The sequence below is a fragment of the Streptomyces venezuelae genome, from assembly GCF_008642275.1.
Classification (GTDB): Bacteria; Actinomycetota; Actinomycetes; order Streptomycetales; family Streptomycetaceae; genus Streptomyces; species Streptomyces venezuelae_E.
On sequence record NZ_CP029189.1, the window covers coordinates 4252501 to 4363255 of the forward strand.

At 71.0% G+C, this 110755-nt stretch carries 111 protein-coding genes and 2 rRNA genes (2 of these 113 running past the window's edge); 67 read left to right on the forward strand and 46 right to left on the reverse strand.

Annotated elements, in window-relative coordinates:
- The 10 genes from DEJ51_RS18835 to DEJ51_RS18880 form a co-directional block, all read left to right on the forward strand.
- Positions 1 to 2731, forward strand: a 23S ribosomal RNA gene (locus DEJ51_RS18835); it begins 392 nt to the left of the window's first position.
- A 78-nt stretch (positions 2732 to 2809) separates the two neighbouring features.
- Positions 2810 to 2926 (forward strand): 5S ribosomal RNA (rrf, locus tag DEJ51_RS18840).
- A gap of 222 nt (positions 2927 to 3148) precedes the next feature.
- Complete coding sequence (locus DEJ51_RS18845; protein WP_150258642.1) at positions 3149 to 3814, forward strand: HAD family hydrolase; 666 nt, start codon at positions 3149 to 3151, stop codon at positions 3812 to 3814.
- Between the two features lie 43 nt (positions 3815 to 3857).
- Complete coding sequence (locus DEJ51_RS18850) at positions 3858 to 5093, forward strand: MFS transporter (RefSeq protein WP_150258643.1); 1236 nt, start codon at positions 3858 to 3860, stop codon at positions 5091 to 5093.
- The gene (locus tag DEJ51_RS18855) at positions 5065 to 6213 is read left to right on the forward strand and encodes an acetoin utilization protein AcuC (protein ID WP_190620946.1); all 1149 of its coding nucleotides are present in this window, start codon (positions 5065 to 5067) and stop codon (positions 6211 to 6213) included. The genes DEJ51_RS18850 and DEJ51_RS18855 overlap by 29 nt, the downstream gene beginning before the upstream one ends.
- Positions 6214 to 6308: 95 nt before the next feature.
- Positions 6309 to 7139 (forward strand): phosphatase, encoded by an 831-nt coding sequence (locus DEJ51_RS18860; protein WP_150258645.1) that lies wholly within the window; start codon positions 6309 to 6311, stop codon positions 7137 to 7139.
- Positions 7140 to 7253: 114 nt separating this feature from the next.
- A complete protein-coding gene (locus tag DEJ51_RS18865; RefSeq protein WP_190620478.1) occupies positions 7254 to 7463 on the forward strand; it encodes a helix-turn-helix domain-containing protein in 210 nt (69 codons plus the stop codon).
- Between the two features lie 142 nt (positions 7464 to 7605).
- Positions 7606 to 7704, forward strand: coding sequence for a 30S ribosomal protein bS22 (locus tag DEJ51_RS18870; protein ID WP_003948845.1), 99 nt, complete (start codon positions 7606 to 7608; stop codon positions 7702 to 7704).
- 95 nt (positions 7705 to 7799) lie between these two features.
- Positions 7800 to 8894 carry an NAD-dependent epimerase/dehydratase family protein gene (locus DEJ51_RS18875; RefSeq protein WP_223835869.1) on the forward strand — a complete coding sequence of 365 codons (1095 nt, stop codon included), beginning with the start codon at positions 7800 to 7802 and terminating at the stop codon, positions 8892 to 8894.
- On the forward strand, positions 8894 to 9883 hold the full coding sequence (locus tag DEJ51_RS18880) for a lysophospholipid acyltransferase family protein (protein WP_150258647.1): 990 nt from the start codon (positions 8894 to 8896) through the stop codon (positions 9881 to 9883). The genes DEJ51_RS18875 and DEJ51_RS18880 overlap by 1 nt, the downstream gene beginning before the upstream one ends.
- 105 nt (positions 9884 to 9988) lie before the next feature.
- Here DEJ51_RS18880 and DEJ51_RS18885 read toward each other — a convergent pair whose 3' ends face one another.
- From DEJ51_RS18885 to DEJ51_RS18895, 3 genes are all read right to left on the reverse strand, one after another.
- Entirely contained in the window at positions 9989 to 11197 is a 1209-nt protein-coding gene (locus DEJ51_RS18885; protein WP_150258648.1) for a DUF5667 domain-containing protein, read from the reverse strand.
- 224 nt (positions 11198 to 11421) lie between these two features.
- Positions 11422 to 12234 carry an ECF subfamily RNA polymerase sigma factor, BldN family gene (locus tag DEJ51_RS18890; protein ID WP_150258649.1) on the reverse strand — a complete coding sequence of 271 codons (813 nt, stop codon included), beginning with the start codon at positions 12232 to 12234 and terminating at the stop codon, positions 11422 to 11424.
- A 360-nt stretch (positions 12235 to 12594) separates the two neighbouring features.
- Positions 12595 to 13569, reverse strand: coding sequence for an HAD family hydrolase (locus tag DEJ51_RS18895; RefSeq protein ID WP_150258650.1), 975 nt, complete (start codon positions 13567 to 13569; stop codon positions 12595 to 12597).
- 107 nt (positions 13570 to 13676) lie between these two features.
- Here DEJ51_RS18895 and DEJ51_RS18900 point away from each other — a divergent pair, with 107 nt between their 5' ends.
- From DEJ51_RS18900 to DEJ51_RS18925, 6 genes are all read left to right on the forward strand, one after another.
- Entirely contained in the window at positions 13677 to 13955 is a 279-nt protein-coding gene (locus DEJ51_RS18900; RefSeq protein WP_190620481.1) for a glutaredoxin family protein, read from the forward strand.
- Between the two features lie 273 nt (positions 13956 to 14228).
- Complete coding sequence (locus tag DEJ51_RS18905) at positions 14229 to 15035, forward strand: redox-sensing transcriptional repressor Rex (RefSeq protein WP_150258652.1); 807 nt, start codon at positions 14229 to 14231, stop codon at positions 15033 to 15035.
- Complete coding sequence (locus DEJ51_RS18910) at positions 15032 to 16714, forward strand: glutamyl-tRNA reductase (RefSeq protein WP_150258653.1); 1683 nt, start codon at positions 15032 to 15034, stop codon at positions 16712 to 16714. Before DEJ51_RS18905 ends, DEJ51_RS18910 begins: the two co-directional genes overlap by 4 nt.
- A complete protein-coding gene (gene hemC / locus DEJ51_RS18915; protein WP_150258654.1) occupies positions 16711 to 17679 on the forward strand; it encodes a hydroxymethylbilane synthase in 969 nt (322 codons plus the stop codon). The genes DEJ51_RS18910 and hemC overlap by 4 nt, the downstream gene beginning before the upstream one ends.
- Positions 17676 to 19343 carry a uroporphyrinogen-III synthase gene (locus tag DEJ51_RS18920; RefSeq protein WP_150258655.1) on the forward strand — a complete coding sequence of 556 codons (1668 nt, stop codon included), beginning with the start codon at positions 17676 to 17678 and terminating at the stop codon, positions 19341 to 19343. Before hemC ends, DEJ51_RS18920 begins: the two co-directional genes overlap by 4 nt.
- Positions 19344 to 19624: 281 nt before the next feature.
- Positions 19625 to 21085 carry a beta-propeller fold lactonase family protein gene (locus DEJ51_RS18925; RefSeq protein ID WP_223835870.1) on the forward strand — a complete coding sequence of 487 codons (1461 nt, stop codon included), beginning with the start codon at positions 19625 to 19627 and terminating at the stop codon, positions 21083 to 21085.
- Positions 21086 to 21229: 144 nt separating this feature from the next.
- Here the strand turns inward: DEJ51_RS18925 and DEJ51_RS18930 are convergent, their stop codons facing one another.
- The gene (locus DEJ51_RS18930; RefSeq protein WP_150258656.1) at positions 21230 to 22177 is read right to left on the reverse strand and encodes a helix-turn-helix domain-containing protein; all 948 of its coding nucleotides are present in this window, start codon (positions 22175 to 22177) and stop codon (positions 21230 to 21232) included.
- 134 nt (positions 22178 to 22311) lie between these two features.
- Here DEJ51_RS18930 and DEJ51_RS18935 point away from each other — a divergent pair, with 134 nt between their 5' ends.
- Both DEJ51_RS18935 and hemB read left to right on the forward strand, forming a co-directional pair.
- Positions 22312 to 23406, forward strand: a complete 1095-nt coding sequence (locus DEJ51_RS18935) for a saccharopine dehydrogenase NADP-binding domain-containing protein (RefSeq protein WP_150258657.1) — start codon at positions 22312 to 22314, stop codon at positions 23404 to 23406.
- An 84-nt stretch (positions 23407 to 23490) separates the two neighbouring features.
- On the forward strand, positions 23491 to 24492 hold the full coding sequence (gene hemB / locus DEJ51_RS18940; RefSeq protein ID WP_030869723.1) for a porphobilinogen synthase: 1002 nt from the start codon (positions 23491 to 23493) through the stop codon (positions 24490 to 24492).
- A gap of 9 nt (positions 24493 to 24501) precedes the next feature.
- Here hemB and DEJ51_RS18945 read toward each other — a convergent pair whose 3' ends face one another.
- The 3 genes from DEJ51_RS18945 to DEJ51_RS18955 form a co-directional block, all read right to left on the reverse strand.
- Positions 24502 to 24903: a hypothetical protein gene (locus tag DEJ51_RS18945; protein ID WP_223835871.1), complete on the reverse strand. Its 402-nt coding sequence runs from the start codon at positions 24901 to 24903 to the stop codon at positions 24502 to 24504.
- A 566-nt stretch (positions 24904 to 25469) separates the two neighbouring features.
- Positions 25470 to 26141, reverse strand: a complete 672-nt coding sequence (locus DEJ51_RS34580; protein ID WP_190620484.1) for a hypothetical protein — start codon at positions 26139 to 26141, stop codon at positions 25470 to 25472.
- 165 nt (positions 26142 to 26306) lie between these two features.
- The gene (locus tag DEJ51_RS18955; RefSeq protein WP_150258658.1) at positions 26307 to 27026 is read right to left on the reverse strand and encodes a hypothetical protein; all 720 of its coding nucleotides are present in this window, start codon (positions 27024 to 27026) and stop codon (positions 26307 to 26309) included.
- 690 nt (positions 27027 to 27716) lie between these two features.
- Between DEJ51_RS18955 and DEJ51_RS18960 the strand changes: the two genes are divergently transcribed.
- Positions 27717 to 27989, forward strand: coding sequence for a DUF1876 domain-containing protein (locus tag DEJ51_RS18960; RefSeq protein ID WP_150258659.1), 273 nt, complete (start codon positions 27717 to 27719; stop codon positions 27987 to 27989).
- A 44-nt stretch (positions 27990 to 28033) separates the two neighbouring features.
- Here DEJ51_RS18960 and DEJ51_RS18965 read toward each other — a convergent pair whose 3' ends face one another.
- Together DEJ51_RS18965 and DEJ51_RS18970 are read right to left on the reverse strand one after the other, a co-directional pair.
- A complete protein-coding gene (locus tag DEJ51_RS18965) occupies positions 28034 to 28789 on the reverse strand; it encodes an ABC transporter permease (protein WP_150258660.1) in 756 nt (251 codons plus the stop codon).
- Positions 28786 to 29730: an ATP-binding cassette domain-containing protein gene (locus DEJ51_RS18970; protein WP_150258661.1), complete on the reverse strand. Its 945-nt coding sequence runs from the start codon at positions 29728 to 29730 to the stop codon at positions 28786 to 28788. Before DEJ51_RS18970 ends, DEJ51_RS18965 begins: the two co-directional genes overlap by 4 nt.
- A 101-nt stretch (positions 29731 to 29831) precedes the next feature.
- Here DEJ51_RS18970 and DEJ51_RS18975 point away from each other — a divergent pair, with 101 nt between their 5' ends.
- Complete coding sequence (locus tag DEJ51_RS18975) at positions 29832 to 30590, forward strand: TetR/AcrR family transcriptional regulator (protein WP_150258662.1); 759 nt, start codon at positions 29832 to 29834, stop codon at positions 30588 to 30590.
- 18 nt (positions 30591 to 30608) lie between these two features.
- Here DEJ51_RS18975 and DEJ51_RS18980 read toward each other — a convergent pair whose 3' ends face one another.
- Positions 30609 to 30854: a DUF397 domain-containing protein gene (locus DEJ51_RS18980; protein ID WP_150258663.1), complete on the reverse strand. Its 246-nt coding sequence runs from the start codon at positions 30852 to 30854 to the stop codon at positions 30609 to 30611.
- Positions 30851 to 31675: a helix-turn-helix domain-containing protein gene (locus tag DEJ51_RS18985; protein WP_150258664.1), complete on the reverse strand. Its 825-nt coding sequence runs from the start codon at positions 31673 to 31675 to the stop codon at positions 30851 to 30853. The genes DEJ51_RS18980 and DEJ51_RS18985 overlap by 4 nt, the downstream gene beginning before the upstream one ends.
- A gap of 113 nt (positions 31676 to 31788) precedes the next feature.
- Here DEJ51_RS18985 and DEJ51_RS18990 point away from each other — a divergent pair, with 113 nt between their 5' ends.
- On the forward strand, positions 31789 to 32211 hold the full coding sequence (locus tag DEJ51_RS18990; protein ID WP_223835872.1) for an ATP-binding protein: 423 nt from the start codon (positions 31789 to 31791) through the stop codon (positions 32209 to 32211).
- Positions 32212 to 32262: 51 nt separating this feature from the next.
- Here DEJ51_RS18990 and DEJ51_RS18995 read toward each other — a convergent pair whose 3' ends face one another.
- From DEJ51_RS18995 to argS, 4 genes are all read right to left on the reverse strand, one after another.
- The gene (locus DEJ51_RS18995) at positions 32263 to 33060 is read right to left on the reverse strand and encodes a VOC family protein (protein ID WP_150262007.1); all 798 of its coding nucleotides are present in this window, start codon (positions 33058 to 33060) and stop codon (positions 32263 to 32265) included.
- Positions 33061 to 33167: 107 nt separating this feature from the next.
- Positions 33168 to 35390: a hypothetical protein gene (locus DEJ51_RS35745; protein ID WP_190620488.1), complete on the reverse strand. Its 2223-nt coding sequence runs from the start codon at positions 35388 to 35390 to the stop codon at positions 33168 to 33170.
- A 202-nt stretch (positions 35391 to 35592) separates the two neighbouring features.
- On the reverse strand, positions 35593 to 37077 hold the full coding sequence (locus DEJ51_RS34590) for a hypothetical protein (protein WP_190620491.1): 1485 nt from the start codon (positions 37075 to 37077) through the stop codon (positions 35593 to 35595).
- Positions 37078 to 37241: 164 nt separating this feature from the next.
- Positions 37242 to 39014 carry an arginine--tRNA ligase gene (gene argS / locus DEJ51_RS19010; RefSeq protein ID WP_150258666.1) on the reverse strand — a complete coding sequence of 591 codons (1773 nt, stop codon included), beginning with the start codon at positions 39012 to 39014 and terminating at the stop codon, positions 37242 to 37244.
- A gap of 168 nt (positions 39015 to 39182) precedes the next feature.
- Between argS and lysS the strand changes: the two genes are divergently transcribed.
- On the forward strand, positions 39183 to 40910 hold the full coding sequence (lysS, locus tag DEJ51_RS19015) for a lysine--tRNA ligase (RefSeq protein ID WP_150258667.1): 1728 nt from the start codon (positions 39183 to 39185) through the stop codon (positions 40908 to 40910).
- 105 nt (positions 40911 to 41015) lie between these two features.
- Here lysS and DEJ51_RS19020 read toward each other — a convergent pair whose 3' ends face one another.
- From DEJ51_RS19020 to DEJ51_RS19030, 3 genes are all read right to left on the reverse strand, one after another.
- On the reverse strand, positions 41016 to 42374 hold the full coding sequence (locus DEJ51_RS19020; protein WP_150258668.1) for a DUF2637 domain-containing protein: 1359 nt from the start codon (positions 42372 to 42374) through the stop codon (positions 41016 to 41018).
- 152 nt (positions 42375 to 42526) lie between these two features.
- Positions 42527 to 43291, reverse strand: coding sequence for a DUF3558 family protein (locus tag DEJ51_RS19025; protein WP_150258669.1), 765 nt, complete (start codon positions 43289 to 43291; stop codon positions 42527 to 42529).
- 115 nt (positions 43292 to 43406) lie between these two features.
- A complete protein-coding gene (locus DEJ51_RS19030; RefSeq protein WP_223835873.1) occupies positions 43407 to 44267 on the reverse strand; it encodes a DUF3558 domain-containing protein in 861 nt (286 codons plus the stop codon).
- Positions 44268 to 44457: 190 nt separating this feature from the next.
- Between DEJ51_RS19030 and DEJ51_RS19035 the strand changes: the two genes are divergently transcribed.
- Positions 44458 to 45651: an RtcB family protein gene (locus tag DEJ51_RS19035; RefSeq protein WP_150258670.1), complete on the forward strand. Its 1194-nt coding sequence runs from the start codon at positions 44458 to 44460 to the stop codon at positions 45649 to 45651.
- Between the two features lie 199 nt (positions 45652 to 45850).
- Here DEJ51_RS19035 and DEJ51_RS19040 read toward each other — a convergent pair whose 3' ends face one another.
- Entirely contained in the window at positions 45851 to 46459 is a 609-nt protein-coding gene (locus DEJ51_RS19040) for a Uma2 family endonuclease (RefSeq protein ID WP_317852408.1), read from the reverse strand.
- A 134-nt stretch (positions 46460 to 46593) separates the two neighbouring features.
- Here DEJ51_RS19040 and DEJ51_RS19045 point away from each other — a divergent pair, with 134 nt between their 5' ends.
- Positions 46594 to 47265 (forward strand): polysaccharide deacetylase family protein, encoded by a 672-nt coding sequence (locus DEJ51_RS19045; protein ID WP_150258671.1) that lies wholly within the window; start codon positions 46594 to 46596, stop codon positions 47263 to 47265.
- Here the strand turns inward: DEJ51_RS19045 and DEJ51_RS19050 are convergent.
- Together DEJ51_RS19050 and DEJ51_RS19055 are read right to left on the reverse strand one after the other, a co-directional pair.
- The gene (locus DEJ51_RS19050) at positions 47262 to 48035 is read right to left on the reverse strand and encodes an SDR family NAD(P)-dependent oxidoreductase (protein ID WP_150258672.1); all 774 of its coding nucleotides are present in this window, start codon (positions 48033 to 48035) and stop codon (positions 47262 to 47264) included. The genes DEJ51_RS19045 and DEJ51_RS19050 overlap by 4 nt on opposite strands.
- A 54-nt stretch (positions 48036 to 48089) precedes the next feature.
- Entirely contained in the window at positions 48090 to 48434 is a 345-nt protein-coding gene (locus DEJ51_RS19055; RefSeq protein WP_150258673.1) for a YnfA family protein, read from the reverse strand.
- A 138-nt stretch (positions 48435 to 48572) separates the two neighbouring features.
- Between DEJ51_RS19055 and DEJ51_RS19060 the strand changes: the two genes are divergently transcribed.
- A complete protein-coding gene (locus DEJ51_RS19060; protein WP_223835874.1) occupies positions 48573 to 49058 on the forward strand; it encodes a hypothetical protein in 486 nt (161 codons plus the stop codon).
- An 83-nt stretch (positions 49059 to 49141) separates the two neighbouring features.
- On the opposite strand, the gene DEJ51_RS19065 is transcribed toward DEJ51_RS19060, so the two are convergent.
- Together DEJ51_RS19065 and DEJ51_RS19070 are read right to left on the reverse strand one after the other, a co-directional pair.
- Positions 49142 to 49870 (reverse strand): Mut7-C RNAse domain-containing protein, encoded by a 729-nt coding sequence (locus DEJ51_RS19065; protein ID WP_150258675.1) that lies wholly within the window; start codon positions 49868 to 49870, stop codon positions 49142 to 49144.
- A gap of 40 nt (positions 49871 to 49910) precedes the next feature.
- Positions 49911 to 50327, reverse strand: coding sequence for a winged helix-turn-helix transcriptional regulator (locus DEJ51_RS19070; RefSeq protein ID WP_150258676.1), 417 nt, complete (start codon positions 50325 to 50327; stop codon positions 49911 to 49913).
- A 195-nt stretch (positions 50328 to 50522) separates the two neighbouring features.
- On the opposite strand from DEJ51_RS19070, the gene DEJ51_RS19075 reads away from it, so the two are divergent.
- On the forward strand, positions 50523 to 51419 hold the full coding sequence (locus DEJ51_RS19075; RefSeq protein ID WP_150262010.1) for an NADP-dependent oxidoreductase: 897 nt from the start codon (positions 50523 to 50525) through the stop codon (positions 51417 to 51419).
- Here DEJ51_RS19075 and DEJ51_RS19080 read toward each other — a convergent pair.
- Positions 51403 to 51984: a GNAT family N-acetyltransferase gene (locus tag DEJ51_RS19080; RefSeq protein ID WP_150258677.1), complete on the reverse strand. Its 582-nt coding sequence runs from the start codon at positions 51982 to 51984 to the stop codon at positions 51403 to 51405. The two genes, DEJ51_RS19075 and DEJ51_RS19080, sit on opposite strands and share 17 nt — an antisense overlap.
- Positions 51985 to 52253: 269 nt before the next feature.
- On the opposite strand from DEJ51_RS19080, the gene DEJ51_RS19085 reads away from it, so the two are divergent.
- Positions 52254 to 53198: a hypothetical protein gene (locus tag DEJ51_RS19085; protein WP_150258678.1), complete on the forward strand. Its 945-nt coding sequence runs from the start codon at positions 52254 to 52256 to the stop codon at positions 53196 to 53198.
- Between the two features lie 313 nt (positions 53199 to 53511).
- Here DEJ51_RS19085 and DEJ51_RS19090 read toward each other — a convergent pair whose 3' ends face one another.
- Positions 53512 to 54108 (reverse strand): hypothetical protein, encoded by a 597-nt coding sequence (locus DEJ51_RS19090; RefSeq protein ID WP_190620494.1) that lies wholly within the window; start codon positions 54106 to 54108, stop codon positions 53512 to 53514.
- A gap of 136 nt (positions 54109 to 54244) precedes the next feature.
- Here DEJ51_RS19090 and hemL point away from each other — a divergent pair, with 136 nt between their 5' ends.
- The 7 genes from hemL (at position 54245) to DEJ51_RS19125 (ending at position 61842) form a co-directional block, all read left to right on the forward strand.
- On the forward strand, positions 54245 to 55567 hold the full coding sequence (gene hemL / locus DEJ51_RS19095; protein ID WP_150258679.1) for a glutamate-1-semialdehyde 2,1-aminomutase: 1323 nt from the start codon (positions 54245 to 54247) through the stop codon (positions 55565 to 55567).
- Positions 55564 to 56262 (forward strand): histidine phosphatase family protein, encoded by a 699-nt coding sequence (locus tag DEJ51_RS19100; RefSeq protein ID WP_150258680.1) that lies wholly within the window; start codon positions 55564 to 55566, stop codon positions 56260 to 56262. The genes hemL and DEJ51_RS19100 overlap by 4 nt, the downstream gene beginning before the upstream one ends.
- Before the next feature lie 185 nt (positions 56263 to 56447).
- Positions 56448 to 57674 (forward strand): hypothetical protein, encoded by a 1227-nt coding sequence (locus DEJ51_RS19105; RefSeq protein WP_150262011.1) that lies wholly within the window; start codon positions 56448 to 56450, stop codon positions 57672 to 57674.
- Between the two features lie 87 nt (positions 57675 to 57761).
- Positions 57762 to 58403 (forward strand): TlpA family protein disulfide reductase, encoded by a 642-nt coding sequence (locus DEJ51_RS19110; RefSeq protein ID WP_150258681.1) that lies wholly within the window; start codon positions 57762 to 57764, stop codon positions 58401 to 58403.
- Between the two features lie 112 nt (positions 58404 to 58515).
- Positions 58516 to 60213, forward strand: a complete 1698-nt coding sequence (locus DEJ51_RS19115) for a cytochrome c biogenesis protein ResB (RefSeq protein ID WP_150258682.1) — start codon at positions 58516 to 58518, stop codon at positions 60211 to 60213.
- On the forward strand, positions 60210 to 61313 hold the full coding sequence (gene ccsB, locus DEJ51_RS19120; protein WP_150258683.1) for a c-type cytochrome biogenesis protein CcsB: 1104 nt from the start codon (positions 60210 to 60212) through the stop codon (positions 61311 to 61313). Before DEJ51_RS19115 ends, ccsB begins: the two co-directional genes overlap by 4 nt.
- A 25-nt stretch (positions 61314 to 61338) precedes the next feature.
- Positions 61339 to 61842 carry an SRPBCC domain-containing protein gene (locus tag DEJ51_RS19125; protein ID WP_150258684.1) on the forward strand — a complete coding sequence of 168 codons (504 nt, stop codon included), beginning with the start codon at positions 61339 to 61341 and terminating at the stop codon, positions 61840 to 61842.
- Between the two features lie 25 nt (positions 61843 to 61867).
- Here the strand turns inward: DEJ51_RS19125 and DEJ51_RS19130 are convergent, their stop codons facing one another.
- Complete coding sequence (locus tag DEJ51_RS19130; RefSeq protein WP_150258685.1) at positions 61868 to 62332, reverse strand: MarR family winged helix-turn-helix transcriptional regulator; 465 nt, start codon at positions 62330 to 62332, stop codon at positions 61868 to 61870.
- Positions 62333 to 62441: 109 nt separating this feature from the next.
- Here DEJ51_RS19130 and DEJ51_RS19135 point away from each other — a divergent pair, with 109 nt between their 5' ends.
- Together DEJ51_RS19135 and DEJ51_RS19140 are read left to right on the forward strand one after the other, a co-directional pair.
- Positions 62442 to 62807 (forward strand): cupin domain-containing protein, encoded by a 366-nt coding sequence (locus tag DEJ51_RS19135; protein ID WP_223835875.1) that lies wholly within the window; start codon positions 62442 to 62444, stop codon positions 62805 to 62807.
- 117 nt (positions 62808 to 62924) lie between these two features.
- Positions 62925 to 63308 carry a hypothetical protein gene (locus tag DEJ51_RS19140; RefSeq protein ID WP_150258686.1) on the forward strand — a complete coding sequence of 128 codons (384 nt, stop codon included), beginning with the start codon at positions 62925 to 62927 and terminating at the stop codon, positions 63306 to 63308.
- A gap of 27 nt (positions 63309 to 63335) precedes the next feature.
- Here DEJ51_RS19140 and DEJ51_RS19145 read toward each other — a convergent pair whose 3' ends face one another.
- Positions 63336 to 63641: a PLD nuclease N-terminal domain-containing protein gene (locus DEJ51_RS19145; RefSeq protein WP_150258687.1), complete on the reverse strand. Its 306-nt coding sequence runs from the start codon at positions 63639 to 63641 to the stop codon at positions 63336 to 63338.
- Positions 63642 to 63733: 92 nt separating this feature from the next.
- Here DEJ51_RS19145 and DEJ51_RS19150 point away from each other — a divergent pair, with 92 nt between their 5' ends.
- The 4 genes from DEJ51_RS19150 (at position 63734) to DEJ51_RS19165 (ending at position 67250) form a co-directional block, all read left to right on the forward strand.
- Positions 63734 to 65191, forward strand: coding sequence for a menaquinone biosynthesis decarboxylase (locus tag DEJ51_RS19150; RefSeq protein ID WP_150258688.1), 1458 nt, complete (start codon positions 63734 to 63736; stop codon positions 65189 to 65191).
- A complete protein-coding gene (locus DEJ51_RS19155; RefSeq protein WP_150258689.1) occupies positions 65188 to 65661 on the forward strand; it encodes a hypothetical protein in 474 nt (157 codons plus the stop codon). The genes DEJ51_RS19150 and DEJ51_RS19155 overlap by 4 nt, the downstream gene beginning before the upstream one ends.
- Positions 65658 to 66584 carry a menaquinone biosynthesis prenyltransferase MqnP gene (gene mqnP / locus DEJ51_RS19160; protein ID WP_150258690.1) on the forward strand — a complete coding sequence of 309 codons (927 nt, stop codon included), beginning with the start codon at positions 65658 to 65660 and terminating at the stop codon, positions 66582 to 66584. Before DEJ51_RS19155 ends, mqnP begins: the two co-directional genes overlap by 4 nt.
- A gap of 96 nt (positions 66585 to 66680) precedes the next feature.
- Positions 66681 to 67250 (forward strand): Uma2 family endonuclease, encoded by a 570-nt coding sequence (locus DEJ51_RS19165; RefSeq protein WP_223835876.1) that lies wholly within the window; start codon positions 66681 to 66683, stop codon positions 67248 to 67250.
- On the opposite strand, the gene DEJ51_RS19170 is transcribed toward DEJ51_RS19165, so the two are convergent.
- Positions 67240 to 67848 carry a rhomboid family intramembrane serine protease gene (locus tag DEJ51_RS19170; RefSeq protein WP_150258692.1) on the reverse strand — a complete coding sequence of 203 codons (609 nt, stop codon included), beginning with the start codon at positions 67846 to 67848 and terminating at the stop codon, positions 67240 to 67242. The two genes, DEJ51_RS19165 and DEJ51_RS19170, sit on opposite strands and share 11 nt — an antisense overlap.
- 89 nt (positions 67849 to 67937) lie before the next feature.
- On the opposite strand from DEJ51_RS19170, the gene DEJ51_RS19175 reads away from it, so the two are divergent.
- On the forward strand, positions 67938 to 68627 hold the full coding sequence (locus tag DEJ51_RS19175; protein WP_150258693.1) for a UbiX family flavin prenyltransferase: 690 nt from the start codon (positions 67938 to 67940) through the stop codon (positions 68625 to 68627).
- Here DEJ51_RS19175 and DEJ51_RS34595 read toward each other — a convergent pair.
- Positions 68624 to 68761 carry a hypothetical protein gene (locus DEJ51_RS34595; protein WP_167745572.1) on the reverse strand — a complete coding sequence of 46 codons (138 nt, stop codon included), beginning with the start codon at positions 68759 to 68761 and terminating at the stop codon, positions 68624 to 68626. The two genes, DEJ51_RS19175 and DEJ51_RS34595, sit on opposite strands and share 4 nt — an antisense overlap.
- A gap of 123 nt (positions 68762 to 68884) precedes the next feature.
- On the opposite strand from DEJ51_RS34595, the gene DEJ51_RS19180 reads away from it, so the two are divergent.
- From DEJ51_RS19180 to DEJ51_RS19200, 5 genes are all read left to right on the forward strand, one after another.
- The gene (locus DEJ51_RS19180; RefSeq protein ID WP_030009228.1) at positions 68885 to 69340 is read left to right on the forward strand and encodes an Lrp/AsnC family transcriptional regulator; all 456 of its coding nucleotides are present in this window, start codon (positions 68885 to 68887) and stop codon (positions 69338 to 69340) included.
- A 60-nt stretch (positions 69341 to 69400) separates the two neighbouring features.
- Entirely contained in the window at positions 69401 to 70564 is a 1164-nt protein-coding gene (gene mqnE / locus DEJ51_RS19185; RefSeq protein WP_150258694.1) for an aminofutalosine synthase MqnE, read from the forward strand.
- A 106-nt stretch (positions 70565 to 70670) separates the two neighbouring features.
- Positions 70671 to 71195, forward strand: a complete 525-nt coding sequence (locus DEJ51_RS19190; protein WP_150258695.1) for a GNAT family N-acetyltransferase — start codon at positions 70671 to 70673, stop codon at positions 71193 to 71195.
- 148 nt (positions 71196 to 71343) lie between these two features.
- Positions 71344 to 71616, forward strand: a complete 273-nt coding sequence (locus DEJ51_RS19195; protein WP_150262013.1) for a DUF4229 domain-containing protein — start codon at positions 71344 to 71346, stop codon at positions 71614 to 71616.
- 371 nt (positions 71617 to 71987) lie between these two features.
- Entirely contained in the window at positions 71988 to 73307 is a 1320-nt protein-coding gene (locus DEJ51_RS19200) for a dicarboxylate/amino acid:cation symporter (protein WP_150258696.1), read from the forward strand.
- 70 nt (positions 73308 to 73377) lie between these two features.
- Here DEJ51_RS19200 and DEJ51_RS19205 read toward each other — a convergent pair whose 3' ends face one another.
- The 5 genes from DEJ51_RS19205 to DEJ51_RS19225 form a co-directional block, all read right to left on the reverse strand.
- Positions 73378 to 73692 (reverse strand): hypothetical protein, encoded by a 315-nt coding sequence (locus tag DEJ51_RS19205; RefSeq protein ID WP_150258697.1) that lies wholly within the window; start codon positions 73690 to 73692, stop codon positions 73378 to 73380.
- A 7-nt stretch (positions 73693 to 73699) separates the two neighbouring features.
- Positions 73700 to 74020, reverse strand: coding sequence for a hypothetical protein (locus DEJ51_RS19210; RefSeq protein ID WP_150258698.1), 321 nt, complete (start codon positions 74018 to 74020; stop codon positions 73700 to 73702).
- Positions 74017 to 75420, reverse strand: a complete 1404-nt coding sequence (locus DEJ51_RS19215) for a hypothetical protein (protein ID WP_150258699.1) — start codon at positions 75418 to 75420, stop codon at positions 74017 to 74019. Before DEJ51_RS19215 ends, DEJ51_RS19210 begins: the two co-directional genes overlap by 4 nt.
- Positions 75417 to 75860 carry a hypothetical protein gene (locus tag DEJ51_RS19220; protein WP_223835878.1) on the reverse strand — a complete coding sequence of 148 codons (444 nt, stop codon included), beginning with the start codon at positions 75858 to 75860 and terminating at the stop codon, positions 75417 to 75419. The genes DEJ51_RS19215 and DEJ51_RS19220 overlap by 4 nt, the downstream gene beginning before the upstream one ends.
- A 222-nt stretch (positions 75861 to 76082) precedes the next feature.
- Positions 76083 to 76868, reverse strand: coding sequence for a DUF4190 domain-containing protein (locus tag DEJ51_RS19225; protein WP_150258700.1), 786 nt, complete (start codon positions 76866 to 76868; stop codon positions 76083 to 76085).
- Between the two features lie 68 nt (positions 76869 to 76936).
- Between DEJ51_RS19225 and DEJ51_RS35750 the strand changes: the two genes are divergently transcribed.
- From DEJ51_RS35750 to DEJ51_RS19240, 4 genes are all read left to right on the forward strand, one after another.
- Positions 76937 to 77500 carry an SDR family oxidoreductase gene (locus DEJ51_RS35750; RefSeq protein WP_317852409.1) on the forward strand — a complete coding sequence of 188 codons (564 nt, stop codon included), beginning with the start codon at positions 76937 to 76939 and terminating at the stop codon, positions 77498 to 77500.
- Between the two features lie 6 nt (positions 77501 to 77506).
- Positions 77507 to 78097, forward strand: a complete 591-nt coding sequence (locus tag DEJ51_RS19230) for an NmrA family NAD(P)-binding protein (protein ID WP_317852410.1) — start codon at positions 77507 to 77509, stop codon at positions 78095 to 78097.
- 99 nt (positions 78098 to 78196) lie between these two features.
- Entirely contained in the window at positions 78197 to 80068 is a 1872-nt protein-coding gene (locus tag DEJ51_RS19235) for an AMP-dependent synthetase/ligase (protein WP_223836190.1), read from the forward strand.
- Positions 80069 to 80168: 100 nt separating this feature from the next.
- Positions 80169 to 81803, forward strand: a complete 1635-nt coding sequence (locus DEJ51_RS19240; protein WP_223835879.1) for an alpha/beta hydrolase — start codon at positions 80169 to 80171, stop codon at positions 81801 to 81803.
- Positions 81804 to 81904: 101 nt separating this feature from the next.
- Here the strand turns inward: DEJ51_RS19240 and DEJ51_RS19245 are convergent, their stop codons facing one another.
- Positions 81905 to 82477 (reverse strand): dihydrofolate reductase family protein, encoded by a 573-nt coding sequence (locus DEJ51_RS19245; protein ID WP_150258702.1) that lies wholly within the window; start codon positions 82475 to 82477, stop codon positions 81905 to 81907.
- A 418-nt stretch (positions 82478 to 82895) separates the two neighbouring features.
- On the opposite strand from DEJ51_RS19245, the gene DEJ51_RS19250 reads away from it, so the two are divergent.
- Positions 82896 to 84614, forward strand: a complete 1719-nt coding sequence (locus DEJ51_RS19250) for a lytic transglycosylase domain-containing protein (protein WP_223835880.1) — start codon at positions 82896 to 82898, stop codon at positions 84612 to 84614.
- A 389-nt stretch (positions 84615 to 85003) separates the two neighbouring features.
- Here the strand turns inward: DEJ51_RS19250 and DEJ51_RS19255 are convergent, their stop codons facing one another.
- On the reverse strand, positions 85004 to 85207 hold the full coding sequence (locus DEJ51_RS19255; protein WP_030012116.1) for a cold-shock protein: 204 nt from the start codon (positions 85205 to 85207) through the stop codon (positions 85004 to 85006).
- Positions 85208 to 85444: 237 nt separating this feature from the next.
- Between DEJ51_RS19255 and DEJ51_RS19260 the strand changes: the two genes are divergently transcribed.
- The 4 genes from DEJ51_RS19260 to DEJ51_RS19275 all read left to right on the forward strand — a co-directional run bounded on the left by DEJ51_RS19260 (position 85445) and on the right by DEJ51_RS19275 (position 90310).
- Positions 85445 to 86308 (forward strand): menaquinone biosynthetic enzyme MqnA/MqnD family protein, encoded by an 864-nt coding sequence (locus DEJ51_RS19260; RefSeq protein ID WP_150258704.1) that lies wholly within the window; start codon positions 85445 to 85447, stop codon positions 86306 to 86308.
- A 201-nt stretch (positions 86309 to 86509) separates the two neighbouring features.
- Positions 86510 to 88372, forward strand: coding sequence for a serine/threonine-protein kinase (locus tag DEJ51_RS19265; RefSeq protein WP_150258705.1), 1863 nt, complete (start codon positions 86510 to 86512; stop codon positions 88370 to 88372).
- 78 nt (positions 88373 to 88450) lie between these two features.
- Complete coding sequence (gene mqnC, locus DEJ51_RS19270; RefSeq protein WP_150258706.1) at positions 88451 to 89650, forward strand: cyclic dehypoxanthinyl futalosine synthase; 1200 nt, start codon at positions 88451 to 88453, stop codon at positions 89648 to 89650.
- A gap of 15 nt (positions 89651 to 89665) precedes the next feature.
- Positions 89666 to 90310, forward strand: a complete 645-nt coding sequence (locus tag DEJ51_RS19275; RefSeq protein ID WP_150258707.1) for an imidazolonepropionase-like domain-containing protein — start codon at positions 89666 to 89668, stop codon at positions 90308 to 90310.
- Here DEJ51_RS19275 and DEJ51_RS19280 read toward each other — a convergent pair.
- Positions 90276 to 90668 (reverse strand): helix-turn-helix domain-containing protein, encoded by a 393-nt coding sequence (locus tag DEJ51_RS19280; RefSeq protein ID WP_223835881.1) that lies wholly within the window; start codon positions 90666 to 90668, stop codon positions 90276 to 90278. The genes DEJ51_RS19275 and DEJ51_RS19280 overlap by 35 nt on opposite strands.
- 47 nt (positions 90669 to 90715) lie before the next feature.
- Positions 90716 to 91618, reverse strand: a complete 903-nt coding sequence (locus DEJ51_RS19285) for a DUF3152 domain-containing protein (protein ID WP_150258708.1) — start codon at positions 91616 to 91618, stop codon at positions 90716 to 90718.
- A 266-nt stretch (positions 91619 to 91884) separates the two neighbouring features.
- Here DEJ51_RS19285 and DEJ51_RS19290 point away from each other — a divergent pair, with 266 nt between their 5' ends.
- Positions 91885 to 92577, forward strand: a complete 693-nt coding sequence (locus DEJ51_RS19290; protein ID WP_150258709.1) for a demethylmenaquinone methyltransferase — start codon at positions 91885 to 91887, stop codon at positions 92575 to 92577.
- 38 nt (positions 92578 to 92615) lie between these two features.
- Complete coding sequence (locus DEJ51_RS19295; RefSeq protein WP_388273079.1) at positions 92616 to 93512, forward strand: glutaminase; 897 nt, start codon at positions 92616 to 92618, stop codon at positions 93510 to 93512.
- A 25-nt stretch (positions 93513 to 93537) separates the two neighbouring features.
- Here DEJ51_RS19295 and DEJ51_RS19300 read toward each other — a convergent pair whose 3' ends face one another.
- The gene (locus DEJ51_RS19300; protein ID WP_150258711.1) at positions 93538 to 93909 is read right to left on the reverse strand and encodes a hypothetical protein; all 372 of its coding nucleotides are present in this window, start codon (positions 93907 to 93909) and stop codon (positions 93538 to 93540) included.
- A gap of 4 nt (positions 93910 to 93913) precedes the next feature.
- Positions 93914 to 94432: a GNAT family N-acetyltransferase gene (locus DEJ51_RS19305; protein ID WP_150258712.1), complete on the reverse strand. Its 519-nt coding sequence runs from the start codon at positions 94430 to 94432 to the stop codon at positions 93914 to 93916.
- A 97-nt stretch (positions 94433 to 94529) separates the two neighbouring features.
- On the opposite strand from DEJ51_RS19305, the gene DEJ51_RS19310 reads away from it, so the two are divergent.
- A complete protein-coding gene (locus DEJ51_RS19310; protein ID WP_150258713.1) occupies positions 94530 to 95813 on the forward strand; it encodes a geranylgeranyl reductase family protein in 1284 nt (427 codons plus the stop codon).
- A 9-nt stretch (positions 95814 to 95822) separates the two neighbouring features.
- Here DEJ51_RS19310 and DEJ51_RS19315 read toward each other — a convergent pair whose 3' ends face one another.
- From DEJ51_RS19315 to DEJ51_RS19330, 5 genes are all read right to left on the reverse strand, one after another.
- On the reverse strand, positions 95823 to 96116 hold the full coding sequence (locus tag DEJ51_RS19315; protein WP_150258714.1) for a hypothetical protein: 294 nt from the start codon (positions 96114 to 96116) through the stop codon (positions 95823 to 95825).
- A 56-nt stretch (positions 96117 to 96172) separates the two neighbouring features.
- The gene (locus tag DEJ51_RS19320; RefSeq protein ID WP_223835882.1) at positions 96173 to 97393 is read right to left on the reverse strand and encodes an ABC transporter permease; all 1221 of its coding nucleotides are present in this window, start codon (positions 97391 to 97393) and stop codon (positions 96173 to 96175) included.
- Complete coding sequence (locus DEJ51_RS19325) at positions 97390 to 98049, reverse strand: ABC transporter ATP-binding protein (RefSeq protein WP_223836191.1); 660 nt, start codon at positions 98047 to 98049, stop codon at positions 97390 to 97392. Before DEJ51_RS19325 ends, DEJ51_RS19320 begins: the two co-directional genes overlap by 4 nt.
- Positions 98050 to 98138: 89 nt before the next feature.
- Positions 98139 to 99791 (reverse strand): peptidoglycan-binding domain-containing protein, encoded by a 1653-nt coding sequence (locus DEJ51_RS34600; RefSeq protein ID WP_223835883.1) that lies wholly within the window; start codon positions 99789 to 99791, stop codon positions 98139 to 98141.
- Complete coding sequence (locus DEJ51_RS19330) at positions 99788 to 100162, reverse strand: hypothetical protein (RefSeq protein ID WP_150258715.1); 375 nt, start codon at positions 100160 to 100162, stop codon at positions 99788 to 99790. The genes DEJ51_RS34600 and DEJ51_RS19330 overlap by 4 nt, the downstream gene beginning before the upstream one ends.
- Positions 100163 to 100497: 335 nt before the next feature.
- Here DEJ51_RS19330 and DEJ51_RS19335 point away from each other — a divergent pair, with 335 nt between their 5' ends.
- Together DEJ51_RS19335 and DEJ51_RS19340 are read left to right on the forward strand one after the other, a co-directional pair.
- On the forward strand, positions 100498 to 100908 hold the full coding sequence (locus DEJ51_RS19335) for a hypothetical protein (RefSeq protein WP_150258716.1): 411 nt from the start codon (positions 100498 to 100500) through the stop codon (positions 100906 to 100908).
- 35 nt (positions 100909 to 100943) lie between these two features.
- Entirely contained in the window at positions 100944 to 101918 is a 975-nt protein-coding gene (locus DEJ51_RS19340) for a hypothetical protein (protein ID WP_150258717.1), read from the forward strand.
- Between the two features lie 126 nt (positions 101919 to 102044).
- Here DEJ51_RS19340 and DEJ51_RS19345 read toward each other — a convergent pair whose 3' ends face one another.
- The gene (locus DEJ51_RS19345) at positions 102045 to 102881 is read right to left on the reverse strand and encodes a C40 family peptidase (protein WP_150258718.1); all 837 of its coding nucleotides are present in this window, start codon (positions 102879 to 102881) and stop codon (positions 102045 to 102047) included.
- Positions 102882 to 103767: 886 nt separating this feature from the next.
- Between DEJ51_RS19345 and DEJ51_RS19350 the strand changes: the two genes are divergently transcribed.
- The 7 genes in view from DEJ51_RS19350 to DEJ51_RS19380 are tightly spaced (at most 15 nt apart) and all read left to right on the forward strand, a layout consistent with a single transcriptional unit that may run on beyond the window.
- Complete coding sequence (locus DEJ51_RS19350) at positions 103768 to 104127, forward strand: NADH-quinone oxidoreductase subunit A (protein WP_030010013.1); 360 nt, start codon at positions 103768 to 103770, stop codon at positions 104125 to 104127.
- Positions 104128 to 104142: 15 nt separating this feature from the next.
- Positions 104143 to 104697 carry a NuoB/complex I 20 kDa subunit family protein gene (locus tag DEJ51_RS19355; RefSeq protein WP_030162005.1) on the forward strand — a complete coding sequence of 185 codons (555 nt, stop codon included), beginning with the start codon at positions 104143 to 104145 and terminating at the stop codon, positions 104695 to 104697.
- Positions 104694 to 105431, forward strand: a complete 738-nt coding sequence (locus DEJ51_RS19360; RefSeq protein WP_150258719.1) for an NADH-quinone oxidoreductase subunit C — start codon at positions 104694 to 104696, stop codon at positions 105429 to 105431. The genes DEJ51_RS19355 and DEJ51_RS19360 overlap by 4 nt, the downstream gene beginning before the upstream one ends.
- Positions 105431 to 106759 (forward strand): NADH-quinone oxidoreductase subunit D, encoded by a 1329-nt coding sequence (locus DEJ51_RS19365; RefSeq protein WP_150258720.1) that lies wholly within the window; start codon positions 105431 to 105433, stop codon positions 106757 to 106759. The genes DEJ51_RS19360 and DEJ51_RS19365 overlap by 1 nt, the downstream gene beginning before the upstream one ends.
- Positions 106756 to 107511 carry an NADH-quinone oxidoreductase subunit NuoE gene (gene nuoE, locus DEJ51_RS19370; protein WP_150258721.1) on the forward strand — a complete coding sequence of 252 codons (756 nt, stop codon included), beginning with the start codon at positions 106756 to 106758 and terminating at the stop codon, positions 107509 to 107511. Before DEJ51_RS19365 ends, nuoE begins: the two co-directional genes overlap by 4 nt.
- Positions 107511 to 108896, forward strand: a complete 1386-nt coding sequence (gene nuoF / locus DEJ51_RS19375) for an NADH-quinone oxidoreductase subunit NuoF (RefSeq protein ID WP_150258722.1) — start codon at positions 107511 to 107513, stop codon at positions 108894 to 108896. The genes nuoE and nuoF overlap by 1 nt, the downstream gene beginning before the upstream one ends.
- Positions 108893 to 110755, forward strand: partial view of an NADH-quinone oxidoreductase subunit G gene (locus tag DEJ51_RS19380; protein ID WP_150258723.1) — the 5' portion only. The gene runs 642 nt beyond the window's last position; only the first 1863 of its 2505 coding nucleotides appear in the window; it begins with the start codon at positions 108893 to 108895; its stop codon lies off the right edge, out of view. Before nuoF ends, DEJ51_RS19380 begins: the two co-directional genes overlap by 4 nt.

Below are 110755 nucleotides of genomic sequence, written 5' to 3' on the forward strand. Positions count from 1 at the left end.
AAGGTCCGGCGTAGAGGGTAAGACCCCCGTAGCTGAAATCTGTACGGCTTGCTTGCTCATCTCCCAAGTAGCACGGGGCCCGAGAAATCCCGTGTGAATCTGGCGGGACCACCCGCTAAGCCTAAATATTCCCTGGTGACCGATAGCGGATAGTACCGTGAGGGAATGGTGAAAAGTACCGCGGGAGCGGAGTGAAATAGTACCTGAAACCGTGTGCCTACAAGCCGTGGGAGCGTCGCTGTATGTGCTTGCACATGCAGTCGTGACTGCGTGCCTTTTGAAGAATGAGCCTGCGAGTTAGCGGTGTGTAGCGAGGTTAACCCGTGTGGGGAAGCCGTAGCGAAAGCGAGTCCGAATAGGGCGATTGAGTTGCACGCTCTAGACCCGAAGCGGAGTGATCTAGCCATGGGCAGGTTGAAGCGGAGGTAAGACTTCGTGGAGGACCGAACCCACCAGGGTTGAAAACCTGGGGGATGACCTGTGGTTAGGGGTGAAAGGCCAATCAAACTCCGTGATAGCTGGTTCTCCCCGAAATGCATTTAGGTGCAGCGTCGTGTGTTTCTTGCCGGAGGTAGAGCACTGGATAGGCGATGGGCCCTACCGGGTTACTGACCTTAGCCAAACTCCGAATGCCGGTAAGTGAGAGCACGGCAGTGAGACTGTGGGGGATAAGCTCCATGGTCGAGAGGGAAACAGCCCAGAGCATCGACTAAGGCCCCTAAGCGTACGCTAAGTGGGAAAGGATGTGGAGTCGCAGAGACAACCAGGAGGTTGGCTTAGAAGCAGCCACCCTTGAAAGAGTGCGTAATAGCTCACTGGTCAAGTGATTCCGCGCCGACAATGTAGCGGGGCTCAAGCGTACCGCCGAAGTCGTGTCATTGCAGCAATACTCCCAACGGAGGCTGTGATGGGTAGGGGAGCGTCGTGTGCCGGGTGAAGCAGCAGCGGAAGCTAGTTGTGGACGGTTCACGAGTGAGAATGCAGGCATGAGTAGCGATACACACGTGAGAAACGTGTGCGCCGATTGACTAAGGGTTCCTGGGTCAAGCTGATCTGCCCAGGGTAAGTCGGGACCTAAGGCGAGGCCGACAGGCGTAGTCGATGGACAACCGGTTGATATTCCGGTACCCGCTTTGAAACGCCCAATATCGAATCAGGCGATGCTAAGTCCGTGAAGCCGTTCCGGACCCTTCGGGGAAAGGAAAGTGGTGGAGCCGACGAACCAGACTTGTAGTAGGTAAGCGATGGGGTGACGCAGGAAGGTAGTCCAGCCCGGGCGGTGGTAGTCCCGGGGTAAGGGTGTAGGCCGAGGGGTAGGCAAATCCGTCCCTCATTAAGGCTGAGACCTGATGCCGAGCCGATTGTGGTGAAGTGGATGATCCTATGCTGTCGAGAAAAGCCTCTAGCGAGTTTCATGGCGGCCCGTACCCTAAACCGACTCAGGTGGTCAGGTAGAGAATACCGAGGCGTTCGGGTGAACTATGGTTAAGGAACTCGGCAAAATGCCCCCGTAACTTCGGGAGAAGGGGGGCCATTCCTGGTGATGAGTCTTGCACTCTGAGCTGGGGGTGGCCGCAGAGACCAGCGAGAAGCGACTGTTTACTAAAAACACAGGTCCGTGCGAAGCCGTAAGGCGATGTATACGGACTGACGCCTGCCCGGTGCTGGAACGTTAAGGGGACCGGTTAGTGACCTTTCGGGGTTGCGAAGCTGAGAACTTAAGCGCCAGTAAACGGCGGTGGTAACTATAACCATCCTAAGGTAGCGAAATTCCTTGTCGGGTAAGTTCCGACCTGCACGAATGGCGTAACGACTTCTCGACTGTCTCAACCATAGGCCCGGTGAAATTGCACTACGAGTAAAGATGCTCGTTTCGCGCAGCAGGACGGAAAGACCCCGGGACCTTTACTACAGTTTGATATTGGTGTTCGGTTCGGCTTGTGTAGGATAGGTGGGAGACTTTGAAGCAGCCACGCCAGTGGTTGTGGAGTCGCCGTTGAAATACCACTCTGGTCGTGCTGGATGTCTAACCTCGGTCCGTGATCCGGATCAGGGACAGTGTCTGATGGGTAGTTTAACTGGGGCGGTTGCCTCCCAAAGGGTAACGGAGGCGCCCAAAGGTTCCCTCAGCCTGGTTGGCAATCAGGTGTTGAGTGTAAGTGCACAAGGGAGCTTGACTGTGAGACCGACGGGTCGAGCAGGGACGAAAGTCGGGACTAGTGATCCGGCGGTGGCTTGTGGAAGCGCCGTCGCTCAACGGATAAAAGGTACCCCGGGGATAACAGGCTGATCTTCCCCAAGAGTCCATATCGACGGGATGGTTTGGCACCTCGATGTCGGCTCGTCGCATCCTGGGGCTGGAGTCGGTCCCAAGGGTTGGGCTGTTCGCCCATTAAAGCGGTACGCGAGCTGGGTTTAGAACGTCGTGAGACAGTTCGGTCCCTATCCGCTGTGCGCGTAGGAATATTGAGAAGGGCTGTCCCTAGTACGAGAGGACCGGGACGGACGAACCTCTGGTGTGCCAGTTGTCCTGCCAAGGGCACGGCTGGTTGGCTACGTTCGGGAGGGATAACCGCTGAAAGCATCTAAGCGGGAAGCCTGCTTCAAGATGAGTATTCCCACCTCCTTGAGAGGGTAAGGCTCCCAGTAGACGACTGGGTTGATAGGCCAGATGTGGAAGCCCGGTAACGGGTGAAGCTGACTGGTACTAATAGGCCGAGGGCTTGTCCTCAGTTGCTCGCGTCCACTGTGTTAGTTCTGAAATAACGAACGGCTGTGATTACACACCAGCGTTCAAATTTCATAGTGTTTCGGTGGTCATAGCGTTAGGGAAACGCCCGGTTACATTCCGAACCCGGAAGCTAAGCCTTTCAGCGCCGATGGTACTGCAGGGGGGACCCTGTGGGAGAGTAGGACGCCGCCGAACAATCATTGTGGGAAGCCCCGCACCAAACCCTTCGGGGTTCGGTGCGGGGCTTTTCTGCGTTCACCCGCCGGACAAGGCTCGGAGCCGGCCGTACGTCCGGCTGTCGGTCGTCGCCCGGCTGCCGTTCGGTCTGTCGTCCGAATGGCCGCAGCAGTCCGGTGACGCGTCATCGGCGGCCCGGCGAGACGGGCCCTGCGTCCCTTTAGTTCGTACTGTGGGGGTATGGGCTACGACCTCGTCATCTTCGACAACGACGGCGTGCTGGTGGACAGCGAGCCGCTCGCCAACAGCACCCTCGCCGGGTACCTGACCGAGCTGGGGCACCCGACCACCTACGAGGAGTCGGTCCGCGACTACATGGGATCCGCCGTGCACCGGGTGCACGACCTCGTCGCCGAGCGGACCGGGCAGCAGCTGCCGGCCGACTTCGACGAGACCCTGCACGCGCGGACCGTCGCCGCGTTCGAGCAGGAGCTGAAGCCCGTCCCCGGTGTGGAGGAGGTGCTGGGAGCGCTGACCGCGCAAGGGGTCGCGTACTGCCTGGCCTCTTCCGGCAGTCACGACCGGATCCGGGTCGGACATCGGGTGGCCGGGCTCGACGGGTGGTTCGAGGAGGAGTGGATCTTCAGCGCGCAGGACGTGGGCCAGGGGAAGCCCGCTCCCGACCTGTACCTGCACGCGGCGCGGCAGATGGGTGTGGAGCCCGCCCGCTGCGTGGTCATCGAGGACAGTCCGCTCGGTGTCCAGGCCGCCGTCGCCGCGGGCATGGACGTCTACGCGTTCACGGCGATGCTCCCCGCCGACCGGCTCCCCGGGGCCACCGGGCACTTCGGTGACATGAAGCAGCTCACCGGCCTGCTCGGGCTGGAGGCCGGACTGGGTATGTGATCTCTCTACCCACGGGTAGCCCGTGGCCCTACGCTGACCCGCCATGACGGATGATGTGCGGCTGCGGCGCGGCCGCGGCGCTTTGGGGTTCAGCTTCTTCGTGCAAGGCGTCGCCTTCGCGCTGCTCGTGACACGGATCCCGGCCATCCAGGACCGGTACGGGATATCCGACGGCCTGCTGCCCGCGTTCCTCGCGGCCGTGCCGGTCCTGGCGGGGGCGTCGAGCGTGGCCACCGAGCACCTGGTGAAGCGGGTCGCGCCCAGCGTCGTACTGCGGTGGGCGCAGCCGTTGGTGCTGCTGTCCCTGCTGGGCGTCGGAGCCGGCGGCCAGATGTGGCACGTGGCGGCGGCGCTGGGGGCGTTCGGGCTGTCGGTGGGTGCGCTGGACGCCTCGATGAACATGCTCGGCGTCAGCCTGCAGCGGGCGTACGGGCGGAGCATCATGCTCGGCTTCCACGCCGCCTACAGCCTCGGTGGGATCCTGGGGGCCTCGGCCGCGTGGGCGGGGGCGCACTGGGAGCTCGACCTCTTCGCCGGCTATCTGCCGGCCGTGGCCGTGCTGTTGCCGCTGGCGCTGCTGGGGAGCCGGAGCTACGTCGACGGTGCGCCCGGGACGGCGGGCGAGGGGGAGACCGGCGGGAAGGGGCTCGGGGCCGGCGGGTTCAAGCTGCTGCTGCCGCTGTGCCTGGTGATGGCGTGCGCGTACATCGGGGACTCCACGGTGGCGAACTGGAGTGCCAAGTACCTCCAGGACGTGCTCGGGAGCTCGGAGCAGATGGCGACCGTCCCCTACAACGTGTACATGGTGACCACCCTCGTCGGGCGGGCCGTCGGGGACCTGGGCGTGCGGCGCTTCGGGGCGGCGGCCGTGGTGCGGGCCGGGACGCTGGTGGCGGCCGCCGGGTTCGCCGTCGTGGCGGCGGCGCAGGGGGCCTGGGCGGGCATGCTCGGCTTCACGCTGCTGGGGATCGGGCTGTGCGTGATCGTGCCGCAGACCTTCGCCGCCGCGGGACGGCTGTTCCCGGGGGCGTCCGACACGGCCGTCGCGCGCCTCAACATCTTCAACTACGTCGGCTTCCTGATCGGGTCTCCGCTCGTCGGGGCGGTCGGTGACGCCTGGAGCTACCGGGGCGCGATGCTGGTGCCGATGGCGCTGGTCCTGGTGACGCTCCTCCAAGCCCGCTCGTTCGGTTCCGAGGGCGCCCGATACGGTGTCCGGCATGAGCGGCGAGCCGGTGACCGGGCTGTTGATGTGGGACGAGGCGGTAACGGGGTATGACTTCGGACCGAGCCATCCGATGGACCCGGTGCGCCTGGCGCTGACCATGGGCCTGGTGCGGGCCTTCGGGCTGGACCGGGCGATGGAGGTACGGGCGGCCCCGGCGGCCGGGGACTCGACGCTGCGGCTGGTCCACCGGGAGGACTACGTCGCCGCGGTGCGCGAGGTGTCCGCCGACCCCGGGGCCGCCGACGGTTCGTACGGCCTGGGGACCCTGGACGATCCGGCCTTCCCCGGGATGCACGAGGCGTCCGCGCTGATCGCCGGGCAGTCCGTGGCGGGTGCGGAGGCGCTCTGGCACGGTGAGGCGGAGCACGCGGTGAACTTCGCAGGCGGGCTGCACCACGCGATGCCGGGCGGAGCGGCGGGCTTCTGCGTGTACAACGACGCCTCGCTGGCCATCGCGCGGCTGCTGGAACTGGGGGCCGAGCGGGTCGCGTACGTGGACGTGGACGTGCACCACGGGGACGGCGTGCAGGCGGCCTTCTGGGACGACCCGCGGGTGCTGACCATCTCGATGCACGAGCATCCGCGGACGCTGTTCCCGCAGACCGGCTGGCCCGAGGAGACCGGCGGTCCGGCGGCGGAGGGGTCGGCCGTGAACATCGCACTGCCGGCCGGGACCGGGGACGCGGGCTGGCTGCGGGCCTTCCACGCGGTCGTGCCGGAGCTGCTGGCGGACTTCCGGCCGCAGGTGCTGGTGACCCAGCACGGGGCCGACACGCACTTCGAGGACCCGCTGGCGCACCTGGCGGTCTCGCTGGACGCCCAGCGGGCCGTCCAGGAGGCCTGTCACCGGCTTGCGCACGAGCACGCGGGCGGGCGGTGGCTGGCGCTGGGCGGGGGCGGGTACGCGGTGGTGGACGTCGTCCCGCGGTCGTGGACGCATCTGGTGGGGATCGCCGCACACCGGCCGGTGGATCCCGAGACGGCGGTGCCCGCCTCGTGGCGGGACGAGGTGTACGCGCGGACGCGGCAGTTGGCGCCGGCCCGGATGACGGACGGGCGGACTCCGTCGTGGCCGGACTGGGACGCGGGCTACGACCCGGCGGACCGCACGGATCAGGCCGTTCTGGCCACGCGCCGGGCGGTGTTCCCGCTGCGCGGCATGCTGACCTGACCGGCCGGGCGGCACACTGCCGCATCGTTACGCCAACTGTGGGGCTGTTCGCCGGAATTGATGACCCGCCAGATGGGTTGGGGCAGCATCGGAGGGTGTTGAGCACCGGCGCGCTGCGTGCGCATCTGCTGGCCGCCCGGTTGGCCGGGCCCGTAGCCACCTCCCGGGAGGAGAGCCTGCGCAGTTACCGGCTGTTCGCGGCGCGGGACCCGCGGGTGATGCTGGGGCTGGATCCGGAGCGGGCGTGGGGCGAGGGTGATCTGCTGAGGCTGATGGCGGACAAGTGCGGGGTCTCGGCGGACCCGGCGCACGTCAGCGGGCCGGACGTGATCGATCCGGAGCGGACGGTGGCCGCGCTGGAGGCCTTCGCGGGGCGGTTGTGCGAGGCGGCGCGGGCGCGGTCGCCGGTGCTGTTCGGGACGGGCCATCCGCATCGGCTCCTGGGTTTCTACGCCGGTTTGGCGCAGGCGCTGTCGGCGGCGGGCTGTGTTGTCCTCACCCCGGCGCAGGGGGTGAGTGTCGACATGGCGACCCGGTTCGGCGTACGTACGTACAGCATCGAATACGTACGGGGGGTCGCACTGGTGCGGGAACCCGGCGTGCGGGTGCCCGGGAGTGCGACCGGCGTGCACACCCATTCACCGCTGCCGGTTCGGGTGGCGCTGGGGGCCCTCGCGGAGGCCGGCGGGCCGCTGCCGGAGCTGGTGGTGGGGGACCATGGGTGGGTCTGCGGTGCAGGTCAGCTCGGTGTGGAGGCCATCGGGTTGGCGGATACGGATGATCCCGCGCTGTTCGTCGGCGAGGCCGAGGGGCGGGTCTCGGTGGCCGTTCCACTTGATGACGCGGTGCGAGCGGATTACTACCGACCCCTCGCGCGGTACGTGCTCGGCCGCGCGTGTCTGACGGAGCGGCAGGAGTGGCCGTAGCTCCTCTTCCCCACTCGTATCACGCGCCCCTACTCTGGGGAGTGAGCGTGCGACGACGAGGAGTAACCGGAGGGGAAGCCGGTGCCCGTCATGCGCGGAAGGTCAAGGTGTGTCATGGCTGCTGGCGAGAGGCCTCTCATTGAGGTTCAGTTCCTGACCGTGGCGGAGGTCGCCTCGGTGATGCGAGTGTCGAAGATGACCGTGTACCGGCTGGTGCACAACGGTCATCTGCCCGCAATCCGGGTGGGCCGGTCCTTCCGGGTCCCCGAGAACGCGGTCCACGAGTACCTCCGAGAGTCCTATGTGGGGGTGGAGTCGGCCTGAGACTGAGGCTCGGGAGACCCCTGGCTACGACGCGGAAGCGCTCGGATTACAAGCTCAGAGCTCGGGCGGGTAGGCTAGGCCGACGTAGGTCGTGTGGGCCCAGACGCCCCGCACCAGTGAAGAGAAGTGAGCGAGGGTAGTCGTGGGCTCTGTTATCAAGAAGCGGCGCAAGCGGATGGCTAAGAAGAAGCACCGCAAGCTGCTCAAGCGCACCCGCGTCCAGCGCCGTAACAAGAAGTAAACGGCAGCTGTACGTGTTCTCCGCAGCCCCTCCACCATCCTGGTGGAGGGGCTGCGGTGCAGCCGGGGGACTTCTTCGAGGGAGGCGCTGAGCTCGTGGGGAAGGTCGTACTCGTCACCGGGGCTGCCCGGCAGTTGGGCGGCCGCTTCGTGCGCCGGATCCAGCGTGACCCGGACGTCGAGCGGGTGATCGCGGTGGACGCGGTGACACCGCCGCACCGGCTCGGATCGGCGGAGTTCGTCCGTACGGACATCAGACAGTCGGCGATCGCCAGAGTGCTGGCCGAGCACGCCGTGGACACGGTGGTCCATCTCGCGGTCACCGGAGGCAGTGCGGGAACGGGCGGTGCGCACAGCACCGTCAAGGAAACGAACGTCATCGGCACCATGCAGCTCCTCGGAGCCTGCCAGAAGTCGCCGACGGTACGACGGCTCGTGGTGAAGTCCAGTACCAGCGTCTACGGGGGCACCCCCCGGGACCCGGCCGTCTTCACCGAGACCACGGAACCGAAATCCCTCCCGGCGGGCGGCTTCGCGAAGGACGCCGCCGAGGTCGAGGGCTATGTACGGGGCTTCGCGCGCAGACGGCCGGACGTCGCGGTGTGCGTCCTGCGGTTCGCGAACATCCTGGGGCCCTTCGCGGACTCGGCGCTCGCCGAGTACTTCTCGATCCCGGTGATGCCGACCGTGCTGGGGTACGACCCGCGGCTGCAGTTCGTCCACGAGGACGACGTCCTCGAAGTACTGCGGCTGGCGGCGCGGGAGCCCCGGCGCGGGACCCTGAACAGCGGGACGTTCAACATCGCGGGCGACGGCGTGCTGCTGCTGTCGCAGTGTTCGCGCAGGCTCGGGCGGCCCACGCTGCCGCTGCTGCTGCCCGCGCTGAACTGGGTGGGCGCCGCGCTGCGGGCGGTGGGAGCCAGTGACTTCTCGCCGGAGCAGATGAGGCTGCTCACGCACGGCCGGGTCGTGGAGACCACGCAGATGCGTGAAGTGCTCGGCTTCGAGCCGCTCTACACGACCGCCGAGACCTTCGCGGACTTCGCGCGGAGCCGGGGGAGCGGGCTGCTGCCGCCGGAGCGGGTCGGACGGGCCGTGGACCGGGTGGCGGCCATGCTGGACGCAGACGGGCCCGACGGGCTCGACGGGCTCAAGGACGACGCCTACGCGGCTGAAGGAGCGAAGCGATAGTGGCGGACGCCAAGGTCATTCCCTTCGACGAGGACCGGCCACGGCGGCGGATCCCCCGCCGTGTGCGGCCGGTGCCCGCTGCCGAGCCGGTGGAGGAGCCTTCGGCTGCCGTGCCGGCGGCCTCCGGGCCGGCGCCCGCCGCGGCGCCCGGCGGCTGGGACCGGCGGATCGCCGGCGGGCTGGCGTTCCTGCGGCGGAGGGTCACCGGGGACTACGAGGTCGACGACTTCGGGTACGACAAGGAACTGACGGACCAGGTCCTGATGTCCCTGATGCGGCCGCTGTACGACAAGTACTTCCGCGTCGAGGTCAAGGGCATCGAGAACGTCCCGGCGGAGGGCGGCGCGCTGATCGTGGCGAACCACTCCGGGACGCTGCCGCTCGACGGGCTGATGCTCCAGGTCGCCGTGCACGACCGTCACCCGGCGGAGCGGCACCTGCGGCTGCTGGCGGCGGATCTGGTGTTCCAGCTGCCGGTGGTCAACGAGCTGGCCCGCAAGGCGGGGCACACGCTGGCGTGCGCGGAGGACGCGCAGCGGCTGCTGGAGGCCGGGGAGCTGGTCGGCGTGATGCCGGAGGGCTTCAAGGGGATAGGGAAGCCGTTCGGGGACCGGTACAAGCTGCAGCGGTTCGGCCGCGGCGGCTTCGTGTCGACGGCGCTGCGGGCGGGGACGCCGATCGTGCCGTGTTCGATCGTGGGGGCGGAGGAGATCTACCCGATGGTCGGCAACGCGAAGACGCTGGCCAGGCTGCTGGGGGTCCCGTACTTCCCGATCACGCCCACGTTCCCGTGGCTGGGGCCGCTGGGCGCGGTGCCGTTGCCGACGAAGTGGACGATCCAGTTCGGGGAGCCGATCCCGACGGACGGGTACGCCGCGGAGGCGGCGGAGGATCCGATGCTGATGTTCAATCTGACGGACCAGGTGCGAGAGCAGATCCAGCACACGTTGTACAAGCTGCTCGTGCAGCGGCGGTCCGTGTTCTTCTGAGCGTGGGGTGCCGGCGGCTATGCGCCCCCGGAACCCCGCGCCTCAGACGCAGGCGAGGCTGCACGGGAAAGGGCGGGGCTGCTTCGGCAGCCCCGCCCTTTCCCGTTACTCGGCGTCCTCCGCACCCAGACCCAGACCCGGGAGGAGTCCCGGGAGCAGGGGCGGGATGGTGATGTCCGGCTTCGGGTTCTCCGGCGTGCCCGAGGGCGGCGGCGGCGACTGTCCCGCGGGCGGGTTGAGCAGGTCGCCCGTACCACCGAGGAGACCGCCGGCGGGGGGCCGGGAGCTGCCCGAGGGGGACGGCGCCGCGGGGCTGGCGGACGGCGTGCCGGCGGCCGGGGCGGACGGGTGGGCGCCGCTCGGGGTGCCGCCCGGCCTGGCGGACGAGCCGGGGGTGCCTCCGGTGCCGCGCGACTGCTCCGGTGCCTTGGGGAGCAGGCTCTGCAGCGGCGCCACGTCTTCGTCTATGGCCTGGAAGACCGACTCCACTTCACCGCCCACGTCCGTGAGCTGCGCCGGGAGCTTCTCGCGGAGCTTGCCCCACGCGTCGCGGTGGGAGCGTGAGAACGACGACAGCTTCTGGATCGGGCCGAGCGAGCCGTCCCGTTCGTACGCGGCCTGGAGGAGGCGGTGGCCTGCCTCCGCGTCGTGCTTCACGCCCGCCAGGGCCCGGCGGATCGCGCCCAGGGACTCGTGGTCCAGGTCGCCGAGCCGGCCCCGCTCCATCAGCCGACGGGCTTCCGACAGACGGTTCGAGGCCTGGTCGAGATAGAGCTCGCCCCGGTCCGAGTCGTCGTCGGCCATTCCCAGCTTCAGGTCCTCCATGCCCCGCTTCACGGGGTAGAGGTGGTCACCGGGCAGGGCGTCGGAACTGGCAGCGGCCACTCCGCTGAAGGCCCCTGCGGCCACACCCACGGTGAGGCCGCCCGCTGCGATGCCCTTGGACCAGCGGGAGCGGGGCCGCAATTTCCGGAGCGAGGTCGCCCGGTGGGCGCCGCGGCCGGTCCGCTGTTCGGGCACCTGAGGGTCCGAGGCGGCACCGCCCCCGGCCCTCTCCTCCAGCACCATGGCCTCCATGGCGGCAATGAGCTGGGCTCGTTGCACCACTTTGACCTCGGGGTCCAGCACCGGGCGCGGCATTCTTTCGCCGAGCACGCTCGCCAGGGCCAACAGCCGGTCGTGGTCGGCAGGTTCGGCAGGTGCCTCGGACTGCTCGGCCGCCGAGTCCGGATCTGGAAGGTCGGACGGGTCCCGATCCTCCAGGGCCTGGGCGAAGGCGTTCGCCCGCCGGTGCGGGGTCACGTTCGCGATCACTGGCGGCACCTCCTCTCGTCATGACGATCGACTCCCCAAGGTGTCCGGAAGGTTGCCTTCCTTGAGCACATCCACACTTTCGGGTGAGCGGCTTCGGGCAAAGCGTGTCCACAGGGAGCCTGCATTCCGCACAACGAGCGTCGCGGCACTTGGGTTACGGACGAAGGATGATCTGACCACAGCGTCATCGAGGGGTCACCGAATGTGAGGTTGTGTAGGAGGGGTCAGCGGGCGTCTTCGGGGAGGAGGCGGGCCAGGGTGCGCACCGCCCGGTACTGGAGCGTCTTGATGGCGCCCTCGTTCTTCCCCATCACCCGGGCCGTCTCGGCGACCGAGAGGCCCTGCAGGAAGCGCAGGGTCACGCACTCCTGCTGCTGCGGATTGAGTTTGCGTACGGCCTCCAGCAGGGCCGCGTTGGAGAGGGACTCCAGGACGGAGTCCTCCGGGCTGCGCTCGACCTCGTTCGCGTCGAGCATCTCGCCGGTGGTGACCTCCAGCCGGAATCGGCTGGACTTGAAGTGGTCCGCCACCAGGTTGCGGGCGATCGTCACCAGCCAGGCGCCGAAGTCGCGGCCCTGCCAGGTGAAGGTGGAGATCCGGCGCAGGGCGCGCAGGAACGTCTCGCTGGTGAGGTCCTCCGCGGTCGCCTTGCCGCCGACGCGGTAGTAGATGTACCGGTAGACCGTGTCGCTGTACTGGTCGTACAGGCGGCCGAAGGCCTCGGCCTCGCCCGCCTGGGCGCGTTCGACCAGGTCCATCATGCGTGCCTGGTCGCTGTCCGCCGTGGGGCGGCGGTGGGTGGTCTGGGTGCCGGTGCCGGAGGCGTTCGAGCCGCCGGCGGCGCGACCTCGTCTGCCCACCGTCGCGCCCCCGTCGGTCAGGGCATAGCAAGGGCCGGCCGGGCCGAGGCCGGCAGGGACCGCGGCGGCGAAGGCGGGGGCGGCGTACGCGGTGGGGACGAAGCCGCGCAGGTGGTCGAGGACCGTTGCGCGCAGCTGAGCCAGGCCCGAGGCGTCAACCCCGACAGGTGGGTACACGGGACTCCCAGAGGCAGAGCTTCCATCACGTGCAGTGCGGAACCGTTCACCCGTCGTGGCGACAGATGACCGGTGGCATGCGTCTGAGGAGAATAACGCTTCGTACAGGCAGCGCTACACCCAGTTGCTCAAATCACCGGTTCCGACACTTCTGTTGCGTGTCGAGGGCATATTCAGTCGCAGTTGGTGATCGATTCTTGATCGCTTGGATGCGCGGAATGGACGCTTCCAAGGGGTCCCGCGACCGAGTCGGGCATGCCGGAGTGCCGCGCCGGGGGCGCGGGTAGGGGTGCGCGAATGCCGTGGCCCGGGCCGTGGTGCGGGCGGGCCCGGGGCTTGCGGGCCCCGGGCCTGGTGTTGTTACTTGCGGCGGCGGTGCAGGGCGATGGCCGCGGCCGCGCCGCCGGCGATCGCGCCGACGCCGGCGGCCGCCGGGACGCCGACCTTCACGGCCTTGCGGCCGGTCCGATAGTCGCGCAGCCGCCAGTCGTTGGTGCGGGCATGCTTGCGCAGTTTTGTGTCGGGATTGATCGCGTACGGGTGTCCGACCAGGGACAGCATCGGGATGTCGTTGTGCGAATCGCTGTACGCGGCGCAGCGTTCGAGGTCCAGCCCCTCGGCGGCGGCCAGGGCGCGGACGGCCTCCGCCTTGGCGGGGCCGTGCAGGGGTTCGCCGACGAGGCGGCCGGTGTAGATCCCGTCGACGGACTCGGCGACGGTGCCCAGGGCTCCGGTCAGGCCGAGGCGGCGGGCGATGATCGTGGCCGTCTCCACGGGGGCGGCCGTGACCAGCCACACCTTCTGGCCGGCGTCGAGGTGGGCCTGGGCCAGGGCCCGGGTGCCCGGCCAGATCCGCTCGGCCATGTACTCGTCGTAGATCTCCTCGCCGATCGACATCAGCTCGGAGACCTTGTGGCCCTTGACGATGGACAGGGCGCTGTCGCGGGCGTCCTGCATGTGCTCGGGGTCCTCGACCCCGGCGAGCCGGAACCAGGCCTGCTGCCACGCGAAGCGGGCGAGCTCGCGGCGCCGGAAGAACTCGCGCTTGTAGAGGCCGCGGCCGAAGTGGAAGATCGCGGCGCCCTGCATGACGGTGTTGTCGAGGTCGAAGAAGGCGGCGGCGAGATCGTCGCCGGCGACCGGGAAGACGGGCTCTTCCGGGGTCGGCTCCGGGCCCTCTTCGGTGCGGGCCTGCGGTTCCGTTTCTGGTTCGGTGAGCGGTGTGGCCCCGGCCAGAGCGGTCTTGCGGGCGGCCTCGGCCGAGGCCTCGCCCGCCAGCACGCTGCGTGCGGTGGCGGAGCGCCGACGAGGGGGGAGCCATCCGGGAGCGGCCATGACGCGAGCATAGCCACTGTGTTCGGGAGTTCCCGAACCGATGGGATGCGGAGGCGTGAACTCTTCGGGGCGCTGCTGTTACGTGAGGGCGCGCGAGAATGGGTGGCATGAGCCCTTTGTTGCGCCGTAAGGAAAAGAAGCAGCCCGCCGAGCGGACGGTGACGCTCATCGGGAAGCCGGGGTGCCACCTGTGCGACGAGGCGGAGGAGGTGGTCGCCGCGGTGTGCGCCGAGACGGGTGCAAGGTGGGAGAAGAAGGACATCTCGCAGGACGAGGAGCTGTACCGGCTGCACTGGGAGCAGATTCCGGTCGTGCTCGTGGACGGCGAGCAGCACACCTTCTGGAGGGTGAACCCCGACCGGCTCCGGCGGGCGTTGGGGGCCTGACCCTTCTCCCGGTTACCATCATGGGCGATTTATGGGGTCTCGGGGGCGTATCTGTGAGGAGTGTGCACGGTTTTGCCCCCTTTGGGTTTTGAACGGGTTCGACGTGGTGATGGTTCCGGCTTTACGTGCCGACGTCGCGTGACCCCGGTCACTTTGGACGGACAAAGCGGACACAATCTTTGTGCACGCGTTCACAAAGGCATAGCCTGCTGTCGACGGGGCGGTCCTGGGACAAGTGGCCGCCTGCAGCCCCGCTCATCCCGCAGGAGCATCGTGGCAACTGGCCGAACTCACCGACCGGCGACGCGCAGCCGAGGTATTCCCGAGGCCACAGTCGCCCGGCTTCCGCTGTACTTGCGCGCTCTCACCGCGCTCTCCGAGCGATCGGTGCCCACGGTGTCCTCCGAGGAGCTCGCGGCCGCCGCCGGAGTCAACTCCGCGAAGCTGCGCAAGGACTTCTCGTACCTCGGTTCCTACGGGACCCGCGGCGTCGGCTACGACGTCGAGTACCTCGTCTACCAGATCTCCCGCGAGCTCGGCCTGACCCAGGACTGGCCGGTCGTCATCGTCGGCATCGGTAACCTCGGCGCCGCCCTCGCCAACTACGGCGGCTTCTCCGCGCGCGGCTTCCGCGTCGCGGCCCTCATCGACGCCGACCCGGCGATGGCCGGCAAGCCGGTCGCCGGCATGGCCGTCCAGCACACCGATGATCTGGAGAAGATCATCTCGGAGAACGGCGTCTCGATCGGCGTGATCGCGACCCCCGCGGGCGCGGCCCAGCAGGTCAGCGAGCGGCTGATCGCCGCCGGCGTCACCTCCATCCTGAACTTCGCGCCCACCGTGCTGTCCGTGCCCGAGGGCGTGGACGTGCGCAAGGTCGACCTCTCCATCGAGCTCCAGATCCTCGCCTTCCACGAGCAGCGCAAGGCCGGTGAGGAAGCGGCCGCCGCAGCCGCCGGCAGCTCCTCCGTGGGAGGCGCCGCACCCGCCGCGGCCGTGGTGCCGCCGGCCGGGCGGACCGCCGCCGAGCAGCGCAAGGGCGGGCCCGAGGGCGACGTACCGGCGGTGATGCCGGCATGAGCCTGCTCGTCGTAGGGCTGAGCCACCGCAGCGCACCCGTCAGCGTGCTGGAGCGGGCCTCCCTGTCCGCCGATGCCAAGGTGAAGCTGCTGCACGACACCCTCGCCGCCGAACCGGCGACCGAGGCGACTGTGCTGGCCACCTGCAACCGGATCGAGCTGTACGCGGACGTGGACAAGTTCCACGCCGGCGTCGCCGAGCTGTCCACGCTGCTCGCGCAGCACAGCGGCGTCGCGCTGGAGGAGCTCACCCCCTACCTGTACGTGCACTACGAGGACCGGGCGGTGCACCACCTGTTCTCGGTGGCGTGCGGCCTGGACTCGATGGTCGTCGGCGAGGGGCAGATCCTCGGCCAGATCAAGGACGCGCTGGCGCTGGGGCAGGAGCTCCACACCGCCGGCCGGCTGATCAACGACCTGTTCCAGCAGGCACTGCGGGTCGGCAAGCGCGCGCACTCCGAGACCGGGATCGACCGGGCCGGCCAGTCGCTCGTGACCTTCGGACTGGAGCAGCTCGCCGTGCGGACCCCGGTGGCCGAGTGGGCCGCCGGCAAGCGGGCGCTGGTCATCGGCGCCGGATCGATGTCCTCGCTGGCCGCGGCGACCCTGGCGCGGGTCGGTGTCGCCGAGATCGTCGTGGCGAACCGGACCGCGGACCGGGCGGAGCGGCTTGCGGAGATTCTGGTTGCCTCGGGCACCGGGGTGTCGGCCGTGGCCGTGCCGATGGCTCGGGTGGCCGACGAGCTGACACGAGTCGACGTGGTCGTCTCGTGCACCGGCGCGACGGGGCTCGTGCTGACCGCCGACGACGTGCTCGACGCCGTGTCCTGGGGCTCCGCCCCGGATCCCGCGCCGCACACGCCGGCCGGGCCGGACGCGGCGCCGGCGGGGCTGGAACTGGCGGGGCAGGATGCCGACGTGCTCGCCCGGCTGGTTGCTGCCGCGCGGGACGGCGGGCGGCTCGCCGACGCCGGCGCGGCGCGGACGATCAGCGCAGCCGTGGAGGCCGACGGGTGCCCCGTCGGGCCCGACGGGCGCGCCGCGCTCACCGGGGTCGACGCCAACTCCCTCGAACTGCACGGCACCTGGGCCGACCAGGGCGAGGCCGCCGCCCAGCGGCAGCCCCGCCGGAGCACCCGTACACAGCCCCACGCGACCACCGTCCGGCTCGCCCTCCTCGACCTGGCCATGCCCAGGGACATCGACGCGGCCGTACACCGGATCCCGGGCGTCCGGCTCGTGGACATCGAATCGCTCGCCGAGGCGTCCGCCGACGCCCCGATGGCGGCCGACGTCGACGCCGTACGCGGGATCGTCGCCCAGGAGGTGGCGGCCTTCGGGGCGGCACAGCGGGCCGCGCACATCACGCCCACCGTCGTCGCCCTGCGCGCCATGGCGGCCGAGGTCGTGGCCATGGAAGTGGCCCGGCTCGACGGGCGCCTGCCCGACCTCGACGAACGGCAGCGTGCCGAAGTCACCCAGACCGTGCGCCGCGTCGTGGACAAGCTCCTCCACGCGCCGACCGTGCGCGTCAAGCAGCTCGCGAGCGAACCCGGCGGCGCCGGGTACGCGGAGGCGCTGCGCGAACTCTTCGACCTCGACCCTCAGACGGTTGCTTCCGTCAGCCGGGCGGACGCGGCCGATCCGATGAACGACGACGACCCAGGACGGGCATCATGAACACACGTCCCGACCAGCCGCTGCGGCTCGGTACGCGGCGGAGCAAGCTGGCCATGTCCCAGTCGGGGCACGTCGCCGACGCGGTACGGGCCGTCACCGGCCGCGCCGTCGAGCTCGTGGAGATCACGACCTACGGCGACGTCTCGCGCGAGCACCTCTCGCAGATCGGCGGGACCGGCGTGTTCGTCACCGCCCTGCGCGACGCGCTGCTGCGCGGCGAGGTCGACTTCGCCGTGCACTCGCTGAAGGACCTGCCGACCGCCCAGCCCGACGACCTCGTGATCGCGGCCATGCCGCGCCGCGAGGACGCGCGGGACGCCCTCGTCGCCCGGGACGGCCTGACCTTCGAGCAGCTGCCCGACGGAGCCCGCATCGGCACCGGCTCGCCGCGCCGCACCGCCCAGCTCAACCACCTGGCGCTGTCGCTCGGCAAGCGGATCGAGACGGTGCCCATCCGCGGCAACGTCGACACCCGGATCGGCTTCGTCCACGACGGTGAACTCGACGCCGTCGTCCTGGCGGCCGCCGGACTGAACCGGATCGGCCGCGGTGACGAGGCGACCGACCTGCTGGCCGTCGACAGCGTCCTGCCGGCCCCCGGCCAGGGCGCCCTCGCCGTGGAGTGCCTCGCGTCCGACACGGACCTCGTCGCCGCGCTCGGCGTACTCGACGACCCGCACACCCGGGCCGCCGTGACCGCGGAGCGTTCCCTGCTCGCCGCCCTGGAGGCAGGCTGCAGCGCACCCGTGGGCGCGTTCGCCGACCTTCTGGCGGACGGGGAGATTGTCAATGAAATGCGCCTGCGCGGCGTCGTCGGAACCCTCGACGGCACGACGCTGGTGCAGCTGTCCACCACCGGTCCCGTGCCCCAGTCGTACGACGAGGCCATGGCGCTCGGCCGCGAACTCGCGGACGAGATGCTGGCCAAGGGCGCGGCCGGTCTGATGGGGGAGCGATCGCTTTGAACCCCTCAATTCCGACCACCTCCGCCTATCCGGCCGTCGCCGCCCACGGACGCGTCACCTTCCTCGGTGCCGGCCCGGGCGACCCGGGTCTGCTGACGCTGCGCGCCGTCGAGGCGCTCGCCGCCGCGGACGTACTGATCGCGGAGCCCGAGGTGCTAGAGGTCGTACGGACTCATGCGCGGGCGAACGTCGACACGCCGCAGCTGACGATTGCTGATGAAGTGTCAGCGGCCGCCGGGGTCCCGGTGATCCGGGACGCGGCCAATCTTGTCATGGAGGCCGCACGCTCCGGCAGGCGGGTCGTGCGTGCCGTCACGGGCGACCCCGGACTCGACGGCAACGCCGCCGAGGAGATGCTCGTCTGCGCCACCGCCGGCATCCCCTTCGAGGTGGTGCCCGGTGTCGCGACCGCGGTGGGCGTACCCGCGTACGCCGGTGTCCCGCTGCGCGACAAGCAGGGCGCGGACGTCCGGTTCGTCGACGCGAAGACCGCCTCGGCGCGCTGCTGGAGCGAGGTGGGCGCCAGCGACGGCATCCTCGTCGTGTCCGCCACGCTGGAGACCGTCCCGGCGGCCGCCGCCGAGCTGGTGAGCGCAGGGCGCAAGCCCGACACCCCGCTGACCGTGACCGTCGCCGGCACCACCACGCGGCAGCGGACCTGGTGCGCGACGCTCGGCACCATCGCCCAGGTGTTCAAGCAGGGCAAGGTGCTCCCCTCGCCCGAGGGCGCCCGGTCCGTCATAGCCGTGGTCGGTGAGCACAGCGCCGCCGCACGGCGCGAGGACCTGTCCTGGTTCGAGTCGAAGCCGCTGTTCGGCTGGCGGGTCCTCGTACCGCGCACCAAGGAGCAGGCCGCCTCGCTCTCCGACCAGCTGCGTTCCTACGGCGCGGTGCCCCACGAGGTGCCGACCATCGCCGTGGAGCCGCCGCGCACCCCGCAGCAGATGGAGCGCGCGGTGAAGGGCCTGGTGACGGGCCGCTACGAGTGGATCGCCTTCACCTCGGTCAACGCCGTGAAGGCCGTCCGCGAGAAGTTCGAGGAGTACGGGCTCGACGCGCGCGCCTTCGCGGGCATCAAGGTCGCCGCGGTGGGCGAGCAGACGGCCGCCGCGCTCGTGGAGTTCGGCGTGAAGCCGGACCTGGTGCCCAGCGGCGAACAGTCCGCCGCCGGACTCCTGGAGGACTGGCCCCCGTACGACCCGGTCTTCGACCCGATCGACCGCGTGTTCCTGCCGCGCGCCGACATCGCGACCGAGACGCTGGTCGCCGGCCTGATCGAGCTCGGGTGGGAGGTCGACGACGTCACCGCCTACCGGACGGTGCGCGCGTCGCCGCCGCCGGCGGACACGCGCGAGGCCATCAAGGGCGGCGGCTTCGACGCCGTTCTCTTCACGTCCTCGTCCACCGTCCGCAACCTGGTCGGGATCGCCGGGAAGCCGCACAACGTGACCGTCATCGCCTGTATCGGGCCGGCGACGGCCAAGACGGCGGAGGAGCACGGGCTGCGCGTGGACGTACTGTCCCCGGAGCCGTCGGTGTCGAAGCTGGCGGAGGCCCTCGCCGAGTACGGTGCGGCGCGCCGCGAGGCGGCCAAGGAGGCCGGCGAGACGGTCTTCCGGCCGAGCGAGCGACGGCCCGGAGCGCGGCGGCGTCGTACGACGTGAGCGCCTTAGGCCCGGCCGGGACGCCGGCCCACGGAACGGGTGAGGGGCCCGGGTGCGATCGCACCCGGGCCCCTCTCGCGTATCCGGGCGCAATCCCTTTGCGGTCGCGTGTCCCCGCCATGTCAAATATGGCGGACTGTCATAATCCGTCCGATTCTGTCAGTCCGGTCGGGAGGATTGTTGTGACTATCTGTCAAACCGTGAGCGGGGTGGGCGTGCAGGAGGCACTCCCGCCGTCGGCGCCGCCTGGTCTTCGAGTGCGTCGCTCGTGGTGGGGTGGGTTGCTGCGGGCGCTGGTGGCAGGTCTCGTCCTGGTGGCCGGCCTGGCCCTGCCCGTGGTGGCCCCGCAGCCCGCCCAGGCCGTGCCGCCCGGTACCTACGCCTACGTCGCCAACTTCCAGGACGACACGGTGTCGGTGATCGACACGGCGACGAACACGGTGGTGGTCACGGTTCCCGTCGGCGATGCGCCGTGGGGAGTGGCGGTGTCGCCGAACGGCACCCGCGCCTACGTCACCAATCGCACCAGTGGCACGGTGTCCGTGATCAACACCGCGACCGACACGGTCGTCGCCACCGTCCCCGTCGGCCTTGAGCCCCTCGGAGTGGCGGTGTCGCCGAACGGCACCCGCGCCTACGTCACCAACTACGGCGCCGACACCGTGTCCGTGATCAACACGAACACCAACGCGGTCGTCGCCACCATCCCCGTCGGCGATGCGCCCATCGGGGTGGCGGTGTCGCCGAACGGAGCCCGCGCCTACGTCACCAATTCCGAAGCCGACACGGTGTCCGTGATCAAAACCGCCACCAACACCGTCGTGGCCACCGTCCCCGTCGGCGACTCCCCGTTCGGGGTGGCGGTGTCGCCGGACAGCGCCCGCGCCTACGTCACCAATTCCGGCGCCGACACGGTGTCCGTGATCGACACGGGGACGAACGCGGTCGTCGCCACGATCCCCGTCGGCGATGCGCCCCAGGGGGTGGCGGTGTCGCGGGACGGCACCCGCGCCTACGTCGTCAACGCCGACGCCGACACGGTGTCCGTGATCGACACGGCGACGAACACGGTCGTCGCCACCGTCCCCGTCGGCGATGCCCCCCGAGAGGTGGCGCTGTCGCCGGACGGCACCCGCGCCTACGTCACCAACGCCAACGACGACACGGTGTCCGTGATCGACACCGCCATCAACACCGTCGTGGCCACCGTCCCCGTCGACGACCTCCCGTTCGGGGTGGCGATCGGGGTCGTGCCCCGGCCGGCTCCGGCGCTGACTCTGATCAAGCTCACCGCCGGCGGGACGTTCACCCGGGGCGGGCAGGGCGCCTACACCCTCACCGTCACCAACACCGGCGACCTGCCCACCGACGGCAGCACCGTCACCGTCACCGACACCCTCCCCGCCGGCCTGACCCCGGTCGGCTTCTCCGGCAGCGGATGGACCTGCACCCTCACCCCGCTGTCCTGCACCCGCAGCGACACCCTCGCCCCCGGCGCCGGCTACCCGCCCCTCACCCTCACCGTCCGGATCGCCCCCCACGCGCCGAAGCAGGTCACCAACACCGCCACCGTCACCGGCGGCGGCGCCACCGGCACGAGCCTTGCCACCGCGACCACCACCGTCGACAGGAAGCAGCAGCCCAAGCCCCCGCACCACGACCGCCCGGGCCACGACCGCCCGGGCCACGGAAAGCCCGGCCACGACCGGCCCGACCACGGCCACCGCCCCGGCCCCCGGTAGCCGCACACCGGCATGACGAACGCCCCGGCGCCGGCCGCCCACCCTCGGACCGCCGGCGCCGGGCATCCCATGACCACGCAACCCCACACGAAGGCCCGCCGCCGGAAGCCTGCGCCGGCCCCTCGCGCCCGACCGGACCACCGATCAGGTGGGGTTCGCGCTGCGGAACGCGCGGCGGTAGGTGTCGGGCGGGACACCGACGACCCGCTTGAACTGGCGCCGCAGGGTGGTGGCCGTACCCATGCCGGTGGCGACGGCGACCGCCTCGACCGTCTCGTCGGTGGCCTCCAGCAGCTCCTGCGCGCGGCGCACCCGCTGGGTCAGCAGCCACTGCAGCGGGGTCTGGCCGGTGACCGCCCGGAACTGCCGGCCCAGGTGGCGCGGGCTCGTACTGGCCCGGCGCGCCATGTCGGTGACGGTCAGCGGCCGGTCCAGGCGCTGCTGGGCCCAGGCGAGCAGGTCGGCGAGCCGGTGGTCGCCTTCGGCTTGCACCGGGGTGGAGACGAACTGCGCCTGACCGCCCGTCCGGTGGGGCGCCATGACGAGGCGGCGGGCGACGGAGTTGGCGACGGCGGCGCCGTGGTCGAGGTGGACCAGGTGCAGGCACAGGTCCACGGCGGCGGCCTTGCCCGCGGCCGTCAGCACGCTGCCGTTGTCCGTGTACAGGACGTCGGCGTCGACCTCGGCCCCTGGGTGGCGGGCGCTCAGCTCCGCGGTGTGCGCCCAGTGGGTGGTGGCCCGCCGCCCGTCGAGCAGGCCCGCGGCGCCCAGGACGAAGGCCCCGGTGCACAGGGAGGCGACCCGGGCGCCGGCCGCATGGGCGGCGCGCACGGCGTCGACCAGCTCGGGCGGCGGCGGTTCGTCGACGTCGGCGCACGCGGGAACGATCACGGTGTCGGCCCGGACCAGGTGCTCCAGACCGTGGTCGGGCTCGACGGTGAACGGGCCGACGCGCACGGGGCCGGGGCCGCAGAGCAGCACGTCGTACCAGCCCTGCGGGGCGTCGGGCGGGGGATTGCCGAAGATCTCGTAGGCCACCGCCAGCTCGAAGTGCAGCATGCGACCGGCGGCCGCCAGGGCGACAGTGGGCATGTCCGAAAGTGTACGGGTGATGTCGTTCCGGACCATCACGGTCGGGTGCGGGACGCCCCGAGACTGGGTTCATCGAGACGGCGGATACGACGCGAACGACGCGAACGACGCGAACGACGTGAACGGGGACAGCGATGAGCACGGTGGGTACGGCGAACACAGCGGACGCGGCGAACACGGCGGGTGCGGCGGGTCCGGCGGGCCCGGTGGTGGTCTACGGGGCGACGGGGCACACCGGTCGCTTCATCGTCGCCGAGCTGCGCAGACGCGGAATCGCCACCGCCGTCTCAGGCCGCGACGAAGCCCGGCTGGAGGCACTGGCCGCCCAGGACGGGGCGGACGTGCTCGTCCGGCCGGCCGCCGTGGACGATCCGGCCTCCCTGGACCGGGCCCTCGCCGGTGCGGCGGCCGTGATCAACGCCGCCGGACCGTTCGCGGTGACGGGCGGCCCGGTCGTCGAGGCGGCCCTGCGCGCCGGGATCCCGTACGTCGACGTCGCGGCCGAGATCGAGGCGAACGCCGCGATGTTCACCGACCGCGCGGAGGCGGCCCGCGAGGCCGACGTGCCCGTGGTGCCGGCCATGGCCTTCTACGGGGGCCTGGGCGACCTGCTCGTCGGCGCCGCCATGGGCGAGTGGACGACGGCGGACGAGGTGCACGTCGCCTACGGGCTGAGCAGCTGGCGGCCCACGGAGGGCACCCGGGTGGCCGGCGAGGTGTCCCACGCGCGCCGTGCAGGGCGCCGCGTGCGGTTCGCGGAGGGCGCCCTGCGCTACCACGACGACGAACTGGCGGAGCAGGAGTGGCTCTTCCCGGAGCCCCTGGGCCGGCGGACGGTGATCGCCGAGTTCACCATGGCCGACGTGGTCACCGTGCCCAGCCACGTGGCCGTGCCGGAGGTGCGTACGTACATGGCCGTGGAGGCCGCGCGGGACCTCGCCGGGGCGGACACCCCGGAACCGGAGGCGGTCGACGACCTCGGCCGCTCGGACCAGACGTTCGTCGTGGACGTCCTGGTGCGGGCGGGTGGGGTCGAGCGCCGCGCCACGGCCCGCGGCCAGGACATCTACGCCGTCACCGCGCCCCTCGCGGTCGAGGCCGTCGAGCGGCTCCTGTCCGGCCGGACCCGGACCGCGGGTGTGGCCTCGGCCGCCGCGATGTTCGACGCCCCGGACTTCCTGCGGGCGCTGGCCCCGTACCTGTCGGTCGAGGTCGCGCACCGACCGTAGGGCGGGGCCGGGGGGAGAACGGGACGGGAGCCCGGGCCATACCCTTGTCCGGACTGCTGTCGATGCTCGAAGAGGCGACTGAAGATGAGCGCGTACGGATCCTTCCCCGGTTCACGGCCCCGCCGGCTGCGCACCACCCCGGCGATGCGGCGGATGGTCGCGGAGAACCGGCTGCACCCCTCGGACCTGATCCTCCCGGCGTTCGTCCGGGAGGGCATCAGCGAGCCCCTGGCGATCTCCGCGATGCCCGGCGTCGTGCAGCACACCCGGGACACGCTGCGCAAGGCCGCCGTCGAGGCGGTCGAGGCCGGAGTCGCCGGGATCATGCTGTTCGGCGTCCCGGCCGACGAGAACAAGGACGCGCTGGGCACGGCGGGCACCGAGCCGGACGGGATCCTGCAGGTCGCGATCCGCGACGTGAAGGCCGAGGTCGGGGACGACCTGGTGATCATGTCGGACCTGTGCCTGGACGAGTACACCGACCACGGCCACTGCGGCGTGCTGGACGAACACGGGCGCGTCGACAACGACGCCACGCTGGAGCGCTACGCCGAGATGGCGCAGGTCCAGGCGGACGCGGGCGTCCACGTGGTCGGGCCGAGCGGCATGATGGACGGGCAGGTCGGCGTCATCCGTGACGCGCTGGACGAGACCGGGCACGAGGACGTCTCGATCCTCGCCTACACGGCGAAGTACACGTCCGCCTTCTACGGTCCCTTCCGCGAGGCCGTCGCCTCCTCGCTGCAGGGCGACCGCAAGACGTACCAGCAGGACCCGGCGAACGCCCGGGAGTCCCTGCGGGAACTCGCCCTCGACCTGGAGGAGGGCGCGGACATGGTGATGGTCAAGCCGGCCGGGCCCTACCTCGACATCCTGTACAGGGTCGCGCAGGCGGTGGACGTGCCGGTGGCGGCGTACCAGATCAGCGGCGAGTTCGCGATGATCGAGGCGGCGGCGGAGAAGGGCTGGATCGAGCGCGACCGGGCCATCCTGGAGACCCTGCTGGGCATCAAGCGCGCGGGTGCCGACACCATCCTCACCTACTGGGCGACCGAGGTCGCGGGCTGGCTGCGCGAGACCCGCTGAGGGTCCGTCCTACGGCCAGTCGACGAGGCCGTGGAAGACGGCGAAGTCGAGGACCACGGTGGCCGGAGCGGCCACCGCGCACCACACCCTGGCGGCGGCGTAGCGCCGCTGCCAGGGCAGCGCCCACGCGGCCACCAGCAGGACCAGGACCACCAGCAGGCCGAACCCGAAGACGGTGAAGGCGACCTCGTACGAGGCGTCGAACCGGTCGCTCGCGGCTGTTCCGCAGGAGTCGCAGGCCATCGGGGAAATCCCGGCGAAGAAGAGCGCGACGGCGGCCGTCGGCAGCGTCAGCAGGGTGGCCACGAGCGGCGCGACGAACGCGCGGCGGTCGCGCGAGGTGTCGGGTGTGGTGGGTGTGCTGGTGGGCGTGGTGGGTGTGGCGGCGGTGGTCGGGAGCGGTGTGGTCATGGCGTTAGTGAACTGGACTGCGGGAAGCGGCACATGAGTGCGGGTACTCAGGCCGGGTGGGTCGCCGGGCGGGGCTTCGGGTGGGCGGGAGCCGCCGGGGCGGTGGTGGGTGATGCGGGTGGGGTTTCCCGTCAGTCCCATCGTCCCTCCGGGTCGGCCGGTCCCTCAAGGGCGCTCCTCCTGCGTCGTCGCGTCGCTACGCGATGGCCTGCGGCCACCCTTGACCGACCGACCCGCCCCGGAGAAACGAAAGACTGCCGGGAAACCCCAAAAGAACGAGCCGGACGACACTTCCAGGGACGGGGCGGTCGACGATGTCCGGCCTGGTCGGGCGCCGGGACGACCGAGAGGCGGGCCCGTCCAGACCCGGGACCGGGGGTGGTGCCGGGGAGGCGCACCAGATCGCTACGCGCTTCTCGCCGACCGCGTCCGAAGACCGTCTGGGGCTGGACATAGGCCGCCCACGGCCTCGATCCGTCCCTCGACCTGCGTCCGGCGACCGTCGGGGGAACGGTCCTTGCCCCACCGCGATGCGGTGGGGCAAGGACCAGGCGATCAATCCGCGCTCATTTGACGACGATGTCCGGGGGCGGGGCCGGAGCTTCCGGAGCGGGCGGGGCTTCTTCCACCGGAGCGGGCGGGGCCTCCTCCACCGGGGCCGGCGGCGCCGGCTCTTCAGGCACGGACGGAACTTCTTCCGCGGGCGCCGGTGCCTCGGGTACGGACGGGACCTCTTCTGCAGGGGCGGGCGGGGCCGGTGCTTCGGGTACGGACGGGACCTCTTCCGCGGGGGCGGGCGGGGCCGGCTTGTCGGGGCAGGGCGGACCGTCGGTGCCGTTGGTGCCCGTGCCGTTGGTGCCGGTGCCGTTGCGCCCACCGCAGCGGCCCTTTCCGCCGCGCCCGATGCCGCCGGTGCCGATGCCTCCGGGAGCCGTACAGACCTGGGCGTTGCCGCCGGTACCGTCACCGCCGTTGCCGTCGCCACCGGTACCTGCGGGGCAGTAGTCGTCGTGATGGCCGTGCTTGTCGTGACCGCCGTGCTTCTTGTGGCCGTCACGTTTCTTGTGGCTGTCATGCCTTCCGTGGTCGCGGTCCCCGTCGTGGCTCTTGTGGTCGCCGCCGACCACCTGAAGCGTCGGGGCCGCTACCGCTGCGCCCGCTGGGATCAGTACACCGGCGCTGAGGAGGACAGAGGCTGCTGCTACGACCACGCTGCGCTTCCGCGGACTGCTCGTCATGACAATTCCCATTCCTTTTCCGTGTGCTCCCGGTATTCGGGAACGAAAGGTCGTGATGTTCATAGGGGGTGGATTCGAATTCGGTGGGTCAGCGGTCCGGCCGGGCGGTTTTCCACCGCCCGGCCGGACCGGGTACCGACTCGTCGCTGTTCGCGTGGCCGGTTCCTATTCGCCGGTCGCGTCACCGCCGTTGCCGTCGCCGCCCGTGTTGTTGCCGGGGCCGCTCGCGTCACCGCCGTTGCCGGTACCGCCCGTGTTGTTGCCCGGTCCGGAGGCGTCACCGCCGTTGCCGGTGCCTCCCTTGTTGGTGCCCGAGCCGGAAGCGTCGCCGCCGTTGCCGGTGCCGCCGGTGTTGGTGCCCGGGCCGGTGGCGTCGCCGCCGTTGCCGGTACCGCCGGTGTTGGTCCCGTCGGCGGGTGCGTCGGCGGGTGCGTCAGCCGGTGCGTCGGCGGGTGCGTCAGCCGGTGCGTCCGCGGGGTCCTGGGCAGGCGCTTCGGCAGGGGCCTGACCGGTTGCGGCGCCGCCGTTCCCGTCGCCACCCTTGTTGGTGCCCGAGCCGCTGGCCTTGCCGCCGTTGCCGGTACCGCCGGTGTTGTTGCCGGGGCCGGTGGCGTCGCCACCGTTACCCGTACCACCGGTGTTGGTGCCACCGGTGGCGGCTTCTTCCTTGGGCTGCTCCTGGCAATGCCAGTGATGGTGATGCTTCCGGCATTGGGGCTGGTTGGCGAGCGCCACCTGAGAGACGGACCCTGTCGACGCCGTCGCGGCGGATGCCGGAAGGATGACCCCTCCGCCGATCACAGCGGCCGCGGCGACGACGGTTGCAAGACGGAAGCCCCGGCGCTTAGCACGGTCGCTGTCGTGGGTCGAAACGATGCTGGTCATGGCTTTCTCCTATGCTGGATAAATGTCATCGGTGTGCCCGGAAACGTGGGCGATCAATGCAGTCCGGTGAGAGAAGAGGACTTCGCGGCCTCGTTCTGTTCCCGTCGGCCCGCACTTCCAGTAGGCCCCACCGGAAATTCCAGGTCAGGTTCCGAGGACTCGGGACTTGTCAGGGGTCGCAGGAATCGGGTAAAGCACCGGACGCCCTCGTCAAGGACCGCACGAAAGCCGTGGGCGGCCTATGTCCAGCCCAGGACGGGCGTCCGACGCTGAGACGTGAGGAGCGCGTAGCGATCTGGTGCGCTTCCCCGGCACCGCCCCGGGCTCGGGTCTGGATGCGCCCGCCTCTCGGTCGTCCCGGCGCCCGACCAGGCCGGGCATCGTCGACCGTCCCGTCCCTGGAAGTGTCGTCCGGCTCGTTCTTTTGGGGTTTCCCGCCAGTCTTCGGATGTCCGGGGCGGGTCGGTCGGTCAAGGGTGGCCGGAGGCCATCGCGTAGCGACGCGACGACGTAGGAGGAGCGCCCTTGAGGGACCGGCCCGACCCGGAGAGACGATGAGACTGACGGGAAACCCCACCCGCATCGCCGACCACCGCCCCGGCAGCTCCCGCCCCTCGAAGCCACCGTTCGCGCTCCTCCGCCCCCGGGCGCACCCTGGAGGGAAGGGTGACCCCCTGGAGGTGATGCACCATGGCCACACTCGTCGGGTGGCATGTGGAGCTCGAATTCACCGAGGAGGGCCACCGCACCAGTGCGGCGGCCCTGGTCAGGCTCGGGGACGGCTCCGAGATCAAGGCGCGGGGATATGCCTTGCGCCATCCTTCCGACCCGGAGCAGCTGAGGGTCGGGGAAGAAATCGCGGGCGCTCGTGCGCTCATGGATCTCGCGTCGCAGATGTTGCAGAAGGCCCACGCCGAGATCGATGAGGCTTCGGGCCGTCATTCCTACCCGCTCAACCGCTGAGCGGCAGGCTCACAGGCCCGCTGAGGGGCTCCGACCGGAGCCCGTCAGCGGGTCCTGCCGCGGAACAGGACCGCCGCCAGGGTCATGGCCGCGGCCGTGATGCCCGCGCACCAGGTCAGGGCGATCCACGGGGCGTCGCCCGCGGGCTGCGCCAGGAGCAGTGCACGCAGGGATTCGATCACCGGGGTCAGCGGCTGGTGGTCGGCGAAGCCGTGGAGCCAGCCGGGCATGGTCTCGATGGGGACGAAGGCGCTGGACGGGTACGGCAGGAACATCATCAGGAAGGTGAAGCCGCCCGCCGCCTCCGGCGTCCGGGCGAGCAGCCCGAGCGCGGCGGCCAGCCACGAGATCGCCGTGATGTACGTCAGCAGCAGCCCGGCGGCTGCGAGGAAGGCGGCCGGGCCCGCCTGGGGCCGGAAGCCGATGGCGAGGGCGACGGCGAGGACCAGGGTGGTGGAGACCAGGTTGCGCACCACCGAGGCCGCGACGTGTCCGGCGAGGACCGGGATGCCGCCGATGTCGAGGGCACGGAAGCGGTCGATGACGCCGTTCGTCATGTCCTCGGTGACGCTGACGGCGGTGGAGGCCGCGCCGAAGCCCGCGCAGAGCAGCATCGCGCCCGGCACCACGTACGTCACGTACGCCGTGCCGGTGTCGATGGCCCCGCCGAAGAAGTAGACGAAGATCAGCATCAGCATGACGGGCAGCATCAGGGCGGCGATCAGTGCGTCGGGCCGGCGGCTGCTGATGCGCAGGCTGCGCCCGGCCAGGGTGAGGGCGCTCACGGGCACGGCGGTCATCGGGCGGCTCCCGTCAGGGCGAGAAAGACGTCGTCGAGGGTGGCGCTGCGGACCGCGAAGCGGTCGACGGTGGTGCGTTGCGGGTCGAGCTCGTCGAGCAGTGCGCGGACGTGCGCGGCGGTGCCGTCGGTGGGCAGGCCGAGGGTGAGCTCGTCGGGGGCGAGGTGGACGGCGCGCGGGGCGAGGGCCTCGTACGCGGCCGTGGTGGTGAGGGTGAGGTCGAGGCGGTGTCCGGCGACCCGGGACTTGAGCTCGGCCGGGGTGCCTTCGGCGGCGATCCGCCCTTCGGCGAGGACGGCGACGCGGTCGGCGAGTCGGTCGGCCTCCTCCAGGTACTGGGTGGTCAGCAGCACGGTCGTGCCGTCGGCGCGCAGTTCCCGTACGAGCTCCCACAAGTCCTGGCGGCTGCGCGGATCGAGCCCGGTGGTGGGCTCGTCGAGGAAGATCACCTCCGGCCGGGAGACCAGGCTCGCGGCGAGGTCGAGGCGGCGGCGCATGCCGCCCGAGTACGTCTTCGCGGTGCGTCCGCCCGCTTCGGCGAGGCCGAAGCGGGCGAGGAGCTCGTCGGCGCGGGTGCGGGCGGCGCGCGCGGAGAGCCCGGCCAGCCGGCCCATCATGCGCAGGGTCTCGGCGCCGGTCTGGAGCTCGTCGACGGCGGCGAACTGGCCGGTCAGGGCGATGAGTTCACGCACCCGCGAGCGCTCGGTGACGATGTCGTGACCGGCGACGCGGACGGTCCCGGCGTCGGCGGCGGTGAGGGTGGCCAGGATCCGGACGGTGGTGGTCTTGCCCGCGCCGTTGGGGCCGAGGAGGGCGAGGACGCTGCCGCGCGGGACGGCGAGGTCGATGCCGTCGAGGACGCGGAGGTCGCCGTAGGACTTGGTCAGCCCGGTGGCGTGGATCCCGGGGTTGCCGAGTCTGCCGGAGGTGTGCGTGGTCATGGGGGATGGTGCTCCCTTCCCAGCTTCTGCGTATGCCTTACGCTCTTCTGTGTAAGTAATACACAGAACTAGGATGGGGGTCAATCGAGGAGCGGACGGTCATGGCGGACGAGGACAACGGCACCGGACTCCCGGCGAGCCTGGAAATGGCCTGGGGCCTGCGCGAACGCCCCGGCAAGGGCCCACGCCCCACGCTCACCCTCCCCCGCATCGTTGACGCGGCGGTCACCCTCGCCGCTTCGGAAGGCATGGACGCCGTCTCCATGGGCCGGGTGGCCAAGGAACTGGGCGTCTCGACGATGTCCCTCTACCGGTACGTCACGGCGAAGGAAGAGCTCTACATCCTGATGGCCGACGCGGGAGTCGGCACCCCGCCGGACCCCTCGGCCGGGGAGGGCGCGGGCTGGCGGGAGCTGCTGACGGACTGGGCGTACGCGCAGCGGGCCGTTCTGATGGCCAACTCCTGGATCCTGCGCATCCCCATCACCGCCGCGCCCGTCTCCCCGAACCAGCTGGCCTGGATGGAGCGCGGCCTCGCGTCCATGGCGGGAACGGGCCTGAAGGAGAGCGAGAAGCTCTCCACGATCATCCTGATCGGCGGCCTGGTGCGGAACGAGGCCACCATGGCCGCGGACATGATCGACGCCATCGTGAAGTCGGGCGTCGCCCCGCAGCAGGCGCTGGCCCAGTACGTGCGCACCCTGGGCCTGATGACCGGTCCGGACAGCCACCCCGCCGTGACACGGCTACTGGAATCGGATGCCTTCAGTGGCTCCGGCGAGCCGGACTTCCAGTTCCGCTTCGGCCTGGACCGCATCCTGGACGGACTCGCCCCGCTGGTCGCCGAGCGCTCGGGGTGACGGCCGGCCCCGGCCGCGCTACTCGCTGACCCAGCCGGTCAGCTGCGCCCAGCTCGCCGGGGCGACGTCCAGGACGGGGCCGTCCTGGACCTTCGAGTCCCTGACGTGGACGGTGTCCGGGCCGACGGCCATCTCGACGCAGGCGTCGCCGTCACCACCGCTGTACGAGGACTTGCGCCAGGCGACGGCCATTTCCAGGCACTGGCCACCGTCGCTGCCGCTGTAGCTGGACTTGAACCACTTCAGTGCGGTCGTGGCACTCATGTTTCTCCTAGCAGGTGGCCCAACAGGCCCTGAGTCTGCTCGGTGTTGAGGGCCTGAGTCCGCAGCATTGCATACCTGCGCGCCATGATGCTGACCTCATTGGGGTCCGAGATCAGATGGCTGCCGCGTTGGGTCTCGGTGTAGCCGAGGTGCTGGTGGGCCTGGGTCTCCATGATCGTGAACGGACCGTCGAGAGCGGCGTGAGAGGTCCCGCCCAGCGGCATCACCTGGAGGCTCACGTCCGGCAGGTCTGCGCACGCGCGGAGGTGGCGAAGCTGCTCCGCGTACACCTCGTCCCCACCGAGCCGGTCGCGGAGTACCGCCTCCCAGACGACGAAGCTCAGCGTCGGGGGCGTGCTGCGCCGCAGGATTTCCTGCCGTGCGATGCGGCGGGCGGTCAGCGCCTCGATCTCCTCCTCGGGGTGGGCCGGGACACGGCACCTGAAGACGGCCCGGGCGTAGCTCTCGGTCTGGAGCAGGCCCGGCACCACCTGATTGTCGAACCAGGACAGTGCGATCGCCTTGGCTTCCAGGTCCATGTACTCCTCGGCCCATGGGGGAGTCGCGTCCACGGCGGGCAGTTCGTTCGCCGCCACGGTCAGCAGCCCCGGCAGCCCCAGGTGGAAGTCCATCAGTTCGGCGACGTTCGGCATCAACGCACGCCGGCCCTGCTCGATCGACGCGATGGTCTCCGCGTCCAGGCGTACCAGTTCGCCCAGTTGCTTCTGCGTCAGGTTCTTGGCGATGCGGGCGGCGGCCACCATCGCGCCGACCATCTTCATGGTCGTCGCGTTCGGCCGTGCTCGTTTCCTCGGTGGCATGACAGCGAACTCCCCACCCACGCATGCGGAATACCCGTTGCCGACCCGTACTCATCGAGGAGTACGGGTCGGCGCCCAGTCACACGCTAGTCACGCAACGCGACGATCGTCCCGTGAATCCAACGATCCAGGCGGCCCTCGTACGCGAGCGCCTCTACCTCCGCACGCCCCGATCAGTCGCGGCTGCCCGCCAGTTCACACGTGACACCTTGCAGGTGTGGGGGGTGGCCGACCGTACCGGTGACCTGTTGCTCTGCGTGAGCGAGCTGGCGACCAACGCCCTGCGGTACGGCGTCCCGCCCGGCCGCGGGTACCTGCTGCGGCTGTTCGGCTTCGAGGACGCGACCCTGCGCATCGAGGTGCACGACGGCGGGCCCGGGTTCTCCCGGATCGCCGGGGGACCGCACGGCAAGGGCCTCACCCTCGTCACCGCGCTCGCCGACGAATGGGGTGTGCTTCCCCGGACTCCGGGCAAGGTCGTCTGGTGCGAGTTCCGCCGCGCGGCCCGACCGGCCGTCCCGCCGGCGGGCGCGTGAGTCCGGGCGGGCGCACAGGGGGAACGGAACCTCCTCTGTGCGCCCGCAGTCTCAGGCCGGCTGCTCCGTGACCGTCGAGGTGATCACCGCGAAGGGGCCGCCCTGCGGATCGGCCAGGACGGCCATGCGGCCCGCCACCATGTCGAAGGCGGGGGCGAGGACGGTGGCCCCGGCCCGTACGGCGGCGGCTTGGATCTCGTCGACGTCGTCGACCTGGAAGTACGGCAGCCAGTTCGGGGGAGTGCCGGGGGGCGCCTTGTCCAGGTTCATCATTCCGCCCACCACGCGGCCGGAGGCCTTGAACTCCGTGTACCCCTCGGCTCCGGGCATGTGGGAGGAGGCCGTGGTGATCGGCAGGATGGCGGAGTAGAACGCGGCGGCGGCGGGGACGTCGCTGGTGCTCAGCTCGTTCCAGATGAGGGCGCCGTGCTCGTTGACGATGCCGGCGCCGTCGAAGGAGCCCGGCTGCCACAGGCCGAACACGGCACCGGTCGGGTCGGCGACGACGGCCATCCGCCCGAGGTCCATGACGTCCATCGGGCCCATCATGACGGTGCCGTGGGCGTCGGTGGCGGACTTGAGGGTGGAGTCGATGGCGTCGGTGGACAGGTACGTGGTCCACACGGTCGGCGGCATCGGGTCCGGGACGGTGCCGTCCGGGTTGCTCGCCTTCATGATGCCGGCGACCGGGCGGCCCTTGAGGGTGCAGACGGAGTAGCCGCCCTGCTCGGCGGGGCCGATCTCGCCCTGCCAGCCGAACAGGTCGCAGTAGAAGTCGAGGGCGGCCTGCTGGTCGGGGACCATCAGGTCGATCCAGCAGGGAGTGCCGGGCTTGTAGGGGCCGTTCATGTCGGGCACGGAGGCCTCCGGTCGTGGGTGGGGGAAGGACGGGCCGTCCCCTACCCGGCCCGTACGGCCCGAATCGGGCCGTACGGGTGAAACCGGGCGCGGCGGCGTCAGTTGGTGCGGCGGCGACGACCGGTACCCGCGACCAGGGCGCCGAGTGCGAGGGTTACCCCCGCACCGTTCAGGGCCCAGGTGGTGGCCGCGTCGGCGCCGGTCGCGGCCAGGGCGCTCCCGCTGGGGGTGGCGGTGGTTGCGGTGTTGCTCCCGCTGCTGATCGGCGTGGTGCCGGTGCTGCCGTTCGGCACCGGCCCGTTGCCGCCGGGGGCTTCCCCGCCGGGGGTGCCGCCGCCGGGAGTCTCTCCGCCCGGGGTTTCCCCGCCGGGGGTGCCCCCTCCGGGTGATTCCCCGCCGGGGGTGCTGCCGCCCGGGGCGCTGCCGCCCGGGGCGCTGCCGCCCGGGGTGCCGCCGCCGGGGGTTTCCCCGCCCGGGGTGCCGCCGCCGGGATTGCCGTCGCCCGGAGTTCCCCCACCAGGGGTGCCGCCGCCCGGAGTTCCTCCGCCGGGAGTCTCTCCGCCGGGGGTGCCACCACCCGGGGTGCCTCCGCCCGGCGTCTCCCCGCCGGGGGCGCCCCCTCCAGGCGTTTCCCCGCCCGGGGTGCCTCCGCCCGGGGTGCCCCCGCCGGGAGTCTCTCCGCCCGGGGTGCCTCCGCCAGGGGTTTCCCCACCGGGGGTGCCTCCGCCCGGGGTGCCTCCGCCGGGCGTTTCCCCGCCGGGGGTGCCTCCGCCCGGGGTGCCACCACCCGGCGTCTCCCCGCCCGGAGTTCCTCCGCCGGGGGTGCCCCCGCCGGGAGTCTCTCCGCCCGGGGTGCCTCCGCCAGGGGTTTCCCCGCCGGGAGTGCCCCCTCCGGGCGTTTCCCCGCCCGGGGTGCCACCACCCGGCGTCTCACCACCCGGCGTTTCCCCGCCCGGGGTGGCGGCCGGTTCCAGGAGGGTGGTCAGGCGGCGGGGGGAGCGGGAGCCGGCCCACGGCGGGGGTGTCTCCGCGTCGACCTGGGACGTGCCCCAGGCGAAGAAGGACACCGAGCCGGTCGGGGCATCGGCGGAGAAGCGGACGCGGACCGGGACGTCGAAGGCCGCGCCCGCGCCGATCGGGCCGCGCACGAGCCCGCCCGCGAAGAAGTAGCCGTCCTCGTCGGAGGTGATGTCGACGGACTGCCAGGCCGCCGGCTGTCCCTCCGCGCCCGGCCGCAGGACCTCGACCGCGATCTGTGAGACCTGCATGGAGACGAAGTCGGGCCGGGCCAGAACCAGTCCCAGGTCGAAGGCAGCCAGCTCGCCCTTCCCCGCGTTGTCCACCCGCACGGAGAGTGCCGTCCAGTCGCCGCCAGCCCGCACCGACTCCGGTACCCCGCTCACCGTCAGGGCGGGACCTTCGACGTGTACGGGCTCCTCGTCGCCGCCGGGCGCGCCGGTGATCCTGGTCGCGTACGAGGACGTGGGGGAGCTGCCGGTGGCGGTCCCGACCTTGCCCGTGCCGTCCGCCGTCAGGTCGAACGGTACGACGGGGGTGTCCGGGGCGAAGCTGATCCTGACGTCGATCGTCCGGGTCTGGCCGGAGGGGACCGTGCCGGCGCTGCCGAGCGCGAAGCCCAGCGCGGGGGCCGCGCTCTGGACCGGTACGGCGGCCGTCCACGGCCCGCCCGCGGTGCGGTACTCGACGCTCACGTGCGCCGGCCCGAACTGTCCGGCGGCCTGCGAGACGCCCAGCACCGGGGTGTACTCGTCGACCGCGACGTGGCCCGAGTTGTCGACGGTCACGGTGAGCGGCGTCCAGCTGCCGTCGGCCTTGAAGCCGTCCGCCGGGATGCCCTGGACGGTGACCTCGGGCCCCAGAAGGATCCGGTCGGACCCGGTGTCCTCACCGCCTTCGAGGGCCTCGGGCGCAGCCGTCTGCGTCTGCGCCTGCGCCGGTGCCTGTTCCTGTGCCTCGGGCGCGGTCGGCGCGGCCGGTGCGGCCACGGCCTGCACGGCGGGCTGCTGCGCGCCGGCGTCCTCGGCCTGTGACTTCTCCTCGGCCTGCCCCCCGGCCTTCGGTTCCGGCTTCGCCGGGGCCTTCTCCTCGGCCTTCGGCTCGGCGTTCTCCTGCGTCTGCCCCTGGTCCTTCTTCTCCTTCGCCGGGGCCTGCGCCTCGTCCGACGGCCCGGCGGCATCCGTGGGTACCACGTCCGGCGCGGTCACCGCCGGATGCTCCTCGGCCACGGCGGGTGCGGCCATCAGGAGTGTCTGGCCGGCCACCGCGGCTGCTGCCACGACGGCCATGCGCTTGAACTGCATGCTCTTTACCTCCCCGGGCTCCGGACATGTCCGGAGCCACCCCAAACCCCTTGGGAGGCGCCAAGGTTAGTGAGACGGGAGGAGCTTGCAGAGGGCTACAGGATTGCGAAATATGTACGGTCCCTACGTCACCCGTGTCCACGGGGCCGCGCCGCCCCGTACGGCCCGGGACAGGGCCGTACGGGTGAACGCGGGTCGTGCCTCAGGCGGAGGTGCGGCGGCGGCGACCGGTGCCCGCGACCAGGGCGGCGCCCATGGCCAGGGCCACACCCGCGCCGCCGAGGGCCCACGTGGTGGCCGGGTCGCTGCCCGTGGCGGCGAGCTCGCCGCCACCGGTGGTGGCGGTGGTGCCCGTGTTGCCGGAGCCACTGGTGGTGTCCGTGATCGGCTTGGCGCCGCCGTTCGGCTTCGGCTGGTTGCCGTTCCCGCCCGTGTCCGTGGAGGCGGCGACGATGGTCGTCAGACGGGCCCTGGAACGCGAGTCCGCCCACGGCCCCGGGGTGTCCGGGGTGACGTTGGACGAGCCCCAGGAGAAGATGCTGACGGCGCCGAGCGGCGCGTCGGCGGCGAAGCGGATCCGGACCTGGACGTCGAAGCTCTGACCGGCCGCGACCGGGCCGCCCGCGAGGTCGACGCCGAAGAAGACGCTCTCCTCCTCGGACCACACCTCGGCCTCGTGCCAGCCGGCCTTGCCGTTCTTGTCCTTGCTCAGGACCTCGACCTTGATCTGGGAGGGCTTCATCTTGACCCAGTCGGGACGGGCCAGGACCATCCCGACGTTGAAGCCCTTCAGGGCCTCCTTGCCGGAGTTGTCCACGCGGACGGACAGGTTCGTCCAGTCACCGCCGGCCTTGATGGTCTCCGGCACGCCGTTCACCGTCAGCGCCGGGCCCTCGACGAACGGGTCCTCACGGTCGTCGACCGCACCGACGATCTTGGCGGTGTACCAGGCGGAGGGCGAGTAGTCGACGTGGTTCCCGACGCGGCTGAAGCCGGCCGAGGTCAGATCGAAGGGCATCACCGTGGTGCCCGCGGCGAACGCGATCCGCACGTCGACCGTGTGGGAAGTGCCCTTGGCGAGGGTCGTGCCGGTCCCGACGCTGTACTGGAGGCTGTTGCCGAACGCCTCGCCCTGGGCCAGCTTGGCGGACTGCCAGGTGCCGCCGCCGGTCTTCCACTCGACCTTGACCTGGGAGGGCTTGAACGTGCCGCCGTACCCGTCGACGGAGATGGTGGGCGTGTAGTTCGGCACGGCGACGTGGCCGCCGTTGTCGACCGTCACCTGCAGCGGGGTCCAGCTTCCGTCGGCCTTGAAACCGTTCTTCGGGATGCCCGCCACCGAGACGTCGGGACCCATCAGCATCCCGTCGGACTCCGCGTCCTGCGCGTCCTCGTCGCTCGTGGCGTCCTTCGCCGCCTTGTCGGCGACGGGCGCCGGCTGCGGCGCGGGCGCCTTGACGTCCGGGACGGCGGGCGCGGGGACGGCGGGCGCGGGGACCGGGGCCGGGGCCTGGACGTCCGGTACGGCCGGGGCCGGCGTACCCGCGTCGGCGGCGTCGTCCTTCGGCGCCACGTCCGGGACGATGACGGCCGGCTGGTCGGCGGCCATCGCGGGCGTCGAGGTCAGGATGGTCGGGCCGGCGACGGCCACCGCGGCCACGGCGGCCAGACGCTTCATGCTCTTCATGCGGTTCCCCCCATTGAGTTTTTGAACATGCTCAGATTAGTGGGGGTGGCGGGGTTGTGGAGATCTCGGAGGTCACGAAATGCGTACGGCCCCGGCAGCAGCTGCCGGGGCCGTACGCATTTGGTGCAGGTTGTGCGGGTGGCGCGCGTCTCGCGCGAACGCCGTCAGAGCTTCTCGGGCGTCCGGATGCCGAGGAGGGACATGCCCTTCGTCAGCGTGCGGGCCGTCAGGTCGCACAGGAAGAGGCGGTTCTCGACCTGCTCCGGGGTGTCGGCCTTGAGGACCGGGCACTCCGCGTAGAACGTCGTGTACAGCGAAGCCAGCTGGTAGAGATACGCCGCGACCTTGTGCGGGGCGTGCTCCGACGCCGCCTCGGCGATCAGCTCGCCGAACTGGTCCAGGTGCAGACCCAGCGCCCGCTCCGACGGGGCGAGAGCCAGCTCCGGGTGGGCGGCGGGCCGCGCGTCCCCGGCCTTGCGGAGGATCGACTGGATACGGGCGTACGCGTACTGGAGGTACACGGACGTGTCACCGGTGAGCGACACCATCTGGTCGAGGTCGAACTTGTAGTCACGGGCCGCCGACGTCGACAGGTCCGCGTACTTCACCGCGCCGATGCCTACCTGGGCCGCGCGCTCGGCGATCTCTTCCTCGCTCAGCTCCTTGGCCTTCTCGCGCACGACGGTGGCTGCCCGCTCCACCGCCTCGTCCAGCAGGTCCACCAGCCGGACCGTCTCACCCTCACGGGTCTTGAACGGCTTGCCGTCCTTGCCGAGGACCGTGCCGAACGCCAGCTGCACGGCCTTGACCCCGTCGTTCAGCCAGCCCGCCCGACGCGCCGTCTCGAAGACCATCTTGAAGTGCAGCGACTGCCGCGCGTCGACCACGTAGATCAGCTCGGTCGCGCCCAGGTTGCCCACCCGGTCACGGATCGCCGACAGGTCGGTCGCCGCGTAACCGAACCCGCCGTCCGACTTCTGCACGATCAGCGGGGTCGGGTTGCCGTCCGGGCCCTTCACGTCGTCGAAGAACACACACAGCGCACCGTTGGAACGGACGGCGACACCCGACTCCTCCAGCAGCTTGCACGTCTCGACCAGCATGTCGTTGTAACCGGACTCGCCGACCACGTCCGGGTCCTGGATGTCCATGTCCAGCTTGTCGAAGACCGAGTAGAAGTAGATCTTCGACTCGTCCACGAACCGCTGCCACAGCGTCAGCGTCTCCGGCTCGCCCGCCTGCAGGTCCACCACCCGCGCCCGGGCCCGCGTCTTGAACTCCTCGTCGGAGTCGAACAGCGCCCGCGAAGCCTTGTAGAGCCGGTTCAGGTTGGACATGGCCTCCTCGCCGGAGGCCTGCCCGTCGGCGTCGTCGCCGCCCTTGTGGTCCAGCTCGTGCGGGTGCTCCAGCAGGTACTGGATCAGCATGCCGAACTGGGTGCCCCAGTCCCCGATGTGGTGACGACGGACCACCTTCTCGCCCGTGAACTCCAGGATCTCCACCATCGCCGCACCGATCACGGCGGAGCGCAGGTGCCCGACGTGCATCTCCTTCGCCACGTTCGGCTGCGCGTAGTCGATCACCGTGGTACCCGGGTCCGCCGCCAGCGGCACCCCCAGACGGTCGTCGCCGGCCCGCGCCGCCAGGGTCTCGACGATCGCCCGGTCGGTGATGGTGATGTTGAGGAAGCCGGGGCCCGAGACCTCGATCTCCTGGATCAGGTCACCGGTCGGGATGCCCCCGACCACGGTCGCCGCAAGATCCCGCGGATTGGCCTTCGCCTTCTTCGCGAGCGCCAGGATGCCGTTGGCCTGGAAGTCGGCCCGGTCGCTTCGTCGCAGCAGCGGGTCCGCGCCACCGGCCTCCGGCAGGGCCGAGGCAAGGGCGTCCGCGACGCGCTGATTGACGGAAGAAGCGAGGGAAGGGACCGAGGCCATGAGCTGCCGTTCCTGTGAGGTCGTGCCGAGAGTGCACTTGGTTGTTCCGACAAGAGCCGAGTATCCCACGCGAGGGCAAACCCTTTCCCGGTGAAAAAGCAACCTCGGAGCGACCCCTTCCGTCTGGGAGAATGGCTGAAGCCAGCATTCGAGATAGAAGGACGTGTCGTGGCTCAGAGCAGCACCGAGACCGACTGGGTCTCCCGTTTCGCGGACGAGGTCATCGCCGAGGCGGAGCGCCGAGCACCCGGCAAACCTGTCGTCGTCGCGTCCGGACTCTCCCCCTCCGGCCCCATCCACCTGGGCAACCTCCGCGAGGTCATGACCCCGCACCTGGTCGCCGACGAGATCCGCCGCCGGGGCATCGAGGTCCGCCACCTCATCTCCTGGGACGACTACGACCGGTACCGCAAGGTGCCCGCAGGCGTGCCCGGCATCGACGAGTCGTGGGCCCAGCACATCGGCAAGCCGCTGACCTCCGTGCCCGCCCCGGCCGGATCCGCGTACCCGAACTGGGCCGAGCACTTCAAGGCGGTCTTCGTCGAGGCCATGGCCGAGATGGGCGTCGACTACGACCCCATCAGCCAGACCGAGCAGTACACGAACGGCGTCTACCGCGAGCAGATCCTGTTCGCGATGAAGCACCGCGCCGACATCGACGCCATCCTCGACCAGTACCGCACCAAGCAGAAGCCGGGCGGCAAGAAGCCCCAGCAGAAGCAGGTCGACGAAGCCGAACTGGAAGCCGCCGAAGGCTCCGGCGCGGCCGCCGAGGACGACGGCAGCACCGGCGAAGGCGGGTACTTCCCGTACAAGCCCTACTGCGGCCAGTGCGGCAAGGACTTCACCAAGGTCACCTCGTACGACGACGAGACCACCGAGATGACCTACGTCTGCACCGAGGACGAGTTCACCGAGACGGTCAAGCTCAGCGAGTTCAACCGCGGCAAGCTCGTCTGGAAGGTCGACTGGCCCATGCGCTGGGCCTACGAGGGCGTGATCTTCGAGCCCTCCGGCGTCGACCACTCCTCGCCCGGCTCGTCCTTCCAGGTCGGCGGCCAGATCGTGCACATCTTCGGCGGCGAGCAGCCGATCGGACCGATGTACGCGTTCGTCGGCATCAGCGGCATGGCGAAGATGTCCTCCAGCAAGGGCGGCGTCCCGACCCCGGCCGACGCGCTGAAGATCATGGAGCCGCAGCTGCTGCGCTGGCTCTACGCCCGCCGCCGCCCCAACCAGTCCTTCAAGATCGCCTTCGACCAGGAGATCCAGCGGCTCTACGACGAGTGGGACAAGCTGGAGGCCAAGGTCGCCGACGGCACCGTCCTGCCCGCCGACGCCGCCGCGCACACCCGCGCCGTGCGCACCGCCGCCGCCGAGCTGCCGCGCACCCCGCGCCCGCTCCCGTACCGGACGCTCGCCTCCGTCGCCGACATCACCGCCGGCCACGACGAGCAGACCCTGCGCATCCTCACCGACCTCGACCCCACCCAGCCCCTCACCTCCCTCGACGAGGTACGGCCGCGCCTGAACCGCGCCGAGAACTGGATCACCACCCAGGTCCCGGCCGACCAGCGCACCCTCGTACGCGACGAGGCCGACACCGAGCTGCTGTCGTCCCTGGACGACGAGGGCCGCGAATCCCTGCGGCTGCTCCTCGACGGCCTGGACTCGCACTGGTCCCTCGACGGGCTGACCACCCTCGTCTACGGCGTCCCCAAGGTCATGGCCGGCCTCGAACCCGACGCCAAGCCGACCCCGGAACTCAAGGTCGCGCAGCGCACCTTCTTCGCGCTGCTCTACCGGCTCCTCGTGACCCGGGAGACCGGACCGCGCCTGCCCACGCTGCTGCTGGCGGTGGGCGCCGACCGCGTGCGCAAGCTGCTCGCCGTCTGACCCGGACCGGACCGGAAGCGGAATGCGGAAGGGCCCGCACCCCTCGGGGTGCGGGCCCTTCCGCATGTCCGTCACCGTGAGGCGATCACCATCAGGCGATCACCGTCACGCGATGTGCTCCGCCTCGCGGTCCTTGTTGTACCGCAGCTTGAACGCCGGGATCATCCGGCGCAGCAGCGAACCACTGCGCGGGTGCGTCACGCCGTAACCGTCCGACAGGTGTATGTCGAGCGCCTCGGCCGACGGGTAGTCCTGCTTCTCGTCCGACAGCGCGCAGAACACCTTGTACGCGACCTCCGCGAACTCGGCCTCGTCCGGCGTCTCAGGACCCTCCTGCGGGCCCTCCTGCGGGCCTTCCTCCTGACGCGGAGCGGGGATCGGCAGCTCCTGCTGCACGGGCCCCTCCTCGTCCGGACCCATCGGCGGCAGCACCGGCGTCGGCTCCAGACCCTCCACGTACTGGGGGTTGTAACCACCCTCGTACGCCGCCTGCGGCGCCAGCGGCGCGGCGAACCACGCACTGTTGTGGGCCGCGGGCATCGCCGTCGGATCCACCGCGAAGGCAGGCGCGACATGCTGGGCAGCACCCGGAACACCCGGAACACCCGCCGGGTTCTGCACCGACTGCGCCTGCTGAACCTGCTGCGCCTGCTGCACGGCCGGCTGACCCTGCTGATCCGCCTGACCCTGCTGCGCAGGCCCGGGCGCGGCGGCTGCCAGCGCCGGAGCCTGCTGGACCTGCTCCACCTGCTGCTCCACCGGCGGCAGCACGGCCGGTTCGATGCCGGTGGCCGCGAGGGCGTCCGGGGTGGTCTGCGCGAGAGGTACGCCGATCTTGGCCAGCTTCAGCGGCATCAGCGCCTCGACCGGGGCCTTGCGCCGCCACGAACGCCCGTACCGCGCCTGCAGCCGGGCCTGGTAGATCAGCCGGTCCTGCTCCATGCCGACGGCCTGCTCGTAGGAGCGCAGCTCCCACAGCTTCATCCGCCGCCACAGCTTGAACGTCGGCACCGGCGACAGCAGCCACCGCGTGATCCGCACACCCTCCATGTGCCGGTCCGCGGTGATGTCCGCGATCCGGCCCACCGCGTGCCGGGCGGCCTCCACCGTCACCACGAACAGCATCGGGATCACCGCGTGCATCCCGACACCCAGCGGATCCGGCCAGGAAGCCGCACCGTTGAACGCGATCGTCGCCGCCGTCAGCAGCCACGCCGTCTGACGCAGCAGCGGGAAGGGGATCCGCAGCCACGTCAGCAGCAGGTCCAGCGCGAGCAGCACACAGATACCCGCGTCGATACCGATCGGGAACACCAGCGAGAAGCTGCCGAACCCCTTCTGCAGGGCGAGGGCACGCACCGCGGAGTACGAGCCCGCGAAACCGATCCCCGCGATGATCACGGCACCCGCGACCACCACGCCTATGAGAATCCGGTGCGTACGAGTCAGTTGCATCGCGGCCACCCGCGATCCCCTCCCCTTGTCGAGCACATACCGAGCGCGGACTGCCGATGCCGCGCACCGGGCACTTACCGCGCCTTTACCGAGCTGCAGCAGGCACAGCGTACGGGTGACCCGATGTCAACGCCCAGGGCGGCCCCGCCCCCCGACCGTTCCTACTGGGGCTGCGGGGACTGCGGCTGCTCCGCCGGAGCCTTGTTCGCCGCACCCACCGAGGCCACGGCCTCCTTCGCCGCCGTGATCGCGTCCTGCAGCAGCTTCGCGTGATCCGGCGCGGTGGCCCCCTCCAGTCCCGCACCGTTGTAGTCGAGCGTGACCACCACGTTCTGAGTGCGCGCCACGACCGTCGTGTTGTAGTGGTCGTTGCCGTCCTTCTTCACCGTGTAGATGACCGACGTCCCCTGGTCACCGACCTCGCCGACAGCCGCCGCCTGCGGGTTCTGCGCACCCTCGGCGGTCTTCGCCGCCTCGACCTCCTTGTTGTACTGCTCCTCGGCACGCTTGCTGGCGTCACCGAGGGTGGCCTGCGAGTCGTAGCGGAAGAAGGACAGCGACAGCCAGCGGTACTGCGAACCCTTCAGACCGTCCTCGTCCAGACCGTTCCAGGAGCAGCTGGCACGCGTGGCCAGGTCGTTCGACTTCGGCGCCGTCCCGGCCTTGTCCTTCGCCTCCGGGACGAGCGTGTCTATCGTCGGCGCCCCGAGCGCCTTGCACGGGTCCGGGAGCGCGGCGAAAGCCGGCTTCTCCAGGGTCTTGGAGGACTTCGGGTTCGGCTTGGCGGACGAGGACGAACCGGACTTCTTCTCGCCGTTCGAGCCCGACTCCTTGCCCGAGTCGGACGAACACCCGGCGACGGTGAGGATCACCGGGACGGCTGCGCAGGCGAGAACGCGGGTGAGGCGCGAGGCTGATCGGTGCATGGTTCCTTCAGTACGTTTGTCGGTTGTTCTTCGGACGCGGGACCCGGGCAACGGTAGCCCGACCCGGCACCCGCCTGCTGTGCGCGCCGTCACGCGAGAGCGCGGCGCGCACCGCTCATTCGGTGAAACGCTCGACCAGGGCCTGCGCCAACTGGCGTGCCTTGTCCTGGGTTTCGGTGCTCGGTGGGACCGTACCGGGCAGCGCGGGCTGCACGCTGTACTCGATGGTGACGATGACGTTCGAGGTACGGAACACAATGCGGACCGTGCGGGACTGGGCGGCGCTGGCCCCGGCGGGGCTGAGCTTGTCCTCCAGGAAGGCGTCGCTGCCGAGACCTTCCAGGACCCGCGATCCGAGCTCGACCGGCGCCGACGGGCTCGCACCGGGGGACGACGGGGTCCCGGGAGCCGGCGCGCCGGGGGCGGGCGTGCCCTGGGCCGGGGCCGCCGGGGTCGGAGCCGCGGGGGTGGGGGCCGCCGGGGTGGGGCTCGCGGTCGGACCGGGGAAGGGCAGCTTCGCGTCGGTGAGCCGGCGTACGTAGACCTGCTTGGCCTTGTCGTCGTCGCTGGACGCGGTCCTGTCGTACGAGACCACGCGCTCGAAGCCGACCGAGAGCAGCCGCGTCTCGTCGGGGCTCTGCCCGGTCCAGCGGCAGCCGACGTGGCGGTCGCCGTCGTACGAGGGGTCCGCGACACCGGCGTACATCTGGTCGCGCTGCTCGGGGGTGAGGCTGTCCCCGGCCGGGAGCATGCCCTTGAGCTTCTTGCTGTCGGCGCCGGCCTTGCAGGGCGCGGGCAGACTGCGGTACTTACCGGGTTGGGCGGGCGCGGCGGCGTTGCCGCCGGCCTTCGAGTCGCTGGTGCTTCCGCCGTCGCTCCCGCTGGTGCACCCGGTCAGACCGGCCGCTCCGGCCGCGAGCGCGGTGAGCATCGCGATGCCTGGCAGGACTCGCCGCCGTACCGCCTTGCGCTGCACGTCCACTGGCTCCCTTCGACCGGCGGGCCCCCGACGGTCAGGAAAATGCGTTGCCGCGACTTGGGCGCGGCTGGACACAATGTCTATCGCACACGCTGGTGCTGGCGCCGGTCTCCTGTCGTATTTGGGATCAAGAGCGAGGCTTTTGCGCATTCTGACTTTTCTGTGGTTTTCGGGGGATTGATTCCTTATGTCGTATGTAGAGGTACCTGGGGCGAAGGTCCCGATCCGGATGTGGACGGACCCGGCGTCGGTCGAGGACAGCGCGATGCAGCAGCTGCACAACGTCGCCACCCTGCCCTGGATCAAGGGCCTGGCCGTCATGCCGGACGTCCACTACGGCAAGGGAGCCACCGTCGGCTCGGTCATCGCCATGAAGGACGCGGTCTGTCCGGCGGCGGTGGGCGTGGACATCGGCTGCGGAATGTCGGCGGTGAAGACGTCCCTGACGGCGAACGACCTGCCGGGGGACCTGTCGGGGCTGCGGTCGAAGATCGAGCGGGCGATCCCGGTGGGGGCGGGGATGCATCGCGAGCCGGTGGATCCTTCGCGGCTGTACGGGTTCTCGGACGCGGGCTTCGGGGACCTGTGGGAGCGCTTCGACTACGTCACGGATGCGGTGAAGTTTCGGCGAGATCGCGCTATGCGGCAAATGGGAAGTCTTGGGCAGGGCAATCACTTCTGCGAAGTTTGTATAGATGCGTCCGGTTCGGTGTGGCTCATGCTGCACTCGGGGTCGAGGAACGTCGGCAACGAACTGGCTGCGTTCCACATCGAGGTGGCACGGGGTCTTTCCCATAACCAGGGCCTCGTGGACCGGGACCTCGCGGTCTTCCTCGCGGCCACGCCGGAGATGGCGGCGTACCGCAACGACCTCTTCTGGGCCCAGGAGTACGCCAAGTACAACCGCGCCGTGATGATGAGCCTGTTCAAGGAGGTCATCCGCAAGGAGTTCCGGAAGGCGAAGGTCTCCTTCGACCGCGAGATCAGCTGCCACCACAACTACGTGGCGGAGGAGCGGTACGACGGCATGGACCTGCTGGTCACCCGCAAGGGCGCGATCCGTGCCGGCAGCGGTGACTACGGGATCATCCCGGGTTCCATGGGTACGGGTTCGTACATCGTGAAGGGCCTCGGCAACGAGAAGTCCTTCAACTCGGCCTCACACGGCGCGGGCCGGAAGATGAGCCGCACGGCGGCGAAGAAGCGGTTCTCGGCGCGGGACCTGGCGGAACAGACCAAGGGCGTGGAGTGCCGCAAGGACTCGGGCGTGGTGGACGAGATCCCGGGCGCGTACAAGTCCATCGAGCAGGTCATCGACCAGCAGACGGACCTGGTGCAGGTCGTGGCCAAGCTCAAGCAGGTCATCTGCATCAAGGGCTGAGGCCCGGGTGCGGATGTCGGGGGAGTGGAGGGGCCCGGGTCGTGATCGGCCCGGGCCCCTCCGCGTCGTCTTGTTCAGGCTTTGCCGGTCCGCAGGCGCCAGAGGCGCATCGAGCAACTCTGCTCGGTCCTGTCGAGGGCGATCCCGGCCGCTGCGGGGTCGTTCAACCGCAGAAGGGTCATTGCGCCGCGTACGCGCGTCAGTGCTCGTCGCCGTCGAGGAGGAGGTCCACCTGGAGTTCCACGGATACTCCGATGGACTCGGGGAGGGGGATGGATTCGCCTCGCTTGTAGGTCCTGCGCACGCGGTACGTGTCGTTGCGGGGGTCGCTGCAGAGGATGGCCTCGTCGTGGTGGCGGTCGGCGATGACGTACACCGGGATGCCGGCCTTGGCGTAGCTGTCGACCTTGACGCCGATGTCGTCGGACCAGTTCGACGACGTGACTTCGACGACCAGGCGGAAGACGTCGGCCGCGTAGCAGTTCTTCTCGACCTTGTGATTGCGGAAGTCCGCCTCGACGAGGGCGAAGTCCGGGATGGCGTAGTCGTCGGAGCCGGTCGGCAGCCAGAGGCCGACCCCCTGGACGTATCTCAGTCCCGCCTCACGGGCGTCGGCGTCGTAGAACCTCTCGATCAGCCAACTCAGTGCCAGCGCGTGTGATCCGTCGGCGGGCGGTGTCGCTGTGAGCCTCCCCTGGAGAATTTCCACTCGGTGCCCGGGAAGCTCCCTGGAGAGTCGATCGGCGGCCTCCGCGATCGTGGTCTCGTGCTCTATCGCGGCCATGGCTTCCTCCTTCTCTCGGCTCACGCTTTCGGAGCGTAGCCGTGCCCGCCGACATTCCGTGCGTATTCACCCGTACGGGCTCCAGGGATGCGGGGTGTCAACTTCCGCTTGGGGCAGGAGGGTTGACCCGCGAGATGGTCTAGACCAAGGTGTGCCGCATGTGGAGATCCCGCGTGCTGACCGCCGCGCTCGTGTCGTTGTCGCTCGTTCTCGGGGCCGGGGGGTCCGTTCAGGCGAAGGTGGGGCTGCCGCCCGTCGTGTCGCATGTGCCGACCTCGGAGAAGGTCGTCTTCATCACCATCGACGACGGGTGGAACCACGATCCCGAGGCCGCCCGGATCCTCTCGGAGCGGCGCGTGCCCGTGTCGCTGTTCCTGCTGCCGGGGGCGGTCGCCTACGACACCGCCTACTTCACCCGGCTCACGCAGGACGGGCGGGCGAGCGTGGAGAACCACACCGTCAGCCATCCGGACCTCACCACGCTCGATGCTGCGGGCAAGGACGCCGAGGTGTGCGGGGCGGGGGAGCGGCTCCGGGACACCTTCGGGCGGACGCCGAAGCTGCTGCGGCCGCCGTACGGGGCGGTGGACGACGAGGTGCGGCTCGCGGCCAAGGCGTGCGGGGTCAAGGCGCTGGTCACCTGGACGCACGATTTCACCACCTGGGGCGAGACCCCGCCCGCGCCGCGGCTGCGGGCCGGGGACATCGTGCTGCTGCACTTCACGCCGACGCTGGCGGCTGACCTCCGGCGGGCCCTGGACGCGGCGAGGGCCGCCGGGCTGAAGCCGGCGGCCCTGATGCCGCACCTGAAGGCGGCGGGGGTGCTTTAGAGCTCGCGGTGGACCTTGGTGTTCGAGGCCTGGGCGCGGGGGCGGACCACCAGGAGGTCGATGTTGACGTGGCTGGGGCGGGTCACGGCCCAGGTGATGGTGTCGGCCACGTCGTCGGCGGACAGGGGGTGTGCGACGCCGGCGTAGACCTTCTCGGCCTTCTCGGTGTCGCCGCGGAAGCGGGTCTTCGCGAATTCCTCGGTCTTGACCATGCCGGGTGCGATCTCGATGACGCGTACGGGCTGGCCGACGATCTCCAGGCGCAGGGTCTCGGCGAGGACGCGGGCGCCGTTCTTGGCGGCGACGTAGCCGGCTCCGCCCTCGTAGGTGGAGTGGCCGGCGGTGGAGGAGAGGACCACGACGGTTCCGTCGCCGGAGGCGGTGAGGGCGGGGAGCAGGGCCTGGGTGACGTGGAGCGTGCCGATGACGTTGACCTCGTACATCGTGCGCCAGTCGGCGGGGTCGCCGGTGGCGACGGGTTCGGCTCCGATGGCGCCGCCGGCGTTGTTGACGAGTACGTCGACGGAGGGGTAGCGGTCGAGGGAGGCCGCGAAGGCGTCGACGGCGGTGCGGTCGGTGACGTCGAGGGTGTGCGCGGTGGCCTGGTGGCCGGCTGCGGTGAGTTCGGCGGCGAGGGCTTCGATGCGGTCCTTGCGGCGGGCGGTGAGGACGACGTGGTAGCCGGCTGCGGCGAGCTGTCGGGCGGTGGCCGCGCCGATGCCGCTGCTCGCGCCGGTGACTACGGCGGTTCGGGTGGCGGCCGTGCTCATGTGCGGGCTCCTCGGTCGTTCGTGCGGGCGATTACCCGCCAGCATAGGCGTGGCTCAGCGGCCGCGTGGGGCGTACATGATCAGAGCCATGCCGGCGAGGCAGACGAGGGCGCCGGTGATGTCCCAGCGGTCGGGGCGGTAGCCGTCGGCGACGACGCCCCAGGCGAGGGATCCGGCGACGAAGACGCCGCCGTAGGCGGCGAGGACGCGGGCGAAGTCGCCTTGGGGCTGGAGGGTGGCGACGAAGCCGTAGAGGCCGAGGGCGATCACTCCGGCGCCGATCCAGGCCCAGCCCCTGTGGACGCGGATGCCTTGCCAGACGAGCCAGGCTCCGCCGATCTCAAGGAGTGCGGCGAGGAGGAAGAGGGCTGCGGAGCGGGCCAGGAGGGTGGTCGGCATGGTCCAAAGGTACGCAGGGCAGATGGGGGTGGGCGCGCCCTCGTTCGTGTGATGGTCCGACTGGTCGGGGTCGGTGGTGGTTAGCCTCCGCGCGAGGAGGTGGTGTCGGTGCGCCGTGGTGCCGTACGAGGTGTGGTGGTGGCGGGTTTGCTGGCGCTCGGCGCGGGTGTTCCCGGGTCGGCGCAGGCGTCGGCGCAGGTGCCGGCCCAGGTGTCGGCGTCGGCGTCGGTGTGGGACGGGCCCGAGGCGGATGTGGCCTATCACGGGCGGGTGGCGCTGTCCGGGGCGCGGCTGCGGATCTGGCTGGTCCCGGAGAACGACGGGCCTGCGGCGCTGCCGAACGCGACGGTGCGGGTGCGGCTGTCGGCCGAGCTCGCGGACCGGCAGGAGCTGGCGGAGGGCTGTGCGCGGGCGGGGCTGCGTGAGGTGGTGTGCGAGACGGGGCCGCTGCCGTTGCACGGGCAGGGGCGGCACATCGGGCTGCTGCTGGAGCTGCGGGACCGGGTGCCGGAGGTGGCGGTGCGGGTCGACACGTGGTGGAACGGTGGTGCGACGGACCGGAACCACACGAACAACGAGCACGTGGTGCTGGCGCTGGACACGGGTGACGCCTACGCGTTCTAGCGCGGGCTGCCGGCCTGTGCCTGGCGGGGCGTCGTGCCGGACGCCTCGCCAGGGTCGGCCCGTTCCGGGCGCGGGGGCGGCTTTCAGGCGGTGCCGAACTCCACGAGGGCCTCGTCGACGATGCGTTCGAGGCGGGCGTGGTGGGCGCCGCGCCAGTAGACGCGCTCGCATTCGGTGCACTGGGCGAAGACGTCGTAGGAGCGGTGGGTGCCGTGTTCCAGGCGGTCGCCGACGCTTTCCTTGTCGGCTTCGTGGAGTCGGCCGTTGCAGGCGGTGCAGCGGGTCCACGGTGCGAGTGCGGGGGCGAACCGGCCGAGTACGTCGCGCAGTTGTTCGTCGGGGTTGTCGCTGTAGATGTAGGCGCCGGCGAAGAGTTCGCGGCGGCGCAGCAGTCCGCGGTCGCGGGAGAGCAGTACGCGGTGTTCGGCGGCGGAGCGGGTGGCGAGGGCGGGGTCGCCGATGTCCTCGTTCTCGTAGGCGGCGTCGACGCCGAGCAGGCGCAGGCGGCGGGCGAGGGTGCCGAGGTGGACGTCGAGGAGGAAGCGGAGGGGGGCGCCGGGGACCTCTTGGGGTCGCTGGACGCCGAACACCTCGACGTTCTGGCCGTCCTGGGGGACGTAGGAGACGGGTACCTCGTGGCCGTCGACGAGGAGGCGGCCGACTTCGGTGAGCGGGACGCCGGCCGATTCGACGACGTGGCCGAGGCTGGAGGCACCGTCGGTGGCGGTCGGTACGCGTTCGGCGCGCCGGCTGGGCGGGGCGAAGAGGCGTAGTTCGGGGGCGAGGGTGAGCTGAATGCCGGGTCCGTTCACGTGCTCAGCATGCCATTTCGGGGGTGGTGGCCGCGGCGGATTATGGCGTCGCGGTGGCCTGGTCGTAGGTGTTGCGGTGGGTGCTGACCTCGTCGAAGTGGTTTTCGGCCCAGAGCTTCACGGAGGAGAGGAGGCAGCCGAGGCTGCTGCCGAGGTCGGTGAGCCGGTAGTCGACGCGGGCGGGGACGGTGGGGGTGACGGTGCGGGTGACGAGGCCGTCGCGTTCGAGGGAGCGGAGGGTCTGGGTGAGCATCTTCTGGCTGACGCCGGGGATCTTGCGGCCGAGGTCGCTGTAGCGCATGGAGCGGTCGTCGGCCTGGCCGAGGGCGCTGACGATGAGGCCGACCCATTTGTCGCTGATGCGGGCCAGGAGTTGGCTGGTGGGGCAGTCCTTGAGGAAGGCGTCGTAGGCGGATCGGGCTTCCTCGCGGCGGGCTGCGGCGGTGCTGGTGGCCATGGGTGCCCCACTTCCGGGTCGGGTACGCACCTTCAAGTACGTACTTACGAAAAGAGAGTACCTCTCCCTAGGTTAGTGCTCATCGGGAACGAGTGAACCCGCCGGACGAGCGGGTGAACCGACGTACCGATGAGCCGACGAACCGGTGAACCGGTGAACTGACGAACGGGAGAGATGAAGATGAGCGAGCAGACGATGCTGGCGGCCGTGGTGACCGGGTTCGGCGGCCCGGAGCAGGTCGCACTGGCCGAGGTCCCGGCCCCCCGCCCCGAGGCCGGGCAGCTGCGCGTCAAGGTCGTCGCCGCCGGGCTCAACCCGGTGGACGGCGCGGTGCGTGCAGGGGTCTTCGGCGGCGGCGGGCAGCGGCTCGGTCTCGGCTGGGACGTGTCCGGCGAGGTCGACGGGATCGGCACCGGCGTGACCGGCTGGAGCGTGGGCGACCGGGTCGTGGGCCTGCACTACGGGCCGGTGAAGCCGCTGGGTTCGCACGCGCAGTACGTGGTGCTGGACGCCACCGCCGTCGCCCCGGCCCCGGTGGGGGTGGACGCGGTGACCGCGGCCGGGCTGCCACTGGCCGGCCTCACCGCCGCCCGCGCCGTGGATCTGCTGGGGCTCGCCCCCGGTTCCTCGGTGCTGGTCACCGGAGCCGCGGGGGTGGTCGGCGGCCTTGCCGTCCAGCTCGCCGCGCGGGCCGGGCTGGCGGTGACGGCTCTGGCGGGCGCCGGGGACGAGGAGTTCGTACGGTCCCTGGGCGCGACCGGGTTCGTCCCGCGCGGCGAGGCTCCGGCCGGGCCGGTGGACGGGGTCCTGGACGCGGCGGTGCTGGGCGAGGAGGCACTGCGCTCCGTACGTGACGGCGGGGTCTACGTGGGCCTGATCCCGCACCACGCCCCGGCGGCGGAGCGCGGTGTCCGGGTCGTGGAGCAGGAGGTCGCGGCGGACGGGGCGCACCTGGCCCGGCTGGTGGCCCTGGTCGACGCGGGCGAGCTGACGCTCCGGGTCGCGGAGACCTTCCCGCTCGGCGAGGTCGCGAAGGCCCACGCCCGCCTCGGGACGCCCGGGGTCCGCGGCCGGATCATCCTGACGGTGTGAGGCCGCCCCGGGGGCGCTCCACCCGGGGGCGCTCCACCCGGTGGCGCCAGTGGCAGCTCGGGTGGGGCACGCCGGGCGGGTACTCGAAGTCGACGTCGCCCAGGTACTCGAAGCCGGCCCGCCGGCAGACCGCGTTGGACGCCGGGTGGTCGGTGCCGGGGAAGGCGTGGACGCTGTCGCGGGAGCCGTGGGCGCGGACGTGGGCCAGGAGTTCCGTGAGGGCCGCGACGGCCAGCCCCTGGCCCTGGAACTCGGGCAGGATGCCCCATCCGGTCTCGTAGACGGCTTCGCCGCGCCACTCCCGCTCCCAGAAGCCGACGGATCCGACGCTCTCGGCGCGTCCGCCGGTGCCGGGGTCTTCCCCGGCCGGGATCCGTTCGACGCGGAACATCCGGCCGGCGGCCGGCTCCCGCGCGCTCAGGGCCTCGTAGCGGCGCTGCCGGTCGGCGAGTTTCGCGGGCGTCTCGGGGCCGCCCAGGAAGCGGGTCATGGCCGGCTCGTTCTTGCGCTCCAGCAGCCAGAAGTCCCCGGCGGACCAGGGCTCCAGCCGTACACGGGTCTCCATCGGGCCAGCCTACGGGGCTGCGCAGGCCTCTTTCCTGAAGGGGGCGGGGGCGGTGTGGCGGAATGCTGGATTCCCGCATCGGGCACCGGGCGGTGAATGATCAATTCCAATTATTGGAAGTGGGGACCGCAAAACAAATCGCGCTTTTTTCCGCCGTGGTCGTGGCATAGCGTGGGGCGCGGAGCAACGGCTGCCGATCGCCGCTTTCAGGTCGGGCCGCCCCGTGTCGCGGAGGCGGCCCGGCCGCACCTTCACGAGGACACGGAAAATTGACGAAGCGCATCCGGGGTTTGACGGCGATCGCGGTGACGGTGCTGCTGGGCGCGGCCGCCTCCGCCTGTTCGGAGGAAGCCCCGAAAGACTTGGAGCGGGCCCGTAGGGTGCAGGCGGCCCTGGACAGTGCCAACGCGGCGCTCGACCAAGAGCGTGACGCGGAGTTAAAACTGATCCGCACATGCATGAACGACAAGGGTTTCAAGGTCTTCCCGGCAGGCGGCTCCGGCACCGACAGCGGAAAGAAGCAGAGTGGGGACCTCTCCCCGTCGCCCGAGACCGCGCGCACCGTCGGCTACGGGGCGGACCCGCGCACTTCGGACACCCGGAAGCCCCAAGGGGGCCCGGACGACTTCGATGCGCTGCCCGAAGACGTCAAGCGGGCGCACAGCATGGCCATGGACGGGTACGTCGACAAGCCAGAAGGCGGTGTGGAGTTCGACTTCGGCGGCGGCAAGGTGATGGTGCCGTCCACGGGGTGCCGCGGTGAAACCCTCAAGGCCGTGTACGGAGACGTGAAGGAGTACCTCCGGCTCACCTGGACGGTTTACAACAAGGTCAAGCAGAACGGTGCGCGCATCCTCGCAGATGACGACGGATATCAGAAGGCGCTCTCCGAATGGGCTTCCTGTATGAAGTCCGGAGGCTATCCGGAAATTGCGACTCCGGAGAAGGCCAGGGAAGTGGCGCTCTCGCGTTACGCGAATGTCCCCGAGACCGCCGCGGCGGCGCTCGACAACGCCCGGGACGCCGAGATCAAGCAGGCCACCACCGATGCCGAGTGTGCCGCCGGAGTCGATCTCAACACAGAGGCACGGGAAGCCAAGAGCAAGGCCTCGGCCGCTTCGCTGGTGAAGCACGAAGCGGACATCATGGCGTGGCTGGAACTCGTCACGAAGGCCAGGGGCAAGGCCCAGGATCTACTGCGAGAGGCGTCCTGACACCTTCGTGAGCCTCGCCCGCCCCGACGCCGTCCGACGAACGCGCGGCTGAGGCCGGGGCGGGGCCCGGTCGCCGCCGGCGCACCGGCCGGCCCTGCTGCTCCCGGGGTGCCCGCGTACTGATGGCAGCGTCGGGACGTCGCGCCAAGTGGCGCCCCGGCATCGCCGGGGACCCGGCACGGATGCACGCCTGGCCAGCCGACCCCGGCGGCCGACCTGTCGTGCAGGCACAGCCGAGGCCCCGTCCGGCGGGGGACTCCTGAACGCGGCCGGGCAGCCCCGCAGAGGTGCTGCCGGGCAGGGTATGGGCAGGTCAGGGCCAGACCAGGCAGTACGGCTGGTGGCCGGCCTCGTGGAGGCGGTGGCTGAAATCCTGCCACTCGTGGAGCAGCTGGTAGACGTTGAAGGCGTCGCTCGGGCCGCCGCGGTCGGGGACCGTGGACCAGATGAAGGCGGCCGCGCCCACCGATTCCTCGCCGATTCCGCGCAGCGGGTCGACCACGGTCATCGGCAGTTTGACCACCGCGTAGTCGGGGTGGAGGACGACCAGCTCCAGCGGGGGCACCTTGTGGAGGGGTATGCCTTCGATGCCGGTGAGGACCATCGCGGCCACCGTCTCCGGCTTGATCTTGGTGAAGAGGCCGCCCATGCCGAGCTCGTCGCCGCCGAGTTCCTCCGGCCGCATCGTGACCGGGACCCGGGCCGCCGTGGCACCGTCGGGGGCGCCGAAGTACTTGTACGTCACTCCCATGCCACGACCCTTGGGCAGGTCCTCGGGCGGGGTCGCCGGCCCCGGGACGGCGTCGGCCGCCTCCATGCCACGGCGGTGCTTGCCCCGGCGGCGGGCCTCGCGGGCGCGCTGCGGATCGAGGCCGTCCGTTCCCTCGCCCGGTCCACCACCGCGTTGCATATCTCCACCCGACTGGTCTTGCTCGCCCCGGCCCCGCGGCGGCCCCCGCCACGCAGCCTGATCATCATGGCAGTGACCTCCCCCGCGGCGACGCGGTGAAACGCCCGTCCGCAAGTCTGTCGCGGCCTCTGAGACCATGGCAGGTGTGAGCTACCCGTACCCGTATGAAGCCCCAGTTTCGCAGACGCTCTTCGAGCGCGCCTCCCTCGTGACCCCCGGCGGCGTGAACTCTCCCGTGCGCGCCTTCCGCGCCGTGGGCGGTACGCCCCGGTTCATGGTGTCCGGGACCGGTCCGTACCTCACCGATGCCGACGGGCGTGAGTACGTCGACCTCGTGTGCTCGTGGGGGCCGATGATCCTCGGCCATTCGCACCCCGAGGTGGTCGAGGCCGTCCAGGCGGCCGTCGCCCGCGGTACCTCCTTCGGTACGCCCGGTGAGGGCGAGGTGGCGCTGGCCGAGGAGATCGTGGCGCGCATCGAGCCCGTGGAGCAGGTCCGCCTGGTCTCCTCCGGCACCGAGGCGACCATGTCGGCGATCCGGCTGGCCCGTGGCTTCACCGGTCGCGCCAAGGTCGTGAAGTTCGCCGGCTGCTACCACGGTCACGTGGACGCGCTGCTGGCCGCCGCCGGTTCCGGTCTGGCGACCTTCGCGCTCCCGGACACCCCGGGTGTGACGGGCGCGCAGGCCGGGGACACGATCGTGCTGCCCTACAACGACCTCGAAGCGGTACGGGCGGCCTTCGCCGCGCACCCCGGCGAGATCGCCTGTGTGATCACCGAGGCGGCGCCCGGCAACATGGGTGTGGTGACCCCTGCCGAGGGCTTCAACCAGGGGCTCGCGGACCTCTGCCGGGAGAACGGCGCGCTGTACATCTCCGACGAGGTGATGACCGGCTTCCGGACCTCCCGTGCCGGCTGGTACGGCGTCGACGGGGTCAGGCCCGACCTGATGACCTTCGGCAAGGTCATGGGCGGCGGTTTCCCGGCCGCGGCCTTCGGCGGCCGCGCCGACGTCATGGGCCACCTGGCTCCCGCCGGTCCCGTCTACCAGGCCGGGACGCTCTCCGGTAACCCCATCGCGACCGCCGCCGGTCTCGCCCAGCTGCGTCTGCTGGACGCGGCCGCGTACGAGAAGGTCGACGCGGTCTCGAAGGAGATCCAGGGCCTGGTGACCGGCGCGCTCGCCAAGGAGGGCGTGGCGCACCGGCTGCAGACCGCGTCCAACATGTTCTCCGTCTTCTTCACCGAGGACGAGGTGCGCAACTACGACGACGCCAAGAAGCAGGAGAGCTTCCGTTTCAACGGGTTCTTCCACTCGATGCTGGCGCAGGGCGTCTACCTGCCGCCGTCGGCGTTCGAGTCCTGGTTCGTCTCCACCGCCCACGACGAGAAGGCGATCGAGCGCATCGCGGCCGCTCTGCCGGCCGCCGCCCGAGCCGCCGCGGAGGCCACCGCATGAGCAGCAGCTCCACGCCCGCCACCCCCGACCTCACCGTCGTGCACCTGGTGCGCCACGGCGAGGTGCACAACCCCGAGGGCGTGCTCTACGGGCGCCGTGACGGCTATCACCTCTCCGAGCTGGGCCGGCAGATGGCGGACCGGGTCGCCGAGCACCTCAAGGGCCGGGACATCGCCTACGTCGTGTCGTCTCCGCTGGAGCGTGCGCAGGAGACGGCGGAGCCGATCGCCAAGGTCCACGGCCTGGACCTGGCGACCGATGCGCGGCTGCTGGAGGCGGAGAACGTCTTCGAGGGCAAGACCTTCGGTGTCGGTGACGGCGCGCTGCGCAAGCCCGGCAACTGGAAGCACCTGACGAACCCGTTCAAGCCGTCGTGGGGTGAGCCGTACGTCGAGCAGGTGGTCCGGATGATGAGCGCGCTGGAGGCGGCGCGCGACGCGGCCCGCGGCCGTGAGGCGGTGGCGGTCAGCCACCAGCTGCCGATCTGGATCGTGCGCAGCTTCGCGGAGAAGCGCCGGCTGTGGCACGACCCGAGGCGCCGTCAGTGCACGCTCGCCTCGATGACGTCGTTCACGTTCCAGGGCGACAAGCTGGTGTCGGTGGGCTACAGCGAGCCGGCCCGGGACCTGGTGCCGGCGCATCTGCTGGCCGGGGCCAAGCCGGTGAAGGGTGCGTCGAAGGCGTTCGGTGCCTGATCCGGTTTCCGGTCGTCCGGCCGGGTCTTGATCGTCCGTCTGTTACATGCCGTTACGGTTCGGCCCAAGTAAAGAGAGGTCGCGCGGGAATCACCGTGTCAGCTCGCATGTCCGATCTGATTGTCCGTTTATATGGACTTCGGTCGGTATGGGTGGTCGACAGTGGGGACGGTGACATGCGCGACATCAGGGGAGTCAGCCGGAGGGGGTTGCTGGGACTGGGGCTCGGTGCGGCCGCCGCGGTGGGAATCGCGGGCTGCGGCTCACCGGGCACGTCCGGTTCCGGCGCTCCCGGGCCCGTCAGGAACCCGAAGCCCGGTGAGAAGCCGGCGGTCCGGCCCATCGGTGACGGCTCCACCGCCGACACCGGCCCGCAGCCGAACCAGCCGGACCCGCCCGTGCCGCTCCAGCCGGGCGAGACCCCGCCGCAGTTCGTCGTCTTCAGCTGGGACGGTGCGGGGGAGATCGGCAACGGTCTCTTCCCGCGCTTCCTCAAGCTCGCCAAGGACCACGGCGCGGCCATGACCTTCTTCCTCTCGGGCATCTACCTGCTGCCCGAGTCGAAGCGGCACCTCTACCGGCCGCCGAACAACCCCGTCGGGGCCTCGGACATCGGCTACCTCAAGGACGAGAACGTCCGCTCCACCCTCACGCACGTCCGCCAGGCGTGGCTGGACGGGCACGAGATAGGGACCCACTTCAACGGCCACTTCTGTGCCGGATCCGGCTCGGTGGGCCGGTGGACCCCGCAGGACTGGCAGAGCGAGATCGACCAGGCCGTGTCGTTCGTCACCAACTGGCGCACCAACACCGGATTCACCGACCTCGAACCCCTGCCCTTCGACTACGCCAAGGAGCTGAAGGGCGGCCGCACCCCCTGCCTCCTCGGCCGGGACGGCCTGCTGCCGACGGCCGGCCGGCTGGGCTGGCGCTACGACTCCAGCTCGCCCGGCGGCCTCCAGGTCTGGCCGGAGCGCCGGTCCGGCGTCTGGGACCTGCCGCTGCAGTCCCTGCCGTTCCCCGGGCACTCCTTCGAGGTCCTCTCCATGGACTACAACATCCTCGCCAACCAGTCGAAGAACACGACGAGGGGCGTGCCCGCCAACTACCCGGGCTGGCGCACCCAGGCCACGGCCACCTACCTGGGCGGTTTCCGGCGGGCCTACGAGACCAACCGCGCGCCCCTGTTCATCGGCAACCACTTCGAGGAGTGGAACGGCGGCATCTACATGGACGCCGTCGAGGAGGCGCTCAAGGGCATGGCGGACAAAAGGGATGTACGGCTCGTGTCCTTCCGGCAGTTCACCGACTGGCTGGAGGTGCAGGACCCCAAGGTGCTCGCCAGGCTCCGGGGGCTCGGCCCGGGCCAGTCGCCGGCCGGTGGCTGGAGCGCGTACATGACAGCCGCCTGACGGGGGCCGGACATCGCCTGACCAGGGCTCGGGCGCCGCCCCGGGGGGTGCGGAAGATCCGCGAATTGCTCATGCGAAACTTTTCACATGAGCCTTAGCCGCGCGCGTATCCGTCGTAGTAGCCGCCGCTCGACCGGCGGCCGTGCCACCCTGCTGGCCGTGGCGGCCCTCGCCGGCACCCTCGCGCTGTCGGCGTGCGGGGGGCCGGACGGCGGCAAGCCGGTCAGCGGGTCCGGCGGCAACTACGTCTCGGGTGCGAGCGGCATCTCCACCGTGGCCAAGGAGGAGCGCGCCGAGGCCCCCAAGCTCGACGGCGAGACCGTCGACGAGGGGACCCTCGACACCACCGCGCTCAAGGGCAAGGTCGTCGTGCTGAACGTGTGGGGCTCCTGGTGCCCGCCGTGCCGCGCCGAGGCCGGCCACTTCGCGACGGTCTCCAAGGAGTACGCCGACGCGGGCAAGGACGTCGCGTTCGTCGGGATCAACACCCGCGACAACAGCAAACAGAACGCGATCGCCTTCGAAGAGACCTACGGGATCACCTACCCGAGCCTCTACGACCCTGCTGGGAAGCTGATGCTCCGCTTCCCGAAGGGCACGCTCAACCCGAACGCCATCCCCTCCACGATCGTCCTCGACAAGGACGGCAAGATCGCCGCCCGCACGCTGGCCCCGGTCAACGACGAGCAGCTGCGCTCGATGGTCGAGCCGGTCCTCGCGGAGAAGTGACCCCGAGGGCGGTGCGGAACGTTCCGCATCACAGGTTCGTGGGACAGCATCGTCAGCGACAGGCAGAGCGGGACCCGGGGTTTCACGGTGGGGATCTGAGGACTGAAGGCACATGAGTACGACAGACAAAGCGAGCACCGACACGTCCGCCGCGGCGGACTCCACCGACGCCGCGGCAGGTGCCCAGCTCTCCACCGCCCCGCTGGAGGACAGCCCCACCGCGCCGGCCGTCGGCATCGGCGTGATCGGCTGGGCCCGCTGGTTCTGGCGGCAGCTCACCTCCATGCGGGTGGCGCTGATCCTGCTCTTCCTGCTGTCCCTGGGCGCCATCCCCGGCTCCCTCGTCCCGCAGAACAACGTCGACGCCCTGAAGGTCCTCGACTGGAAGCGTGAGCACTCCTCCTGGGTGGGCGTCGCCGACAAGCTCCAGCTCTTCGACGTCTACAGCTCGGTGTGGTTCTCCGCGATCTACCTGCTGCTGTTCATCTCGCTCATCGGCTGCATCGTGCCGCGCTCCTGGCAGTTCGTCGGCCAGCTCCGCGGCCGCCCGCCGGCCGCCCCCCGCCGCCTCGACAGGCTGCCCGCCCACACCACCTGGCGCACCGACAGGACCCCGGACGAGGTCCTCGCGCACGCGCGCACCGTGCTCCGCGGCAGCCGCTTCCGCACCGAGGCCGGCGAGGGTCACGTCGCCGCCGAGAAGGGCTACCTCCGCGAGGCGGGGAACCTGATCTTCCACATCGCGCTGATCGTGATGCTGGTGGCCTTCGCCTGGGGCCAGTACTTCAAGTCCGAGGGCGGCAAGCTGGTCCTGCGCGGCACCGGCTTCTCGAACACCCTCACCCAGTACGACGACTTCAAGTCCGGCACGCTCTTCGACCCGGACGACCTGGCGCCGTTCAGCTTCACGCTGGACCGGTTCGACGCGACGTACGAGATGACCGGCCCGCAGCGGGGCACCCCGCGCGACTTCAAGGCGTACGTCACCTTCTCGGACGGCGCCCACGGCACCCCGCAGAAGCGGGAGATCCAGGTCAACAAGCCCCTGGAGGTGGACGGCTCCAAGGTCTACCTGCTCGGCCACGGCTACGCGCCGATCGTCTCGGTGACCGACCCCACCGGCAAGGTGATCTTCAAGGACGCCGTGCCGGTGCTCCCGCAGGACGCCAACCTCACCTCCACCGGAGCCGTCAAGGTCACCGACGGCTACAAGGACAAGGACGGCAAGAAGGAGCAGCTCGGCTTCAACGCCGTCTTCGTGCCCAGCTTCGCCGGTGAGGGCATGGGCACGATGTTCTCGCAGTTCCCCGCCCTCCTGAACCCGCAGCTCATGCTCAACGCCTGGCACGGCAGCCTCGGCGTGGACTCGGGCCTGCCGCAGAACGTCTACCGGCTCACCACCACCAAGATGGAGCCCTTCAAGGACGAGTCGGGCCAGCAGTTCAAGCAGAAACTGGCGCCCGGCGACACGATGACCCTGCCGAACGGGGCGGGCACCGTGAAGTTCGAGGGCATCGAGCGGTGGGCCACCTTCTCCGTCACCCACCAGCCCGGCAGCGGCCTCGCCCTCGCGGGCGCGATCGCCGCCATCGCGGGCCTGGCCGGATCGCTGTTCATCCAGCGCCGCCGGATCTGGGTCCGTGCGGTGACCGGGACGGACGGCGTGACCGTCGTCGAGATGGCGGGCCTGGGCCGCAGCGAGTCCACCAGGCTCCCGCAGGAGCTGGCGGAGCTCGCCGCCCAGCTGCACCAGCAGGCGCCCACGGCGTCTGATCCTGTTGAAGAAACCCCTGAAGGAGAGCGCGGATGACGCCGCTCGCAGCCGCAGCCAACGAGAACCTGGCTGAGATCAGCAACTACCTGATCTATTCGTCGATGGCGGTCTACATGCTCGCCTTCTTCGCGCACATCGCCGAGTGGACCTTCGGCAGCCGCAGCAAGGTGGGCCGGACGGCCGCCGCACTGACCGGCGCCAAGGAGAGCGGAGCGGCCGGAGCGGCCGCGGCCGCGCCCGCCGTGCGGGTCCGCGGCAAGGGCGGGGCCACCGCCGTCCTCGACCAGCCCAAGGTCACCACCCGCTCCGCGGCCGGCGCCCGCGACGTCCCGGACGGCCCCGGCGCCGCCGGCGGCACCGTGCAGGGCGACCTGTACGGGCGGATCGCGGTCTCGCTGACCGCGCTCGCCTTCCTCGTCGAGGCGGCCGGGGTGGTCGCCCGCGCCCTGTCGGTGCAGCGGGCCCCCTGGGGCAACATGTACGAGTTCTCGATCACCTTCTCCACGGTGGCCGTCGGCGTGTACCTGGTGCTGCTGGCCCTGAAGAAGAACGTCGGCTGGCTCGGCCTGATCCTGGTCACCACCGTCCTGCTGGACCTCGGCATCGCCGTCACCTGGCTCTACACCGACAGCGACCAGCTGGTCCCGGCCCTGCACTCGTACTGGCTGTGGATCCACGTCTCCACGGCGATCTTCTGCGGCGCGGTCTTCTACATCGGCGCCGCGGGCGCGGTCCTCTACCTCTTCCGCGACTCCTACGAGAGCCAGCTGGAGGCCGGCCGCACCCCGGGCAGGTTCCGCAGCTCGGTGCTGGAGCGGCTGCCCTCCGCGGCCTCCCTCGACAAGTTCTCGTACCGCATCAACGCCGCGGTCTTCCCGCTGTGGACCTTCACGATCATCGCGGGCGCGATCTGGGCCGGCGACGCCTGGGGCCGCTACTGGAACTGGGACCCCAAGGAGGTCTGGTCCTTCGTCACCTGGGTGGCCTACGCCTGCTACCTGCACGCCCGCGCCACCGCCGGCTGGAAGGGCCGCAAGGCCGCGTACCTGGCGCTCTTCGCCTTCGCCTGCTGGATCTGGAACTACTACGGCGTGAACATCCTGCTCAGCGGCAAGCACTCGTACGCGGGCGTCTGACCGGCGGGAGTGGGACGCTGGTGGCATGACTCTCGTGAGCCATGCCACCAGCGAGCAGCGCGGCGAGAACCACTGGCTGCTCCGCTTCGAGCTGCACCTGCCGCACGCCTACGCGGCCCTGTGGCCCGCCCTGACCACGCCGGACGGGCTGCGCGGCTGGCTGGCCGCGGCGGACGTCCTGGAGCGCCGGCTCGGCGGGGCGATCACGCTGCGGTGGCTGAACACGGCGGCCGTGGTGACGGGGCGGGTCACCGCCTGGGACGTGGAGCGGGTCGCCGAGTACACGGTCACCGAACACGGGCGGATCCGCTTCCACCTGGAGCCCGTCGGGACCGATTCCACCGTGATCCGGTTCGTGAACGAGCGGGGCGGGACGCAGGACGAGCGCCTGGACTGCCTGGCGGGCTGGCACGAGCACTTCGAGCTGCTCGACTCCGCCCTGGACGGGCGCCCCGCGGACTGGTCCGCCTGGACGGACACCCGCTGGTCGGCCCTGCGCGAGGCCTACGCCTCCCTCGCCCGGGCGTAGGGCGGCCGGGCCGTTCCCCCGCCTCTCACCACACCGGGCGCAGCGGCGGCAGCGGCCCCTCCCCGTGGAAGGTGCGCACGACCTCCCCGAGCCCGGCGCGCAGGGCGGTGAGGTCGGTGCCATGCCCCAGCTCGGCCTCCAGCTCGTGCAGGATCCGGCCCGCGACGGCGAGGTGGTCGCGGGCCGCCCGGGTCAGGACCACCAGCTTGCGGCGGCCGCCGCCGGGGTGCGGCTCGCGGCGGACGTAGCCGCGCTTCTCCAGGTCGTCGACGATCTGCCCGGCGGCCTGTTTGGTCACCCCGAGCCGTTCGGCGAGCTCGGTGGCGGTGGCGCCGTCGTACTGGAGGGCCTGGAAGGCCATGCCGTGCACGGGTCGCAGGTCCGGATAGCCGGCCTCGGCGACGCGCCGGGTGAACTCCCCCAGCAGCGTCTGGAAGCCCAGGCCGAGCAGGAACAGCAGCTCGACGCCCTCGTTCTCGTCTCTCGTCACGCGCACATGGTGACACGGGTGGGTAAAGCTGCTTTACTCAGTGTGAGTAAAGCAGCTTTACTTGCATGTCCCCGGAAGACGCCCCGAGAGACGAGGATCCGCCGTGCACGTGATCAGCCCTGCCCCCGAGAACGTCACCGCCACCCCCAACGCCACCATGACCGGCTTCGCCGCCCCCAGCCGCGGCAGCCGGGAGCTCAGCAGCTGGCACGTGGCCATGCCCGCCGGCCACACCGGCCCCGAGCACTCCGTCAGCCGCGAGCAGGTGTGGACCCTGACCGCCGGCACCCTGGAGGTCACCTGCGCCGGCCGCACCGAGAAGGCCACCGCCGGCCAGACCCTCGTCCTGCCCCCGGACGTGCTGCGCCGCATCCACTCCGCCGAGACCTTCGAGGCCTACGTCGTGATGCGCGCGGACGGCGTGGTCACGGTCCCGGGGGAGGAGGGCACCCGCGTCCTGCCGTGGGCCCGGTAGTTCCCGGGGCTGTCAAGCCACGGGAACCGGTGACATGACCGGGCGCGGCCGCCGGGGCGCAATGGAGGGGCGGCCCCCGCTCGGCTGGGCCGCCCAACCTCAGCAAGGAGTCCCACGATGCCCCGCACCCACACCCGTACCGGGTGGATCGCCTTCGCCACCGTGTCGGCCCTGGTCGTGGGAGGAGTTTCGCTCTCGTCCGGCGCCTTCGCCGACACGCCGGGCCCCGCCCCCACCCCGCAGCCCAGCCAGGCTGCTCCGGCCCCGCAGCCCCGCCCGAGCAACCCGCCGATGCAGTACCCGCCGTGGGCCGACGTCAAGGACCTCTACGGCCCCAAGCCGGGGCCGCGCCCCAGCACCCCCTGGGTGGGTCCGCCCTACGCGGACATCGGGGACCTGCGGCCCGGGCCCCGCCCCAGCGAGCCGCCCGGCTTCTTCCACCAGGGTGGCTCGGGATCCAAGGACTCCCGTCAGGCCCCCTGGTACTTCCTCGTCGGCTGAGGCGCCGCCCGCCCCCCGAGGGAGCCCTCAGTCCTGGTCCCTGTCCTTCTTGTCCTTGTCCTTGTCCTGCTCGTCGCGCAGCGACTTCAGGAACTCCGGGTTGTCGTCGGGCGCCACCCACTGCGTCCGGCGCGCCCGGCCCCCGCCCGGGGCCACCCGTTCCTTGCCCGCGAACAGCCACACGACCGGCCCCACGATGGAGAAGAGCAGGATGATGATCACCCAGACCACCTTGGGGAGGTGCTTGACCTCCGGCTCCGGCGTGTTCAGGCAGTCGACGAAGGCGTAGATGGTCAGCGCGAGGATCAGCAGGAACGGCAGATAGCGCAGCACGGTGTGGGACCGACTCCCAGGTCAGTGACGGGGGGCCCGCGTCGGGGCCCCGGTGACGCCTCCAGGGTAGTAGGTGACGGATACTGACCCCTATGGCTTACGACGATCTCCGCTCGCTGCTCCGGGCCCTGGAGCGGGAGGGCGACCTCAAGCGCATCAAGGCCGAAGTCGACCCGTACCTGGAGGTCGGGGAGATCGTCGACAGAGTGAACAAGGCGGGGGGCCCGGCGCTCCTCTTCGAGAACGTCAAGGGCTCGGCGATGCCGCTGGCCATGAACGTCTTCGGCACCGACCGCCGCCTCCTGAAGGCCCTCGGCCTCAAGTCGTACGGCGAGATCAGCGAGAAGATCGGCGGCCTGCTCAAGCCGGAGCTCCCGCAGGGCTTCATCGGGGTCCGCGAGGCCTTCGGCAAGCTCGGCTCGATGGTGCACGTGCCGCCGAAGAAGGTGAAGGGCGAATCCGCACCCGTCCAGGAGGTCGTCCTCACCGGCGACGACGTGGACCTCGACCAGCTCCCGGCCCTCTTCACGTGGCCCAAGGACGGCGGCGACTTCTTCAACCTCGGCCTGACCCACACCAAGCACCCCGAGACCGGCGTCCGCAACCTCGGCCTCTACCGCCTCCAGCGCCACGACAAGCGCACCATCGGCATGCACTGGCAGATCCACAAGGACAGCCGCAACCACTACGCCGTCGCCGCCGCCAAGGGCGAGCGGCTGCCGGTCGCGATCGCCTTCGGCTGCCCGCCCGCGGTGACCTACGCGTCCACCGCACCGCTGCCGGGCGACATCGACGAGTACCTCTTCGCCGGCTTCGTCGCCGGCAAGCGGATCGAGATGGTCGACTGCAAGACGGTCCCGCTCCAGGTCCCCGCCAACGCGGAGGTCGTGATCGAGGGCTGGCTGGAGCCCGGCGAGATGCTCCCGGAGGGTCCCTTCGGCGACCACACCGGCTTCTACACCCCGCAGGAACCCTTCCCGGCCCTGAAGATCGACTGCGTGACGATGCGCAGGCGTCCGCTCATCCAGTCGATCGTCGTCGGCCGGCCGCCGACCGAGGACGGCCCGCTCGGCCGCGCGACGGAGCGGTTCTTCCTGCCCCTGCTCAAGATCATCGTTCCGGACATCGTGGACTACCACCTCCCGGAATCGGGCGGCTTCCACAACTGCGCGATCGTCTCGATCGACAAGAAGTACCCGAAGCACGCCCAGAAGGTCATGCACGCCATCTGGGGCGCGCACATGATGTCGCTGACCAAGCTGATCATCGTGGTCGACAAGGACTGCGACGTCCACGACCTGCACGAGGTCTCCTGGCGGGCGCTGGGCAACACCGACTACTCGCGCGACCTCACCGTCGTCGAAGGCCCGGTGGACCACCTGGACCACGCCTCGTACCAGCAGTTCTGGGGCGGCAAGGCGGGTATCGACGCCACCAAGAAGCTGCCCGAGGAGGGCTACACCCGCGACGGCGGCTGGCCCGACATGGTCGAGTCCGACCCGGCGACCGCCGCCCTCGTGGACCGCCGCTGGAAGGAGTACGGACTGTGAGCCCGATCGCCGTCGGCGGCCCGGAACTCCAGATCGGCACCGCCGAGGCCTACGTCGCCCTGATGCGCCCGCAGATCGACCCGACCCAGCCCGGCGTGCTCGCCGCCGCCCGCGACGCGGGAGTGAGCCCGGAGGAGTTCGCGGGTCCCGGTGACGTCTGGGCGCTGATGTACGACGTGGACGGCGAGGGCGACGGCTTCGAACTGCCCGGCGCCCGCGACGTGGAGGCGGACGCCTTCGCGGAGCAGCTGCAGCAGGCCCTGTCCGCGGCCGGTCCCTTCACCGTCGAAGCCGGCAACTTCCTCCGCCTCGAAGCCCGCCCTTCGGGCGGCGACTGGGTGGTCACCGCGCAGATCACCCCGCCCGAGGAGGAGGACGGCGCCACCGCTGCCCGGACCCTGGAGCTCGGCGCGCTCCCGGCGGCGGAGCTGCTGGCCGAACTCGAACAGTTCCGGAGGGAACTCGCATGATGACCACCGCCGATGGAGTGGTCGGACACGGTCCCGCGCCGGAGGCCACCAACAAGGTCAAGGCCTTTCTCAGACTGGTGCTGATCGAGCACTCGGTCTTCGCGCTGCCCTTCGCCTACATCGCGGCCTTCACCGCCATGTTCCAGCTCGACCGGCGCATCCACTGGGGCGTCCTGCTCCTCGTCACCATCTGCATGGTGGGGCTGCGGACCTTCGCGATGGCCGCCAACCGGATCATCGACCGCGAGATCGACGCCCGTAACCCGCGCACGGCCGGCCGCGAACTGGTCACCGGCGCGGTCTCGGTGCGCGCCGCCTGGACCGGCGCCGGGATCGCCCTCCTGGTCTTCCTCGGCTCGGCGGCCCTGCTGAACCCGCTGTGCCTGGCGCTCGCGCCGGTCGCCGTGATCCCGATGGTGGTCTACCCGTACGGCAAGCGGTTCACGAACTTCCCGCACGCCATCCTGGGCCTGGCCCAGGCCATGGGCCCGGTCGGGGCCTGGCTCGCGGTCACCGGCGAGTGGTCCTGGGACGCGGTGATCCTGGGGCTGGCGGTCGGCGTGTGGATCGGCGGCTTCGACCTGATCTTCGCCTGCCAGGACGTGGCCGCAGACCGCGCCGAGGGCGTCAAGTCCGTCCCGGCCCGCTTCGGAGTACCGGCCGCCCTCTGGGGCGCGCGCGGCGCACACGCCGTGACCACGGCCCTGCTGGCCTGGTACGCGCTGGCCACGGACGCGGGCGTGCTGTTCTGGACCGGCCTGGCGGTCGTCGTCGCCGCCTTCCTCTACGAGCACACGATCGTGAAGCCCCACGACCTGTCCCGCCTGAACCGGGCCTTCTTCACGGTCAACGGCTTCATCGGGATCGCCTTGTTCGTGTGCGCTCTGGCCGATCTGGTGGCCCGCGGCCTGACCGTCTCGTAGCTCCGACGGGTGAGCCGGCCGGCATTCGATCGTTCGGGGTCTGACCCTCTCACTAGCCTGCGCTCTAACATCGAGTGCATGGACAGGGAGGCCGACGTGACCATTTCGGAGAGCGACCGCCTGCACTCACAGCTGAACCGGTGCGAGGACATGTTCCCCGGATACCGGACAGAGATCGTTGAGGGTGCCATCGTGATGAGTCCGCGGAAGCCGCACCACGGCCGGACGATCCGTCTGCTGTGGAACGTGCTGGAGGCCCAGCTGGGGCCGGATTGGGGCTTCCTCAGTGATGTCGCGATCCCCTTCGACGGCGACAACGAATTCTGCCCCGACCTGGCGGTGGTGCCCGCCGCGGAGGCGGACAAGAACCTCAGCGCCTACCCGCCCGATCTGGTCGAGCTGGCCGTCGAGGTGGTCTCCCGCGGCAGCGTGCGCAACGACTACGAGGTCAAGGACCGGGCCTACGCCCGGCGGGGCATTCCGCACTACCTGATCTTCGACCCCTACGAGGCGCACTGCGTGACGCTGTGGAATCCGGGGCCGGACGGGTACCGGGGCCGGGACACCATCGCGTACGGCGGGACGGTTGTCGTCGAGACCGGACTCGGCAAGCTGACGGTCGACACCTCCGCCCTGCCCGTGGACCCCTCCGCCGTCAGCCCGTGAGGGCCGGCTGTCGGCGGTCCGGGCGGCGGAAGTACAGGGCCGTCACGATGCCCGCGAGCAGGCCGAAGAGGTGGCCCTGCCAGCTGACGCCCGAGTCCGTCGGCAGGACGCCGAGGAAGACCGTGCCGCCCCAGACGGCGGCGATCACCACCGCCACCACCACGCCCAGCGGCCGCCGTTCCACGAAGCCGCGGACCAGCAGGTAGCCGAAGAGGCCGAAGATCAGGCCCGAGGCGCCCGCCGTGATGCTGTACGACGGGGAGACCAGCCAGACGCCGAGCCCGTCCACCACGGTGACGGCGGCGCAGACGGCGAGGAAGCGGCGGATGCCGCTGAGGGCGGCGACGAAGCCGAGGACCAGCAGCGGGACGGTGTTGGACGCCAGATGGTCGAAGCCGAAGTGGAGGAAGGGCGCGAGCGGTATCCCGGTGAGCCCGTCCGCCTCACGGGCGATGATCCCGTACCCGTCGAGGGCGTGTCCGGTGGCCAGGTCCACCAGCTCGATCACCCACAGCAGGGCCACCCAGCCCAGCATCAGCTTGGCCGCGGCCTTGGCGCGGTCGGCCTGCGTCCACTGCGGTTCCACCGTGGTGCTCATCTTCTTCTCCCCCTGGCCGTGTCCCGTCACGGGAACGTCCCGACACCTTACTGAGTGCCCATCGTCGGTGGCCGGATAGTCTCGGAGGTATGACTGAGCGCAAGCGCACCCCGTGGGTGGTCGGGGTTTCCGGGGCCTCCGGGACGCCGTACGCGGCGGCGGTGCTCCGCGGGCTGCTGGCCGCGGGGGAGAGTGTCGACCTGGTGGTGAGCCGCGCCTCGCGCCTCACCCTGCTGGACGAGACGGGGATCGCCTTCCGTGACGCGCACTGGCGCGAGGACCTGGGCGAGTGGCTGGGGCGTGGCGCGGACGGGAAGCCCGCGACCTATCCGCGGCCGGAGCTGGACGACGTCCGGTACTGGGGTGCGGGGGACCTGGCGGCGGGCCCGAGCTCGGGCTCGTACCCGGTCAAGGGGATGATCGTCGTCCCGGCGTCCACTGCCTGCGTGGCCGGGGTGGCGCTCGGCCTGTCGAAGGACCTGCTCCAGCGCGTGGCGAGCGTGACGCTCAAGGAGCGGCGCCGGCTGGTGGTCGCGGTGCGGGAGACCCCGCTGAACGGGCAGACGCTGCGGCATCTGGTGGCGCTGGACGAGGCGGGCGCGATCGTGCTGCCCGCCTCTCCGGCGTTCTACGCGGGTGCGACGCACATCCAGGATCTGGTGGACTTCGTCGCGGGGCGGGTGCTGGACGCGGCGGACGTGCCGCACCGGCTGTACCGCCGCTGGGAGGGGGAGCTGGGAGGCTCCCGTGCTCCCCGGGAGGCAAGCGCCGGTGACTAGGCCTTCTTCTTACGGCCGAGGGGCTTGCGGGCCTTGTCGACGCGGTGGGCCGCGGCGGGCTGGTGGGCACGGGATCGGTTGGCCAGCTCCTGGAGCTCCCGCATGTGTGCGTAGGCCATCTCGATCGTGAGCACGGTGAACCACTCCTGAAGATCGTCATTGATCAGCTGAAATATTTCACAGGGTGTTGACCCTGTGTGCCTTAGATTCTATACCTAGACTTGCAGGATCGCCGAATAATGGAAGGCTCCACGTAAATGGACACGGTGGACAGGCAGCTCATCCAGGCACTCCGGGAGAACGGTCGTGCCTCGTACGCGGAGCTGGGCCGTCTCGTGGGCCTCTCCGGCCCCAGCGTCACCGACCGCATCAACCGGCTTGAGACGGCCGGCGTCATCACCGGCTACCGCGCGACGGTGGACTCCGCCTCGCTGGGCCTCGGCGTCACGGCGCTGATCGGCATCTCGCTGTCCGACGCGGCGGACCACGAGGACGTGGCCCGGCGGCTGCGCGACCTGGCGGAGATCGAGGACTGCTGGTTCATCGCGGGCGACGACTCCTTCATGCTGAAGGTGCGCGCCAACGACGTGGACGGCCTGGAGAAGATCATCCGCAAGCTCTCCGGCACCAAGGGCGTATCGCGTACCCGCACCACCATCGTGCTCTCCACGAAGTGGGAGAACCGGGTCGGGGAACTTCCCGAGGAAGCCTGAGAGTACGGTTGACCAGGGTTCGCAGGACAGGCAGAGGCATCTAGAGGAGGCGACCGGCACATGGACGCTGGGCTCAAGCGTGAGCTGGAGGAGAAGGTCCGCTCCGGCGAGCGGCTGACCCGTGAGGACGGTATCGCCCTCTACGAGTCGGACGACCTGGCCTGGCTCGGTGGCCTCGCCCACGAGGTGCGCACGCGCAAGAACGGTGACGTCGTCCACTTCAACGTCAACCGGCACCTCAACATGACGAACGTGTGCACCGCCTCGTGCGCGTACTGCTCGTTCCAGCGCAAGCCGGGCGAGAAGGACGCGTACACGATGCGCATCGAGGAGGCCGTGCGCCTGGCCAAGGCCATGGAGAACGACAACCTCACCGAGCTGCACATCGTCAACGGCCTGCACCCGAACCTGCCGTGGCGCTACTACCCGCGCTCGCTCTCCGAGCTGAAGAAGGCGCTGCCGAACGTCTCGCTGAAGGCGTTCACGGCGACCGAGATCCACCACTTCGAGACCATCTCGGGGATGTCGGCCTCCGACATCCTCGACGAGCTGATCGAGGCCGGCCTGGAGTCGCTCACCGGGGGCGGCGCGGAGATCTTCGACTGGGAGGTCCGCCAGCACATCGTCGACCACCGCACCCACTGGGAGGACTGGTCGCGCATCCACCGGCTCGCGCACGAGAAGGGTCTCAAGACCCCCTCGACCATGCTCTACGGGCACATCGAGGAGCCGCGCCACCGCGTGGACCACGTGCTGCGGCTGCGCGAGCTCCAGGACGAGACCGGCGGTTTCCAGGTCTTCATCCCGCTGCGCTACCAGCACGACTTCGTGGACATGCAGGACGGCAAGGTGCGCAACAAGCTCCAGGCGCGTACGACGATGGCGACCGGCGCCGAGGCGCTGAAGACCTTCGCCGTCTCGCGGCTGCTCTTCGACAACGTGCCGCACGTCAAGGTCTTCTGGGTGATGCACGGCGTGCAGACCGCCCAGCTCGCGCTGCAGCACGGCGCGGACGACATGGACGGCTCGGTCGTCGAGTACAAGATCACGCACGACGCGGACAACTACGGCACCCCGAACAAGCTGGGCCGTGACGATCTGCTGGAGCTGATCCGGGAAGCGGGCTTCCGCCCGGTCGAGCGCAACACGCGCTACGAGATCATCCGCGAATACCCCGGTCCGGACGCGAACCTGCGCGAGACCCCGCAGGCGATGCGCGTCTGACGTCCCGTCCGGGCGTCCGACCGTTTTCCGGTGAGTCGAACCCCGGCCCGCGGGCCGGGGTTCCGCTTTCTGGACGGGCCGACGGCGTAATGGATAAATTGGTCTAGTGGCTCTTACTTTTGTCCTGGACCCGGCTGTCGTCCCTTCCCTGCGTGAGGGGATCGTGGAGCTGTGGGCCGACGTCACCAACGCGGGGGGCGCCGTGGGTTTCGTGCCCCCGGTCACCCTCGACGACATCCGCCCCGCGCTCGACGAGCACCTCGGTGGCATCGCCGACGGGAGCTGCCGGCTCCTCGTCGCGTACGACGAGGACGGGGCCGTCGCCGCGACCGCCTTCCTCATCCGCAACACGCACCGGCTCCAGCTCCACTGGGTGTGGGCCTACACGGTGATGGTCCATCCGCGCCATCAGGGCAAGGGGTACGGGCGCGAACTGATGGCCGCCACCGAGGCCGCGGCCCGCTCCCTCGGGGACGTCGACGCCATCCGGCTCACCTGCCGCGGCGGTCTCGGGCTGGAGCGCTTCTACGCCTCCTGCGGCTACAAGGAGGTCGGCCGCGTCCCCGGCGCCATCCGGGTGGCGCCCGGTGAGGACCGGGACGACGTCACGATGCTGCTGCCGCTGCACTGACACGCGCTCCGGCCCGCGGCCGGAGACCCCGGAGGGCCGGGGCGGCATCCCGGCGTGCTTCACTGGACGGGCACCGGCCGTAGACCACGACGAGAGAGAAGGGGTCACCGTGTCCCTCAAGACGAGCGCAACGATCCGCTACACCGCGATGCGCCTGGGCATCTTCGTCGGCTGCCTCGTCGCCGTCGCGGGCCTCGTCCGGCTCGGCTGGGTGCCCGCAGGGCTCGGGGAGGCCAATGCCGCCTGGGTCGTGCTGCTCGCCATCGTGATCTCCGCCCCGCTCTCCTTCGTCCTCCTGCGCAAGCAGCGCGACGAGATGTCCTCGCAGATCTCCGGCCGCGTCGCGGGTGCGAAGGAGCGGCTCGCCGCGAACCGCAGCCAGGAGGACCAGGCGGACGACGCGGCGCGCGTCACCCCGTAACGCCCCAGTTGGCTTCATCACACATCGAACCGCCCCAGCACCGGGTATACCGCCCGTAACGCTGGGGCGGTCGCGTTTTCCGGGTCCGCGCAAGAGGGCCTCGTGCGCCGTTGTCTCAAAGCGCCCCTTTGAGATTCTCAAAGGGGAAGTGTTAGCGTGTTCAACATGTTGACCACAGTTGCGCACCCCCTGATCGCGAGCGTTCCGCTCGTGACGCGCCTGCACGTCGACCTCTGCCGCCGCGCGTCCGCGGCCTGTTGCTGTTGAGCTGAATCGATACAGCAGCCGTCCCGGCCGGCCCTTCTGGCTGCTGCCGCACCGCTTCACCACCGCAGTACTTCCCCCCTGTCTTCGTGCGCCACCTCCGGAGAGTGTCCGTGTCCGCGACCCCCCAGGCCCCCGCAAAGGCCTCGTTCAAGTTCCCCTTCTGGGCCCAGATCGTCGCCGGTCTCGCCCTCGGCGTCCTCTTCGGCTGGATAGCGCGCAGCCAGGACATCAGCTGGCTCGGCACCACGCTGGAGAAGACCGGCGACATCTTCATCCAGCTGCTGAAGCTGGCCATCGCCCCCCTCGTCTTCTTCGCGATCCTGGTGTCGATCACCAACCTGCGGAAGGTGAACAACGCGGCGCGCCTGGCCTCCCGCACCCTCCTCTGGTTCATGATCACCTCGCTGATCGCGGTCGGCATCGGCATCGGCATCGGCCTGCTGACCGACCCCGGTGCCGGCACCGGCCTCACCGCGGCCGACGGCAAGGACCCCAAGCGGACCGGCTCCTGGATCGACTTCCTCACCGGGATCGTGCCGACGGACATCGTCACGCCGTTCACCGAGCTGAAGGTCCTTCAGATCGTCTTCCTGGCCGTCGTCGCCGGTATCGCCGCCCTCCAGCTGGGCGCCAAGGCCAAGCCGGTCCTCGACCTCTCCGAGTCCGCCCTGGAGCTGCTGCAGAAGGCCCTGTGGTGGGTCATCCGCCTCGCCCCGATCGGCACGATCGGCCTCATCGGCACCGCGATCGCCACGTACGGCTGGGACCTGATCGGCAAGTACGCGACCTTCACCGCCGACATCTACATCGGCTGCGCCCTCGTGATGTTCGGCGTCTACCCGCTGCTGCTCGCGACGGTCGCCAAGGTCAGCCCGCTCCAGTTCTTCAAGGGTGCCTGGCCCGCCATCCAGCTGGCCTTCGTCTCCCGCTCCTCGGTCGGCACCATGCCCGTCACCCAGAAGGTCACCGAGCGCCTCGGCGTCCCGAAGGAGTACGCCTCCTTCGCCGTCCCGTTCGGCGCCACCACCAAGATGGACGGCTGCGCCGCGATCTACCCGGCCCTCGCCGCCATCTTCATCGCGCAGATCTTCGACATGCAGCTCGGCATCAAGGAGTACCTGCTCATCGTCTTCGTCTCGGTCATCGGCTCCGCCGCCACGGCCGGCCTGACGGGCTCCACCGTCATGCTGACGCTGACCCTGTCCACACTGGGCCTGCCGCTCGCGGGCGTCGGCCTGCTGCTGGCGATCGACCCGATCCTGGACATGATGCGCACCGCCACCAACGTGGCCGGCCAGGCCGTGGTCCCGGTCATCGTCGCGGCCCGCGAGGGGATCCTGGACAAGGAGGCCTACGCCTCCGCCTCGGCCTCGGCGCTGGAAGAGCCCGCCCCGGCCGCCGAGAAGGTCGCGATCGCGGCCTGACCCGCACCCGCACCGCCTGCCGCAGCCCCCGCCCCCGACCGGGCGGGGGCTGCGGCGTCCTTCCCCGCGGTCAGACCGTCTGCGCGCGGACGTAGGCGATCGTGGCCAGCAGGAACGGCAGGGCGAACCACCACCGGCCCATGGTCCGCCGGAACAGCGGGGTGATGGTGACCAGCAGCCCCGTGAGGCACAGCACCAGGCAGCAGCCGGCCAGGAAGCGGATGTCGTCGCGCAGCGGGCCGTCGCCGGGCTGCGGCCCCATCCACAGGGCCGTGCAGCAGGTGAACACCGCGGGGACGTACAAGAGGGCGAGCGGTATCCCGAGGACCCACTGCAGGCAGCCGCGGTCCTCGGGCAGGTCGATGTTCTCGCGCGGGAGCCTCATCCGGGCCTCAGCCGAGCGTCGCGCCGCGGACGAACGCGGTCAGCCCGAGCAGCAGGGGCGGGGCGAGCCACCACGGGCCCATGGCCCGGCGCACGCTCGGTACCGCGGTGACGAGCAGGCCCAGCACGCTCAGCGACACGGAGACCAGGCACAGCGCGCCGACGTTCTCGTAGCCCTGGTCGTCCCATTCGCCCCGGGGCCCGGCGAACAGGGCCCCGGCCACGGCGAAGGCGTTCAGCAGGTGGATGATCCCGAGCGGAACGCCCAGTACCCACCGCAGGCAGCCCCGGTCCTCGGGCAGGTCGATGCTCTCGCGGGGGTACGTCATCGCATTGCGTCCTTCGCTTGGGCGAGGTTCCCGACGAACCGGTCCCCGTAGCCCTGGGCCTTGGGGAGGTCCCAGTAGGGGCCACCGTTGTAGCGGGCGGCGATCTCCCGCATCTGGGCCTGCGTCATCCGATCGGCCGGGACGTCGGCGAGACCGCTCTCCGCCTTGATCTGGGCCAGGAAGCCGGCCGCTATGAAGGCATTCTGCTTGGGGTCCTGGAGTGCCTCTTCCACCAGGGTCCGCTGGTGGTCGGTGAGGTTCGCCGGGTCGTAGCCGAGGACTTCGGCGCCGCGCCGGAGCTGGATGGCGATCGGTCCGTACGAGGTCTCGTCCAGCTTCCCGCCGAGCCGCCACGGCAGGTTCTCGGGGGTGACCGGGCTCAGTCCCCAGGGGGCCGCTGCCTGTTCGCGGATCGTGCCGGTCACGTCGTCCAGCAGTCCGGGCTGGTAGCCGCCGATCTCCTGCCAGGCCACGCCCGCGACCAGCTCCTCCGGCAGCCCCGCGTTCTTCGCGGCCGCCCGCAGGACCTCCTTGTTCTGGGAGATCCAGTCCGCGTGCTGGCCGTCGGTGACCAGCGGGATCCAGTAGTTGTCGGCGGCGTCCCCCGGCAGCCCGGCGACCCGGGTCCGGATGTCGCGCAGCTGCGGGGAGACCGGGGTGTCCGGTCCCACCGGGCCGGTCATGTCCTTCTTCGGGCCGCTGCCCGGCAGCCGGGTCAGGGGGTTGGCGCGGGCCTCCGCGGCCTCGCGGCGGATGTCGGCCATGGCCGCGTAGAGGTCGACCCCGCTCGCGGCGCCCTTCAGCCGGAACTCGGGCAGCAGCTCGTACGCCTGCTTCAGCGCGTGGACGCAGGAGCTGCGGGCCTCCTGCTCGGTGGTCTGCGCCAGCCGGAAGTTGCCGCCCGCGTCGTCGTGGAGGCGGTTCGCCTCGTCGCGGATGTCGTCGACGTCCATCGTGAGCTCGGCGAGACCGTCGAGGAACCCGGTCGTCGCCCGCATGTCCTCCCACTGGCACATGGGCTCCGCCTCCTGCGCCGTGCGGGTGATCGCGGTGCCCTTCGTGGCGATCAGGGTGGCGAGCTTGCGCTCGGCGCCCTTGCCGTTCGCGTAGTGGGACTTGGCGGTCGTCAGCGCCGCGGCGTACGCGTGCAGGGCGCTCGCGGCCTTGTCGTACCCTTCGGCGATGTGCTGCACGAGCTGCCGCGCCTCGGACAGGCGTGCGGTGTAGGTGTGGCTGCCGTCGCTGTGCCACTCGGTCCCGGTCTCGGCGCGCCGGGCGGGCTCCCCGGCCTGCACGAGCAGGTCGCGCAGGCGCCTGAACTCGGCGGCGTTGCGCTCGACCAGCGCGGGATTGCACTCCTCCAGGAACTGGACGTCCTTGCGGTGGCTGAGCCCGCTCACTTGGCCTCCGGCTTCACGTACTGGCCCGATGCGAGGAGGTTCGCGAGGAAGGAGCGGGCGGTGCCGTCGTCCACCTGGGCGAATTCGGTGCCGGTCGTCTTCAGGCGGGTGGCCAGGGCGGCGAACAGGCCGATCGTGTCCTTGAACTGGTCGTCGGCGAACTGGGCGAAGCGCAGGACCTCGGCCGAGACGTCGGCGTGGGCGCGGGGTGCGCGGGCCATCGTGCCGGTGTCGCCGTCGGGCCGGCCCTCGTGCAGGAGGGCGGCGATCTCGATCAGCAGGTTGGCGTTGCCGTTGATGGAGGCGGCCCCGGCCACCAGGCTCCCGGCGGGGCTCCCCGGTGCGCCGCCGTCGGCCGGAGCGTGGTTGAGGCGCATGGCGGATGACTGCTGTGCGAGGGCGGCGGCCTTGTGCTGGGCCCATTCCGCGTCGAACGACATGTATCCCCTGGATAGTTGATAACTGGACATGGCCAGAATCAGCTGGTCATGTCCATGCTAATACGGGGATTTCCGCCTGCGGAAGCTCGCGGTGCCGATATGGACCGGAGACGCGGTGGGATGCCCTCCGGTTCCGCGGCGGACCGCCCGGCGGTCCGTCAAAGCCGCAGGCCCCGCTCCCGGTCGGGGCGGGGCCTGCGGCGGCCGGTGGGCGGCCGGGGGTCAGGAGGCGGCGCGGACCGAGCCGGTGGTCGGACCGCTGGGGTCGCCGACGAAGCAGGTGACCTCGCGGTCGCCGAGGATCCAGGTGGCGGCCTGCGGGTAGTAGTAGTAGACCTCCAGCTTCTCCGAGAGCTTCGGGTCGTTGCCCACGTACGTGGTCAGCGCGGTGCCGGCGCACTTCTCCTCGGCGGTCTTCGTGACGCTCTCCGTGCCCGGGTACGCTCCCCCGTCCAGGTCGAACACCGCGTACGCCTCGCCCTTGTGCGGCTGGTCGCAGGGCACGATGCGCACCGAGCGGGCGGCCTGGCTGCCGTCCTCGTCGTTGTACTGCGCCAGATCGTCGTTCGTGTTGAAGCAGTCGCCCTTGCGGATCTCGGTCACACCGCTGGAGACCGGGCCGGTGACCTGGCCGCCGGTGTCGCGCTTCTTCGGGGCGGCGTCCTCCAGCGCCCCGGAGATGCCGAGCACCACGATGAGGACCGTGATCACCATGGACACGCTGTGGATGACGATCGCCGCGATGGCGAGGCCCTTGCCCTTCTCACCGCGGGACTTGATCTGGGAGAGGGCGACGATGCCGAGGACGATCGGGACCAGCGGGATCCCGCACACGATCGACATGACGAACGCGACGATGGCCAGCGTGTTGTTCTTCTGCGGCTGCTGCGGGTACCAGCCCTGCGGCCCGCCGGGGTACGGCGGGAGACCGGGCTGCGCCGGCTGTCCGTACGGGCCGGGCTGTCCGTAGGGGCCGGGGGACGACGGAGGCGGCGGTGGTATGGACATGCGTGTGGAGCTCCTTGCTCAGAGGGTGGGACGCAACAACGGGCCCGGCAGTCGCAACGCACCGACGCATGCCTGCACGTGGTCTTTACGCCGCCCCTACGCTACCTCCCGCCGCCGACAGCCCAGGGGCTGCCCGCCCGTCATCCCGCGCTCCCGGCCCGCCCGCCGGACGGCGGCCGCCGCACGGTGCCGGCCGGGCGGATCTGCACGTTCCGGCTGAACGGGGTTCCATCGGACCGTACTTCGTACCGCAGGCCCGCCGGCCCGTCCAGGCGACCAGAGCCTGGACGCTCGGACATGTACGTGAGCGGGAGGAGCATTTCGCGTCCGGGCGCCGCCGGATTGACTGGTCGCATGCGACGACGAAGAACGACACGACGGCCAAGCCGATCCTGGTACTGGGCAGCACCGGCCGGACGGGCAGCCGGGTCGCCGCGCAGCTGCGGCAGCGCGGACACGAGGTCCGGGGCGCCTCCCGGAAGGGGCCGGTCGCCTTCGACTGGACCGACGAGAACACCTGGGAGCAGACGCTGGAGGGAGCCGGCGCGGCCTACCTCGTCGACTCGCAGCTCCCCGACGCCGCCGCGTCGATGCGCTCCTTCGCCGAGCTGGCCGTGGCCTCCGGAGTCTAGCGGCTGGTGCTGCTGTCCGCCCGCGACTGGGTGGTGCCGCAGGGCGAGGAGAAGCTCCCCTGCGAGCGCGCGGTCCGCGAGTCCGGAGCGCGATGGACCATCCTCAAGCCGTCCTGGTTCTTCCAGAACTTCAGCGAGGACCCCTTCCTGCACGGGCAGATCCAGAACGGTGAGCTCGTCATGTCGGCCGGGGACGGTGTCGAGCCGTTCATCGACGCCGAGGACATCGCCGAGGTCGCCGTGGCCGCCCTCACCGAAGAGGGGCACGGCGGCCAGGCCTACGAGCTGTCCGGCCCGCGGCTGCTGAGCCTGGACTCCGTGGTCGGCGAGATCTCCCGGGCCACCGGCCGGGTGGTCACCTACCGCCCGCTCCCGGCGGACGAGTTCGCCGCCTACGCCGTGGCGCAGCACGTGCCGGAGGAGTTCGCCGGCCTGCTGAACGTGCTCTACGGCTGGATCGCCGAAGGCCGCTTCGCCACCCTCGCCGACGGGGTGCAGCGGGTGCTCGGCCGGGAGCCCCGCGACTTCGCCGACTACGTGCGGACCACGGCCGCGTCCGGGGTGTGGGGCGGTGGCGGTGGCGTGGAGCGTCCGTGAAGAACGGCTCAAGGGGCTGGTCAGAGCGGTTTACCGGTCCGTAAATTACCCGCGGTAACACTCGTGCCCAGCCAAGGAGAGTGCGCCGTGGGAGCCGAACTGAGGCCGGTGCGGACCGTGGAAGCGGTCGAACCCGTCAAGACCGTGATCGACGGAGTGGTCCGCGAGGTACGGGTGCCCGCACTGGCGGGCCCGCCGGACCGGGGATCCCTCGGGGACCTCCCCTTCCACAACGCCTGGGAAGCCCCCGAGGAGGCGGTGCTCGCCCGCAAGGACCAGAACGGCGTCTGGCACGACGTCTCGGCCCGGCAGTTCGCGGCCGAGGTGCTCGCCGTGGCCAAGGGCCTGATCGCCGAAGGGCTCCGGGAGGGCGACCGGCTCGCCATCATGGCCCGTACGACCTACGAGTGGACCCTGCTCGACTTCGCCGGCTGGGCCGCCGGCCTGGTCACCGTACCGATCTACCCGACCTCCTCCGCCCTCCAGGCACGCTGGATCATCCAGGACTCCGGGGCCGTGGCCTGCGCCGTCGAGGACACCGCACAGGCCCGCCTCATCAGCGCCGAGCGCGGCAACCTGCCCTGGCTGGCCCACCTGTGGGAACTCGACACCGGCGCGGTGGCCCGGCTGGTCAAGGCCGGGGAACGGATCCCGGACGCGCTCGTGCACCACCGGCGGGCCGCCCGCACCCCGGACTCCCTCGCCACCATCATCTACACCTCCGGCACCACCGGGCAGCCCAAGGGATGCGTGATCACCCACGCCAACTTCTACGCCCAGGTGGACAACGCGGTGGAACTGCTGCACCCCGTCTTCAAGTCCGTCAGCAAGGACCCCGCCTCCACCCTGCTGTTCCTGCCGCTCAGCCACGTCTTCGGGAGAATGGTCGCCGTCGGCTGCATGCGGGCCCGCGTCAAGCTCGGGCACGCGCCCAGCATCCGTACCGAGGACCTCCTCGCCGACCTCGCCGGCTTCCGGCCCACCTTCCTCCTGGCCATCCCCTACGTACTGGAGAAGGTCTACAACACCGCCCGGGCCACCGCCGAGAAGATGGGCCGGGCCTCCTCCTTCGACCGGGCCGCCCGCATCGCACAGCGCTTCGCCGAGATCGCCGAGGCCAGGACCCCCGGGCTCGTGCTGCGCCTCGCCCGGTCCCTCTACGACCCCCTCGTCTACCGGCGCATCCGGGCCGCGCTCGGCGGCCGCGTCCGCTACGTCCTGAGCGGCGGATCGCCGCTGGGCCGACGGCTCGCCGCCTTCTACACCGGCGCCGGCATCGAGGTCTTCGAGGGCTACGGACTGACGGAGACCACCGGCGCGAGCACCGTGACCCCGCCCCAGCGCCCCCGCCTCGGCACGGTCGGCTGGCCGCTGCCGGGCACGGCCGTACGGATCGCGGACGACGGGGAGGTGCTGCTGGGCGGCGGCCACGTCTTCGCCGGCTACTGGAACAGCGGGCACGCCCTGCCGTACGGAAGCTGGCTGGCGACCGGCGACATAGGCGAGCTCGACGCCGACGGGTACCTCACCATCACCGGCCGCAAGAAGGACGTGATCATCACCTCCGGCGGCAAGAACGTGGCCCCGGCACCGCTGGAGGACTGGCTGCGGGCCCATCCGCTGGTCGGCCAGTGCATGGTGGTCGGCGACAACCGGCCCTACGTCACCGCGCTGATCACCCTCGAACCCGACGGACTGCAGCACTGGCGCCAGATGCACAAGAAGCAGAACGTGCCGATGCGCGAGCTGGTCCGGGACGAGGAACTGCGGGCGGACCTCCAGCGGGCGGTGGACGAGGCGAACCGGCTGGTCTCACGGGCCGAGTCGATCCGCCGCTTCGCCGTCCTGCCGGGCGGTTTCACCGAGGCGCGCGGCCACCTGACCCCGTCGCTGAAGCTCAGGCGGGGCGCGATCGCCCGGGACTACGCGGACCGGATCCAGGAGCTCTACCGGGGGCCGAGGGAGGCCTGAGCGGCGGGCCGCACCGCCCCCGCCCGCACCGGGCGGCGGGGACCGCGGCACCGGTCTATGGTGGGCAGATGGGTCCGGGGGGCCGCCCGAGGAGGGCGCAGTGCACCGTTCCCGAGTCGGTAGGTCCATAGCGGCGGGCGCAGCCGTCGGCGCGATGCTCCTGGCCTCGCTGGGAGCCGCCCGGGCGCCCGCGCCCGCACCCGGGTCCACCGCGGGAGACCGGCCCGGCCCCACGGCCGCGCCCACCGGGGGCGACGACCCCCGGGACCCCCTGGCACGCTTCCACGCCCAGCGCGTCCGCTGGGGCGACTGCCCCGACAAGCCCGTCCCCGCCGAGATGCGCTGCGCCGTCGTGGAGGTCCCGCTCGACTACGCGGCCCCGGGCAAGGGCACCGTCAAGGTGGCCCTGGGCCGGATACCGGCCACCGACCCGGACCGGCGCATCGGCTCGCTCCTGATCAACTTCGGCGGACCCGGGGCCCCCGGCGTGGCCGGTCTCGCCGCCGATCCCAAGACCTTCGCCGACCTCGGCGAACGCTACGACCTGATCGGCTTCGACCCCCGCGGCGTGGGCCACAGCGACCCGGTCTCCTGCGGCGGCGCACAGCGGGCCCAGGCGGACCCGGACGCCGACACCGCCGCGGCGCTGGCCACCCTGCGGGACGAGGTCAAACGCTGCGAGGTCAACTCCGGCCCCGTCCTCGCGCACATGGGCACCGTGGACGTCGCCCGCGACATGGACGTGATGCGCCGCCTCCTCGGGGACGAGAAGCTCAACTTCCTCGGGTTCTCCTACGGGAGCCGCCTCGGCGCCGTGTACGCGGCCCTGTTCCCCCGGACCACCGGCCGCATGGTGCTGGACGGCGTCGACACCCTCAGCGAACCGCTGACCGAGCAGGCGCTCGTATCGGCCCGCGGTCAGCAGCGGGCCCTCGACAACTTTCTGACCTGGTGCGCCCACCAGAGCGACTGCGTCTACGGGACGAACACCCGGACCGCCAAGGAGAAGGTGGCCGCCCTGGTGGAGCGGCTCGACACGGAGCCGCTGGTCGGCCACGACGGCATACAGGTGAGCAGCCTGATCGCCACCTTCGCGATCGGCCAGGCCCTGTACTCACCGAGCACATGGCCCGCGCTCGCCAAGGCGCTGAAGCAGGCGGAGCGCGCGCACGATCCGGCCGGGCTGCTGGCTCTGGTCGGCCTGACGGAGTCGCCCGAGCCCTCGGAGTCGCCCGAGCCGTCGGAGTCGCCGGCCGCGGCGCAGGGCGACGGATCCGATCCGGTGCCCGCCGACAACCTCGCCGCCGCCCTTGCCGCGGTGACCTGCGCCGACGACCCGGACCGGTCGATCGACAAGGCCACCCCGGCCGCGTTCGAGAAGGAGTTCGAGGAGCTGGCGGAGGAGTTCCTCAAGGTCTCGAAGGTGTTCGGAGTGGCGCAGCTGCTGTCCGTGCTCACGTGCTACGGGCGGCCCCCCGGCACCGACTTCATCCGCACCATCGACCACCCGGGCGCGCCGCCGATGCTCCTGGTCGGCACCCGCGGCGACCCGGCGACACCGTACGAGTGGACGGAGGAGACCGCCGAGCGGCTGGGCTCGGCGGTGATCGTGGACCACAAGGGCGACGGGCACACCGGCTACGGGAGTTCGCGCTGCGTGGCGGAGTACGTCGACGGCTTCCTCCTGTACGGGCGGCTGCCGTCCGGGACCCGGTCCTGCCCCGCCGGAGAGTGAACCGGCCGAGACGCACGGGCGGACGAGCGGACGGAGCCGCCTCTCCGGAGCAGCCTCTCCGGAGCCTCCTCTCCGGATCCTCCGTCCGGCCTCCCGCCCGGTCAGCGGACGACGTCGAAGACCTGCTTCTGCAGACCGTTGGCGTAGGCCTCGTGCTCGACGAGCCGCAGCTTCTGCGCGTCCTTGTCCGTGGCGCTGAAGAGCCGCTTGCCCGCGCCGAGCAGGAGCGGGAAGACCAGCAGGTGGTAGCGGTCGATCAGGCCGGCGTCCGAGAGGTCCCGGTTCAGGGCGGCGCTGCCGTGCAGGATGATCGGGCCGCCCTCGGTGTCCTTCAGCGCCGCGACGTCGTCGATCGAGCGCAGGATCGTCGTCTCGCCCCAGTTCGACACCAGGTCGTCCCCGGTGAGGGTGGTGGAGACGACGTACTTCGGCATCACCTTGTAGTCGGCGAAGTCCTCCATGTCGGGCCACACCGGGCTGAACGCCTGGTAGCTGATGCGGCCCAGCAGCATCGCGCTGGCCTCCTTCTGCTCCCGGCCCTTGATCTCGAAGGCCTCGGGGAGGAATTCGACGTCCTTGAAGGTCCACCCGGCGTTCCGGTATCCGGCCTCCCCGCCGGGGGCCTCCACGACGCCGTCGAGCGAGATGAAGGCAGTGCTGATCAGGGTGCGCATCTGGGTTCCTCGGTGTCTCGTGGGTCCGGTCGGTGGCAGATCCGGTCGGCGTTCGCTCCGGCCGCCCTCGCGGCCACTCCACGCCAACCATGAACCATGACCGCGGATCGCGGCGGAACTCATCGGCCGGCACCGGCCAAATCCCGAAAAGTGATCTGGATCACAAGGTGGATGGCTCCCGAGGAGTCACGCCCGGCCGAGGGGGAGGTGGTAGGAATGCGGTGTCATCGGAGCAATTCGGGCGAGGGGCCGGGGGGTCTGTCCATTCGGTCGTGAGACCCGGGTGAAGCCGAGACGAATGGTGTGTCACATCTGCCGGGGGCACGGCGAGTCGGGGGCGAATACCTGATAGACAGTGGATATTCACGGCTCGACCAGCCATATGCATTTGACGGCTCCTTGGGGGGATCGCCGCACTGTGAAGCCGCTTCACCGCCACCTCGTCAACACCTCGCGCAAGGTCCTGTGCACGGCCGCGCTCGCGGCCAGCCTGACCACCGCCGCGGTCGTGACCAGCCCGTCGACCGCCGACGCGGGAGAGTCCGAGCCCACGCCGGACAGTCCGCAGGCCGCCGACCGCGGTGACGCCCGGCTCGACCTGCCCGACATCGTGGCCGACCCGCCGCCCACCGGGACGGGTGCCACGGAAGGGGCCAGCGGGATACCCGCGACCGCCCTCGACGCCTACCACCGCGCCGAGGTGTCGGTGGCCGCCGCGCTCCCCAACTGCAAGCTGCCCTGGCAGCTGCTCGCGGGCATCGGCCGGGTCGAGTCCGTCCATGCCTCGGGCTACGGGCTCAAGGCGGACGGCTACACCGAGAAGCCGATCCGCGGCCCCCGGCTGGACGGCAACGGCTTCGCCGAGATCCGTGACACGGACAAGGGCGAGTGGGACGCGGACGCGGCGTACGACCGGGCCGTCGGCCCGATGCAGTTCATCCCGTCCACCTGGGCGAAGTGGGGCGCCGACGGCAACGGCGACGCCAAGCGCGACCCGAACAACATCTACGACGCGGCCCTCGGCGCGGGTCTCTACCTGTGCGCGGGCGACCGCGACCTGTCGAACGAGGCCAAGCTCGACCAGGCGATCCTCAGCTACAACAACTCCCGCGAGTACGTGAACAGCGTGCTCGGCTACATGCGCCAGTACCAGGCCGGCGCCGGCGAGGTCCCGAACCCGCCCGTCGGGGACTATCCGACGCAGCCGCCGGGCACCCTGCCCACCCCGAAGGTGCCGGTCACGCCGTCGAATCCGGTGACGCCCACCCCGACGCCGACGCCGAAGCCGACCCCCACGCCGACGCCGACGCCCAAGCCGACCCCGACCCCGACTCCGACCCCGGAGCAGCCGAAGCCGGCGACTCCGCATCTGGCGACGCTGACGGTCCTCGGCGGTCCCGGGCTCACGGCCGAGGCCGGGGCGGCCTTCGCGGAGGTCCCGAGGGTCAAGGTGCTCCTGAGCGACGGCAAGCCCGCCGTCAACCAGGAAGTGGTCTTCGCGGTCGAGAAGGACACCACCGGCGGCACCCTCTTCGGCACGGCGGACTCCCTGGTGGTCAAGGCGGGCGCCGACGGCATCGCCGTCGCCCCCGGACTGGCGGCCGGTCCCAAGGCCGGCACCTTCACCCTGCGGGCCTCGGCCTACGACCCGCACGGCGGCTTCACCGTGAACTTCGACGGCAAGGTCACCGTGACGGTCGCCGACAAGCTGGCCCGCGCGGACGGCGCGAAGGTGCCGGAGGCGGTCGCGGGCAAGAGCTTCACCGGCGTGGAGGTCTTCGCCACCGCCGGCGGGAAGGCCGTCGCGGGTACGGAGGCCCTGGCCGAGCTGGTCGTGAAGGACGCGGACGGCGCGTGGGTCCCGGTGGACCCGGCGACCGCGAAGGGCCCGTTCTTCAAGGACGAGGCCGGCAAGCCGGTCTACGGCCGGCTCCTGGCCAAGGCGGACGCCACCGGCAAGATCGTCCTGCCGGAGCTGTTCACCACCGACGTGTCCCCGGGCCCGTACTTCGTGCGCCTGACGACCAAGGAGAAGGTGACCCTGGTCGTGGAGCTCAAGGTCACGGCCCCGGCCACCACGCCGACGACCCCGACGACCCCGACCACGGCGCCGGCCCCGGCGGCGACCCGCCCCTGATCCCGGACGACAGCGGTCCCCGGCGCCGGCCCCGGTGCCGGGGACCACTGCGTACAGCCACCCGCCCGCGCCCGGCCCTGTCCTATCCGCCCCCCGGCCCGGCCCGCGCCCGGTCCGCCCCTCGGCCCTGCCCGAGCCTCGGCCCGCCCCCCGGACCGGCCCGTGCCCAGGCAGGGTCGCGTCCGGCCCGGTGCCGGGGCCCCCGGCCATGGCGGCGTGCCCGCACACGCGCAGGGGCCGCACCGTGCACACGGTGCGGCCCCTGCGGCATACCCGTCCCCCCACCCGGGAGGGAAAAGGCAGGAGCCCTGCCGGATCTGCTCGCGCAGAGGGGACAGGGCTCCTTGGGTACTGCTTTTCCAACCCGCGATGAAGGTTGGCCCAGGCGACTAGGCCGGGGTGACGTTCTCCGCCTGCGGGCCCTTCGGACCCTGCGTGACGTCGAAGTTCACCGTCTGGTTCTCCTCAAGGGAGCGGAAGCCAGAGGCGTTGATCGCGGAGTAGTGGACGAAGACATCCGGGCCGCCGCCGTCCTGGGCGATGAAGCCGAAGCCCTTTTCAGCGTTGAACCACTTCACGGTTCCGGTAGCCATGAGCCCTCCTATGGGCCAAAGGGTCGCCCTGCTCCAGAACCTGCTAAGAAGTCTGAAAACTACAAAAGCCTGCGGGTCACATTCTCCGCAGGCCTCGTACTGCAAGGGAAACCAAACTGCAACTTGCGTCGAGCCTAGCACGCACCCTGCGGCCGAGACCAGAGGGAAAGATCACGTCACCCGGACGTTTGAGACCCGCCGCAAGGCTGACGCGGACCCGGGGGCTAGTCTCGCGATGTGGACCTCTATCGCAGCCGGCCCCGTGTCGGCCACATTCAGTTCCTGAACTGCCTGCCCCTCTACTGGGGGCTGGCCAGAACCGGCACTCTGCTGGACCTGGAGCTGACCAAGGACTCCCCCGAGAAGCTCAGTGAGCGCCTCGTCCAGGGGGACCTGGACATCGCCCCGATCACCCTCGTGGAGTTCCTCCGCAACGCCGACCAGCTCGTCGCCTTCCCCGACATCGCCGTCGGCTGCGACGGCCCGGTGATGTCCTGCGTGATCGTCTCGCAGGTCCCCCTGGAGCAGCTCGACGGAGCCCGTGTCGCACTCGGCTCCACCTCCCGTACGTCCGTACGCCTCGCCCAGCTGCTGCTTTCCGAGCAGTACGGGGTACGGCCCGACTACTACACCTGCCCGCCCGACCTGAGCGTGATGATGCAGGAGGCGGACGCGGCCGTACTGATCGGTGACGCCGCACTGCGGGCCTCCCTGCACGACGCGCCCCGGCTCGGGCTGACCGTGCACGACCTCGGGCACATGTGGAAGGAGTGGACGGGGCTGCCGTTCGTCTTCGCCGTCTGGGCCGCCCGCAAGGACTACCTCGCCCGCGAGCCGGCCGTCGTGCGGGAGGTCCACGAGGCCTTCCTCTCCTCACGGGACGTCTCCCTGGAGGAGGTCACCAAGGTGGCCGAGCAGGCGGCCCGCTGGGAGGCCTTCGACGCGGAGCTGCTGGAGCGGTACTTCACGACGCTCGACTTCCGCTTCGGTCCCGATCAGCTGGCCGGCGTACGTGAATTCGCACGCCGTACGGGTTCCACGTCCGGCTATGCCGCGGACGTCGCCGTGGAGCTGCTGAGCACGGTGGTCCAGGAGTGCTGAGCGGGTTTCCCCGGCGGTAGTCCAAAGGGCGGACGGGCGAATGTGAGGTTTACCGGGAATTCCCGCTCTTTTTGCATTTCTCGCCCCGGGTTGGAAATGCAAAAGGGTGAGCGAGCTCCTTCCCCCGCCCCGCCACGGCCTAGGCTGCTGCTCGGCCGGGCGGCACAAGGCGCCCGGGATCACGGGGAATTGGGGGACGCGATGCAGCCGCTCGAAGCCGGTGAGCCGCGGACCATCGGCGCCTACCGGCTGCTCGGCCGGCTCGGCGCGGGTGGGATGGGCCGGGTCTACCTGGGGCGCAGCGCGGGCGGCCGGACCGTCGCCGTCAAGATCGTGCACCCGCATTTCGCGGCGGACGAGGAGTTCCGGGCCCGGTTCCGCCGCGAGGTGGAGGCGGCCCGCCGGGTGGGTGGCGAGTGGACCGCGCCGGTGCTGGACGCGGACCCCGAGGCCCCGGTGCCGTGGGTGGCCACCGGGTACGTGGCCGGGCCCTCCCTGGACCGCGCGCTGGCCGCGCACGGCCCGCTGCCCGAGGTCTCCGTACGGGCCGTCGGCGCGGGGCTGGCCCGCGCCCTGGTGGCCGTGCACGGCCTGGGCCTCGTACACCGGGACGTGAAGCCGTCGAACGTGATGCTCACCCTCGACGGGCCGCGGCTGATCGACTTCGGGATCGCCCGGGCCACGGACGGCACCGCCTCGCTGACCTCCACCGGGGTCTCCATCGGATCGCCCGGCTACATGTCGCCCGAGCAGATCCTCGGCAAGGGGATCACCGGGGCGGCCGACGTGTTCTCGCTCGGCGCGGTCATGGCCTTCGCGGCGACCGGGCGGCCGCCCTTCACCGGGGACAACTCGGCCACCCTCCTCTACAAGGTGGTCCACGAGCCGCCCGAGCTCGGTGCGCTCCCGGCCGGGGAACTGCGCGACCTGATCGGGGCCTGCCTGGCCAAGACGGCCGCGGAACGGCCGTCCCCCGCCGCGGTCGCGGCCGCCCTCGGCGGGGCGCTGGGCGCCCCCGGCTGGCTGCCCGGGCCGCTGGTCGAGGAGGCCAGCCGGGCCGCCGTGGCCCTGCTGGACCTGGACGCGGACACCTCCGGGGGCGGGGCCGGGGCGCCGGCGGGACAGGGCTACGGGGCGCCGTACTCGCCGTACGCGGACGGCCCCTCGGGGCCGGTTCCGTTCACGGCGGCCTCGTACGGGGGCCCGGCCGGGGCGGGGAGCTTCGGGCCGCCCGCCCCCGCCTTCGCGGGACCGGGGCCGGGCGCCGGCTCGCCGTACGGCCCCGCGGGCGGCTCCGGATCCGGCTCCGGCGGCACGGGCGGCGGCGTGGCCGGAGCGCCGGCCGCGGCCACGGATCCGCCCGGCGGGTCCGGTCCGTACGCGACCCCCGCCGCGGGAACCGGCGGCGGGGCCCTGCCCGGGCAGCGGACCGGCGCGCAGGACGCGGGGCGGCAGGTCACCGTCAGGGCGGCCGGGCGCCGGTTCAGCTGCACGGTGGTGCTCGCGGCCGCGGCCGTACTGGCGGTGCTGTCCGGCGGGTTGTACTGGATGGACGTACTGCCGGGCCAGGGCGGCAAGGGCCAGGACCTGGCCGACGCCGGACCGGCCCCCTCCGCCTCCTCACCGGCCCCGGCGGGCTCGGCTCCGGCCGCGACCCCGGGCGGGACCGCGAGCGGGAGCCCGGCGGCGCCCGGGGGGACCCGCCAGGACGTGCCCAAGGAGCTCGTCGGCACCTGGAAGGGCACGGTCACCACCGCCCGCCTCGGCCTCTCCTCGGAGTTCGAGATCAGCATCAAGGCCGGCCGGGTCGGTGAGGTCGTCGCCCGGGACAGGTCGGTCCTGGCCGTCCTGGGCACCGACTGCAGCGGCGACTGGAAGCTCGCCTCGGCCACCGACCGCTCGCTGGTCCTGGACAGCTCGGGCGGCCCGAACCCGGCCCCGGGCGTCTGCTCCAACGGCTCCGCCGACGAGCGCTTCACCCTCAACACCGACGGGACGCTGCACTACAAGTCGGGCGACACCCCGGCCGGAAACCCCGAGGGCGACCTGACCCGAAGCCCCTGAAATCCGCCGCCGGCCCCTGGCGTAGGCTGGATCGGTCCGGACCTTGACACAGACACACCGCCGAAAGGTGACTCACCGGTGACCGACCAGGCCGTTCTCCAGTCTGTCCTCGACCGCGCCGCCGCGGGGGGCCGGATCACCAGGGAAGAGGCGCTCGACCTCTACCGCCACGCGCCGCTGCACGCGCTGGGCCAGGCGGCCGACGCCGTGCGCCGCCGCCGCTACGCCGGTACGGAGCACATCGCGACGTACATCATCGAGCGGAACATCAACTACACCAACGTGTGCGTCACGGCGTGCAAGTTCTGCGCCTTCTACGCGGCCCCCAAGGACGCGAAGAAGGGCTGGTCCCGCGACCTCGACGACATCCTGCGCCGCTGCGCGGAGACCGTCGAGCTCGGCGGCACCCAGATCATGTTCCAGGGCGGGCACCACCCGGACTACGGCGTCGAGTACTACGAGCACCACTTCTCCGCCATCAAGAAGGACTTCCCGCAGCTGGTCATCCACTCCCTCGGCGCGTCCGAGGTCGAGCACATGGCCCGCATCTCGGGCGTCTCGGCGGAAGAGGCCATCCAGCGCATCCACGCGGCCGGCCTGGACTCCTTCGCGGGCGCCGGCGCCGAGCTGCTGCCGGAGCGGCCGCGCACGGCGATCGCGCCGCTCAAGGAGTCCGGCGAGCGCTGGCTGGAGATCATGGAGATCGCCCACAAGCTGGGCGTGGAGTCCACCTCCACCATGCTGATGGGCACCGGCGAGACCAACGCCGAGCGCATCGAGCACATCGCGATGATCCGGGACACGCAGGACCGTACGGGCGGCTTCCGCGCCTTCATCCCGTACACCTACCAGCCCGAGAACAACCGCCTCAAGGGCCGCACCCAGGCAACGATCTTCGAGTACCTGCGCATGATCGCGATCGCGCGGCTGTTCCTCGACAACATCGCCCACATCCAGGGCTCCTGGCTGACCGTGGGCAAGGAGGCGGGCCAGCTCTCGCTGCACTACGGCGCCGACGACCTCGGGTCGATCATGCTGGAGGAGAACGTCGTCTCCTCGGCCGGTGCCAAGCACCGCTCCAACCGCCAGGAGATCATCGACCTGATCCGCAAGGCCGGCCGCACCCCGGCGCAGCGCGCGACGACCTACGAGCACCTGCTCGTGCACGACGACCCGGCGAACGACCCGGTCGACGAGCGCGTGGTCTCGCACATCTCGTCCACCGCCATCGAAGGCGGTACGGCGCACCCCGAGCTGAAGCTCATCTCCACGAACTGACGCGCCCGCCGACCGATGCTGACGCTGCACACCGCCGAACTCCTGGTCCCCGGGCCGGGATCCGCGCCGCTGCCCGGCGGTGCGGTCCTCGTCGACGGCGACCGGATAGCCCGCGTCGGCCCGTACGAGGACGTCGCCGCGGGCCACCCGCACGCCCGGACCCGCCGCTGGCCCGGGGTGATCACCCCCGGGCTGGTGGTGCGCGGGGCGGACGAGCTGCTGGAGCGCACGTACTACCCGGACGACCCGTACGAGGTGGCCGAGCTCGGCGCCGACCCGATCCGGGGGGCGGCCGCGCTGGAGGCGCTGAAGATGACCGAGCCGCGGTGGGGCCACAGCGCCCGGCGCGGCACGCAGCGGTTGCTGGCCCGCGGGGTGGTGGCGGTCTGCGGCCGTTTCACGATCCCGGCGGTCCGCACGGCGGTGTCCCGGTCCGGGCTCACGATCCTGCCGCCCGCCGGCCACGAGGGGCTGCCCGCCCTGGACCCGTTCGCCGGGCGCGGCGCTGCGGCGGAGGCCTTCCACGGCATCCTGGAGGCGGGGGTTCCGGCACGGTTCGCGGTCTTCGCGGTGGCGGACGAGGCCGAGTTGCTGGAGCGGGGCGCGACCACGTGCGTGGCCACGGTCATCGGCGGGCGACTGCTCCACCGCCGTCGCTGAGCCCGCTCTCCCCGCCGCGGGCGGCCTCTTCGGCACGCCGGGTGTCCTCCCGGGCCAGGGCCGCCAGCAGGCAGGCCTGCAGGCGGCTGATGCCGCCCAGTTTCGCCCGTATGTTGACCACGTGGAACTTGACCGTGCTGACGGAGAGTTGGAGCTCGACGGCGAGTTCCCGGTTGGAGGCACCGGTGGCCAGGCACAGGAACACCGCCGACTCCTGCTCGGTCAGCTGGGCGTCGGCGGGCCGCTCACCGGTCGGCACGCAGTCGCCCGGCAGGTCCTCGCACGGCGCCTGCGCCTCCCCGTCCGGCTCCTCGTAGGAGGGGAACCACGCCGGGACGCTGAAGCTGACGACGCGCAACGGTTTCTCCTGCCCCCCGGCGGCCCGTCCTGGGGCCGCCTCTCCCCCTATAGGACGGACGGACCTGACAGGTAGGTTCCCTCCGAGTCGTACGGCCAGGCGTTGGACTTGCAGCCGAGGAGCCCCTTGATCTGCTGCATCATCGCCGGAGCGGGCTTGCCGGGACCAGGGCAGGACTCGTGCCCGCGGCCGAGCTCGTGCCCGACCTCGTGGTTGATGATCAGCGCCCGGTACTCCTCGGGCGAGCCGCTGAACTGCGGTGAACCCTCCTGCCAGCGCTTGAGGTTGACCACGACGGTGTGCCCCGTGCTGCAGTTGGTCTCGCCGATCAGCTCGGGCGTGACGACGTCGCACAGGAGGTCGGTGGTCTTGGGCGTCGCGATCTTGATGGTGAAGTCCACCGGCTGGCCGGCCGCGACGAGCTGGAAGCCGTACTTCGGGTCCTTGGTCCAGCCGCGCGGATCGCCGAGGATCGCCTCGACCGCGCGGGCGGCCGACTCCGGGTCGACCCCGCTGCCCTCCTCGACCTCGACCCGCCAGCGGCGCGCGGCCCCCTTGCCCTGCGCCTTGCCGGCGGTGGTGGAGGCCTTGAAGGTGCCCGGCCGGGTGGGTGTCGCGGTGTCGGGCGACGGAGTGGGCGAAGCCGGCGGAGAGGCCGCGGGTGAGCTGGAAGGCTGCGGGGAGGCGGACTGCTGGCCGCCCTGGGGCACGGGGTTCGCGGAACCGTCGCCGGACTCCCCGGCCGTCGGGTCCGGCTCGGCGGCGGTACGGGCCGCTGCGGCCTTCGCGTCGTCGTCCTGGGGCAGCAGCGTGTACGCGGTCGCCGTGACCACGGCGAGGCCCGCCGAGCCGAGGAGGATCGTGCGCCGCAGCCGCTTGCGCCGCTCGGCCCGGCGCTGGGCACGCGGGCTGCTGCGGCGGGAGCGACCGCTGGAATGGCCTGCCGGCATCGTGAAGCTTCCTGTTCGCGGCGGCCACTGCCGGACCGGCCACGTTTCGGTCACCGATCCGGTGGGTGACCCTCACCGGGCCGCACCGTGTCAGTCAACGTGTCCGCCGGGTCGTGGCGTAACTGTCCTTCGGAACAGTTTCCGACACCTGTCCGGTGGGTAAGGCGGCCGGGGGTGTCGGAGCCCCGGCCGCTCACGGGAGGCGGGGCCTGAGAGGATGGGTGCGTACCCGCCGATCCGCATCGCACACCGAGGGGCGAACGCCAGTGACAAGGGCTTCCCTGGACAAGCAGCCGCACGAAGTCGCCTCCATGTTCGACGGCATCGCGGCCAAATACGACCTCACCAACGACGTCATCTCGCTGGGCCAGGCCCGGCTGTGGCGCAAGGAGGTCGCCAAGGCGGTCGGCGCGCGCCCCGGGCACGTGGTCCTCGACCTGGCCGCCGGAACCGCCACCTCCTCGCTGCCCTTCGCCGCCACCGGGGCGTACGTCGTCCCCTGCGACTTCTCCCTGGGCATGCTCGCGGAGGGCAAGAAGAGGCACTCCTGGCTGCCGCTGACCGCCGGTGACGCGACGAAGCTGCCGTTCAAGGACGACGCCTTCGACACCGTCACGATCTCCTTCGGGCTGCGCAACGTCCAGGACACCGACGCCGCCCTGCGCGAGCTGTACCGGGTGACCAAGCCCGGCGGGCAGGTCGTCATCTGCGAGTTCTCGCAGCCCACCTGGGCGCCGCTGCGCACGGTCTACATGGAGTACCTGATGCGGGCGCTGCCGCCGGTGGCCCGCACGGTGGTGTCCGACCCCGACCCGTACGTGTACCTCGCCGAGTCCATCCGCGAATGGCCCGACCAGCCGGCGCTGGCCGCCCTGCTGCAGAAGGCCGGCTGGTCCAAGGTCGCCTGGCGCAATCTCAGCGGCGGCATCGTCGCGCTGCACCGAGGCATCAAGGACTGACCGCGGTGCCTGACGTCGAGCCCACGGACTACGGGCCCCTGCTGGAGCGGATCGCCGCGGACATCGCCCCGCTGATCGGCAGCGGCACTCCGGCCGAGTACATCCCGGCGCTGGCCTCCGTGGACCGGCGGCAGTTCGGGATGGCCATCGCCGACCTCGACGGCAACGTCTTCGGGGTGGGGGACTGGCGGGTCCCCTTCTCCGCCCAGTCCATCACCAAGGTCTTCGCACTCGCCCTGGCGCTGGCGGAGGGCGGCGACAGCCTGTGGGAGCGGGTCGGCCGGGAGCCCTCCGGCAACCCGTTCAACTCGCTCGTGCAGCTGGAGTACGAAAACGGCATTCCACGCAACCCGTTCATCAACGCGGGCGCCCTCGTCGTCACCGACCGGCTGCAGACCCTGACGGGCGACGCGAGCAGCGAACTGCTGGAGTTCCTGCGGCAGGAGAGCCAGAACCCGGACATCGGCTTCGACGCCGAGGTCGCGGCCTCCGAGCAGGAGCACGGCGACCGCAACGCGGCCGTCGCCCACTTCATGGCCTCGTACGGGAACATCGACAACCCGGTGCCGGCGCTGCTGGAGCACTACTTCTGGCAGTGCTCCATCGAGATGAGCTGCGCCGACCTGGCCCGCGCCGGGCGCTTCCTGGCCCGGCACGGGCTCCGCGCGGACGGCACGCGGCTGCTGACGCGCAGCGAGGCCAAGCAGATCAACGCGGTGATGCTGACCTGCGGGACGTACGACGCGGCGGGAGAGTTCGCCTACCGCGTCGGACTGCCCGGCAAGAGCGGGGTGGGCGGCGGCATCGTCGCCGTCGTCCCGGGCCAGTGCACCCTCGCGGTGTGGAGCCCGGGCCTGGACGCCCGGGGCAACTCGGTGGCGGGCGTGGCCGCCCTGGACCGGTTCACCACGCTCACCGGGCTCTCCGTGTTCTAGCGCGTGCCGTGGCGGCGCCGGCATGTCAGGAGCAGGACGGGTCTCCAGGGGCGCATTCCATGGCGAACTGCCAGAAAAGGACGACGAGCAGGCAGAAGCCCAGGGACACGGCGCCCATGGTGGCGAACCGCTTGCGTGCCCGCGCGTGCCCGGTGGCCCGGGCCGTCGCGTAGCCGAGGGCCGGCGCGAGCACGATCCCGCCGATGCACACCCACAGCATCACGAGAACGAGGCCGTCGCCCAGCGGGCCACGGACGCCCGAGGCCCCGACGAACGCCTGCGCCGCGAAAACCACGGGAACGGCCGTCCACCACAGGGACAGCCCCGTGACCAGCCGTCCGACGGTGGTCGAGGGGCCGTCGGACGGTGCGCGTTCGGAAGAGTCGTCGGTGATCACAGGACTAGAGTGCCAGGACGTAGCGGCGGGCCGGATTGCCGCCCGGGGTGGTGAACTCCTCGGCCAGGGTCATGCCCAGACGCTCCGCCACCGCCACCGAACGCGCGTTCCGGGCGTCGATCATCGCCACCACGTGCGGGACGCCCGCCGCGCGGACCCGTTCCACCGTGGCCAGCGCGGCGGCGTACGCGTAGCCCTGGCCCCACGCGGAGCGGCCCAGCCGCCAGCCGATCTCGATCTCGCCGACCGGTCCCCACCCCTTCTCCCGGGGCCACGGCTGGGCGCCGGTGAAGCCGATCACCGCGCCCCGCGCGTCCAGCAGCGTCCACAGGCAGTAGCCCACCTGGGCGTCGTGCATGCGCTGGCGCGCGGACAGCTCCTCGTACGCGGACAGTTCCGCGGGACCCCCGAGGAACTCCATGACGTCGGGGTCGGCGAAGGCTGCGTGCCAGGCGTGCGCGTCCTCGTCGGTGGGCACGCGGAGCTGTACGGCGGGAAGCGGCCGGGGCGGCGAGGCGGTCATCGGAGGCACCCTTCGGATCGTGATCTCTCTCGCTGCATAGACTGCACATGTCCGGTGCCGCCTGGCACCCTATATCGAGCCTTCGGGAGACCCCGCAGTGACCGAGCTCCTCTCCGAACACTCCGCGGACGTGATCGTCGTCGGGGCCGGGCCCGCCGGCTCGACCACCGCCTACTACCTCGCCAAGGCCGGATTGGACGTCCTGCTCCTGGAGAAGACGGCGTTCCCGCGCGAGAAGGTCTGCGGCGACGGACTGACCCCGCGCGCCACCAAGCAGCTGGTGGCGATGGGCATCGACATCTCCGAAGAGGCCGGCTGGCTGCGGAACAAGGGTCTGCGGATCATCGGCGGCGGGCAGCGGCTCCAGCTGGACTGGCCGGAACTCGCCTCCTATCCGGACTACGGACTCGTCCGCAAGCGCGACGACTTCGACGAGACCCTGGCCCGCCAGGCACAGAAGGCCGGTGCCCGGCTGTACGAGCGCTGCACCGTCGGCGAGCCGGTGCGCGACGCGCGCACCGGCCACATCACGGGCGTCCACGCGAAGCTGGGCGAGGAGAAGACCCCGGTCACCTTCCACGCCCCGCTGGTCGTCGCGGCCGACGGCAACTCCTCCCGGCTGTCCCTGGCGATGGGCCTGCACCGGCGTGAGGACCGTCCGATGGGCGTGGCCGTGCGGACGTACTTCACCTCGCCGCGGCACGACGACGACTACCTGGAGTCCTGGCTGGAGCTGTGGGACCGGCGCGGCGCGCAGGACCGGCTGCTGCCCGGCTACGGCTGGATCTTCGGCATGGGCGACGGCACCTCCAACGTCGGCCTCGGCATCCTCAACTCCTCCTCCGCGTTCAAGGAGCTGGACTGGCGCGAGGTCCTCAAGGCCTGGTGCGCCTCCATGCCGGAGGACTGGGGCTACACCCCCGAGAACATGACGCAGCCGATCCGCGGCGCGGCCCTGCCGATGGCCTTCAACCGGCAGCCGCACTACACCAAGGGCCTGCTGCTGGTCGGCGACGCGGGCGGACTCGTCAACCCGTTCAACGGCGAGGGCATCGCGTACGCCATGGAGTCGGGCCAGATCGCGGCCGACGTCATCGTGCAGGCCCATGCCCGGGCCACCCCGGCCCAGCGTGAACTGGCGCTGCACAGCTACCCGAAGGTGCTCAAGGAGACCTACGGCGGCTACTACACCCTGGGCCGCGCCTTCGTGAAGCTGATCGGAAACCCGAAGGTCATGAAGATCGCCGCCCAGCGCGGTCTGACCCACCCGGTGCTGATGCGGTTCACCCTGAAGATGCTCGCCAACCTGACCGACCCGACGGGCGGTGACGCGATGGACCGCATCATCAACGGCCTCTCGAAGGTGGCCCCGAAGGCCTGAGCCGACAGGTCAGCCGTCCGTGCCCGTGCCCGTGCCCGCTTCGGTGGGCGCGGGCACGTCCGCGTCCGGCTCCGGGCCGCCGTGGACGGTACGCACGCACCTGGCCAGCAGGACCAGCCCGCACAGCAGAAGCGCCCCGGAGGCGGTCCAGCCGAGGCCCAGCGTGAGCGGGTGGCCGGGCTTCTGCCAGGGCCGGGCGGTGGTCAGCAGCCAGCCGCCGACCGCGAGCAGGCCGAGCCCGAGCGCGGCCGGCACCGCGGTGGGGTCACCGGTGCCGTGGGATGCGTACGGCTTCGGGTTCACGGGACCACCACCTCCGGGGCGGGTCGGGGCGGCCCCTGCGGTCGGGCGCGCTGACGCTATCTTCGCAGGGCTTCGGCCGGTTCCACACGGGCCGCCCGCCAGGCGGGATAGAGCCCGGCCAGCAGCCCCGTGACCAGGCCGGCGACCGGGGCCGCGGCGACGGTGGCCGGATGGATCACCGGGGTCCAGTCCCGGGCGACGGCGACGGCGACCACGGTCAGCTCGCCCAGCGAGGTCCCGACCAGGCCGCCCAGGGCCCCCAGGGCCGCCGATTCGGTGAGGAACTGGGCCCAGACGTGCCGGCTCCGGGCGCCGAGCGCCCGGCGCAGTCCGATCTCGCCGGTCCGCTCCAGTACGGCGACCAGGGTGGTGTTGGCGATCCCGACCGCGCCGATGACCAGGCAGATCCCGGCGAGCAGCAGGAAGAGGGCGCTCAGGTCGGCGGTGACACCGGAGCGCAGCGTCCGCGGGTCCGGCGGCGGGACGGCCTTGAGGTACTCGGGGTGGTCGGGGCGCAGCGCGAGCGGGGCGAGGCCGGCGACCTGGCGGGCGGCGCCGAGCTCGGTGGAGATCAGCATGGACGCACTGCCGGGCGCGGGCGGCCCCCAGAGCTGCTCGGCGGTGCTGCGCGGGACGAGGACCGACATCAGGTGTTCGGGCCGGCGTCGCAGGTCCGAGACGATGCCCGCGACGGTGAAGGGCTCCTGGCCGATGTAGAGGGCGGGCCGGGTGGCCAGGGTGGTGATGCCGAGGCGGGCGGCGAGCCCGCTGCCGATGACGACGACCCGTTCGTGGCCGCGCTCGGCGAAGTCGTCGTAGAGCCGGCCCTGCTGGAGGGTGGGCACGAGGGCGGCGACGGCGCCGGGGGAGGCGGCGACGACGGCCGTGCCGGTGGTCGGTTCGCCGGCGCCGGACGGCAGGGAGCCGACGGTGGTCCGCGGGTCGAGCCGCACCGTCCACAGCACCCCGGCGTGCTCGATCCCGGCGACGGCGCGCAGCCGCCGCTCGGCGTCGGCGGGGAAGCCGGTCCCGGCGAACTCGTTCCGCTGGGCGGCGACGTCCTCGACGGCGACCTCGGTCGCGGTCAGGACGTCGAACCTGGCGTCGATCTGCGAGGAGATGGTGGCGGTGAGGCCGAGCACGGCCACGAAGCTGCCCACGCCGAGGACGGTGCCGAGGGCGGTGAGCACGGCCCGGCCGGGGCGGCGCAGCATCCCGGCGACGGCTTCGCCCAGCGCGTCGCGTACGGACAGCCGGGTGGGGGCGACGGCGTTCAAGGATCCAGCCGCCCGTCGCGGATGGTGACGGTCCGGGTGCCGCGGCGGGCCACCTCGGGGTCGTGCGTGATGACGAGGACGGTCATTCCGGCCGCGTGCAGTTCGTCCAGGAGCCCGAGGACGGACGCGGCGTTCACGGAGTCGAGATTGCCGGTCGGCTCGTCGCACAGCAGGAGCGAGGGGCGCCCGACCAGGGCGCGGGCGATGGCCACCCGCTGGCGCTCGCCGCCCGACAGCCGGCCGGGCACGGCGCCGGCCCGGTGGCCGAGTCCGACCCGGGCGAGGGCCTCGCGGGCCCGTACGAGGCGCTGGGTGCGCGGGATTCCGGTGTAGAGCATGGCGAGGGTGACGTTCTCCAGGGCGGACCGGTGGGGGAGGAGGTGGAAGGACTGGAAGACGAAGCCGATCCGGCGGCCGCGCAGGGCGGTGCGCTCCCGGTCGGGGAGCGCGGCGGTGTCGATCCCGTCGAGCAGGTACCGGCCGCTGGTGGGGGAGTCGAGCAGTCCGGTGACGTTGAGGAAGGTGGACTTCCCGGAGCCGGAGGGGCCGACGACGGTGATGAACTCGCCGCGCCGGACGGTCAGGTCGCAGGGGTGCAGGGCCTGGACGGGCGGCGGCCCGGGGTAGGTGAGGCCGACGCCGCGGAGTTCGATCACGGGGCTTGTGGCGCCGGCGCCCTTCTCGGCGTCCTTGCCGGCGTCCTCGCGTTCGCCCTTGCGGCGGGACGGCCGCCGGGACAGGAGCCTCACCGGGTCTTCCCCGGCGTCCGGTGGGGCGCGATCCCGATCACCACTTTGGTCCCGGCGGCGAGGGCGCCCGCCTGGGCCGGGGTGACGGCCACGAAGCCGTCCCCGCTGGTGCCCGTCCGCACCTCGATCCGCCGCTGGGTGCCCTCGGCGGACACGGCGGTGACGACCGTACGCCCGTCCGCGCCCGCCGAGACCGCGGTGACCGGGACGACGAGCGCCTCGCCGTCGGTGGCGGCCGACTCTATGGTCAGCCGGACGTCCTGCCCGGCGAAGTCGGCGGGCAGCGGCTGTCCGGCGCGGACCACCATCCGGTAGCCGAGGTCGGCGCCGGCGGGCGGGCCGCCGCTCCCGCCGCCCTTGGGGTTCTGGCCGGGGTCCTGCTGCGGCCCGGGTCCGGCGGGCGGGGCGGCGGCGGACCGCTCGGTGTCGACGACCGCCACCTCGCCGCGTACGTCGGTGCCGGAGAGCTCGGAGGAGATCAGCACGGTCATCCCGGCGCGCAGCAGCTGCCTCTTGTCGTCCTTGAGGTAGGCCTCGACGACGAGTTCCCCGCCGGAGAGCGTGAGCAGCGGCCCGGACACGGGGGAGCCCGCCCGGGCGCCGACGGAGCTGACGCGGGCCGGGAAGGAACCCAGGAACACGGTCTCGGCGGCGGGCAGCATCGGCCCGTCGGCGGCCTCGGCGGCCGCGAGCGCGGCCCGGGCCTCGCCGAGGGCCTGCCGGGCCCGCGCGAGCTCCCGGCCGGATCCGGAGCCCGAGCCAAAACCGGAGCCCGGCTTGTAGCCCGACCCGGAGGCCGAGCCAGAACCGGAGCCGGAGCCCGACCCGGTCCCGGATCCCGACCCGGTCCCGGAGCCCGGCCCCGGACCGGGGCTCGCCGTCGCGCCGGGGCCAGGGGTGGCCCCGCCCTTGCCGGATCCGCCCTCCGCGGGCGCGCCCACCGGCCCGGCGGGGCCGCTCGCGTCCTCCACGGCCCACGTCGCGGACCGGACGGCCTCCCGCGCCGCCCTGAGGGCCGCACCACCGTCGGCGACGGCCGGCAGCGGCTCGTACCCGATGGCCCGGTAGCGGGCGGCGAGCGCGGCCTTCGTACCGGCCCCGAAGACGCCCTTCGCGTCACCGCCGGTGCCGTGCCCGAGCTCGCGCAGCGCCTGCTGCAGCTGCGCGACGTCGTCGCCGGTGGCCCCGGGCTTGAGATCGCGGTACATCGGCTGCGCGCCGTGCAGGGCGAACACCGGCCGCCCGGACACCTCGGCGATCAGCTGCCCCGCCGTGACCGGGTCCCCGGCCTTCAGCGGCAGCTTGGTCACCAGGGCCGCACCCGTGCCCTCGCCGGAGCGCACCCCCTGCGGGGACACGGCGACGCTCTGGTCGGCGACCACCGTCCCGCGCATGACCACGGTCTGCGCGAGCACCCGCCGCTCGACGTCGGCGGTCAGGGCGCCCTGGGCGGGCGGGCCGGTCTCCGCGGCCACCTGGGCCGGGGACTTCACCAGCGTGGTCGCCAGCAGTCCGCCGACCGCCATCAGCGCGGCCCCGCCGACGACCGCGAGTACCACGCGCCGCCCGCGTGCGAGTCCGCCGCGGTCGTCCTCGGAGGCGGCCGCCGGGGCCTCGGTGTGCTCCACGACCTGCTCGGGTCCGCTCATCCCTCCGGCCGGCACTTCTTCAACGCGCCGAGGTGGTCGCGCTTGAGCGAGCTCCACTGCTCGGGAGTGCCCTTGCGGTCGTCGATCTGGGCGGTGACCGGGTCCGGGTCCGGGTACCAGGAGATGCCCTCGGCCCGCAGGCAGGCGGACTCCTTCTGCGCGGCCGCGAGCCGGGCGGGATCGGCCGGCTGCGGCGCCGGCGGGGGCGGCAGCATCGCTGCGCAGGTCCGGTGCGCCTCGTCGTTCCAGGGCTTCGACTTGTCCTCACGCGGAGCGCCGTATTCCGTGTAAACGATCGCCACGCCCTGCTTCTTCAGGCAGTCGTAGTACGCGATTTCCTCCGCGGTGGGCGGCGGACTGTCGCTTGCCACAGGTTCTTTGCCGCCGCCGGTGCATCCCGTCAGAGAAATGCACAGAAGAAGTAGAGGCGTCAAATATCTTGCGTGCACGAAGGGCTTCCCTTACGGCGCTAGAAGTGGATTATGTGCATCCGCCCGGAGGGCGGGGGGAGGGGCGCGCGCCAGATAGTAGGTACCCATGACCGGTTGCGACAAGTTACCTATCAGACAACAGAAATGACTGTCCATCAGCTGAGAAAGAGCTTGAACCGGCGCGGGGTTCGATGTTGAATCCCGGCCGGACGGAAATCCGTGATCCGGTCCGTCCCGAACACCCCGATTTTCACCTGGAGAGAGAGGCACGTGCGATGGACGACGCAATGCGCAAGCTGACGGCCGGCTGTGTGGCCGCCGTTTCGGTCGGCGCCATTCTGCTGGGAACCGCGGGTCCGGCGGCCGCCTGGGGGCGTGACGGAAATCTGGAGAACCAGGAGTTCGGGCTTTTCTACTGGCAGAACCAGTCGGGTTGTGTCTTCGACCTGGTGACGAATGACCTGAACTTCAGCGACGACAAGTACCAGGGCTCCTGTTCGGCCAGCGGGAACTGGATCAACGACACCACCGAGTCCTACCGGAACCGGGACGTCTACGCCTGGAAGGTCGGCACCGACAAGGACCTGGGCGGAAACGTCGGGGAGATCCCGTCCAACTACGCGGGCAACGCCTCGTCGAACTTCAAGAACAAGATCAGTTCGGCGAAGTACACCCTCCACCCGTAGTACGGATCCGGATCCGGCAGAAGGAGTTCCACACGATGAACACCTCCCGGCGCCTGCGGACCGCGGCCCCGGCCGCCGCCCCGGCCGCCGTCCTGCTGGCGGCCGCCCTCCTGGCCGGCTGCGCCGGGACCGGCGGCTCCGGAGGCGGTGAACCGGAGCTCGGTCCCGTCGAGGTGAACCCGGCGACGGCCGCGCTGTCCCTCCCGATGGACGCGTACACGGACACCGAGGCCGAACGGATCCGGATGGGCCAGGTCCAGCAGGCGCTGGTCTCCCGGTGCATGGCCCGCTACGGGTTCACCTACGAGGGCGTCAGATCGGCCGAGGCCCCCGGCACCGGACCCGAGGACCGGCACGCGTACCTCTTTGGCCTGGCCGATCCGGCGTACGCGGCGGCCCACGGGTACGACAGGTCCGCTGGGGAGGGGAGCCGCGCGAAGCCCGCCGCGCCGCCCCTGAGCGACAGCGCCTACGTGGTGATGAACGGCGAGCGGCCCGGGGAGCAGAGCGGCAGGGCGCCCGACGCGAACACCGAGGAGGAGGCCGCGCTGGTGGACAGCGGCCTGACGGCGGCCGGGCAGAAGGTGCCGGCCGGCGGATGCGGGCGCGAGGGGTACCGCAAGCTGTACGCCCCGACCAAGGACAGCGTGGACCTGCTCTTCACGTTCGGGCTGGCCTCGGAGGCGCACGACCGCTCCCGGCAGGACTCCCGGGTCGTCGACGCCCTCGACAAGTGGTCGTCATGCATGGACAAGTCGGGATACGCCGGGATCGAATCGCCGTACGACGTCGTGGAGAAGCTCGGTCTGCAGGACGACAAGGGCGGTCCGAAGGCCGTGACGGCGGCCAAGGCCGATGTCGCGTGCAAGCGCGAGGTGAACCTCGTCGGCATCTGGGGCGCGGTCGAGAAGGCGTACCAGGAGCGGCTCGTCGAGGAGCACGCCGAGACGCTCGCGCTCTACAAGGAGCAGCGGGAGGCCCGCTTCAGGCTGGCGGCCTCGCTGGCCTGAGAAGGGCCCTGGAGCGCGTCCTGACGGCCCGGGAAGCACGAAGAACGGCCGCAGGGCCGGTACTCCGCCCCCGAGCGGGGGAGTACCGGCCCTCGGCCGTGCCTGGTGTCCGGGAGCGAGCGGTGCTCAGAGGACGCGGACGGCGCCCGTCGGCATGTCGTAGCTGAGGTTGCGCTCGACGATGCCCGTCTTGGGGTTCTGCGCGCCGACGAACTTGCCGCCGCCGACGTAGATGGCGACGTGGTACGCGCTGCCCTTGGAGCCCCAGTACAGGATGTCGCCCGGCTGCAGGGCGTTCAGCGACACCGAGGTGCCGGCCGAGGACTGGGCCTGGGACATGCGCGGCAGGCTGATGCCGGCCTGGCGGTAGGCGGCCTGGACGAGACCGGAGCAGTCGAAGGAGGTCGAGCCCGTTCCGCCGAGCACGTACGCCTTGCCGATCTGGGCGCGGGCGAAGTTGACGATGGCCGCGGCGGAGCCGGAGGCCGGGGCGGAGACGGTGCTGCCGCCCTGCGGGGCGGAGGTGCTCTTCAGCGAGGTGCGGTCGGAGCTGCGGCTGGAGCGCTCGGCCTCGGCCTTGCGGACGGCCTCTTCCTTCGCCGTCTTCTCGGCCTTCTCGGCGTCGGCCTTCTTCTGGGCCTCTTCCTTGGCCTGCTTCGCCTCGGCGGCGGCGCCGGTACGGGCGCTCTCCTCCTGGGCGGTCAGTTCGCCTTCGACGGCCGCGAGGCGGGTGTTCTCGGCGGCCACGGTGACGGCGGAGGAGACGTCGCCGGCCAGGTCCAGGCTGAGGACCGGCATTTCGAGCGTCGTCTCGGCCACGGGCTCGGCGGACGGGGACGCGCTCGCGGTGCCGGCCATGGCCAGGGTGCTGAGGACGCCACCGGCAACTCCGGCGCGGACCGCGAGCTTCGAGGCGCTGCGGCGGGGCTTCCGGTGGCTGGGTATGTGAGCGGTGTGGGACATGAGGACAACCGCTATCAGGGCGCCCGGGTTCCCTTCAAGAAACGTGGGTTGCGCCACAGTTGCGCGAGAAGGCCCCGAACCGGACGCGTCCGACTTCTTATTGACGCCGTAACGGGCGAATCGGACAGGGTGTCACAAGGCTGTGATCATGGGGTTTCGGAATTAAGTCCCAATTGATCCTTGACCTACCATCACTCCGCACAGATGGCCAAGCCCTCTTTCGGAAGGCTCGATTCAGAGTGGCGCAGGTCACAGCTGCATCACGCCATGCGGACGCTGTGCCCCTCCCGTGACCTTCCTGTGAACGTGCCGAGAGGTTCGTGAACGGATGCACGCACTCGCGCGGTCCCCCCGCGTCGGCGGCGCCGCGGACGTCGGTGTGCCGCCGAGTGGTCCCACACCCCTCGCCGGCACCCTCCTCCGGTCCCCGTCCACCCCCGCGTCTGCCCCGCGTCCACCTCCGTACACATCGGCTCCCCCGCCCGGGGGACGCCGATCCCCTTATCACCTCCGACCCCCTCCTGCCAATTTGCCTGCAGCGAGCATCGTTTGATAGGGCGAGCCGCCTTCTACCTGCGGTAACGGGCCCGGATGTCACCTTTAGTGATCATGTGCATGCTTCGCGTATGAAGATCAGCACTCATTGGGCTTCATGATCGTTCGTCAGGTGGTGGAGATCACAAACTCGGTGTTGCAACCCGTGTCGCAGATCACAGAGGAGCAGGCATAAGATGCGCACCAGTCCGGCTTGTGAACTGCCTCACATGCAAGCGCTCGATCGGAAGCGCGACCTTGGCGAGGCGGCGCACGCTCCCAGTCACCGCTGGGAGGAACCTCCGGCCGGCGGCGGTCCAACGGTCAAGGACGACTGGAAGGAGCGAGGAGCGTGAATGCGTACGCGCCCATCCTCGTGCTCGGCGCCCTCGGCGCAGGGTTTGCGATCTTCTCCGTGGTCATGGCCACGCTGATCGGTCCAAAACGGTACAACCGGGCGAAGCTCGAAGCCTACGAGTGCGGCATCGAGCCCACGCCGATGCCGGCCGGCGGCGGCCGCTTCCCCATCAAGTACTACCTGACGGCGATGCTCTTCATCGTCTTCGACATCGAAGTTGTCTTCCTCTACCCCTGGGCCGTCACCTTCGACTCCCTGGGGATCTTCGGGCTCGTCGAGATGCTGCTCTTCGTGCTCACCGTCTTCGTCGCCTACGCCTACGTGTGGCGCCGCGGCGGCCTGGAATGGGACTGAGGGGCTGAATTTTCCATGGGACTGGAAGAGAAGCTGCCGAGCGGCTTTCTGCTGACCACCGTCGAACAGGCCGCGGGATGGGTGCGCAAGTCGTCCGTCTTCCCGGCCACCTTCGGTCTGGCCTGCTGCGCCATCGAGATGATGACCACCGGAGCGGGCCGGTACGACCTGGCCCGCTTCGGCATGGAGGTCTTCCGCGGATCCCCGCGCCAGGCCGATCTGATGATCGTGGCCGGGCGGGTCAGCCAGAAGATGGCGCCGGTGCTGCGGCAGGTGTACGACCAGATGCCCGCTCCCAAATGGGTCATCTCCATGGGGGTTTGTGCATCTTCGGGCGGAATGTTCAATAACTACGCGATCGTCCAGGGCGTCGACCACATCGTCCCGGTGGACATCTATCTGCCCGGCTGCCCGCCGCGCCCCGAGATGCTGATGGACGCGATCCTCAAGCTCCACCAGAAGATCCAGGGCGGAAAGCTCGGCGTGAACCGGGAAGAAGCGGCCCGTGAGGCGGAGGAGGCGGCCCTCAAGGCCCTCCCCACCATCGAGATGAAGGGGCTGCTCCGGTGAGCGAGACCCAAGAGCCGGACAACGGCGGCAACGGCGGCAACGGAAGCAACGTCCCTGCGCCGCGCGACCAGGGCCCCGAGGTCATCGGCGTCCGCAAGGGCATGTTCGGGGCCGCGGGCGGCGGGGACACCAGCGGCTACGGCGGCCTCGTACGGACCGTGGCCATGCCCGGCGCGACCAGCCGGCCGTACGGCTCCTGGTTCGACGAGGTGGCCGACGAGCTCGAAGGCGCCCTGGAGGAGCAGGACCTGGTCCCCGGGAACGCCATCGAGAAGACGGTGGTCGACCGGGGCGAGCTCACCTTCCACATCCCCCGCGAGCACCTGGTCCGCGTCGCGCGCACCCTGCGCGACGACCCGGCCCTGCGCTTCGAGCTCTGCACCGGGGTCTCCGGCGTGCACTTCCCCGGGGACAAGGGCCGCGAGCTGCACGCCGTCTACCACCTGCGCTCGCTCACGCACGGCCGGATCCTGCGGCTGGAGGTGTCCGTCCCGGACGGCGACCCGCACGTCCCCTCGCTCGTCGCCGTCTACCCGACCAACGACTGGCACGAGCGCGAGACGTACGACTTCTTCGGCCTGATCTTCGACGGGCACCCGGCCCTCACCCGGATCATGATGCCGGACGACTGGCAGGGCTTCCCGCAGCGCAAGGACTACCCGCTCGGCGGCATCCCCGTCGAGTACAAGGGCGCCCAGATCCCGGCTCCCGACCAGCGGAGGTCGTACAGCTGATGTCCAACACCTCGAACCACGCGTCCTCCCGCGAGACGACCGAGGGCACCGTCTACACCGTCACCGGCGGCGACTGGGACGAGATCGTCCAGTCCGCGGCCAGGGCCGACGACGAGCGGATCGTCGTCAACATGGGGCCGCAGCACCCGTCCACCCACGGAGTGCTGCGCCTGATCCTGGAGATCGACGGCGAGACGGTCACCGAGGCCCGCTGCGGCATCGGCTACCTGCACACCGGCATCGAGAAGAACCTCGAATTCCGGAACTGGACGCAGGGCACCACCTTCGTGACGCGCATGGACTACCTGACGCCGTTCTTCAACGAGACGGCGTACTGCCTGGGCGTCGAGAAGCTGCTCGGCATCACCGACCAGATCCCCGACCGCGCCACGATCGTCCGCGTCCTGCTGATGGAGCTCAACCGGCTCTCCTCCCACCTGGTGTGCATCGCCACCGGCGGCATGGAGCTGGGCGCGACCACGATCATGATCTACGGCTTCCGCGACCGCGAGCTGATCCTCGACATCTTCGAGCTGATCACCGGACTGCGCATGAACCACGCGTTCGTCCGCCCCGGCGGCCTCGCCCAGGACCTCCCCCCGGGCGCCGTCGACCAGCTGCGCGAGTTCGTGAAGACCATGAAGAAGAACCTGCCGGAGTACGACAAGCTCGCCACCGGCAACCCCATCTTCAAGGCCCGCATGCAGGACGTCGGCTACCTCGACCTCACCGGCTGCATGGCGCTCGGCGCCACCGGCCCGATCCTGCGCTCCGCCGGCCTGCCGCACGACCTGCGCAAGTCGGACCCGTACTGCGGATACGAGACCTACGAGTTCGACGTGCCGACCACCGAGAGCTGCGACTCCTACGGACGGTTCCTGATCCGCCTGGAGGAGATGCGCCAGTCCCTGCGGATCGTCGAGCAGTGCCTGGAGCGCCTGGAGCCGGGACCGGTGATGGTCGCCGACAAGAAGATCGCCTGGCCGGCGCAGCTCGCGATGGGCCCGGACGGCCTCGGCAACTCGCTCGACCACATCAGGAACATCATGGGCACCTCCATGGAGGCCCTCATCCACCACTTCAAGCTGGTGACCGAGGGCTTCCGGGTGCCGGCCGGCCAGGCGTACGCGGCCGTCGAGTCGCCCAAGGGCGAGCTCGGCGTCCACGTCGTCTCCGACGGCGGCACCCGCCCCTACCGGGTCCACTTCCGCGACCCGTCCTTCACCAACCTGCAGGCCATGGCCGCGATGTGCGAGGGCGGCCAGGTCGCCGACGTCATCGTCGCCGTCGCCTCCATCGACCCCGTGATGGGAGGCGTCGACCGATGACCGCCAGTCCTTCGAACCAAGGGGTCTCGCTGGGCATGCCCCAGCTGCCGGCCCCCGACTTTCCGGCGGAGGTACGCGAGCGCCTCGAAGCCGACGCCAGGGAAGTCATCGCCCGCTACCCCGACAGCCGCTCCGCGCTGCTGCCGCTGCTGCACCTGACCCAGTCCGTCGAGGGCCACGTCTCGCGCACCGGCATCCGCTTCTGCGCCGAGGTACTGGGCCTGACCACCGCCGAGGTCACGGCCGTGGCGACCTTCTACACGATGTACCGACGCAAGCCCTCCGGCGACTACCAGGTCGGCGTCTGCACCAACACCCTGTGCGCGGTGATGGGCGGTGACGCCATCTTCGAGGAGCTCAAGGAGCACCTCGGGGTCGGCAACAACGAGACCACCCCCGACGGCAAGATCACCCTCGAACACATCGAGTGCAACGCGGCCTGCGACTTCGCCCCCGTGGTGATGGTCAACTGGGAGTTCTTCGACAACCAGACCCCCCAGTCCGCCAAGGCCATGGTCGACGACCTGCTGGCCGGGCGCGAGGTCTCGCCGACCCGGGGCGCGCCGCTGTGCACGTACAAGGAGACCGCCCGGATCCTGGCCGGTTTCCCGGACGAGCGCGAGGGCGCGGTCGAGGCGACCGGCGGGGCCGGCCCCGCCTCCCTGATCGGGCTGCGCATCGCGCGCGGCGAGTCCGCCCACACCCCGATCGTCCACCCGCGCGGCGAGGCCACCACCGAGGGAGGGGAGTGATGTCGGTGTCTTCCGAACTGAGCAACGGGGGCAATGGGGGCACCTCCCATCCGGAGGCCGGCGGCGGGACCAGCCCGGAGAAGCTCCTCGCCCCCGTGCTGTCCTCCTTCTGGGACGAGCCACGGTCGTGGACGCTGGAGACCTACCGGCGCCACGAGGGGTACGAGGGCCTGCGCAAGGCCCTCGCCATGACCCCGGACGACCTCATCGCCTACGTGAAGGACTCGGGCCTGCGCGGACGCGGCGGCGCGGGCTTCCCCACCGGAATGAAGTGGCAGTTCATCCCGCAGGGCGACGGAAAGCCGCACTACCTCGTCGTGAACGCGGACGAGTCGGAGCCGGGAACCTGCAAGGACATCCCCCTCCTCTTCGCCAACCCGCACTCCCTCATCGAGGGAATGATCATCGCCTGCTACGCGATCCGCTCGGAGCACGCCTTCATCTACCTCCGCGGGGAGACGGTGCCCGTACTGCGTCGCCTGCACGAGGCCGTACGCGAGGCGTACGCGGCCGGATACCTCGGCAAGGACATCGACGGCACCGGGCGCAACCTCGACATCACGGTGCACGCGGGAGCGGGCGCGTACATCTGCGGCGAGGAGACGGCGCTGCTCGACTCCCTCGAAGGCCGGCGCGGACAGCCCCGGCTGCGTCCCCCCTTCCCTGCCGTCGAGGGGCTCTACGCGTGCCCCACTGTCGTCAACAACGTGGAGTCGATCGCCTCGGTTCCCGCGATCCTGAACAGGGGCAAGGACTGGTTCAAGTCGATGGGGACCGAGAAGTCCCCCGGCTTCACGCTGTACTCGCTCTCCGGGCACGTCGTCGGCCCCGGCCAGTACGAGGCCCCGCTCGGCATCACCCTGCGCCAGCTCCTCGACATGAGCGGCGGCATGCGCCCCGGGCACCGGCTGAAGTTCTGGACCCCGGGCGGCTCCTCCACCCCGATGTTCACCGACGAGCACCTCGACGTCCCGCTCGACTACGAGGGCGTGGGCGCCGCCGGCTCGATGCTCGGCACCAAGGCCCTCCAGTGCTTCGACGAGACGACCTGCGTGGTGCGGGCCGTGACCCGGTGGACCGAGTTCTACGCCCACGAGTCCTGCGGCAAGTGCACCCCGTGCCGCGAAGGCACCTACTGGCTGGTCCAGCTGCTCCGCGACATCGAGGCCGGCCGGGGCGTCATGTCCGACCTCGACAAGCTGAACGACATCGCCGACAACATCAACGGCAAGTCCTTCTGCGCGCTCGGCGACGGCGCCGCCAGCCCGATCTTCTCCTCGCTCAAGTACTTCCGCGAGGAGTACGAGCAGCACATCACGGGCAAGGGCTGCCCCTTCGACCCCAGGAAGTCGACCCTCTGGGCCGACACGGAGGTGAACGCATGACCGTCACCACTCCAGCGGCCTCCGGGGGCGGAGCGGCGGTGCCACCGGAGAACACCGTCTCGCTGACCATCGACGGGGTCGAACTGTCGGTGCCCAAGGGCACCCTCGTCATCCGGGCCGCCGAGCAGCTCGGCATCGAGATCCCCCGGTTCTGCGACCACCCCCTGCTCTCCCCGGCCGGCGCCTGCCGCCAGTGCATCGTCGAGGTCGAGGGCCAGCGCAAGCCGATGGCCTCCTGCACCATCACCTGCACCGACGGCATGGTCGTCAAGACCCAGCTGACCTCCGAGGTCGCCGACAAGTCCCAGCGCGGGGTGATGGAGCTGCTGCTCATCAACCACCCGCTGGACTGCCCCGTCTGCGACAAGGGCGGCGAGTGCCCGCTGCAGAACCAGGCGATGTCGCACGGCAACGCCGACTCGCGGTTCGAGGGCAAGAAGCGCACCTACGAGAAGCCGGTCCCGATCTCCACCCAGGTGCTGCTGGACCGCGAGCGGTGCGTGCTGTGCGCGCGCTGCACCCGCTTCTCCAACGAGATCGCCGGCGACCCGATGATCGAGCTGCTGGAACGCGGCGCGCTGCAGCAGGTCGGCACCGGCGAGGGCGACCCCTTCGAGTCGTACTTCTCCGGCAACACCATCCAGATCTGTCCCGTCGGCGCCCTCACCTCGGCCGCCTACCGGTTCCGCTCCCGCCCCTTCGACCTCGTCTCCTCCCCGAGCGTGTGCGAGCACTGCGCGGGCGGCTGCGCCACCCGCACCGACCACCGCCGCGGCAAGGTGCTGCGCCGTCTCGCAGCCGAGGACCCCGAGGTCAACGAGGAGTGGATCTGCGACAAGGGCCGCTTCGGGTTCCGCTACGCGCAGCGCCCGGACCGGCTGACCACCCCGCTGGTGCGCGGCTCCGACGGGGTGCTCGCCCCGGCGAGCTGGCCCGAGGCCCTGGAGGCCGCGGCGAACGGACTCGCCGCCGCGCGCGGCCGGGCCGGGGTGCTGACCGGCGGCCGGCTCACCGTCGAGGACGCCTACGCGTACGCCAAGTTCGCGCGGGTGGTGCTCGACACCAACGACATCGACTTCCGGGCCCGCGTGCACAGCGCGGAGGAGGCCGAGTTCCTGGCCTCGGAGGTCGCCGGGTACGGGGTCGACCTCGGCGGACAGTGGCTCTCGTACACCGCCCTGGAGCAGGCCCCGGCGGTGCTGCTCGTCGGCATCGAGGCGGAGGAGGAGGCCCCGGGCGTCTTCCTGCGGCTGCGCAAGGCGCACCGCAAGCGCAAGCAGCGGACCTTCTCCGTCGCCCCCTTCGCCACCCGCGGCCTGGAGAAGGCCGGCGGCCGCCTGCTGGCCGCCGCTCCCGGCACCGAGCCCGAGTGGCTCGACGCGCTGGCCTCGCGGACGGGCCTGGAGACCGGCGGCGCCGAAGCCGCCGAGGCACTGCGGCTGCCCGGCGCGGTCATCCTCGTCGGGGAGCGCCTCGCCGGCGTGCCGGGCGCGCTGACCGCCGCCGTACGGGCCGCCGGGGTCACCGGGGCCACCCTGGTGTGGATCCCGCGCCGGGCCGGTGAGCGGGCCGCCGTCGAGGCGGGCGCGCTGCCGTCCCTGCTGCCGGGCGGCCGTCCGGCCACCGACCCGCGGGCCCGCGACGAGGTCGCCACCGCCTGGGGCCTGGACGAACTCCCGCACCGCTACGGCCGCGACACCGGCCAGATCGTCGAGGCCGCGGCGACCCGGGAGCTCTCGGCGCTGCTGATCGCGGGCGTCGAGGTCGCCGACCTGCCGGACCCGGCCCGCGCCCGGACCGCCCTCCAGGAGGCCTTCGTGGTCTCCCTGGAGCTGCGGCCCAGCGAGGTCACCGACCAC

What these genes read in the sequence shown, in the direction of transcription:
- DEJ51_RS18845 (WP_150258642.1), top strand. Translation starts at nt 3,149, where the DNA reads ATGGGCTACGACCTCGTCATCTTCGACAACGACGGCGTGCTGGTGGAC.
- DEJ51_RS18850 (WP_150258643.1), top strand. Translation starts at nt 3,858, where the DNA reads ATGACGGATGATGTGCGGCTGCGGCGCGGCCGCGGCGCTTTGGGGTTC.
- DEJ51_RS18855 (WP_190620946.1), top strand. Translation starts at nt 5,065, where the DNA reads ATGTGGGACGAGGCGGTAACGGGGTATGACTTCGGACCGAGCCATCCG.
- DEJ51_RS18865 (WP_190620478.1), top strand. Translation starts at nt 7,254, where the DNA reads ATGGCTGCTGGCGAGAGGCCTCTCATTGAGGTTCAGTTCCTGACCGTG.
- DEJ51_RS18895 (WP_150258650.1), bottom strand. Translation starts at nt 13,569, where the DNA reads ATGGCCGCTCCCGGATGGCTCCCCCCTCGTCGGCGCTCCGCCACCGCA.
- DEJ51_RS18900 (WP_190620481.1), top strand. Translation starts at nt 13,677, where the DNA reads ATGAGCCCTTTGTTGCGCCGTAAGGAAAAGAAGCAGCCCGCCGAGCGG.
- DEJ51_RS18910 (WP_150258653.1), top strand. Translation starts at nt 15,032, where the DNA reads ATGAGCCTGCTCGTCGTAGGGCTGAGCCACCGCAGCGCACCCGTCAGC.
- hemC (WP_150258654.1), top strand. Translation starts at nt 16,711, where the DNA reads ATGAACACACGTCCCGACCAGCCGCTGCGGCTCGGTACGCGGCGGAGC.
- DEJ51_RS18930 (WP_150258656.1), bottom strand. Translation starts at nt 22,177, where the DNA reads ATGCCCACTGTCGCCCTGGCGGCCGCCGGTCGCATGCTGCACTTCGAG.
- DEJ51_RS18935 (WP_150258657.1), top strand. Translation starts at nt 22,312, where the DNA reads ATGAGCACGGTGGGTACGGCGAACACAGCGGACGCGGCGAACACGGCG.
- hemB (WP_030869723.1), top strand. Translation starts at nt 23,491, where the DNA reads ATGAGCGCGTACGGATCCTTCCCCGGTTCACGGCCCCGCCGGCTGCGC.
- DEJ51_RS18945 (WP_223835871.1), bottom strand. Translation starts at nt 24,903, where the DNA reads ATGACCACACCGCTCCCGACCACCGCCGCCACACCCACCACGCCCACC.
- DEJ51_RS34580 (WP_190620484.1), bottom strand. Translation starts at nt 26,141, where the DNA reads ATGACGAGCAGTCCGCGGAAGCGCAGCGTGGTCGTAGCAGCAGCCTCT.
- DEJ51_RS18955 (WP_150258658.1), bottom strand. Translation starts at nt 27,026, where the DNA reads ATGACCAGCATCGTTTCGACCCACGACAGCGACCGTGCTAAGCGCCGG.
- DEJ51_RS18960 (WP_150258659.1), top strand. Translation starts at nt 27,717, where the DNA reads ATGGCCACACTCGTCGGGTGGCATGTGGAGCTCGAATTCACCGAGGAG.
- DEJ51_RS18965 (WP_150258660.1), bottom strand. Translation starts at nt 28,789, where the DNA reads ATGACCGCCGTGCCCGTGAGCGCCCTCACCCTGGCCGGGCGCAGCCTG.
- DEJ51_RS18970 (WP_150258661.1), bottom strand. Translation starts at nt 29,730, where the DNA reads ATGACCACGCACACCTCCGGCAGACTCGGCAACCCCGGGATCCACGCC.
- DEJ51_RS18975 (WP_150258662.1), top strand. Translation starts at nt 29,832, where the DNA reads ATGGCGGACGAGGACAACGGCACCGGACTCCCGGCGAGCCTGGAAATG.
- DEJ51_RS18980 (WP_150258663.1), bottom strand. Translation starts at nt 30,854, where the DNA reads ATGAGTGCCACGACCGCACTGAAGTGGTTCAAGTCCAGCTACAGCGGC.
- DEJ51_RS18985 (WP_150258664.1), bottom strand. Translation starts at nt 31,675, where the DNA reads ATGCCACCGAGGAAACGAGCACGGCCGAACGCGACGACCATGAAGATG.
- DEJ51_RS18995 (WP_150262007.1), bottom strand. Translation starts at nt 33,060, where the DNA reads ATGAACGGCCCCTACAAGCCCGGCACTCCCTGCTGGATCGACCTGATG.
- DEJ51_RS35745 (WP_190620488.1), bottom strand. Translation starts at nt 35,390, where the DNA reads ATGCAGTTCAAGCGCATGGCCGTCGTGGCAGCAGCCGCGGTGGCCGGC.
- DEJ51_RS34590 (WP_190620491.1), bottom strand. Translation starts at nt 37,077, where the DNA reads ATGAAGAGCATGAAGCGTCTGGCCGCCGTGGCCGCGGTGGCCGTCGCC.
- argS (WP_150258666.1), bottom strand. Translation starts at nt 39,014, where the DNA reads ATGGCCTCGGTCCCTTCCCTCGCTTCTTCCGTCAATCAGCGCGTCGCG.
- DEJ51_RS19025 (WP_150258669.1), bottom strand. Translation starts at nt 43,291, where the DNA reads ATGCACCGATCAGCCTCGCGCCTCACCCGCGTTCTCGCCTGCGCAGCC.
- DEJ51_RS19035 (WP_150258670.1), top strand. Translation starts at nt 44,458, where the DNA reads ATGTCGTATGTAGAGGTACCTGGGGCGAAGGTCCCGATCCGGATGTGG.
- DEJ51_RS19045 (WP_150258671.1), top strand. Translation starts at nt 46,594, where the DNA reads ATGTGGAGATCCCGCGTGCTGACCGCCGCGCTCGTGTCGTTGTCGCTC.
- DEJ51_RS19050 (WP_150258672.1), bottom strand. Translation starts at nt 48,035, where the DNA reads ATGAGCACGGCCGCCACCCGAACCGCCGTAGTCACCGGCGCGAGCAGC.
- DEJ51_RS19055 (WP_150258673.1), bottom strand. Translation starts at nt 48,434, where the DNA reads ATGCCGACCACCCTCCTGGCCCGCTCCGCAGCCCTCTTCCTCCTCGCC.
- DEJ51_RS19070 (WP_150258676.1), bottom strand. Translation starts at nt 50,327, where the DNA reads ATGGCCACCAGCACCGCCGCAGCCCGCCGCGAGGAAGCCCGATCCGCC.
- DEJ51_RS19075 (WP_150262010.1), top strand. Translation starts at nt 50,523, where the DNA reads ATGCTGGCGGCCGTGGTGACCGGGTTCGGCGGCCCGGAGCAGGTCGCA.
- DEJ51_RS19080 (WP_150258677.1), bottom strand. Translation starts at nt 51,984, where the DNA reads ATGGAGACCCGTGTACGGCTGGAGCCCTGGTCCGCCGGGGACTTCTGG.
- DEJ51_RS19090 (WP_190620494.1), bottom strand. Translation starts at nt 54,108, where the DNA reads ATGCAACGCGGTGGTGGACCGGGCGAGGGAACGGACGGCCTCGATCCG.
- hemL (WP_150258679.1), top strand. Translation starts at nt 54,245, where the DNA reads ATGGCAGGTGTGAGCTACCCGTACCCGTATGAAGCCCCAGTTTCGCAG.
- DEJ51_RS19100 (WP_150258680.1), top strand. Translation starts at nt 55,564, where the DNA reads ATGAGCAGCAGCTCCACGCCCGCCACCCCCGACCTCACCGTCGTGCAC.
- DEJ51_RS19110 (WP_150258681.1), top strand. Translation starts at nt 57,762, where the DNA reads ATGAGCCTTAGCCGCGCGCGTATCCGTCGTAGTAGCCGCCGCTCGACC.
- DEJ51_RS19115 (WP_150258682.1), top strand. Translation starts at nt 58,516, where the DNA reads ATGAGTACGACAGACAAAGCGAGCACCGACACGTCCGCCGCGGCGGAC.
- ccsB (WP_150258683.1), top strand. Translation starts at nt 60,210, where the DNA reads ATGACGCCGCTCGCAGCCGCAGCCAACGAGAACCTGGCTGAGATCAGC.
- DEJ51_RS19125 (WP_150258684.1), top strand. Translation starts at nt 61,339, where the DNA reads ATGACTCTCGTGAGCCATGCCACCAGCGAGCAGCGCGGCGAGAACCAC.
- DEJ51_RS19140 (WP_150258686.1), top strand. Translation starts at nt 62,925, where the DNA reads ATGCCCCGCACCCACACCCGTACCGGGTGGATCGCCTTCGCCACCGTG.
- DEJ51_RS19150 (WP_150258688.1), top strand. Translation starts at nt 63,734, where the DNA reads ATGGCTTACGACGATCTCCGCTCGCTGCTCCGGGCCCTGGAGCGGGAG.
- mqnP (WP_150258690.1), top strand. Translation starts at nt 65,658, where the DNA reads ATGATGACCACCGCCGATGGAGTGGTCGGACACGGTCCCGCGCCGGAG.
- DEJ51_RS19170 (WP_150258692.1), bottom strand. Translation starts at nt 67,848, where the DNA reads ATGAGCACCACGGTGGAACCGCAGTGGACGCAGGCCGACCGCGCCAAG.
- DEJ51_RS19175 (WP_150258693.1), top strand. Translation starts at nt 67,938, where the DNA reads ATGACTGAGCGCAAGCGCACCCCGTGGGTGGTCGGGGTTTCCGGGGCC.
- DEJ51_RS19180 (WP_030009228.1), top strand. Translation starts at nt 68,885, where the DNA reads ATGGACACGGTGGACAGGCAGCTCATCCAGGCACTCCGGGAGAACGGT.
- mqnE (WP_150258694.1), top strand. Translation starts at nt 69,401, where the DNA reads ATGGACGCTGGGCTCAAGCGTGAGCTGGAGGAGAAGGTCCGCTCCGGC.
- DEJ51_RS19195 (WP_150262013.1), top strand. Translation starts at nt 71,344, where the DNA reads ATGCGCCTGGGCATCTTCGTCGGCTGCCTCGTCGCCGTCGCGGGCCTC.
- DEJ51_RS19205 (WP_150258697.1), bottom strand. Translation starts at nt 73,692, where the DNA reads ATGAGGCTCCCGCGCGAGAACATCGACCTGCCCGAGGACCGCGGCTGC.
- DEJ51_RS19210 (WP_150258698.1), bottom strand. Translation starts at nt 74,020, where the DNA reads ATGACGTACCCCCGCGAGAGCATCGACCTGCCCGAGGACCGGGGCTGC.
- DEJ51_RS19220 (WP_223835878.1), bottom strand. Translation starts at nt 75,860, where the DNA reads ATGTCGTTCGACGCGGAATGGGCCCAGCACAAGGCCGCCGCCCTCGCA.
- DEJ51_RS19225 (WP_150258700.1), bottom strand. Translation starts at nt 76,868, where the DNA reads ATGTCCATACCACCGCCGCCTCCGTCGTCCCCCGGCCCCTACGGACAG.
- DEJ51_RS35750 (WP_317852409.1), top strand. Translation starts at nt 76,937, where the DNA reads ATGCCTGCACGTGGTCTTTACGCCGCCCCTACGCTACCTCCCGCCGCC.
- DEJ51_RS19245 (WP_150258702.1), bottom strand. Translation starts at nt 82,477, where the DNA reads ATGCGCACCCTGATCAGCACTGCCTTCATCTCGCTCGACGGCGTCGTG.
- DEJ51_RS19255 (WP_030012116.1), bottom strand. Translation starts at nt 85,207, where the DNA reads ATGGCTACCGGAACCGTGAAGTGGTTCAACGCTGAAAAGGGCTTCGGC.
- DEJ51_RS19265 (WP_150258705.1), top strand. Translation starts at nt 86,510, where the DNA reads ATGCAGCCGCTCGAAGCCGGTGAGCCGCGGACCATCGGCGCCTACCGG.
- DEJ51_RS19275 (WP_150258707.1), top strand. Translation starts at nt 89,666, where the DNA reads ATGCTGACGCTGCACACCGCCGAACTCCTGGTCCCCGGGCCGGGATCC.
- DEJ51_RS19285 (WP_150258708.1), bottom strand. Translation starts at nt 91,618, where the DNA reads ATGCCGGCAGGCCATTCCAGCGGTCGCTCCCGCCGCAGCAGCCCGCGT.
- DEJ51_RS19305 (WP_150258712.1), bottom strand. Translation starts at nt 94,432, where the DNA reads ATGACCGCCTCGCCGCCCCGGCCGCTTCCCGCCGTACAGCTCCGCGTG.
- DEJ51_RS34600 (WP_223835883.1), bottom strand. Translation starts at nt 99,791, where the DNA reads ATGAGCGGACCCGAGCAGGTCGTGGAGCACACCGAGGCCCCGGCGGCC.
- DEJ51_RS19335 (WP_150258716.1), top strand. Translation starts at nt 100,498, where the DNA reads ATGGACGACGCAATGCGCAAGCTGACGGCCGGCTGTGTGGCCGCCGTT.
- DEJ51_RS19340 (WP_150258717.1), top strand. Translation starts at nt 100,944, where the DNA reads ATGAACACCTCCCGGCGCCTGCGGACCGCGGCCCCGGCCGCCGCCCCG.
- DEJ51_RS19345 (WP_150258718.1), bottom strand. Translation starts at nt 102,881, where the DNA reads ATGTCCCACACCGCTCACATACCCAGCCACCGGAAGCCCCGCCGCAGC.
- DEJ51_RS19355 (WP_030162005.1), top strand. Translation starts at nt 104,143, where the DNA reads ATGGGACTGGAAGAGAAGCTGCCGAGCGGCTTTCTGCTGACCACCGTC.
- DEJ51_RS19365 (WP_150258720.1), top strand. Translation starts at nt 105,431, where the DNA reads ATGTCCAACACCTCGAACCACGCGTCCTCCCGCGAGACGACCGAGGGC.
- nuoE (WP_150258721.1), top strand. Translation starts at nt 106,756, where the DNA reads ATGACCGCCAGTCCTTCGAACCAAGGGGTCTCGCTGGGCATGCCCCAG.
- nuoF (WP_150258722.1), top strand. Translation starts at nt 107,511, where the DNA reads ATGTCGGTGTCTTCCGAACTGAGCAACGGGGGCAATGGGGGCACCTCC.